Below are 115,343 nucleotides of genomic sequence, written 5' to 3'. Positions count from 1 at the left end.
TTTTTTATACGCATAATAGGTAAGGCTATAAGTAACAATATTCCGGCATTCTTCCACGCTTAGCTGGCTAACGCTACTCACACCTTTTTCAGCGAGATAGGCTTTAAAAGCATCATCGTCCGGTGCAAAAAAAGTCCAGTATCCCGCCGCATCCAATGTACGGGTATAATCGGCTTTATCAATTGCAGCAAGTATATTGGTAAAATTACCCCGCTCCTTTAAAACGGTATAAATGGGTTTCGCCAGGTTATCCGGCTTTGCATAAAACTCATCCCAGGTCGACTTGCGGCAACCTATAACAAAGATGGCCAACAGGCAAACAGCAGCGCTTTTAAAAATCCAGTTTTTCATTTTTGTACTTTTTCGGCACGGGCAATAACTCAGGCATGGCCTCCGGCCCTGCCTGGTGCTGTTACCACCTGCAATCTTTAAAATCTCAGGAACTTAATTCCAGTTGTTTTGTTTTAATTTTCTTTTATTCAAGTATTTCTATGCAACCGTTCTTCCTTTTTAATCGTCGTATTACGAAAATAAATCAGCCTCGATTGTATACTATCCTGTTGCATCCTGTCTTTCGGCAAATCTGATTAAAACCTGCAAAAAAAATCTTATCTCAATCGTAAACACCGAAAGTAAGCGTTGTAAAAAAAGCAACCATCCTGTTGTATCTTGTTTGTTTGGTATAGCCAATAATGAATCAACAACAACAGCCGGCTCGTTTCTGGTACTATAAAAAAAGAAAAAGTGTAGGATAAGCATAGCCTGTTAGCCCGATACATCACTATTCCCTATAAATATCACACTCAGGCAACTCAATAAACGAACGCCCCAGAAATAAGGCGTTCTTTTTAAAAAGGCAGTTACATTTTTGATAAAATAGTAGCGCCGTTCTATAACTAATCAAACAATACCTGCCAGTCCGGATCCAGGTAAGCCCTAAAGCACATGGCTAGCTGCGCCTGGTTATTTTTTTCTGTAGCCAGGGGTGGCAATTCGTCTAAATCAAAATAACTGCTTTCGAGGGTTTCTATATTGGGAACAAACGCTCCTCCCCTCAATTCGCAAAGCACAAATACTTTGCATACATTATAGGCATAAGGCGGATCATTATGGTGATTCCGATCCTGCACCGCGATAAGGCGCACAGCTTCTACATCCAGGCCTGCTTCCTCTTTTACTTCTTTTTCAGTGTTGGTTTTAACAGTTTCCAGTACATCTACCCACCCGCCAGGCAAAGACCATTTACCATTCCGCTCTTTTACCAATAATATCTTTCCCTGCTGAAAGATAGCCGCCCTGGTGTCTAATTTGGGTGTCTGAAAACCATCTTCATTACAAAACAGATTTTTTACTTTTTCAAAAGGCAGGTCTGTAGCTGCACTCATCATTTCAGCTGCTATATCCCGTATCCGCTCAAACCGTTCCTTATCAAAATCGTCACGGGTATAGGTAAGTCCTGCCTGGGCGATAAACTGTAGCTCTTTTACCCAGTTCAGCCAATTGGGTTGAGAAACTTTTTCCATGCTATGAAAATAGGACGAATCATCCGGGAGATCAAATGTTTTGAAACAGGGATGCAATATATTTTTTTGCATCTATACCCGATGTCAATACCTTTGCCCCAATGAAATTTTTTACACTTGTATTCAGCTTTTACCTCTTGGTAGTTTCTTTACTGCCCTGTAGTGATGCGCGTAACGAGTGTACTGATGCGTCTCAGCAATCCCAGGTAGAACAGGCATCTGCGCATAGCCATCAAAGTGACCACAATGATGTTTGCAGTCCGTTTTGTACCTGCACCTGTTGTAATGTTATTGCTGGTTTTGCTTTACAACCGCTGAAGGCAATAGACCTGAAGCCTGTTGTAAAAGGAACACCGCAATATCCCGTCCACCATACCTTCTTCATTTCCGCTTACTTTGGAAATATCTGGCAGCCGCCCAAGATCAATGCTTAACATGTAGTTTCTTTCAGTGTGCCCGATACACGCCTATGCTCTTTATCTGAGCGGGGATCCTGTATCTATTCATTGCACACACCGGTCATTTCATTGCTTCGCCATGGAATGACCCATCTACCCCTATTAAGTATTAATTGATTTCAAAATGCTAGATAAAATTATCAGGTTCAGTATAAAGAACAAACTTGCCATAGGCATTATGACCCTGCTGTTAGTCATCTGGGGCATATGGAGCGCCTCTAAACTACCTATTGATGCAGTGCCAGATATTACCAATAACCAGGTACAGATCATTACCGTATGCCCTACCCTGGCCGGCCAGGAAGTAGAGCAACTGGTCACCTTCCCGATCGAACGAAGCATCGCCAATATTCCCGGCCTTGAAGAAACCAGGAGTATTTCCCGCTTTGGCCTCTCGGTAATTACGGTAGTTTTTAAAGACAATATTGATGTTTATTTTGCCCGGCAACTGGTCAACGAAAAATTAAGACAGGCTGAAGCAAGCATTCCCAAAGGTATTGGCACCCCTGAGCTGGGACCCCTAAGTACAGGGTTGGGAGAAGTGTACCAGTACATTATTCATCCTAAAAAAGGAAGTGAAAACAAGTACAATGCCAAAGACCTGCGCGCTATGCAGGACTGGATCGTAGCCCGGCAGCTATATGGCACACCTGGAATTGCTGACGTCAATAGTTTTGGCGGACAGTTGAAGCAATACGAAGTAGCAGTGAACCCCGATCGTTTAAAAGCTATGGGCGTTAGCATACCCGAGATCTTCACCGCCCTTGAGCAGAATAACCAGAATACAGGGGGCGCGTATATCGATAAAAAACCCAATGCCTATTTTATACGGGGTATTGGTTTGGCCACCAGCCTGGAAGACATCAAAAATATAGCAGTAAAAACGGTGGGCAATATTCCCATTTTTGTGAAAGATGTTGCTGATGTTCGTTATGGCAGTGCCGTACGTTATGGCGCATTAACCTTTAACGGAGAAGTTGATGCGGTAGGTGGTGTAGTGATGATGCTGAAGGGAGAGAATAGCAACGAAGTGGTTAAACGTATAAAAGAAAAGCTGCCCACTATCCAGCAATCGCTTCCGGCCGATGTAATCATAGAACCTTATCTTGACCGGACCGACCTGGTGGGCCGGGCCATTAAAACAGTGGAGAAAAACCTGGTAGAAGGAGCACTCATCGTGATCTTTGTGCTGGTCATCTTCCTGGGTAATCTTCGCGCCGGGCTGATCGTGGCTTCGGCCATTCCTTTATCCATGCTGTTTGCACTGGCCATGATGAACATCTTTGGCGTAAGCGCCAACCTTATGAGTTTGGGCGCTATTGATTTTGGACTGATCGTTGACGGCGCTGTCATTATAGTGGAGGCAACTTTACATCACCTTGGCCTCAGAAAATCTACCCAAAAACTCACGCAATCAGAAATGGATGATGAAGTATTGGTGTCTGCCTCCAAGATCAGGAACAGCGCTGCTTTTGGCGAGATCATCATCCTGATCGTCTACATACCCATACTCACACTGGTAGGTATTGAAGGAAAAATGTTTCGCCCTATGGCTCAAACCGTAGGCTTTGCCATCCTGGGAGCCCTTATCCTCTCGCTTACTTATATACCTATGATGTGCGCGCTTTTCTTACCTAAAAAGCCCAATCTTAAAAAAACTTTCAGCGACAAAATGATGGATCAGCTGCAGCGCTGGTATCAACCATTGCTGCAGAAAGCAATACAGGTCAAGTACTGGCTGGTAGCTGCGACTATTGCGGTCTTCGCGGTTTGCATTTTTATCTTCAGCAGGATGGGTGGAGAATTCATTCCTCAGCTCCAGGAGGGAGACTTTGCCTTTCACTGTATTTTACCCCAGGGAAGTTCGCTCAATCAAAGTATAGAAACATCTATGCAGGCATCCCGCATCATCAGGCAATTTGAAGAAGTAAAAATGGTGGTGGGTAAAACCGGAGCGGCAGAAGTACCAACCGACCCTATGCCACCGGAGGCATCTGACCTGGTGATCATTTTAAAACCGGTAAAAGATTGGAAGTCCGGCAGAACATATAACCAGTTAGCCGATGCGATCATGGAAAAGCTGGAAGTGATCCCCGGTATCTTTTTTGAAAAAAACCAACCCATACAAATGCGTTTTAACGAACTGATGACCGGCATCAGGCAGGACGTGGCTGTAAAGATTTTCGGAGAAAATATGGACACGCTTGCACTCCTGGCTAAAGAAGCTGCTGAAGTGATCCAGACGGTAAAAGGCGCTACCAGCCCGCAGGTAGAAAAGGTTGGTGGTTTGCCTCAGATCAACATCGAGTATGATCGCACCCGCATAGCCAACTACGGGTTAACGGTACAAGGCGTTAATGATATAGTAAGCACCGCTTTTGCCGGAAAAAGTGCGGGAGAAATTTATGAGAATGAGCGCCGGTTTGACCTGGTGGTTCGACTCGACAGCGCCTACCGCAGCAATATTGACGATGTAAGTAATTTGATGGTCCCTACCAATACAGGCATACAGGTACCACTGTCACAGGTAGCTACTATTAATTATAAACTTGGAGCTGCACAAATCAGCCGGGAAGAAAGCAGACGTCGTATTGTAATTGGCTTCAACGTATCGGGCAGGGATGTGGAAAGTGTAGTAACAGATATACAAAAACAATTAACAGCAAAAGTTCAGCTGCCTGCGGGGTATTATTTCACTTATGGCGGCCAGTTTCAAAACCTGAAAGAAGCCAGTAACCGGCTAAGTATTGCGGTACCGGTATCCCTGTTGTTAATATTCGTGCTGCTCTACTTTACCTTTCATTCATTTAAACAGGCCGGACTCATATTTACAGCGATCCCTATGAGCGCTATCGGGGGAATCTTCGCCCTGTTGCTTCGCGGTATGCCTTTCAGCATCAGCGCCGGTATCGGCTTTATTGCGCTTTTTGGTGTGGCTGTATTAAACGGCATCGTACTGATCGGCACTTTCAACCAGCTGGAAAAAGAAGGCTGGACCGATGTATTGAAGCGGGTGATCGAAGGCACCAAAATTCGCCTGCGCCCCGTATTAATGACCGCAACCGTTGCTTCGCTGGGCTTCCTGCCCATGGCCATCAGTGCCGGAGCGGGAGCCGAAGTGCAGAAACCATTGGCCACTGTTGTAATTGGCGGATTGGTTACAGCAACCTTCCTGACCTTATTCGTTCTTCCGCTCCTGTATATCATTTTTAACACAAAGCTCAACTTTAAAAAGAATACAAATATGAAAGCTCCTGTTGCTATATTATTGCTATGTCTTACCGGATTTACATCTGCACATGCACAGCAGCGTGTCTCTATTGAGGATGCAGTAGAGACGGCTGTAAAAAACAATCAGCAGATAGGCATTAACCAGGCTGAAATACGCAGTGCCGCACTCAATGTGCGTACAGCTAACGATATTCCTAAGACGGGCTTATTTGCAGAAAATGAAGATCTACGCCCTTCAGATAGTAAAGGCATCTTAAAGATTGGCATTTCTCAAAGTATTGCCTGGCCCGGTCTGTATGCAGCACGTAAACAATACCTCACCTCTCAGTTGAAGTATGCCGAACTTAATACGGATGCACTCAATGCTGTGATCAGAAGAGATGTAAGAACGGCTTATTATACCCTTTGGTACCTGCAGGACAAGCAGGTATTGTATGGACGCCTGGACAGCATTTATTCCGATTTATTAAAGGCTACGGATCTGAGATTGCGGACGGGCGATGTAGCCAAACTGGATAAGATTGCTGCCGAAGCCAGGCTGCGGGAAATACAGGCTTTTGTTGAGCAAAATAAAAAAGATATGGTTGCACAACAGCAACAGTTGATGGTATTACTAAATCAAAATGATTGGCTGTTGCCTGTTACCCGTTCGCTTGAAAAACTTTTCATCAATGTATCGGAGAACGGCAGTTTGCACCCTTTATTAAAATTACAACAGCAAAATATAGACATTGCTTCTTCGAATATTACAGTTCAAAAGAATACCAATAAACCCGATTTCTCCGGCAGGTTTTTCAGCCAGCGGGTATGGGGTGCCAAAGATCCTTTTACCGGCTTTTCAGTAAGTGCCGCTATCCCGCTATTTGGAACAGGCGCTAATCGCAGTAAAGTAAAAGTAGCTGAGGCAGAAAGAGAAATCGCTGAAAAATCATTAGCCTATCAAACACAGCAACTGCAAACACAAAAAGCATCGGCATTAACAACTATAGAAAAGAACCAGGCATTGATTAGTTTTTATGAAAGTACAGGTTTACGACAGGCAGAAGAGATCATTAAAGCAGCCGGCTTAAGCTACAGGGCCGGAGAGATCAGCTTTGCAGAGTTGAGCCAGTTCATGAGCCAGGCCACTGGTATCAGACAAAGCTACCTGGATGTATTGAACGAATACAACCAATCCGTTATCCAATTCAATTACTACAATAATCAATAATAACAATGAAGATCATCTATATATTAACAACCTGCATCATAGCCACTTCGACTTTTACAAGCTGCAACAACAACGGGCAAAGCGATCAGGCAACAACAGCAACTGAAACCCAGCAAGAGCATGCAGCCGGCGAAGCAGACCATGAGAATGAGGGTGCATCAAGCATTGCCACTATTACCACAGAACAGATGAAAACTGCAGGCATTACCCTGGGTAGTTTTGAGAATAAAAATCTAACCGCAACTATTAAGGCCAACGGCGCCCTGCGTGTACCCAATAACAACAAGGCCAATGCCACATCGCTGTATGGAGGTGTAATTAAAACGCTGCGTGTACAAATGGGCGACCATGTAAGCAAAGGCCAGGTGATTGCTACCATAGAAAATCCACAGTTTATACAATTACAGGAGGAGTACCTGACCATTGGCAGCAGGATCATGCTGGCCGAACAGGAACTGCAACGCCAAAGGGAATTAAATGAAGGAAATGCCGGAGCGTTGAAAAACCTGCAAAATGCCACTGCCGAACTCAACACCCTACGTACCCGCAAAGCTTCCCTTCACCGGCAGATACAACTGATGGGCATTAATCCCTCGGGAGTAAGTGCATCTAACCTGAGATCTGCATTAGTAGTAACCAGCCCGGTAAGTGGCACTGTAAGTGCCGAATTTGCCAAAATCGGCAGTTATGTAGATGTATCGTCCCCTGTTGTGGAGATTATTAACAACAGCCTGCTTCACCTCGATTTGCAGGTTTTCGAAAAAGACCTTCCCCATATTAAAATAGGCCAGGCAGTCAACTTTACATTAACGAATAACCCTACCAATACCTATACGGCAAAAGTGTTTAATATTGGTTCTTCGTTCGAAAATGAAAGTAAGACCGTAGCGGTTCACTGCACTGTAACAGGTAATAAAACCGGGCTGATAGATGGCATGAATATTACCGGTATGATAAGCATTGACAATGTAACTGCTACTACGGTACCCAATGAGGCTATTGTAGAGGCTGATGGCAAAAATTACATTTTCATACAAACCGAAAAAGAAGCTGAAAAGCCAGATGAACATGAGCATAAATCCGGCGAGAGCCATCCACCGAAAGAAGAAGAAAAAGCCACCATAAACTTTGAAAAAATAGAGATCGCTAAAGGAGTATCCGATTTGGGTTATACAGCTATTACTCCCGTAAAAGACATACCCGCCGGCGCAAAGCTGGTTACCAGGGGAGCCTTCTTTATTAATGCTAAACTATCCAACGCAGGAGGCCACGAACATTAAAACAACGACAATGAACTGGTTAAAAATTTATCTACCTACCTATCTACTGTGCTATTTTGCCATAGCCTTTATCTTACCCACCTGGCGCGCTTACCGGCAAACAGGTATATGGCCGGTAACTTTTGGCCGGTCGGCCAGCGCACACGACTATTTGAGCCGGTTGATGAAATGGCTGGTATCGGGTTTATTCCTGAGCACAACGTTTTATGCCCTGGGAGATCCGGTCTATCGATGGCTGGTACCGGTTACTTATTTACAAATAAAAGCCTTGCATATTACCGGCCTGGTGCTTATCCATCTTTCATTGGCATGGATCTTTATAGCGCAGCTCCAAATGGGTAATAGCTGGCGGATCGGCATCGATGCCGACCATCCGACAACATTGGTAACGCTTGGACTTTTTTCAATCAGCCGAAACCCTGTTTTCCTGGGTATGATTGTAACTGCGTGGGGCTTGTTCGCGATACTACCCAACGCATTAAGCTTTTTTACTGCACTGGGCAGCTATTGGATCATTCAGGTACAAATAAGACTGGAGGAAGCTTTTTTACAACAGCAGCTTGGAGCAATATACCGTCAATATCAAAAAAAAACCAAAAGGTTATTATTATGAAACATCAGCATCAATATAATTCGAAAGGCCAGCAAATTTGCTGTACACAGGAACAAAAAGTATATGCACAGGCTGGCGCTCAAAACCTTGTCAACGGTTTGCCTCCTAAAAAAGAGCACGATCACGACCATGAACATAGTGATGACGACGGACATGATCATAGCAACGCAGACCCAACAACCCTCCGGATGTTTCTGCCGGCATTGATCTCTTTCGTTCTTTTATTAACAGGCATTACCCTGGACAACTGGATCCAACAATCCTGGTTTACAGGCTGGATAAGAATTGGGATATATATAGCGGCCTATTTACCGGTAGGACTACCCGTTGTTAAAGATGCCGCTATAAGCATCGGCAAAGGAGAGGTATTTTCCGAATTTCTACTGATGAGTATTGCCACTATTGGCGCCTTCATCATACAGGAATACCCCGAGGGTGTAGCTGTTATGCTCTTCTATGCTGTGGGTGAGGTTTTCCAAACCCTGGCTGTATCCAGGGCTAAACGTAATATCAAAGCCTTGCTCGATCAACGCCCGGATGAAGTAACTATTATCAAAGACAATCAGCCTGTTACCGTAAAAGCAGAGCAGGCGGCTATCGGAGATATCATTCAGTTAAAGCCCGGCGAAAAGCTGGGACTGGATGGAGAACTACTTTCCGAAACGGCTTCATTTAATACTGCAGCCTTAACAGGCGAAAGTAAACCCGATACCAAAACCAAAGGATCACCTGTTCTGGCCGGCATGATCAACCTGAACACTGTAAGCCAGGTAAAGGTAACTACGGCTTACACCGATAGTAAACTTAGTAAGATACTGGAACTGGTACAGAGTGCAACTGCTCAAAAGGCACCGACAGAACTCTTCATCCGCAAGTTTGCAAAAGTATACACGCCAATTGTTGTATTCCTTGCTATCGGTATATGTATTGTTCCTTATTTCTTTGTTGATGATTATGTATTCAGGGACTGGCTATACCGCGCCCTTATATTCCTGGTTATTTCCTGCCCCTGTGCGTTGGTCATTTCCATTCCGCTGGGTTATTTCGGGGGTATCGGCGCCGCCAGCCGCAATGGCATCCTGTTTAAGGGGAGTAATTATCTTGACATTATAGCCAGCATTCAACATGTAGTAATGGATAAAACAGGCACCCTTACTGAAGGAGTGTTTAGGGTTCAGGAAGTAGTTATACAACCTGAATTTAACAAAGACGAGATACTAAAATGGGTGAATGCTCTTGAAAGCATCAGCTCTCATCCTGTTGCTACGGCTATCCGTGAGTACGCCGGAGAAGTTGACCATTCTATTCACCCGCAAAACGCAGAGGAAATACCGGGACATGGTCTTAAAGCGTCCATCAATGGTAGAGAATTGCTGGCCGGAAATTTTAAGCTGATGGACAAGTTCAAAATTGCTTATGATATAAATCCTACCGACATTGTATATACAATTATTGCTATTGCTTACGACGGAAAGTTTGCCGGGTACATTACTATTGCAGACAACATTAAAGAAGACGCGAAACTTGCGGTTGAACAATTACATCAGCTAAATATAAAAGCCACTATGTTAAGTGGCGATAAAACATCTGTGGTTAAAGACGTAGCTGGCAAAGTCGGCATCGACAATGCTTTTGGAGACCTGTTACCTGAAGACAAGGTAAATAAAGTAAAAGAGATCAAAGCTCAAAAACAATCAGTGGCTTTTGTGGGAGATGGGGTAAATGACGCACCGGTAGTAGCCCTGAGTGATGCAGGTATTGCTATGGGAGGATTGGGTAGCGACGCTACCATTGAAACAGCCGATATCGTAATACAGGATGACAAACCTGGTAAAATTCCGGTCGCCATTAATATTGGCAGGCAGACCAAAAAGATTGTTTGGCAAAATATAACGCTGGCCTTCGTGGTTAAAGGCATAGTGCTTATTCTTGGGGCAGGCGGGCTGGCTACTATGTGGGAAGCAGTTTTTGCCGATGTAGGGGTTGCGTTGCTGGCCATTCTCAACGCAGTAAGAATACAACGGATGCAGTTTGCTTTGTAAACCATGAAGTGATCAGGTAAGACATCAGAGTTACAAATCATATTTTCGTTGCCTGTAGTTGAGAGCTACTTGTCTTATGAAATTAATCACACGTATAGATCAAAATCTGTCTCAACTCAAAAGCAAGGATAAAAAATAGCATATATGAAAACAAGCGCCGGTATACTACTATATAAAAAGCTGCAAGGCAATACTTATTTCTTCCTCGTACATCCTGGAGGTCCATTTTGGAAACATAAAGATGCAGGTGCCTGGTCAATACCTAAAGGAGAAACAGAAAAAGATGAAGATCCCTTAGAACGCGCCCGCATAGAATTTAAAGAGGAAACCGGTAAAGAGATTGATGGAAATTTTATGCCACTTACCCCAATCCGTCAGAAAAGCGGCAAATGGGTGAAAGCCTGGGCAATGGAGGGAGATATAGCAACAGACAACTGCAACAGTAATTTAATTCAACTGGAATGGCCGCCACGTTCGGGCAAACAGATACAAATTCCCGAGGTAGACCGATGGGAATGGTTTACCGCAACAGAAGCCATGCAAAAGATCAATCCGGCGCAAGTGGCTTTCATAAAAGAAGTATTAGCATTGTAACAAACTGTACTCCCATGTTATCCCGGCACTATTTAAAACCTTACGTCTTCCCTTCCTGGTTCGTTCAATTGTTTCATGCATAATTATAGAACGAACCGATATAGGGAGAAGTAGTATTACCTCTTCTCCCTTTTATCAGTTCGCATGTTCCAATATGTACTTAAACTAAAAAACCTCTACATTAGAAATAAGGGGGCAGGCTTTGGACGCTGTAATAGTAACCCTTATTTTTTGAGTAGTAACCGGCGTTACATTTACTATTCGCTTATACCCGATGGTTGTTTCTTCAGCTAACAACTTCCAATCGCTCCCTTGTAATGCCTCAATTGTAAAGCTCTTTACACGCTGCCCAAGGCGTATATATTCCTGTAATAATATATATTGAACGGTTTTTTGATTATCTAATTCTATTTCAAAGCTGGCACTGGTAACCCCGTCATCAGTAGCCCAATAGGTTTCTTTATTCCCGTCAGTCATTGCGGACCCGGCAAAGCGAGGATTTTTACCACGTGTATTGCTGGCAGTTACTTTACTTTTCTTTGCCAGGTTAGTTCCTAACCGGCGATTCAACAGTTCTTTAAATCCTCTTAATGAAGCCACATCGTTTTCATGAAACCTGCCAGTCCTGTCCGGAGGTATATTCAGTAACAGAGTGGAGCCTCTGCCAACAGATGAAAGATAGATATCGAATAGCTTCTCCGGCGTTTTCACTTTTGCATCTTCCCGGGTGTGATAAAACCATCCTGATCTTATAGAAACATCTGTTTCCGCGGGTATCCATTGGGTGCCATTTTCGGACCCCGTATTCAGCAAACTATTGATTCCACTTTTGCCCGCATACAGGGTGTCGGGTGTAATATTATTCCAATTGGTTTTACCTACATGGCCTTCTTCATTGCCTACCCACCTGATATCGGGGCCCGCATCGCTAAAAAACAGGATCTGTGGTTTGGGCTGAATACTATCTACCATTCTTATTGTTGCGGGCCAATTATAATAAGTAGCCCCGTTTATCTTTCGTGCTTCTCTCCTGCCGCCATAAAACCCATCTCCCCCGTTGGCCCCGTCAAACCATATTTCGAAAAGAGGTCCGTAATTTTTAACCAGCTCGCTGAGCTGTTTGCGGTAATAGGTGATATAAGACCCGGTTCCGTAATCAGCATGATTTCTATCCCAGGGGGACAAGTATAACCCCAATTTCAATCCGCCCTTTTTTACAGCGTCGCTCAACTCTTTTACGATATCCCCTTTTCCATTTTTGTAAGGACTGTTTTTTATAGAGTGACTGGTGTATTTTGAAGGCCACAATGCAAACCCATCATGATGTTTGGCCGTAAGGATTAATCCTTTGAATCCGGCGTTTTTTAATTCAGCTACCCATTGTGGCGCGTCTACACCCGATGGATTGAACAAAGCCGGGTTTTCATCGCCATAACCCCATTCCTTGTCAGTAAAAGTATTGATGGTAAAATGAATAAACGCATTCATTTCCATTTCATGCCATTTCAATTGAGCCTCTGTTGGTACAGGATATACCGGTGCAGGCTCTTTTACGTTTTGCGCCTGTAGTTGAAAAAACAGCACATTACAAAAAACTGTTGCTGCATAGTTCAGCCAGATAATCCTCCATTTTTTCATACATAAAAATCTGATGTTGTGCATTTGTTTTTTCCGTCATGAATACTCCCTAAAAGTATCCTTATTTTGTATTTAATTCGATAACCGGAACTTCGTAGGGCGGCTTTTCCCGGGGCAGTTTAAGTTCCATGTCAAATCCTGTAGTGGTAAACTGTACTTCAGACGCATCATTGAGTAGTTGCGCATACTTTACTTTTCCTTTGTAGCCCGGCAGCACCAATTTACCATCTGAGGGGTAATTAAATAAATGTATATAAAGCTTGCCGGTAACAGGATTATAAGTAAGGCGTGTATTCATTTCAGTGGGAAGCTTTAATTCATCAGGCGGGTAAGTGCAATGGTAAACAGAACGGCTATTCGCATGCATCCAATACGACAGGCTATCTAATGCCTTGTTAGCGCGATAGTCGAATTCGCCGCGGGCGGTAGGTCCTACATTCAATATAAGGTTACCACCATTGGCAACAGAAGTGATCAGCAGATCCAGCAACTGGCGTTGGGTTTTCCAGCTGTGCTCATCCCGGTAATAGCCCCATGAACCAGAAAATGTCTGGCATGTTTCCCAGTACTTACCTTTATACTTCAACAGCTCATTGGGCTTCACCTGTTCAGGCGTTTCAAAATCAAAGCCATCGGTATACTCATTTAAATCCAACCGGTTGTTGATGATAATATGGGGTTGTAATTTTTTTACAGTTTTGAGAAGATCTATGGAACCCCAATCATTCCTGCCTTTACCCTGAGCTCCGGGGTAAGAGAAATCCATCCACAAAATATCTATTTTACCGTATTTGGTTAATAACTCGGTAAGCTGGTCTTTCAAATACTTGCGGTACCGGCTCATATCTTTTCCTTTGTTCAGGTTTTGGTAGTAGGCCGTGTCGCGTTTTTCATTTTCCGACCATTCATTTTTATTCCGCTCTCTTTGCGGATGTATACGATCAACAGTAAAATCGGGATGATGCCAGTCTATCAATGAATAATAAAATCCAACTTTAAGTCCTTCGGCACGAAACGCATCTACGAATTCTTTTACAAGGTCTCTTTTAGCCGCTGTATTGGTAGACTTATAATCGGTATACTTTGAATCGAATAAGCAAAAGCCCTCATGATGTTTGGTTGTTAACACTGCATACTTCATCCCAGCTGCCTTCGCCTCGCTCGCCCATTTTTTCGGATCGAACTGATCGGGATTAAAATTATCGAAGTATTGCTCATACTGTTCTGTTGTCAGTCGCTCGCGCTGCTTTACCCACTCGTGCCGGCCAGGTAAAGCGTATAACCCCCAGTGAATAAACATTCCAAACCGCGCGTCGGTAAACCATTTCATTCGTGCTGTTTTTTGCCCGGCGGTTTCGTTGGTAATACTTTTAGTTTGGGCATAGGCAGCCATATTACTAATAAGTAAAAATGAAACAATAATTTTTTTTAGTATCATCTTATAGTAGTTTAAAGAATAATGAGGATATAAGGTTAATGATTGTTGATAGAAATGTAAAGTATTTAAAATGCCAGCAAGCTATCGGCCTGTAATGTTTTGAATGTATCGATAGCTGTTGCAGCAGGTTTGAAGTAGGATTGAATTGCAGGTTTGGTTCCCGGCTTAAATGACTTTATAGTTACAGAGTCACTCAAAAAAGTGACACTATCCAGGGAATTGTCATTTTTATAATAGCGGATCCTGGAAAATACTTTAGTGCTATCCATTTTTAAGAAAAACATTCTCACCGAATCGGTTCCAAAAAATCTCCGTGTATTCAATCGTTGATTGGTTAAAGAAGCAGTATAAAAGGGACCAAAAACCCTGACAGCATTTAAGGACTGGCCAATAGACCGGTTTCCCCTATCATCGACTGTTACGATATTAAAGCTTTGTACATATTCAGGAAGCCCTGTAATCATATACTTATAGAGTCCGTCTGTATTGATTGCCGTAGCGGGTACCCGTGACGAATCTCCATTATTGTTCCAGTAAATCATATAAGAAACAACCGAAGGGTCAATACTTTTTTGCCACTCAAGCTGTACGCGCAGGTTGCCGCTCCTGGCAATGGGCTTTTCTGCAAGCCCGGCATATACCACTTCTTTATTGTCCAGAAATTTTTTGTATTTATACTGATCTTTTTCGCAGCCCACAAAAAAGAAGAGACCAAGAATGAGATATCCGAATCTGATTTTCATTTTATATTATTTATATCATCATACAATTTATGTAGAACCCGGAAGCGGCTTCCGTTATCTTTCATCGCCCCAGAATGTAAGATCGGCGGCATTGCCCTGAATGGTCCTGGCCATGGTTTCTGATACTACCATACGAATAATCCTTACTTTAGGAGCATTGAAGCGTACCGTAAACTCCTGCCCTTTCAGGGCTTCATCCTTGTCAGCCTGTGTAGCTGCATTTCGGGCAGCGCCGGATAATGGGTCATTAAACGAAAAATTGCCCAGGTTTTCCCACTCTCCGATCTTTGTACCTTCCTCTGCAAACAGGGGCGGCGTGAAGGGTCCCGGCCTTTCCGAATCGGTACCCCATAAAGAAAACAGCTTGGGATTGTTATGAGTGAATACGTCAAAATTCCTCGGCATCAATCTAAAGCGACTTAGTTTTGCATAAGTACCTGTTGTAAAAGTGCACCATACCGGCATTTCACCCACTTTGTTATCCGTATGCCAGAACGAACCCGTATTAGGGCCACCGTTGGATAATGTATCAAATAAGTTAGATATGGGATATGTAGCGTGAAGCATTATATCATCACCCGGTTGATACGCTTTAAAACCTCCTTTGTTCAGTTGTTTTTCAAATAATGGTTTAACGGTAGAACGTATCGTGTCTGATTTGTTGCCCCATTTATCTGTAATATAAGCAGCATACACTTTAGGGATAGTATCATAGCCTCTGACCGCAAAAGAAATAAGCGGGAAATCGGTAACCGTCTGCTGCCGGATACTATACCCCCCTCCTAATGCATCATCAAGGAATACAACACCCACGTTTTTTTTGTACTCATTATTCGCCTCTATCCTTACTCCTGCAAAATCAGGCACCATGGTCAGATTTGCAGCTATTAAGCGATAAACAGGCGTCAGCGGTTTTACTTTTACCGTAATAGGCTCCGACTCTACATTGGCCCTGCTAACCACTGTTAATTTCACTTCATATTCTTTTGCATCTGCAAATCCTTCAACCATTGTCGTGTCAGAAAAATAACTGGAACGGGTTTCTGCAGGCCTGTCCGTACCATCGCCTAAATAATACTTTGCTTTTACATAGAGTATATTATTTGATTTAGGCAGATCGTAAATGATGTACGCTCCACCGTTAAAATTAGATACCCTGTAGTTGGTGATGGGATCCGGCTTTGTCATGTCCGTAGAAACCGGTTCTATAAACCCGTTTTTATTACTACAGGAAATAAGCATCATCAATACACTGACGGTCAAAATAAGAGAGCAGGTATGAATATTTTTTATGTGTATCATTGTTATTTTGTATTGAATAGTTTGTTCAAAAAAAGCATCTGTTGTTCATCGATAGTGCGGTAGCTTAATGCCTACCGCTACCAATAAGGGGTTTGAACAAGGTTTTGATTGACCAGCATCTCCTGCATTGAAACAGGCCACAGGTAATCTTTTATTGAAATAGATGGCACATAGAAAGTGATTAACTGGTAGTAACGGTTGGACTCCGACTGATCTACACTCCAGCCCTGTATGGGTGTAGCCGCAGCTTCAATATATTCTTTCCATCTTCTTAAATCCCAGCCAGCCTGGCCTTCCATACAAAGCTCGATACGGCGTTCGCGGTGTATGATCTGCCTCAGTCCATTTTTATTTAAAGGCTTACCCGGGTTATTAGAGTAATTAGCCCAGGATTCTACTACTCCCTTTAAGCCCGTACGGGCTCTTATCCTGTCAAGGTATGCATACACTTCCTGCGAAGGCCCGTTGGCTTCATTTAAACACTCGGCATATAATAGGTAAAGATCAGCCATACGTATAAGCGGCAGGTGATAATTGAAGATGGTAATACCTGTACCTACAGCAGGAAAAATGGTACGCCAATGACATAATTTTTTAGGCCAAATGCCAAAGACATTTCCAGCCTCCTTACTCCCGGCGCCCGATCTGCTACCCACTCCTTTTCCCTGCACACTCAGGATAGAGCTGCTGGTGTTGCTCAAAATGGCATTGCCCGCCCATTTACCTCCATCAAATCCAAAACTGGCGTAATACCTCACTTCCCGGTTAAAATTATTTTTAATTGTTTGATAGTTTTGTTGCAAATAGTATTGATGGGCTGCATCGCCGCTTTGCAGATCAAACCGGTTGGCATAATCCCAGGTACGATCTTCCGTAATAGGTACGCCATTATTGGTATAGAAAAGATCTGTAACACCGAAAGGACTCACGATGGTATTCATACCCCTGTTATTAACCGAATTGGCTACTAACTTGGCATGCATTCTTTCCTGATGAGGGAAAATGCCGTTGAGAGCCCATATCAGTTCTTTGTTTTTGTCCCACTCTTCGGTAACAGCACCTCTGAAGCTCATTTCCTTTTTCAAAGAATCGGTAAGTGATAGCGTTACATTACTCGGAATAATGAAAGTATACAAGCCAAGTCCTATAGATTCTGCCAGATCAATGGCTTCCTTACAGGCTTGTGCAGCCTCGGCCCATAAGCTATTATTTACAGCTGCGGAAAAGAGTGGAGATCCGTCTTTATTTTTAAAGTTGGCATAATCCGGGTTGCCGTTAAACAGCGGGCTCGCCCTTGCTACCAACACCTGTGCCTTTACAGATTTGGCTATTACCTGGGTGATGCGCCCCAGCTCCTGATCCAGGTTGCTGATCTGTACCGGCAGGTTGGGAGTTGCCTCATCCAGCAATTGCACTGCATAGGCGAGCACCGAATCAACCGGTTCCCTTTTTGAACGGGTAGCCTCTGTTGGCGCCGTTACCGGCAGGTTATTACGAACGATAGGAATGGGACCATATAATTTTGCCAGGAAGAAATGATAATAGGCTTTCAAAAATTTAACCTCGGCTACCCAACGCTCTTTTTCAGAAACTGTAAGATCGAACGGCTTGTCTACATTTTCCAGGAAAGTGTTACAACGACGAATAGCGTCAAAGTAACTCGCCGTTGCGCTGTTGCCACCATCCCAGTAATTGAGCACCGGGTTGTCTTTATTTTGTACATTTCCTTTTACCAATTGAAGACCAGGAGCCGAGTAGCCGATAGACCCGAGGTATTCCTGTGGCAATACCAGATCTCCACCCGATGCAAACCATGGATCACTGAGCATTCCGGATCCCTGCTGCAGGGTACTATAGCAGGTAAAAAGGTATTTTTCAGCCTCATCCCGGTTGCGGAACGCATATTCCAATGTGCCGATGTTGGGAGGTACTACATCTAAGAATTTTTTGCATCCTGCTATCGTAAAAGTAAATAGCGCAATAGCTAAAGTAAAGAGTAAATGATTCTTTTTCATATATGCTGCTCTCCAGGGTTTTATAGTTGGATATTGATACCTAAATTGTATGCTCTTAAGAGCGGATAGTTAAAGGCGCTGTAAGGCCTGTTGCCGCTGGTGTTGATGGATAGCTCCGGCTCCCATAGTTTAAAACTGCTGAACCGTACCAGGTTGGTGCCGCTGAAGTAAATACGGGCTCCTCTAAAGTTCCCCTTCCTTAACCACCTTTGCGGAAGACTATATCCGAGTTCAGCGAACTTTAACCGCAACAAACTACCACTCCGCAACCACCAGGTGCTGCTCTGCGTATTATTGGCGATTTCAGAAGGAAGCGTGCCCAACCTGGGATATAGCGCATACATATTCTGATTATCTTCTGACCAATGATCGTCAGCAAATGCTTTTAAGATCTGAGCGGGCGCACCCACAATGTTGCTTCCACCCTGTACAGTAAAATCCCTGATAAAAGGGCTGATCTGGTCAGGGTACATATAAAGAGAGGCCCGTGCCTGTCCTGTAAACCTAAGACCCAGATCAAAATTTTTATAATTAACGGTAAGGCCGAAACCATAGTTAATCTGAGGACTGTTGGGCAAACCAATCGGTACCATATCGGCGCTATTGATGATTCCGTCCTGGTTTATATCCCTGTATTTGATATCCCCACCCCGGGCACCTAACCCAGAAGATCCAAATAATTGTTTAGGAGAGGCTGCAGCTTCTTTATCATCCACAAACAAACGCTCGGCAATATAACCCCAACGCTGACCAAGGTTCTGGCCGGTTCGTTTTCTCCAGTATTCGGCTCCATAGTCTGCCTCTTCAAAATAATCATATCTGCCTGCGGCATAAGTACCATTGGTCATAATCACGATATTCAAATCCTTCGAAAATGACTTTTTATAATTTAGTGTAAGATCTACCCCCTTCGAAGTTGCCTTGCCCAGGTTACCGCTAAGATTTGTTTCCAATCCAAAACTGTTGGGTATTTGCCGGGTCTGCAGGATATCTGTCGTTTTCCTGGTCCAGTACTCACCTATAAAATCAAGGGACTTGAACAAAGTAAATTCAATGGCATAGTTTTGAATTTTACTGATCTCCCATGATATTTCCGGGTTGGGATAACCATTAATCGTAACGCCGGGTCTGCTGTACCCGTTATTAGTACCAAAGGAAGCGCCTGCAGCAGAGTTTTCCAGGTTTACGTTAGAAATATAAAAAAACCTTTGAGAGCTGATATCATCATTACCAGACATCCCGTAACTGCCTCGTAATTTCAGCATAGTGATCACAGAACTGATAGAACTTTGCTCCCAAAATTGTTCCTTGCTGATCACCCATCCCGCCGAAACACTCGGAAAGAAACCAAACCGGTGTGAAGGATCAAATCTTTCTGAACCGTTATAACCGAAATCGAACTGCAGGTTATATTTATTCCGGTACCCGTAACGGGCGCTGCCGGCATAAGTCAGGTTTCTGCTGGGTAACACTCTCGAAAAATCAGTGACGTTTGCAGGGTTTAAATTTTGTTGCCGGTTTACCACTAAAGATCCATTTACATTATGATCACCAAAACTCCGGTCGTAGTTCAATATTCCCTGCATTTGTATAAAGGAACTGGATGCCCGGTCGCCCGCTGATATAGCCAGGTATTCGGTAGGCACACCATTGGAGCCGGAAGCCCGCCCGCCGGAAAAAGGCAATCCCGATACCTTATTCAGCTGAAAAAGCGTATATTCATTGGTAGCCCGGTCGTAAGAACCTACTGTATAGTAAAAAGGATTATAGGTCATACTATAAGATACCTGCGCAAAACGGTTGGTGGAGAAAAAACCGCTGAAGCTCAGGCCTTTGATAATCATATCCAGGTTCTGATTCAGCCGCAGCGTAGCACTGAGGCGGGAGCTATTCATAGTGCGGTAACCACGCATCATCTGGGCATAGGGATTGGGGTATCCTACTCCCTGTGTAGGCAAAAATATAGTGCCCTCTCTGTTAGGAGATGCCCCGTTAAAATTACCAAACAAAATATGCTTTGTCTGTTCATTGACCTTATCGGGCGCATAGTAGGCCGGGAAAAGCACAGGGCTGCTGTGTGTAGCCATAAAGTATAAATCGGTAGCAAAACCATTGGCATCATCAGTAATGGGTCCCTGGTAATCATTAAACGTTCCCCAGAGATCAACACTCAATTTGGTGATCTTGGTAAGGTTAATATCTACGTTCGACCGTAACTGATAGTTTTTGAATTTGATCCCTCCCTTAAAAATATTCTGATCACTCTCGCGCAAAAGGCCATTGTCCTGGCTATAAGAACCGGATACGGTATACTGTGTGGCCTCACTTCCACCGGCCACACTGGCGTTTACCTTTTGGGTTCGGGAAAACTTCTGGAACATCAGATCTACCCAATCTACCGCGGGGTAAACATAAGGATTACCGTCGGGTGCCCCCTCCAGCGTACGTTGTGTAAAATAGATCTTGTCTGCGCTGAACTGGGGCACCTGGTTAGGATTTCTTGTAAGCTGGGCTTCATTATGCAGCTTCATGTAAGTAATCGGGTCTGCTAATTCAAGGTTCTGGGTTGGTGTGGACAGAGAGTTATCATAACGTACGCTGTAACTGGGCTTACCTACTTTCCCCCGTTTAGTAGTAACCAGTATTACTCCATTGGCGCCGCGTGAGCCGTAAAGTGCAGTAGCACTGGCGTCTTTTAATATGGAAAATTCGGCGATGTCATCTACCTGTAAACGTGCAAGATCATCTGTAGTCAGTTCAATATTATCTATCAAAATAAGAGGGTTTTGTCTAAACCCAAAAGAGGTAACCCCTCGCACAAAAAAGTCTGCATTATCAAAACCCGGCTGCCCGCTGCTTTGAAACCCAATTACACCGGCCACCTGACCGGCCAGCGCTGCAGTAAGGTTGGATGCAGGTGTTCGCAACTGATCTGGTTTAATAGTAGATACAGATCCGGTGACCGACTCCCGCCTTACCTTTTTTCCATAGGCCGTTACAATGACCTCGTCATCTGCAGATATCACTTTGGGAAGCAGGGTAATATTAACGTTGGCAGCCACCTCTGTACCTATCTTATACCGATAGTCATTATATGATACCGCGGAAAAAATAAGCGTGCTGCCAGCCTGCGCATCTATAACAAACCGGCCGTTATTGTCGGTTTGAGTGCCTGCACTGCTTCCCTGAACAGTTATGCTCACATTTGCCAGCGGTGCAAGGGATGAGTCTGTTACAGTACCAACAACCGTGATCTTTTTCTGGCAGAGTGCGGGCAGCACACCGATAGAAAAAACCAATACCATAGCCATCTTCAACACGCTGAAGACATTGTTTAAAGCAATCATGTAAATAATCGTTAGAAGTTAGTATTAAGTTTAAGCAGTTACAAAGTAATTCGATCAACCCTGGAAAGGAAATAGTACAACCGTCATTTTAGATGGATAATCCCATAATTGATAACCCGACCAGGTTATACATCAAAGCAAAGCCCCGGGGAACGAAAAAGCCCTGTTTCTGTTATAAAAACCGCTATTTAAATGGATTTTATTACTATTTACCTATATTATTCTACTTTTTTTGACAAAATGACAATTAAAAATTGTTATAAATACGGGATTGAAAACAATCATTGTACTTCCATCTCTATGGCAGTAAAGCCATTTAATGGACAATACAAGTGCGGAGCTTCCACTTCCCTGTTTATAAAAACAAAAAACTTTCCGGGGGAAATTCCGGAATTAAAATAAGACCGGCGGATTTAGAGCCTGCTTAAAAATGTTTTATTAAGATACTTACAACAGATAATTTGACCATTTCTTCAGAAGATTCCATTAGTATTTTGAAGGGATAAAATCATCTCAGCATACGGGCTCCGTTATTTTGTAGCATTTCCTTTTGTAGCAGGTTAAAAATGCTCCCAGGAAGTTTGCTACAATGTTGTAGCATTCATTCGGAAAAATAAAAAAATGCTACAACGCACACCCGGTATGCTTTTCAGTAGCGCGCGTCAACACCTGGCTGATAAGATATTTTGCTGTCCGGAATCGGCCAATGCAGGCAAGAAAGTCTTTATAAACCCGAATGGTCTCTCAGTTTCCGAACGTTGTTTATATCTTTAACATTAAGTAACTCAAAGAAATATGTTACCACCGTTTAACAATGCCCATATTCTTTTTTACATTTTATTTTTAAACAGGCTCTTAGTACAGCATAAATGCTGTAAGCGCTGTCCTTACTATACACTCAAAAAAAAAGCTTAAGATTACAACGCAACCGGGCGAGCTATTCTTTGAGTCCCATTTCTTTCCAGCCAGCTTCCCGGTACAGTTCGGGCGACATGGTCATATACTTTTTAAAAATCCTGGAAAAATAATATGGGTCCTGGTAGCCGACCTCCAGGGCCACATTTTTGATCTTCATATTACTGTTATGAAGCAGCTTGCAGGCCACCTGCATTTTCAATTGTATAAAATAATCCATGGGAGATCTGCCTGTAGCTGACTTAAACATTTGCGTAAGATAGGAGGCTGATATAGATTGCCTGGCGGCCATTTCAGAAACAGTGAGTGCCCTGTTGAGGTTTAATTTCATATCCCTGATTGTTTCGGCAATTAATACATCTTTGGCCGACAATGTATCGGGAGTACCCGAAAAATTAAGTCCCGAAAAAACAAAACTCGCGACGAATGGGTATAGCAAGAAGTTAGCATTACATATATTAGGAATGGTGTATCCCATTTCCAGGCTCCGGTACATGGTTTCCCATGTTTCAATTATCTTTTCATTAAAAGGTATTGGCTTTGCACCGCTTGAACTGGTAATAGCAAAAAGCTGGTTTAATTCTTTTAGCAGAGACCCACTAAAATGCACCCATAGTATCGTCCAGGGATCCTGCTCATCTGCACCATACCTCATATAACGGGAACCCGCCGGTAAAATCACGTATTCATTAGCTTTGACTTCATAATAATCTTTTCCTAACACATACCATCCTTTGCCTTGCTGACAATAAATTAGAATATTATCAGAACACCCGTTGCGTCTTTCTCTGTAATGAAAAGAAGCCTTAGGAAAATACCCTATCTGGCTGATATAAAGCTGGGATAAAAGTGGATTTTGTTTGATGGCACTTTTTAGTAAATGCGGCGGCAACATAATCATCCGTTGCCCCAAAAAACCATCTCTTCTTTTATGAGCAATCATTTATTTCTGTTTAGCTGGTGCTATTTTTATCATCAAAAGGAATTGCATCCCCGTAAACAAACAATATTACAGGGCTCCCGCTTCATGGTAACAGTCCCGATATATTCAGCCAGCTAACTTAAATGACTTACATGTGGCATTATCTATTTTAGTTAACCAATCAGAGGATCGTGCCAAGCGTACACAAGTATAATAATTTTTCTATACTTTGGGCTCAGTAAAAATAAAAACCAAAAAAATGCCCCTCAGCAGAGGAGCATTAAAATAACTGGCGAAATAATATTAATCAAACTTCAGATCATCAATAAACCTGTTGATATCTTCCTTTGTTTCGCCTGTACGTTTTTGAATACGACCGATCACCTCGTCTTCTTGCCCTTCTTCATATAACAGGTCATCATCCGTAAGATCGGCCCATTTCTGTTTTAAATTTCCTTTTACCACGTTCCAGTTCCCTTTTACCTGGTCTGTAAACTTACTCATAGTTATAAAATTTATAGGTTAATAAAATCCGTTTTTATGTCACGGTTACTTATCTTATTATGCCAAGTACTGTACCATAAAAGCTATAGTGATGGCTTTTAACATTTTTTTCAGGGACTTCTTTCAACACTTCCTACGTAATTGTTTCCTTATTAAGCGGAAGTGTAAACGAAAAAGCAGCGCCGTGCCCATCGTCGCTTTGCACACCCAGCTCACCTCCATGCTTTTGTATGATCTGAGCTGTAATATATAGTCCCAATCCCATTCCCTGGTAAGTGCTCATGGCTTTAGTTCTGCTGCGAAAGAATTTTTCGAAAATCTTTTCCTGGTCTGCTACCGTTATGCCGGGACCTTCATCCTGTACTGTAATTCTCACCGCATGCTCCTCCAGTTCAGAAGAAACGGTGATTGTGGTTTGAACCGGTGCATACTTTACCGAGTTCGACAACAGGTTGGTCATTACCTGGGCCAGACGCTCCCTGTCGCCCAACACCAGTGGGAGTTTTCCCAGGTGACAGACAAACTGGTGTCCGGTAGTTCGTTTGATCTCATCCACCCGCTCCAGTAATAAACTATTAAGATCTACATCTTCCATAACCAATTGTAATTGACCTTCAGAGATGCGGCTGGTATCCAGTAAATGCCTGATCAATGTCATAAGCCGGTCTATCTGCTGATTCAAACGCGAAAGCAGGTAGCTGTTTTGCTTATCGCCCAGTTGCTCCATACTTTCTTTAACGATCTCAGCATAGGCTTTCATACTGGTAACCGGTGTTTTCAGTTCATGACTGGCGATACCAATAAAATCATCTTTTAGCCGAAGCAACTCTTTTAACTGCTGTTCACTTTCGCGTAAAGCCGTTTCAGCAGCTTTACGTTGCGTAATATCAATAACAACTGCCACTACAGACTTTATATCCCCCTGTTGATCTGAAATGCCGGATACACTCACGTTCGCCCAAAATTCGGAACCACCTTTACGAAACATGAGCTTTTCAGACTCAAAGGATATGCCCTCAGCTACCAGTTTACCGAATTTATGTATCGTAGCTTCTCTGAATTCGGGAACCGTTATATCCAGTATATTGATGCCAACCCCTTCATTCTTCTTTAGCCCGAAAAGCCGGGAAGCTTTTTCATTTAAGAAAGTAATATACCCATCAAGGTCGGCGCCAAAAATGCCAACGCTTGTCTGGTTTACAATAGCCCTGTTATGCTCCTCGCTCTTCCGTAATGCCTCCTCCGACGTTTTCTGCGCAGTGATATCGGTAAACAAAACCGCCACCTTGCGCTCCTCCGGTACCCCTACGCGGAAAGCATATAAATTAAAAGTTCGCTGAAAAGCATCCGACCGTTGTTCAAAACGAATGCTTTCACCAGTGTCTGCTACTTTACCATAGATATTAAACCAAACCGGTTCAATACCGGGTGTTACTTCGAGGATTGTTTTCCCGGTTGCATTAACCAAACCATTATGTCGTTCAAATGCAGGATTTACTTCTATAAACCGCCAGTTATCCGGGAGCCCTTCCTCATTATACAGCATTTGAATAATACAATACCCTTCATCCATATTACGAAATAAGGTCCGGTATTTATCAACTGTTTGCTGCACATTTTCCCGGACATCGCCCCATTCAGTACCCGGTTGTTGTTGGTTTATTTTTTCAACGGTGACCAGTAACTGGCACACCTTACCACGATCGTCTCTCTTCAAAACCCTGCCTTTTGCATAAAGGGATACCCATCTACCCCAACGGTCCTGGTGTCTGTACAGAACAGATTGCTGTTGCTGATCATTAACATGCTGCCAATTCGTATAAAAGCTCCGGATCTTTGAATAATCTTCAGGATGATAAAGTGAAAAGCTATATGCATTGGACATAGATGTCAGCTCCTGCTCACTAAATCCAAGTGAGATACGTACATCAACATTATTATAAATTACCTCCCTGGAGGGGATACTAATAACATAAGTAGCAGGAGGCAATACTCCATTATTTGATTCGACAGAAGACAAACAGGATCCGGCTTCTGTAAGGGTTTCGGGCATAGTAAAAGCGGTTTAGGGCACTCGCCTGGTGACGACTTTTGTTTTTACTGGTACAAGGGCAAATGTCATGCCTCAATGAGATAAGCGAAATAAAACCGATATACCGGCTGCTGGCAGTAGCATTAACAACTCTAAAAAACGGGAAAAATCCCGTTTTTTTCACTGCACGATTACCAGTTCTTTGTGCAGCCCTCATAGCCCTTGCCTGGTTTGAACGGATTTACCTGTTCTTACCGGGCATTTTTGTTTGAACCAGCAACCCTGAAACACACCCGGGAGTTGCTTTCTATGATTTCTACAAACCATTTGGCTGTTGCCAGCGGATACAGGTGATTTTATAAAACCTGAATCGTGAAGCGAAGTTGTTGCTTAAATTTTTCGTTATCCATTCCCAGCGGTTCACGGCTTATAGATGACAACCTTAGCTTTAGTTCTCAGTCCCAGCTATTCCGACTCATTGGTAGTTTTGAGCCCATTGTCTCGATGTTTGCGGCCACAAAAGTTGTATACTTGCGCCAACAACTACGCTGCCGCTATTATGAGTTATTTCCATTTAAGACGGTTTCTTTTCAGATCTCAATTTATTTTCTTCCTTATTACGAAAATAAACGCCGGCCTGCCTTAGTTGTCCTGTTCCTCCCAGCCTCAAAACAGCCTCATCACCGCGATGCTGCTTACAACCCTTTTACTACCATTCCAGTTTTATAAAAGACACACCCTGCCTTGGCAATATAATGCGGGTGTCGATTTTTCCATTTGCGGGAACATTGATATTTTTAGATTCGATGGATTGCAATTGTCCAAACTGCTCGAGGGCCTTTACCTGTGCTGCACCAGGTTGCCGGGGTGATCCCATTTTCTTCCAATGCTCATAAGCGTTACTAAAAGCATCATCTATACGATAATGGGTCAGCTTTATTTTTTTGACAGGCAGTTTGCTTATTGAAAGATATACAGGCGCCGTGCTGCCTTTTTCATCAGCATCATGATAGTTCCAGATCATTACTGCCGCTGAATGCGGGTCTTTAGATGCGAGCGCTCCGATATCGGTAGCTGCACGACGAATACTGGAATCGAGTACCTCCTGCAAAGCATAACGCCGGTTACTTTCTGCAGCTACCTGTTTCCCTTGCATCATACCAAACATTCTGAAAACATTGAGCACCGGCTTATCAACGCCGTTGGTAGCCAGGTCACGAAAACCATAAAACCACGGCTGATCCTCGAATTCAAAGGCCCAGGTTACTGCTCCGATCAGGTTTATGTTGTATCGCTGCGCCAGTTCATATTTCCGGGCAAATGATGCAGCTGTGTAGCTGGAATACATGGTACCGTTACGATAAGCATTTTGCGGATCGGTAGCCATACCACAGGCTGCACAACCTTCGGGATCGCTTTCGCCCAGGATCACCGGTAGATTTTTTAATTCGGGATACCGGGCAATCACCCGGAAGTTATCTTCTATATTGCGTAACTGGTTACGGATACTCATTACAACCACTCCATTAACGAGCTTTGGCGATCCTTTGGCATGAAAAAGAAGCACATCCAATGGAGCTCCTGTTTTGCCAGTGGCATAATTTTTTTCATAAAGACAATGCTTTATAAAAGCATCCAGCCATTTCATGGCGCCGCCCGTAGTGTTAGGGCCGCCTATACGAGCTGTTGGCAATGCCCTTTTCACCGCATCTGCAGCATAGTCATACAATTTAAAAAACTCATCCCTCGTTCCTTTCCAGTAATACCCGTCTGCCTCGTTCCATACCTCCCAATACCAGCTTTCCACTTCTGTTTTACCATACCGGTCCACACAGTGCTTTACCCACTGAAATACCAGCTCTGCCCACTTGTTGTAATCTTTAGGGGGATAAGCCCAACCTGTAACGATATCACTGTATTGATCTCCCGGCTTCCAGTAATGCCGGTAAGGTTGGGGATGGGTTGACAACGCTTCGGGCATAAAACCAATCTGGGCCAGCGGCTTCATACCTCTCCTGATATAAGTGTCGAATATGCTATCTACAATAGTCCAGCTATATACCGGATTACCTGCCGCATCTTCTGTATACATATTGGTACTACCCCATTTGAGCGCAGCTTTGCCATCTCCGGTCACCATTAATGAATGGGTACGCACATACACCGGAACGGAGCTGAGAGCGGCAATTTCGCTCAACAGTTTTTTGCCATCTTCCATATAAGTGTAATTGGGCTCATCATAACCAAACCAGGCCCAAAGGGGCTGCATATTGCCAACCTCCTTCTGAAGATCAACCTGTATTAATGCGGTATCGCTTTGCGCAAGGACTGTACTTGAAAAAAACAGGCAGCAGGCTATCGTTAAAAATCTGATCATGATACAAATAGGTTTATGAATCACTCAAAGTTAAAGGGGATGCCAGTTCACCCCCACTGATTATTTAACTTAGAGTGACCGTATATTAACTGTAGCTGGTAGCGATCTTAGTGCGCTGGCTCAACGAGGCTATAGTATGTTGTGTTGGAGCATCCTGTATATTTGTAATTGAAATAATCAGGAATGGGGGATCGTTTTCGTTTGCAACAGTTATTTTTGATCGTTTGTATTTTCTTTAGCCAGCTGGCAGCAGCACAAAGAGACAGTAGCGCCGCCAATATTACATCAGGCGACAGCCTAAGCTACCCTGCTAGTACCGATAGCATCAGTACCGCTTATTATAAACTCAATAAAGACTATTTTAAAAGTTTTATACCGGCTTTAACCTATACACTTTCCAGGCCTGCACATTGGGACAAAAAAGACTGGACGCGTTTTTCATTATTAGCTGCGGGCACGGGTGCCATGCTACTTGCCGACTGGGAAATACGCAATGTAGTACAACGCAACCGGTCTGCCGGCATAGAAAGTGTTGCGAAAGTAGTAGAACCTTTCGGCAATACTTACGGGCTCTATTTATTCCCGGCCATGTATGCAGTAGGAGCGATTACCCGACAACCCAAAATAGCATCTGCGGGTCTTACAGGCGCCAAGGCCCTAGTTATTTCAACCGTAATATATACTGCTTCTAAGAAGCTGATCCGGCGTAACCGTCCCGATGCCGCCCATTCTTCCTGGGATTATGCAGCGCCTTTTGCCAAGCAGCGTTACACATCTTCCCCGAGTGGGCATAGTAATACCATCTTCACCGCTGCTACCGCTTTGGCTTTAGAGTTTAAAGATGAGAAATGGGTAGGTCCGCTGGCTTATACCATTGCTACAGCTACCGCAGTTTCCCGTATCTACCACAACCGGCACTGGGCCAGCGACGTGGTACTTGGCTCACTGATGGGGCATTTTGTAACCAAGGCCGTTTGGAAGGCCAGCCAGAAAAAACCTAAAAGAATACCCAAATATTAATTTTCATTAACCGTTACGCGCAGTGCTTTTAAGCCGCTAATACCCTGCAGATCTTCCAGCTGAAGATGCTCCAAATTAACAAATAGTCCTTTCTTCACCTGTTCCTCCAGTAAGGTCTTGTAGTCTTCCACATCGGCTTCGTTAATGTAAACGACAGCAATTTTACCAGGTTGGGTAAGCCGTTCCTCCGAATCGCGCAGATGTACTTTATCTATCCGTTTTTTGATCATCTGGTAGCGAATATTATAAGCGCCCTCCACATCAAAACGCTTTTCATCTTCCCTGAAAGTAATATCGATCACATCACTGTTTACGAAGATGAGCTGGGTTGATTGCAGGGGCACTAAAAGTGCATGCTGCTGGGCTGCATTGGCAAGGGCCACTTTGCGCATGTATTCCAGCTGAATAATATGCAGCTCATGTAACTGGGCACTACTAAAGGGTTTCTGCGGATTAATGGCAGAACCTACGTACAGGTCATACTCAATACCGTCTGTACGAAATTTATTGTAATAAGCGGGGGAAACCTCCTGCATCCGGCTGTTCATTTCATCGAGCAAAGTGTCTATGCCGGCAATCGCTTGCTGCATCGACATATCCAGGTTACGACGATTGATGCTGCAGGACCCGTTTGCCAGGTCAATTGCATCAAGGTAAGCATTACAGATAGCTGCTGTTTCGGGTTGTTCGGTACTTAAGGCGCCCAACAGCTTTCGCAATACCTTGTCCAGTGCATTGGAAGTTGAAATAGTTTCACTGCTGATGGGCTGATCAACATTATTATCTTTTAAGAATTCGATTTGTTGCTGCATCAACTGCTGTATATACGGCAGGTTAAACTGCGCCAGTTCATTAGCCGTTTTACGCAACCATTGTAACTGTAACTGCCAATCGGCCCTGATGGCATTATTCCTGATCAACGAAGAGTTACGGATATCTACTGCACCATAAAATGGATATACCGATTCAAAAACAATCGGCACTTTCTGAATGACTTTACCATGTACCTTTTGTTGCTGCAGGTAAGCCAGGGCTACATCATCAAACTTCCAGGCAACAGAAGGCTGTATTACTGTAAACCGGTCTGATATCACCGACCTGATATCGTTTTCAAACATTTCATGTCCCACCTTCATTAACTGAGCCAACTCAATATACAGGCGTTCCAATAGTTTGATTCGTTCTGCCGTAATCAAGCCCGGTTCGATAGCAAATAGCTCTACCACGCCATATACTTTTTGCTGGTAAAAGATGGGCATGGCCGCATACGTGCGATAAGGCGTTCCCTTCAGAATTTTTTCAACCAGCGGATGTCTTGTCCCTCCCGTTGCAATATCATCTACTACTACCGGTTTTGCACCAGCTTCAAATGTCTTGAAAAAGGTCTGCACTTCCTGTTCAGTCAATGCTGAAGCTCCAACCAAACCTTCTCCCGCCTTCCGCACCATACGTCCGTTCATCATGATGAACGGCATGGCGCCAATCTCAATTTTATTAGATCCCAGTAATGATTTTACTGCCAGGCGTAAATCTTCGAACCCCGTCTCTATACAGGAAACATCGTCTTTTAGTTTCCATAACCGTTCCTTGATATACACCATGATTTGTTGCTGTGTGACATCCGCAATGGTTACCACACCAAAGCCACGAAATTCAAATCCTGTGAGCGGCAACTTCCTCAGCATATACCGCACGAAAACATCATCATCAGTGATACCGGCGATCATGCGTTCGCTTAATTCAGGCAATTCGTTATTATATCGCATATCTATAAAATCATGACCAAAGTTGATCTTAAAAAAGCGATACAGGCCCGTTACATTGTCGATGTACCGGTAAATAAACTCATCTTTTGAAGGATTGGCAATACCATAAAGCTGATCTAATATAGTATGGTAAATATTTTTAAGCGCTGCCAGGCCAATTTCTTTAAAGTTAGACTCGAATTCGGGTTTTAACCAGCCGGTATCTTTTTCAACAAACGACCGGTACAAAGAGGGTGTGCCATAGGCAAATGTAGATGTAAACGGTGCTGTAATGCCCCAGAGATCCCTATCACCATCAATAGTGATATTAGTAAGGCTTACATACAAAATATCCAGCAATTCTTTGTAGCCCGAGATTTCATCCGCAGACAAGTCCCGTTCCTGCACTCCCGCCTCTTCTATCCGCGAAGCGAAATATTGAAACATGCGTCTTTTTACATCATCCGTTCCGTCAATCCTTTTCTTTAAAAACCTGTAATACGGGGCAAAGGAAAAGCTCGCATTAATTTGAGTAATATCTAAATATTTTTGTAAAAACGTATCCATGAGTTGTTTTAGTTAAAATCTGAACCCCATTGTAAAATGAGGGTTCCACCCTTCCTTAGAATATCCTGCCAATAATTGAAATACTGCAATATTTGCAGGTGCAAAATAAATTCCGCCACCAACGCCCTGGTGTATTTCACCGCTATCAGCGCCCTTTGCCCAAACTTTACCGGCATCATAGAATAAAGTAGCGCCTAACTGCCCTGGCAGAATATAACTGCCAATTTGCGCCAAACGCATTCTTAACTCCAGGTTGTTATACAACATTTGTTCACCTGCAAAACGATAATTACGAAAACCCCGCAAATTATCATGTCCACCCAGGAACAGCGACTGATAGAAGGTTGCATGACCTAACGTAACCCCGCCTCCGGTGCGATTGGCAAGGATGATGGATGACTGATTATTCAAGGGCATATAAACAGCTATAACCGGCAGGGCTTGTACCAGCGAGCGGCTATAACGATTCAATCCGGTATATCCTTTAACATGTAACGAAAAATATCCTCCTTTTGTTGGGAACATCGTGTTATTACGGCTATCTTTTTCAAATGAAAAAAGCGCACCGGCAAACGATTTGGTACGGGTACTGGTAGAACTATCATAACTAAGAAGCGGCTGCGTTACAATAAACCGTCCTTCATTATCATCAGCTTCCATACTAAAATACTGGAAGGAAGGTCCCAGGCGCAGTGTTACATTTTTATCCAGCCGCCAGCGCAACAAAGGATCTACCTGCGTAAGTGTATACCGGCTACGGTAGTAACTGATAGAATGACTCTTATCGTATACTGTATTATTGCCTAATCCAAAAAAGTTGTGGGTATTATGCGGTGCGTAGGAAGAAGCATTCAGTTCAATATCAGCCTTACCTAGTACATCAATCCAGTCTGCCTTAAGCCTGACCTGATAAGCCCCGGTAGCGAAAGCCCCTGAAATCAACAGTTGTTGTGAACTGCTATAAGGTAGTTTCCTAAATCCCTTTTGTTGTATATGCCTGAACCCGCCACCCAATATAAACCCGTCATCCCTATTGAAGCCACCTGTAATTAGGGGCATGGTTTTAGAGTACAGGTTTACCGGAACAAAAGCTGTCTGTAATGAATCGTCGCTGATCTTTTTACGTATGCGGCTTTCATTACCAGAATAGGTAACCCCGCCTGATTGATTGTAAAAACGTACAGCTGGCCCGGGTTGCATTACAGCTATATGCTTATCGCCCTTTCCGCCGATCATACGTAATTTAATACGGGAATTAGTGTAATCCACCTGTATCGTATCATTGCCGGCACCGGTGTACAGCCTTATTTCACTGGTAATATGCGGATCATATACCCGGTCCACCAGCTTGCCCTTTACCTCACCATCCTTATTAATTTTCCTGACGGTAAGGTGCAAGCCTCCGCCAGGCGCATCTTTCAACAGTACCTGCTCATTTTTATCGCTAAGACGCAGGTCAACTACCTGGTTATAAAAGTTATAGTACCTGCCCATCGCAACAGGCAATTGCTCACGCCTTTTTTTCATAGTTGCGGCCAACGCAGCACCACGGATAGCCCTTGACGAGGCCGGCAGCTGTGCTATGGCCGCGTCGATTACCGAATCCGTCATCTTGTTTACAAAATCGGCAGTCATTTCTTTCCACTCGTCTTTGGTGAATTGGAAAGCAGGGAATGCATGTACAAAACGATGCTTATATAAGGAATATTTTACCGAAGGTATAATGCTGTCAAATCCCTGGAAAGTAGGCATCAGCCAGCTCCGGGTGATCATTTTAGGCACGATACCGGTGTTGATCTTTAATACCTGGTCGCGATCGCGCGGCACGGGTGCATAATCCTTGTCCTTATTTCCGCTGGTATTCAGCCAACGCCATTGATCTTCATGCCGGTCCCAATCTGATACCAGCAGATCGAGCAACATCGCCCTGAAAAAGGTTTTTGCTTTAAAGGTATTGTCATTATCCTTCAACAATGCTTTTACAAACTTTTCTGAATTATCCGAATTCCCGCCAGGTTCCCTTTCTTCCAGTAAGGCCACACTGCCTGCCATTAACTGATTATACATACCCAGGTTGGGATCGGGAGCCACTACTCCGATCACCGGCGAAGCATGGGGAACTTTGATGGCATTGGCCAGCGGGGGAATGATCAGTGCTGAATAAGGATGCTGGCCACTCACATAGTCATCTACCAGGTCAGTGGCAAAAGTGCTGCGCAAGCCTTCGGGTAATACCGCATCAGGTACTTTGTTTACGCTTCGCAATACCCACTCTTTGCCACTGCTATCTGCCAGCCTAAGTGAAACAGTTTGCATACCACCACCTCTTTGCAGGGGTTTTAATCCGCCCTGTAACCGGCTCAGGTGTAATACGGGCAACCGGGTTGGCGCAGCCCATTCCTTACGATAATTTTCACCGAATATCTTGCGATGTAAACGGCCTACTTCATCATATTTGGCTTTTGCTGCAACCGTAACACTGTCCCCCTGCAGTTCGCTGCTTTCAGAAGGCAGGTTATTATCCCATGCGGTGTAACCGGCTGTGTGCTTATAGGCTTCGCGCACAGCTCCATCTTTGCTGTATACATTGAACTGTATGCTGGCCGCCTTATCAGCGAAAATATCCACCACTACAAATCCCTGCCTTTCGTCGGCAAACAGCGCGTGCCTTCCTTTTTTTGCATAAGTGCTTTTAGCGCCTGCACCACTTACCACCTGCAAGCCCCTATCGTCAATCAGTTGTAAACCATGCTCATGCCCCGCTACCTTGATAATATTCGGAAAACCCTCTGCAATAGCTTCAACTCTTTGTACCAGGTGCTGATATTGAGGATGCCCCAGGTCCTCTACATTTAGGAAAACACTTTTGCGCAACAGCGGGTATAAAGAACCCAGCCCCGGCAACGGTATCCACATATTTTTATTGACCGCTGTTAGCGGGAACAAATGATCTTTCCAATTATACTTTCCTCCGTGTACCCCATAAGAACGGAAAGGATGGTGACTGGCTAACAGGATCAATTTATTTCTATTTTTCCAGAACAGGCCTGCCAGCTTTTCCAGCACTTCTGTTTCTGTATCGCAGTCACATGCTGCGTCCGCGTTGTCTTTATTATAGGGGAACAGCCACCACTCCGAATCGTAGGCAATCACCACAGCCTGATCGCCCAAAGAAATTTCAACCGGGTCGGGGCAGCCATTGGCTGGAATCATTTTTAATTGAGGATCGTTTTGGGCAGTGATAAAATCACCCTGTGCCTTAATTTTTGCCAGTCCCTGCTTTCCCATGCGATCCCAATCGTGGTTGCCCGGTAGAAAATATACCGGAGCGCCCTTAGCCCGTAAAGGCCCGAACTGTGAACGCAGGATGGCTTGTCCGCCGGCTTCGGTTTTAGTACCCGGCAATCCCATGCCCCGGGGATAAACGTTATCGCCTAAATAAAAAACGGAAGTGATGCCCGGCAATATTTTAGCCGCTGCATCGGGAATCACAGTTGTTTGCTCATAGTTGATCTCACCGGCATCACCTATCAATATGACACGCTGCACGGGTTGAGGCTGTGCAGCGGCAACAACTGAAGTGATCATTCCGGCGAGTGTAATGAGTATTCTTATTTTCATTATCAGGGCTTCTTATAACCAAATTTCAATATTCTTCCGGCCTGCAATTCATCACCTTCGCTACTGATAAACATGTTACCCGAGTTATCAAACGCTATCCCTTCCGGCTGTCCCAGTAGCTTCCTGCTTAAGGGGTAGGTAGCTTTTACCTGCCACTGTTGATTGACTACAGCCAGCATTTTGTTAACCGATGAGACAATATACCAATCCCCCGTTACCGGGTGTTTTGCCAGCGCCGAGGGCTCAAAAGCCGCTTTCTTTTTCCCGCCGGCAGCAGTCAGTTCAGCAGTAGGAATAACGTGGTTTCCGGTAACCAACAAAGAATCATTATGCCACTGCAATTCATAAATAGTGATCTGTTTATTTTTCTTATCGCTTTTACAGGATTTGCAAAGCGCATAATAGCTACCCGTCACAATATCTGCAAACAGTCCTTCATACTCTCCCCCGGGCAATACTTTTTCGTAATATCCAAAAGGCTTTGTCTTTTTTTCGTTCAGGCTATCGAGTTTAAATCCATAAAAAGATCCGTCAGACTCCAGCAATAACAATGTATCTGCCCGGATAGCAATATCTTCATAGTCTCCCCCATCTCCGAAATTCACTCTTTTGTATTTCCCGGAAGGAATCCCCACTTTGAAGATCGCGCCTTCTTCGTCCTGCTGTGCATATAATGTGTCATATCGGCCGGGGGCAAACGCAATTCCTGAAATCTCCAATAAGTCGTCCGACAATATTATTTTTTTATACACAGACCAATCATAACCCGGTGGTGCAGCCGGCAACTCTTCTGCCTGTTGCCCGCAGGCCAGTAATGCAAAGCATCCCAGCAATAAAACAACCATTAACTCTTTCAGCTTCATTTTCTTCAATTTTATTGATGCTGCTCCTTTACCCACTGGTACATGACAGCCTGTGCCTGCAGCTTTTTGCCTTTGCCAACAACGGAGCTATGAGCTCCATCTTCCGTAATCCACGTTGCTTTACGGGTATCTTGTAAATAAATATCCAGCACCTTGCGCAAAGAAGCTTTTAAACGATCATCCAAAACAGGGAAGCACACTTCTATACGCCGGTACAAATTACGGGTCATCCAGTCGGCCGATCCCATGTAGATCTCGTCTTCTCCATTATTATAGAACCAGAAAATACGGCCATGCTCCAGGTAACGGTCTACAATTCGCCTTACCGTAATATGCTCACTTTGCCCTGCTATGCCCGGTACCAGCCTGCAGATACCTCTTACGATCAATTGTATTATTACGCCTGCATTGGATGCCTCGTACAATTTCCTGATCATCTTCTCGTCCTCCAGGTTATTGATCTTAATGATCATTTCCGCCCTGTGTCCTGCTCTGGCATTAGCAATCTCCCTGTCGATCAATGCCGCGAAACGCGTTTGCAGGTTAAAGGGTGCGATAAGCAATTGCTGGGGCGCCAATGCATCCGTTGTAAAAGATTTTTTATTTTTCTTCAACAGTCTGAAAAGCTGGTCGAGGTCCTTCAACAAACCCGTGTTGCTCGTCATTAATACCTGATCGGTATAAAAGCGGGCAGTTACTTCATTGAAATTACCGCTACCCAGCAGCCCCAGATACTGCCAGTGACCTTCACATTTTCTTTTCACCAAAACAACTTTGGCATGCACTTTCATTTGCGGAATACTATAAATAATGCGGATACCAGCCGCTTTCATTTTCCTGGCCCAGGTGATATTGTTGGCTTCATCAAAGCGGGCTTTCAGCTCTACAAAAACCGTCACTTTTTTACCACTCAGCGCTGCCGTGATCAGGGCCTCCGCAATTTTTGAAGTACCCGATATCCGATACATAGTCATGCTGATTTCGGTAACGGTTCGGTCAAGAGCCGCTTCGTTGAAGAAGCGCAGTACCATGTCATAGTTATGAAAAGGCAGGTGTAACAGGATATCCTGTTTACTAATACTTTCCAGTAAGGTGGATGCAGGCAAAGCATACAGCACGGCTGGCCAGGGTTCGTCCTTTAAAGCGGCATCCTTAACAGGAATAGCCGACAGGTCTTTGAGGTTGTGATAAGCGCCGCCCGGCATGATCATCGCATTTTGCAGGCCGAGGCTGCGTACCAATTGCTGTAAAAGCGCCTGGGGCATTGCTGCATTATACAGCAGCCGGGTAACTAACCCAAAGTCACGTTTGGCGATCTGCGCTGCAATTTTCTGAGCCAGGTTACCTTTATATTCATCATCCAGGTCAATTTCTGCATCCCGGGTTACTTTAAAACTGTAAGCCGCATCCACTGCGATACCCGGCCACAAAGTGGGTAACTGGGCTCTGATGATGTCATCGATAAAGATCACATATTGAATACCCGCTTTTTTCAAAGAGAAGAACCTTGGCAAATGATCGGAAGGAATGGCGATAACCGCCAGTTGACTGCTATCTTCCTTTTTAAGCTCTGCTGCCAGATAAATATGGTTGTTCTCCGGGAAAAAATCACCTGCCGCCCGGGGGTAAGCAATCCGGAGGAAGGCTGCGATCTGCGAAAAAAAATAATCCGTTACTTCTTTTAAAACAATAACCGGTATAGGCTCATTGTATACAATATATACCCCTTTCTTTTTTAGCTCGTCTTTTACTGTCCTTACAATTTGTCCAAACCGCTCTTGCTGCCGGTTGATGATACCGGCAATAGCGGCTGCATTATCTGCTTTACTCTGCTTCTGCACTTTTCCCAGGGCAGTAATCGTAGGAATACGCACCCTCGAAAACTCATCCAGGTTAGAAGAGTATATAGACAGGAACTTTAAGCGTTCCGCCAGGGGCACGGTACTATCCGCAGCCTCATACAATAAGCGCTCATTAAATTCCAGCCAGCTAAAATCCCGTCCTTTTAATTCCATTACTATCTTTTATACAATAGAAAAAATAGCGATTACAAATGCTATGATAGCTGTCATTAGTCCAAACATGAACACATTATAGGCAATACGCAGCAGCTTATACTTTCGCCCCAGAACAATGCCCTGTGAGTACACATCTTTTACCAGCGATCCATATAAAAAATCCCGGTCTTCCATCACTTTCCACATTCCTTTTTTATACTCTTCGAAATCCATCCGGTAGAAATTACCAAAGAACAGCAGGTTTACGTTTTTACTGTCTACATCCTGTTGATTGAAAACCCCGCTGGGAATTTTTGGCCGTGTTGCCAGTATGGCGTAGATAAGGGTAACGGCCGACACTATCAATATGATAATGGTGGGTATGACCAAATGCGTATTACTTTCCAATTTGCGGATCAGCAAACTCAATATGGCCGACAATAAAATGGAGTTGACGGTAATGAGGATATCAGCTTTTTTATCTGCCATGTCACTTAAGCGCTGATTGTTGGTGGAGGTAATGCGAAACATGGTTTCAATGCCTTTTTCAGGGCGATCGCCATTATTTTTTTTATTCTTTTTTCCACCACTTTCTTCCGGCAGTTCCGTTTCGCCTTCTTTCGACTTCTTATCTTTTTTTAGTTGGTCTTCGAGATTTTCCATTTTCTTGATATTCCAGTGCGTTCTTGCATAGTCTGTATGATACTGATGCACTTCTAACAGACAAATGGTTTGATGGCGCCAGGCATTTTTGCTGATGGCCAGGCCACAACGTGTTTGTAGCTCTTTGCGCAGCTGTTTGCTTTTTTCGGCAAACGAATCAGTTGAAAAATGCGACATATCTGCATCACAAACAATTTGCTGCAACAGATTTTTGGGCTTCTGGGGCATCCGCGTAGCCAATATACAACCCTTCACATCCTCTATAATAACGGATGGCACCTGCTTTTCCTTTAAAAAATTTTCTGCCAACACAACGCTGGCAGCCTCATGATTATCCGGATCTACCAGGTAACCCAGGTCGTGGAACCATGCAGCAGCCCGAACCACGAAGTCATCCTGCTGCGATAACCCGTAATGCTCATTTAATTCGGCAGCTGCCGTGGCAACTGAAGCGGTATGCTCGTAATTATGATACAGTAGCTCTTCGGAGCCATGATCCTTAAAATAATCAGCTACATAGCTACTGATCGCCTGCAGAATAAGCTTAAAATCCATAAATAGCGTTGTTGAACTATTAACAATTCAGGAAATACATTGTTTGACCGGGCATTGCCCCGCAATTTTTCAATAAATGTATTGATAAAAATGACGGTGGCAAAGAAGCCACTGGATTTTTAAGTCCAAAACATGCAGTCTTTTTTATATGCGGCTCAAAATTGATTTCTTGCCTCATGATAAGGCCCGCAAATCGAAGTTTTTTAATTTTAATCCGCTTAAATAAATCTATGCAAAAGAAATAGTCTAGAAATCACATTAAAAAATAAAATAATGAATATAAATTTTGAAGCGGGCATTAATATAGCGGTTAAAATACCGAAACACCAGTATGAGCCAACCGTATCGTTTTACCGGGACATTCTGAAGCTGCAGGTGGAAGAGCAGCCTATTCAAAACCCCACCGTTTCAAGAACGCATAAGGTTGTTTTCGGGCATAATGTATTATGGCTGGATTGCGTGGATAATTACACTCATTCCGAAACCTGGCTGCAATTAACGGTACCGGATATTGACGCGGCTACCGAATATTTAAAAATAAACAACGTAAGTACCTGTGACGATATTGAGGAATTACCTTCCAATATGCATTGGATCATGGACCCGGCGGGAACGGTTTTTAATGTGCAGGAAAGGCGCTAAAAACTATAAGTACAATATTGGGTTGTACGTCAATTATGTATTCCCCGCTTATTTTAAGTCAGGTATCTTATATATTTGTTTTAATGGAGCCTGAAAATCCAATCATGGTTTCGTGATTACTGCAAATATTATGCTATCATCGTCAAATCCTGGTTTTGAAAAAATTTGAAATACTCGCAATTATTGGCAGCGCAAGCACATCCTCTTCGAACCAAAGACTGGTAGAAAATTTTGCAGCACAAGTGGAGGAGGATTTTAATATTTCCATTTTTAATGAGCTGAAAGAACTTCCTCATTTTGATCCTGTATTGTCTGTTGGCCAGGTGCCCGAAGCAGTTGTTCATTTCAGGCGAAAGATAGAACTGGCTGACGGAGTTATTATCTGTACACCCGAATATATCTTCAGTATCCCCAGCGGACTCAAAAACGCCTTGGAATGGTGTGTTGCAACTACTGTTTTTTCAGGTAAACCGTTGGGGATTATTACAGCTTCTGCCAATGGAGAAAAAGGACATGAAGAGCTTCAGTTGATCATGAAAACACTAATGGCTGCATTTAATGAAGACAGCACATTACTTATACAGGGAGTAAAAGGAAAAATTAACTCACAGGGAATACTAACGGATCCAACAACTGCTAATGAGTTTTCGGCATTTATACATGCTTACCGGCATCTAATCCGAAATTCCCACAACAAATACTAGTTAATCAATAGTTGCTTTTACCGTCTTACTGTATTTGAATTCCCCATTCTTATCCACTTGTTTAATACGTATAAAAACATCAGGGCTTCCGGAACCCGCCATATTTTCACTCTTACTACAGGCCCATAATCCTCCAATAAATATCAGTGCTATCAACATCCATTTCCTGTTTCTAAATCCGGCCATTGATATGAACGAAAATATTGCAAAGGTCATCCCTAATACAGCGGTAAGTTTTTCTGCAGCTATCTCGAGAAAATAATATAAACCGGTATCAGAATTACCATCAACAGACCGGGAAGTCACCATTCCCACAGCATGAAAGGTAACACCATTAGCAGACGCTTCCACTTCAAAACGGTCGTTATTTACTTCATGCAGGGTACTCCAGTTAATCAACAAGCGGCCCTGTGTCATTTTTGCGGTGATGGTTCCAAAATCCACTGGCAACGGCTGATTCAAAGAAAACCAGGTATTGGTTACCGGCTCATCGGCCACAGTCACTGCAATATTTTCATCAGTTTGGCTGTCGGATGCTGCTATAATAGAACTTCCATTAGGCACCGTCAGCCGAATAGTATAGTTACCCGGAGCCAGGTCTCCAAACAAATAATAGCCTGCGGGGTTCGTAGTGGTGGAACCGACTGCAGTACCGGCCGCATTGTAAATGGTTACGGTTGCCCCGGCATAACCTGGAGTCCCGGGCGTTGAGCCGCCAACATAAACAAAACCGCTGACAGACTGAAATACCCTGATCGTTTCGTCATTATAAGCACCTATAAAAGCCTGATCACTGTTTCCTGAAAGCTTATGCCAGAATTGGTGCACCTGGCTCATATTAGCACCGGATATACCAAAGTCAGCGAGGGAAAATGCCACCAGCCTCATATCCCTTGTTGCACTGCTGCTGACACTTGAGTTATACACCAATCCGGATGATTGTATATTGTAAAATTTATAGCGACCCACTCCCACTGACGCTACTGTATCAAAGTCCACAATGCGTTTTTGACCCAGCACATTCCCCGCAGCATCTACAAAATAAAATTCATCATTGATATCAGTAGCATAACTACCCATTTGCGTAATCAGGATTGCAGGCGCCGAAAAAGCGGAGGTATTCACCTGTACCGTGTATTTGCTTATTTTTCCGCTGGGGAGGTTATAAATTCCGGTGCCCAGGTTAAGTCCACGTACACCATCGGTAAGATAATATTCCATACTGGTATTAGCCGTGTTAATAGGATAATTAACCCCCACGCCTACAAAAGTACCGGAGACGGGTGCAGGCAGAGAGCTTACCGGCAACGACCTGAAGGTATTTTTAATTAATGAAGGCACCGCAGGTACAATAGCCTCTATACGGGCATCATCTACACCTGTTGTATAGGTGGCACCTTTCCAGGTAAATGCCAGCAGATCATGGCTATTGCCCGGCTGGTTGGCTGCCCCGGCAGAAGGGCCGCTACTATGCCAGTACCCGCTACCGTTATAATCAAAATTGGTGTATATACCCGATACCCGCTGTGCCCGAACACCCATCAGCGACAGGCAGGCTATTAATGCCAACAATAGTCTCTTGTTCATGAAGCCTTCTTAAAGTTGATAACGAATGAGAGCCACCATCTAAGCCGGTACCGGCTATTTTCTTGTTTAGATTAAGCTCTTTGATATGGATTTAGTACTCAACAAAGCCCCGAAAGAAATTATAGGTTGTTACCGGTAAACCGGTTCTCCCAGAATGCAAAACGAATTGTAAGCAGGAAAACCCGATATGCTCCTCGCACCAACCAGCCGCTAAAAATTCTGAGGTAGTTGAAAGAGGGTACCTTATCCATTATCAACCTGCAAGCTAAGAAGCAATAGTTTCCAGCCGGAGCGTTTTTCGATTAGCAGCTGAATATCTTCGATGAAAGCAACTATATAAAGGTTGAGCATTAACACAGGCCACACAACTGAAGGCTACTTTCAAGTGTAACGGCTGTCACCGTTCAGCCGCTTTTACATTTCCACTTTGCGTTATAGTAGCGATAGCATATCCACACTATATAATCGATCAACAGGAAACAATTTCAAATACAATTTGATTACAGACCTTTTTTAAAAGCTTTGCCAACATCCGGGCAAGGGCTTTGGGGGTCATAGCCATCATCGGTCAGCGTTATAGTTTTGGGTAATACGGTTTTACTATTTTTTAAATATATTCTAATCAAACCGCTATACTCTTTTTTTATTATTGGACAGATAGTAATGCCAGAGCATCATACTGGCTATTGTTCGAAACGGCTTCCAGGTTTCGCTGATTGCCAGTATAGCTTCCCTGATTGTTGAAAGATCCAGCTGCTTTAGTCGTTTTAATGCATTTACAGCGGCAAGATCGCCAACCGGGAAAACATCTGCCCGTTGAAGAGAAAACATCAGGTAAACATCAACAGTCCAGTTACCAATGCCTTTTAAAGAAACCAAGCTGTTGCGCACTTCTTCATCGGGCATGGCAGTGAAGGCGTTCAGATCGATCTCCTTATTTTTTATAGATAATGCCAATCCTCTTATATAGCCCATTTTCTGCCGACTGACAAAACAGGCTCTCATTTCTTCATCAGTAAGACCCAGTATAGATTCGGGGACTATGTTCCCTAACTTTTCTTTTAATTTATTTAATGCTGCGAGGGCGGAAGCCAGCGAAACCTGCTGCTCCAGGATAATATGCACCAACGACTCAAAACTATTTTCTCTTGTCCACATAGGAGGATAACCATGGGTATCCAATATGTGTTTCAAATCGGGGTCCATACCTGCCAACTGATCACATAGGTACTTATAATTCTTTTTATTAAAACCAGTTGTAACTGAAGTATTCCCTGCTTTCCTTTTCATGCGTGATATTCTAAAAAAGCGTTGGCATTTTATGGCCGTTTTCGATATCCAGTAAGATCGATTTATTTTCAAGGCCACCGGCAAAGCCAACCAGCTTGCCGGATGCGCCCACCACTCTATGACAGGGGACAATAATTGCAACCGGGTTTTTATTTAATGCACCACCTACTGCCCTCACCGCTTTAATGTCGCCCAATTGACGCGCAAGCGCTCCGTAAGTTTTTGTTGTTCCGTATGGAATATCCGATAACGCATTCCAAACGCGTAACTGGAACTCAGTTCCTTTCAGATCCAAAGGAATATTGAAAGCCTTTCTTTCTTTTGCAAAATATTCTTTGAGCTGTTGCCCGGCCTGCACCAATACCCGATCCTCATGATCCGGCACAGCTTCCGGCAACTTTGTTCCCGTATAATTTTCACCATCCCATAAAACGGCCATTAAACCCTTACCGGAAGCGATCAACCTGATCAAACCTACCGGAGACATAACATCTTTATATACGATGCGTTGGTTCGTTTCCATTTTTTATTTTTGTTATTTCGGTCAGGCGGGGTTACCCATAGCCGGGTCTGTAATACTTTCTTCACCGGTTTCCACATGTCCCGCAAACCGGTAAGCGATCGTATTATTATTTTTTAGCCTGACCGTAAAATCATACCAATTAGCAGATTTTTTAAGATTCAACAGGACCGTTTTGTTCTTTTGATTTGCCGCTACAAGCGGATAGATGGTGGGGTTACCATAAGCATTATCAATAATTTCCAGCTCCACATCCTGTTGCTCCTTATTAGAAAAATGCAGTTCTACATTACCGGTTATTTTCCTGGTCTTTTCGTATCGGCAAAGTACTTCCACACCCGGTGTATTATGATCACCTATAAATTCACGATAAAATCCATTAGGCCCGTAAACGCGTAAGTGATATCCCTTGTTCTCAAAACCATCCAGAGGCCATTGTTCGGTAGTTTGAAACCCGGCCGCAAGCGTATAATTCCAGGACCGGTTGAGCTCGAAGACATCTTTATTCTTTAAAGCTTTATGGCTGCCTATGGCATACACCTTAAATGGCGCACCTGAGGCCTGCACGCCAAACTGATCTTTAGATGCCTCCAAATGCAGCTCAAAACTTCCTTTATTTTTATTATATGCACCATTTACATAAAGCTCGTAAGGTACCGCACAGGCCTTACGGGTGCCCCGCTCCTGCTGAGGCAACAATTGCTTCAACTGGCCTCCCTGCAAAGCTTCTACTGTTATCTTTTGATACCCTGTTGGCTCTGGTGTAAACTTTGCATTGTAAATTTTTTCAATCTGCGCATTGCGGCCTACCAGGTCTTTTTTTATATCGGGGTTGGGTGAAAACCGGTCGAAGGCGGCTGTTAAATTACCACTAATGGCGCGTCGCCAGGGATTGATATTATTAAAACGTATATTCTTCTTGAATTTCCGATTGCAAAAGGTTTCCAGGAACTGTAAGGTTGAAGTATGCTCAAAAAGCTGGGAACAAACTTTACCGCCCCGGGTCCAGGGCGAAGCAATGATCATAGGCACCCTGAAACCCAGTCCTACAGCGCCTTCCCGCGCCTGGCTCGCCGGGATGCCCTGCTTTACTTCATTATCAAAACGCACATGCTCTATTTCCGTATCCATCTCCGGTACACATTTACCGGTACCGGGCAATTTATTATCAGAGATAGAAAAAGGCGGCACATGATCGAAATACCCGTCGTTTTCATCATAGGTGATAATGAAGATGGTCTTCTGCCAAACCTCGGGATTCTTGGTTAAAATATCCATAATCTCCGAAAGATACCAGGCTCCATACCAGGGCGCACTGGGATGATCGGAGAACTTCTGCGGTCCGGCCAGCCATGATACAGTGGGCAACTTACCTTCATTAACATCCTTCCTGAACTGGTAAAATATATCGCCGGCAGGCACTTCTACTTTTCGCTGCTGCCCTTGTTCTTCAAAAGACAATTCGTCCAGCTTACGATAGCCCGGATCACCGGAGTTGGTTACAAATGCATTTTGAAAAAGTTCCTTTTCTTTAGCGGATAATTTTTCATACTGGGCCTGGTTCCATTTAGCCAGCTCAGCGCGTGCATTATCCAATGCCTTTTGTTTATTCCTGATCGCCGCAAGGTTCTTCTCTTCATCCATTTCACCAGGACTAGCCTGTTGCAACTTGTCTATTTCGCCAGGCAAAGTGTCTACCTGGTTTTGAAGACTCTGAATATATTTTGGCGCGAACTTCACATTATAAGCTGCAAAGAATTCTAACAGGTTACAACCGAAATTAGCCAGCCAGGACCGTTCTTCTCCCTTAAAGCCGCCACCGGTTGATATTTCATTCTGGTAAAATTTCCAGCTAACATCATTTTTTGAAAGTAATTCGGGAAAGCTATCCCAACGCATTTTAGCCGCTCCGTAATCGGTATTCCGGATATTAGCTTTTACAAGTCCCTCTTCCTCACTCATGATATTGGCCGTCCAGAAAAAAGACCGGTTAGGCGTGGTGCTGGTCATTACCGAACAGAAATTCTGATCACAAATTGTAAAAGCATCTGCCAGCGCATAATAAAACGGAAGATCCTCGCGCGTGTAATGCCCGAGGGTTAAAGGCATAGAAGCATACTTCTTATTACCCGATTTTTTGGCAAGCAGCCACTGATCATATTTTCCTGAATTGTAAGCATCTACCTGGCTTGCACGCGAATGTGGGAGATCTCCCATCCAGGTGATTTTAGATTTTTTTATATCCAGGCGAAAGGGTGCATAAGTATCGCCTTTCTCATCAGTTTGCAGCCATACCGGGTTTTTATTGGGAAGCGTAATAGCCCTGGGATCGTTAAAACCCCGTACCCCCTGCAGCGTTCCATAACTATGATCAAAAGAGCGGTTCTCCTGCATTAGGATAACTATATGTTCTGCATCCAGGAAAGTGCTGCCTTCTTTAGGATCGATTCCCATAGCAGCTTTAATCGAATCGGGCATAAAGCCAGACACACCCGCAGCCCCGGAAAGCAGCATTGCTTTTTTGAGAAAATCTCTTCTGTTGTTCATTGTTTGGATTTTAGAGACGCTTACAGTAGTTAAATGTATGACTTTTTAGAGACCAATAAAACAGCTATAGGTTTAAAGCGGGCAACTATTATCTATATTAAATTTTTGAAAACAGAGTACAAAAGCTATCTCATGAAAATCAAATCGTTTCAAAGTTCATACTTTGTTAATATTGTAGCTCAGGGCTATCGTTCTAGATTTTTAACACTGATGATATGGCGACCCGAGCCGGCATGAACAATAGCAAACCCCTCCTGCCTTGTAAATTTTTGCTCTTTCCCATCCAGCAATAAGCGGGCTTTTTTAAATGTGCAGGGCAACCATACTTCGGCTGTTGTATTAACAGGAATGACCACTTCTAGGGAAAAACCTTCACCAGGCTGATTAACAAACGATGCATTAATATCTCCGCGTATGGTAGGCACTTTAATGCCTGCTTCCCTGACACTGGCGGGTTGCGGTCTGATCCGTATTTTAGAAAAGCCTGGTTCCAAAGGTTCTATCCCGAAAAATTTCCGTGGTATCAGATGTGCGGGCACAGCGCCCCAGGCATGATTCCAATCCTGGTTGGGTTTGTATTTATTATCCCATGCTTCCAGCGCAACAGTTGATCCTACCCTCAACATATTATACCAGCTTCTCTCTTTGGTGGAAGCCAATAGCTCCAATCCATAAGCGGCATCATTAGCATTATATATAGCCTCCAGCAGAAAATGAGAGCCATAGACACTGCAGGCCATTTTCCTGGATTTTATAAAACCGGAAACCGCCTGCCTGTTCTTCTCAGGTACCATACCAAATGCCATTGGGAACATATTCGCGTGCAATGAACTATGATCCGTGTTAATACCATCTTTATAGATGCCTGTTTTGGTATTTAGCAAAAGCGCATTAAATTGTTTCTTTACTTTTTCTGCCTCGGCTCCGTAAAACTGCTGATCGGTGGTATTTCCTAATACCCCCGCTATCCGGCTCATCAATTGTAAAGCTTCATAATGATAGGCATTCACCACTGTATTATAAGTAGTCATCACATATCCATCAGACTCGCCGGCTTCCTGTTTTTCGGCTCCCACTACACCTGTTTGCGGCCAGTCAACAATATCCCTGAAATTCTTTCCCCTGAAATGAATGCTTTTATAAAAATCCGCACTCAACTTCCCGGTTCTTGATGATATCAATCCATTGGTCTCTTTCAGCGCCATTAGTGTTTTAGCCTTCAGATCATCGTAATATTGAGCAATAGATTGCCGGTTGCCGGTATGCATATAATCTGCCCAGGCCATCATCAAGGTTTGCAGATTCCACTCTGTTGGCCAGGTGGCATTGTAAATCAGGTACTCATTAGAATGGCGAGCCATCGAAAACTCGCGGTCTGAGTAATAGTGTCCTAGTTGATTGATCAATGCATCTGCTTCATAAGGAATGCGCTCCCGGTCGCCGTCTATATAGGTTCCTAAAAATGAAGTTGCTTTCATAGAATATTTACAAAGCTCCCATACCTTGTTTAAAACCGAGTCGGAAGAGTGAAATGCAGCAGCGTTATCGTTAAAGGGATAATGAACGCTTTGTCTCACTATATCCCTGTCATTGATTGGACCGGGATAGTTCTCCAGTTCGCAGTAACGGAAAGGATATACTTCCCCGATATAACCCGGCATCAACACCGGGTCCACACCGCTTTCATTACCCTTAGGCTTGGTATTTCTTTCGTCTGGCCTGAACTTGATGGTGTAGGTATGCCTACCCGCCATCAACGGCAATTGGTATACGGCATAACGGATAGTACCTCCTGGTTTACGATCAACTTTTGAGCCATTGCTGCGCTCACCCAAATGAACCATTACCGTATCCGTTCCGGTTAAGGAATTGAGCGTTAGCTTTAGCTTACCAAATGCCGCTTTACCAAAATCTACAAAAGCAGCTGTCTGTACATCCTGTAACAATTTTACCGGGTATTCATCCGTTATCTGCAGTGGATAAGTGGCTGTTTTGCCATCCAGCACTGGCGCTGTCATAAAGCTTTTTATGGGAGAAAAGGCACTCTCCTTTCCGTGGTTGTCCCATACCTGCACTTTCCAGTAGTATACTTTCGAAGGTTGTAATGCTGTACCTGTATAAGGCACTGCAACGGAATTATTACTTTCCGTTTTCCGGCTGTCCCATACGTCAGCTTCATTCTTCGTCAATTGCTCGATGCCAGACGCCATTAATATGCGATAAGCTGTTTGTACCGTATTAGGCACTTCGCTGTTCATTACCCAACCCAGGTAAGGTTGCGCATTCCTTATAACCGGAACCTGGTAGCGCTCAATAGCCGTTCGCGTTTCAGGCAATGAGAGCGTGGTAAGATAGCCGTCTAAAAAAACTCTGTCTGTATGTTCCAGCAGATCGGTGGTCAGGTGCGAAGGAGGCTGGGCATTGCCCGAATGGGTTATTACTAAAGCGATCAACAAAAAGAACCTGTACATATATGACAATGGTATAATAGTGAGCAATCAAACCGGGTAGCGATATTGAAGCATTCAACCATATCACCCCTGCTAACAAAAATATCCATTAATTATATACAACTGTCCTGCAGTGTCGGTTGGCAATAACAATGCCTGCCTGTTCGGTCTACCAGGTAATGATCACGTCTGCCAATACCGGCAGTTGGTCATGGTCGTTTAAGGTGGTGTGAGGCGCCGAAACATTCATGATCTTAATGATCGAATGCTGCTACATAAAATGTTTGCTTTGCCATGATCATTGAAATCGTACTATTATTGAAGTATTTTAGCCATTTCCGGTTTGATCACCTGCAGCATGCGGTCAAATCCCAGGTCATTAGGATGAACGCCATCCGTTGTACCTTCATGATCCCGGCCTAAGAGCTCATCACCCTTGATGAGGTATAGATTTTTAACACCTTCTTTTTTGAGCTTTTCGAATTCAACCCTTATGTTTTCATTTTTTAACCGAACTACCCGGTTGATCACCGAGTCAAAATTACCGCTTTCACGCGGACCTGTTTGTACCAGTATAATCGGTGCCACAGGATGCGCTGCCCTGATAGCCTTTACCATATATGCCGTTCGTTGTGTTATCTCCTCCGGGCTGGGATTAGCGAAACAATCCATTACAAAAGCATCAGCCTGGATGGTAGCCACCATATCAGCCACTAGCTTTTCCATTTTACCGTTTCCGCTTAAACCCAGGTTGATAAAGTTAATACCCATATCTCTTGAAAGCCTTGCCGGATAAGCCATTCCGGGCCTGCTGGCAGATGCACCCTGTGTAATACTGGAGCCATACAAAGCCACCGTTTTCTTAGCAAATGGATTTTCGCCGGCGGTGATGTGGTAACCGCTATCAATACCTATCGACAAATTTGCTACCTTATCGTATAAGGGCAGATAGAGTAAACATTCTTTTTCTCCCTCATTCATATGCTGTACCATTACATATTCATTGCAGGTTCCCTCGGGGCGCGCCACTCCCGCAAATTCCCAAACACCATTACGCTTAATATACAGGTCAAGACCTTTATTCATGATCAGTGTCATATTATTCCCGGGTTTGGAATCCGTTACACACCATTTGGCTGCAATACGCGGACTGTTGGTTTTAAAGCTGATCACCAGTCCGGCTGAATGGGTCAGCAATCTTTTAATTACTGAGGGAAAGGCGCGATAGCGTGCCGTATCAATACGATGATAACTTTTGGACAAAGGAAAAGCCTGCCCGATCAGGTTCAGATCGAAACCATCCGTATACACTAAAGAAGGTTGAGCCGGTTGCTGCGCCTGCAACCCATTAAAAACACCAATAAATGCCAATATGGTCCATATTTTTTTCATACCTAAAAATATTAAATCGATTTATATATTCCCATCTTTAATTACTCATTAGTCTTATAGACGGACCTGGTTTACGGACAGGGAATCCCTGGCCACAGTTCCCAGCAGATCAACATAATCCAGGTAAATCTTAGCCGAACAAAGCGGTCGCCATTCTTTATTGCAGTGATACTGTTCAAACCGGCGCAAAAATAGAAAATCAGGTCGCCTTGCTTTGCCGGACTTCATGGATAATAATTTTTAATATGGCGTGTATATCGTTATTAAACCGGGGTACGATACAAATTTCACCGCTCACTCTTTTACATTTATAAAACATCCAGCAACTCCTTTTTGGACAAGCTGTTGAAAAAGGAGGCATCCGCTCTTACCAGGTCCCGGGTAAGTTTATTTTTTTTCTTTTGCAGGTTAACGATCTTTTCTTCAATGGTATTTAAGCAAATCAACCTCACTGCTACCACATTTTTGCTTTGCCCAATGCGATGCGATCTGTCAATAGCCTGGTTCTCTGCAGCAGGATTCCACCAGGGATCAACCAGGTATACGTAATCGGCAGCAGTAAGGTTTAAACCTACCCCACCCGCTTTCAGGCTTACCAGGAACACCCTCACTGCTTCATTGGTTTGAAAATGATGAACCCTGGTACCCCTGTCCTTTGTTTGCCCTGTGAGGTACTCAAAAGGGATATTTTTCTCTTCCAGTTTCGCCTTTACCAGGTCGAGCATGCCCACAAACTGTGAAAAAACCAGAATTTTATGTGCGCCGGATTTATTCTCGAGCTGCTCCATCAATAGTTCGAGCTTAACGGCGTTATCGCCTGAATATCCTTCTTTAATAAGTACCGGTGAATTACAGATCTGCCTTAGCCTTGTTAAGCCTTTCAACACATGCATGCTGCTTTTATGTAGTTCATCCTCATCAACAGCGGCAATAAATTCCCGAAGCTCGCGCTCGTAGCTATCATACACTTTACGCTGTTCGGCGTTCATCTCACAATAGATCACCATTTCCGTTTTCTCCGGTAATTCCCTGGCCACCTGCTGCTTGGTTCGGCGCAATATGAAGGGCTTCACCTTTTGCTGAAGCTCGCCGGCACGCCTGATAGATTCATACCGGTCAATAGGTATGGAATAGATATCCCTGAAGTATTGCTTGCTCCCCAGCAATCCAGGGCAGGCAAAAGAAAGCTGGCCGTACAAGTCGAAGGTATTATTTTCAACAAGTGTACCCGTTAATACTATCCTGTTTTGGGATTGCAGTTGTACAGCCGCTTTATGGCGTTCGGAGTCGGGGTTTTTAATGGCCTGCGACTCATCGAGGAAAACATAATTGAACCGGAATGTCTTTAGAAAACGGATATCAGATACTACCATTCCATAGCTGGTCAGCACTACGTCGTATTGCGAAAAAGATTCGACTTGCTTCTGCCTGCCGGCGCCATGATGCACCATTACTTTTAAAGAAGGTGCAAATCTTTCCAACTCATCCTGCCAGTTAAACAACAATGAAGTAGGCGCTACTACCAGGTTGGTAACCTGCCCGCGTTTCTGCTGCTGCAATAATATGAATGCGATAACCTGCAAGGTCTTACCCAGTCCCATATCATCGGCCAGGCAACCGCCAAAGTTCAGCTCATCGAGCCAACTCAACCAATTTAAGCCCTGGTGCTGATAGTCTCTCAACACTGCCTCCAAACCTTCGGGGACGGCCACTTCAGGAATATAATGATTCTCTACAAACCGTTTCTCATAATCAGCGATCTCCCGCTGCACTTCTTCACTCAATGCCTCGTTTTCAAACAAATTCTTTACTGTTTCAAAATTAGCTTTGGCAATTTTTAACAGCTCACCTTCCATATCGCCGGCCTGGAAATAACGGGTAAATTTCTCTACCCATTCAGTGGGCAGAATACCCCTGGTCCCATCATCCAGTTGTACGAATTTGCTTTTGTTGCGGATAGCCCTGTGTACCTGTTTTAGTGTGGCCTGGCTTTTTCCAAAATTCAGTTTTATCCGTGCGTTAAACCAATCGGTGCCACTGACGACCCTGATGGTTATCCGTGCTTTGTTGGGATTTAGCTTATTATTTTTGATACCATTAAAGCCCAATATCGTAATGCCTTCATTCCTCCAGGCCTCAAAGGCATTCAGAAACCAGTTATCGTCTAAAAGCTGGTTCTTATGTAAATAAAAATATTCATGCTCATTTACCTGTTCTTCAAAATCAGGATGCTGTTGCATAATCAGCGAAGTGAACTGCAGCTCTGCAGAAAGGTCTCTTTCTATCCTGAAAGCATTTCCATTCTGATCCGTCCCCAATACCTGCCTGCGGGAATATACCGGTACTTCTGCCGATCCGTATTTTAGTACCGGGCTAATGGCAATAAAGTTGCCTTCCTGGCGCAGGTAAATGATCCTTTCGATTTTAAAATCCTGTTCGGCTAATTGCGCCGGTGTTGCGGTATGAATATAACTGTAGTTGATCTGCACCAGCGATTCTAACGGAGACAAAACCGACTGCAGAAATGATTCATATTGTGACGCATGGATCAGTAAAACCTCATTATTGGACTTGAAAAATTTTATCACCCGATGCATATCAGGGTTGTTGATCAAATAAAAAACCTGCCGGTGATCGATGAAATAGTCATTCCTGATCACCAGGTCTTTAAAAGGCAAAGCAATATGTTCAAATAACAGCTCCCCTGCTATTTCATAGAAGGGTTCTTTTTGAAAGACCGTGAGTTTTATTTCCGGCTTTAAGATATTCAGCGCAACCCGGCGCAGGGACCTGGCCGAAATATTTTCAGCAATATCCCTGTCGTGGTAATAGGTCTCCAGTTTTAAAGGATTGCTGACTACCTGTCTCAATGCTTCCAGCTCCTTATCGATCTGATCTGCCTCATATTTATTTTGAAAAGCTGCAATAGCCGTATAAAATTTAATAACAGCCGCATCGTCCGATTTCCAGGCCAGTTGCATGGGGTCGATGGCAGTCAGCGGATTTTTGATGGTTCCTGCCCTGGTGCGATCTGCGTCCATCAGTATAAAGTTCAGCTGGTTGTAATAGCGATGCCTGCCAATCACCAGCAATGGCTCCGGCCTTATCTCCCTTGCAGCCAGTTCATTTAAAACGGATCGGGCTTCCGGGACCAACTCTTTTTGAAAGACCTGGTTGTCGATTTTCAGAAGGCCGGTCATTTTCGGTTTGATATCGATCTGGCTTCCGTTGTAATGTAAATGGAAATAGATATCCAGGTTGGGCTCTTTATCAAGACCATATTCTTTAGCGGTTGCCGCTAAAACCGAATACCGTAAAGGGCTGTCAAAAAAAATACGAAAAGTCCTTTGCTCCAGTACACAATGGATCACTTCAGCCTGGTGCCCGCACATCTTGCCTGATTGATTATTGCAGGAACAGGACGTATGAATAGAGTCATTTAACTGGCTTAAGGTAACCTCAGGAAACCCGGCAGTCAGCGCCCGTTTGGTAAAGATGCCCGTATTTACCTCAATCGCTATCGGATAGATATCTTTAAAATCCTGTTGTTCTATAAAACCCGCACCGCTGGTATGCTTTAGGAGGTCATATACAGACAGTGTACTAATAGTTGTACCGGATAAGATATATTCGTTCACCAAACTCATGATCAATTGCCCGTTATGCAAATTATACTGTGGCACAAATGTCTGCAAAACATGCAAAAAAACTTCAGAAAATCAAATGAAGAAAAACAGCGATTAATGACCTCCACTTGAAACGGGCCCTGGTACAGCATTTGCGCGCACCCTTGTTGCCAGCCAGCAAAGAACGGAGCCTCCGCAAACCATTAGGGCGCCCTGCCAGAAAGAAAAGCCCAGTGGCGCTGCCAAAAGTAACGAGGATAGTGCAGCAGATAAAACAGGAATAAAATAAGATGCCCCGGTTAACATGGTTACATTACCGCCCAGTATACCCACATTCCAGGCGGCATAGCCAAATCCCATAGCACAGGCGGCTAACACCAGGTAAACAACAGATGACACTGAAAAATGCATACCGGCAGGGTCTCCGGTAATGAAATACTTAATCCATAATGCAACAGCCACCAATATAAAGAACAAGGTAATACCGTTTACACCTTTAGCCATACGCACCGTAATCACACAATAAGCAGCCCATAGTATAGCGCCCACGAAAGCCAGGCCATAACTCAATGGGTTAGTCCGAACGTTACCAAGCATTTCCCGTACATTCAACCCTTCATCACCACCCAGCACCACAACAACGCCCAACATAGAAACAATGATGCCCGGAACAATCAGCCAGCTAGCCTTTTTCTTCGTAAAAAGAATAGTGGCCACCATGGTAAAGCTGGGCCAGAGATAATTAACCATGCCTACTTCGATGGCCTGTTTACTACTTTGAGAATAGCCAATGGACAAGGCTAAACATAGTTCGTATGACACCATGAGCAAGCCTCCATATATCAAGTATTTTTTAGGAAATTTCTTAAGCGGTATCCTTTTTACCGTAAACAACAAAAACAGGGACGCTACAGTATAAATAAGGGCAGCGCCTCCGGTTGCGCCGAAAGAATGGCTTACTTCTTTAATAAGCCCGACAATAGAACTCCACAATAAAATAGCACAAAACCCGATAGCCGTTGCCTTTGTGTACTGATTCATTCCCAAAAACTCTTATAATTATTCAGCGAAAGTAATAAAAGCCAATAGGTAATGGTCAACAACACATTAATTTCACAGGCTAATGCTATTTAATACATTCGCTTTTGCGTAAAAGAGATCTCAAGCTACTTCTTTCACCGTTAAAAGATCACAACTGGCAGGGCATTTAGTGCCTTTCACCTTTTTAGTTTAGGAACACGGGCTTATTTAGTCTAACTTTTTAGGGTTTAAACCAATCGTTCCTGTTGTATGAAACAATATATCTTCCTTACCCTGTTATTAGCTGGCTTCATACCTGTATTTGGCCAATTACCTGGCAGTCAGATCTCACAAATTCTTAAGGAAGCTGTTAACAGTAAAAGAAGTAAAAGTATAATCGTAGGCATTATTGATTCAGCCGGCAGGCGCGTCTATAGCGAAGGGGTGCTTAGTGATCAAAACCCGGCAAAGCCCAACGCCAACACCATTTACGAAATCGGCTCCATCACTAAGGTTTTTACATCACTTGTATTAGCTGATATGAGCCTGAAAGGAAAGCTCAGCCTAGAAGATCCCCTTTCTAAGTTCTTACCTGCTTCCATTAAAGTTCCTGTTCGAAACGGGAAAGAAATAACCCTTCTTAATTTATCCACCCACACTTCCACTTTCCCAAGATTCCCGTTTAATACAGATCCAAAAAACATTGACGATCGCTATGGCGATTATAGCAACAACAAATTGTATGAATACCTGGCAGCTTACCAGCCGGATATGGATTTCGGAGCCAGGTGGAGATACTCCAATACTGCCTATGGATTATTAGGAAATATATTGACCAGGGTTGCAGGAGTAAAAAATTACGAACAACTGGTTATTGATAGCATTTGCAATCCTTTAAAAATGAGCAGCACCGTTATTTCGCTGACGCCGGCCCTATTGAAAAACACGGCTATTGGTCATTCTGAATGGGGTGAACCAGTGGGGTTTCTAAATCTTTCGGCATTAGATGGCGCGGGCGCGTTCCGTTCGAATGTAAATGACCTGCTCACTTTTGCTGCAGCCAACCTGGGCTGGGTAGCATCTGACTTATATCCTGCAATGGAACTAACCCATGAAAGCCGGATACAAAAAGAAGCCGGAGGTATCGATTATGCTACTATGGGATGGACACTACGGCAGAATGGCGGAAGAAATATTGTTTTTAAAGACGGAGGAACGCCAGGTTACCAGACCTTCATTGGTATAGACAAAGTAAAAAAATTTGCGGTAGTAGTGCTCTCCAATTCTAATAATGGGGTAACCGATATCGGCACGCATATTATCGATCCTGATTCTAAAATCAATACTTATCAATATCCCTGGAATTTATTAGACACCATCAAACAAACGTTAAAAAACTATGGGATAGATGAAGCCATCCGTTTGTACCAGCAATTAAAATTGAATAAAAGCAGCAATCTGTTGTTTGACGAAAACCAGCTAAACAATTTGGGTATTGAATTAAGAAGAAATAAAAAGATAGCAGCCGCCCTGAAAATATTTGAGCTAAACGCAACCGAGTATCCTAATTCAGTAGTAGCATACGAAAGTCTTGGAGAAACCTATAAAAGAAACGGCAATCGGCAAAAAGCTATCACCAATTTTGAAAAAGCCAGGCAATTGGATCCTAAAAATCTGCACTGGGATTATGTTTTGAACAGCTTGCTCGCTAATAAGCTGCAGTAAGGATAAAGTAATAATAAACAGGTATCAAAATTATTATTACATATAGTTTACCCTCCCCTCCAGCCATTGGGGACACTGGCCAGAGCTATGCTGAGGTTTTTGTCTCACAAACCAGTCGGATGCATTCAATAAAATTGATGCCGGTTTGTTATAACGGCCACTTCAATGTTGTGTTTAAACTTTACTGCCACCACTTTGTTATTTTATAACTTTGGAATTGATCTGCGAACTTTATAAAAGGCGATGCATGCATATCGGCATGGCATCCCGGAAGGAATAATAAATGAAAAAAATAGGCTTTTTATCTTTTGGGCACTGGGCCAATCACCCGGCCTATAGCACTAAAACAGCGAGCGACACTTTGTTGCAGTCTATCGATTTAGCTGTAGCAGCTGAAGAACTGGGTATGGATGGCGCTTATTTCAGGGTGCACCATTTTGCTAAACAGCTGGCATCTCCTTTTCCTTTACTGGCAGCTATTGGCGCAAAGACCAGTAAAATAGAAATAGGTACCGGTGTTATCGACATGCGCTATGAGAATCCGCTGTATATGGTTGAAGATGCCGGTGCCGCCGATTTAATATCCGGAGGCCGACTGCAACTGGGCATCAGCAGAGGCTCGCCCGAGCAGGTCATTGACGGATGGCGTTACTTTGGTTACGAACCAGCCGAAGGAGAAACCGATGCAGATATGGGGCGGCGCAAAGGTTTGGAGTTTTTTAAGAAATTGAAAGGTGAAGGATTTGCGGAACCCAATCCCAACCCAATGTTTCCTAATCCTCCGGGACTACTACCGCTGGAGCCTTTTTCTTTGGGCCTCCAGGATCGTATCTGGTGGGGCTCCGGCTCTGATTCGACGGCTATCTGGGCAGGTAAAGTAGGCATGAACCTGCAGAGCTCCACCCTTAAATTTGACGAAAGCGGTAAACCTTTTCATATACAACAGGCAGAACAGATCAGGTTATTCAGACAGGCGTGGAAAGAAGCGGGACATGAGCGGGAGCCCAGGGTATCGGTAAGCCGGTCTGTTTTCGCTATCGTTAATGACCTGGACCGCCGCTATTTTGGTCATGAAGCGGAGAGAACTGACAAGATCGGTTTTATAGAAGCAGACAAGCGTGCGATTTTCGGGAGAAGCTATGCAGCCGAGCCTGATCAGCTCATCAAGGAATTAGCCAAAGATGAAGCGATACAGGAAGCAGATACGGTTTTATTAACCATCCCCAATACCTTAGGCGTAGACTATAATGTGCATGTGCTTTCTTCGATATTGGAGCATGTAGCCCCTGGCCTGGGATGGCGTTAAACAGAGCGTTACGATGGTTCATACAATCCGCTACAAAACAAAAATAGTGATTATAGGCGCCGGGCAGGCAGGGCTGTCCGCGGCCTATCATCTTAAAAAACTTGGGCTGGAAATAGGTCCTGACTTTATCATTCTTGATGAAGCGCCACAAGCTGGTGGAGCCTGGCAATACCGCTGGCCTTCACTGACATTAAGTACAGTAAACAGAATTCATGATTTGCCCGGTATGTCTTTTGAAAAAACAATCGACACCCATGAAAAAGAAGTACAGGCCAGTATAGCCGTACCGCGTTATTATGACCTGTATGAAAAGCAAATGGGCATCAATGTTTACCGGCCTGTAAAGGTGAACCATGTTTACCTGCATAAAGAAAGATTTTATATCGATTCTGCCCGCACGTTATTTTCTGCATCAGGTATTATTAATGCCACCGGTACCTGGGAAAATCCTTACATACCCGAATACCCGGGAGCCGCAGATTTTAAAGGCGAACAACTACACACCAAAGACTTTAAAACAGCAGATGACTTTAAAGGCAAACATGTAATTGTAGTAGGTGCCGGTATTTCTGCGATTCAATTGCTCGACCAGATCTCTAAAGTAACTACCACCACTTGGGTTACCCGCCGGCCACCCACATTCAGGGAAGGACCTTTCGACGATATGGCAGGTCATAATGCGGTAGCAATGGTCGAAGAGAGGGTTAGAAAAGGTTTACTACCCTTATCCGTTGTTTCCGTAACGGGTCTGCCTGTTTCAGCTGAAGTCGTTAACATGAGGGAAAGAGGCGTTTTACAACGTTTTCCTATGTTTAGTGAAATAACCGGCAACGGTGTAAAATGGGCAGATGGAACAGAACAAAAGGCAGATGTTATTTTATGGAACACCGGTTTTAAAAGTGCCCTGGACCATTTAAAACCCATCTTACCAAGAGAAGAAGCTGGGGGCATCCTCATGGGAGGCAGACTGGCTACCATGGTTGTTAAAGATCCCCGTATTCACCTGGTGGGCTACGGGCCTTCGGCATCCACCATTGGCGCCAACCGGGCCGGTGCAGCAGCTGCCAGGGAACTAATGAACACGTTAGGAATCAGTCCCCGAGAAGAGCGTGGTATTTCAGCCAAATCGTAAATGCCCTTTTCAAAAATAAAACTACGGTATTATTGGAGAGATGCTAATGCTTGTTTCAATTCAACTTCAGATTTCGCATAGAAGGACTTCACGCTACTTATTAATTCAGGAATACCGGTAAGATTATTTTCTTTATTATATTGCTCTATCCACTCTACCAGTTTAGCGGGCTCTTCAGAACCTATATACCTAAATGTACCTTTTAACTTATGAGACAAAAACGCTATCGCATTTTTATCGCCGGCCAGGGACGCCTTATTTAATGCCTCAATATTCGGGCCCACTGTTTCCAGATAACTTTCTATTATCTCAATAATAAATTCATTTTCTCCACAGGCCAGTTCTGTTATATATTGCAGGTTGATCGAATTATGTGTATCATAACTCTCTTTAAGTTCAGCCGCCCATTTCTCAAGTGCTTCTTTAATATCCTGAATTTTATAGGGCTTGCTTAAATAATCGTCCATGCCTGCCGCAATTATTTTCTCCCTGTCGCCGGCAAGGGCATTGGCAGTAAGGCCGATAATGACAGGCCGTTTCCCGCTTTTATAGTCTTCAGTTATCACTCTGGTCGCTTCAAAACCATCCATTTCGGGCATCATGATATCCATAAAAACAATATCATATTTTTTTTCTCTTGTTTTTTGAACAGCTTCCTTTCCGTTCCCTGCGAGGTCAATAACATAGCCCAACTTCGACATGGCCCGCACTATAAACTTCTGGTTAATTTCATCGTCTTCAGCAACAAGAATACTAACAGGAAGTAAATCTGCCATCGGAGTATATTTGTTTTCCTTAAGAGGCGCTATATCTATGCCGCCAAGTATATTTAGTAATACATTTTTTATCTGATCATGCTTAGCCGGTTTGTTAATAACAGCACTAAATAGCGACTTTACGTCTGTTTCTTCGGGCAGGTACCCTGCTGAACTAAAAAGAATGAGCGGCAGGAAAGTATCTTGTTGCCTGAATAACCGGCCCACCTGTATACCATCTGTATCGGGCATCAGTAAATCTATAATGGCCACATCAAAGCCTCCGCCGGAAACAAGTTTAAGGGCTTCCTGATAATTATCTACAGCCATCGGGTACATCCCCCATAAGCTGCACTGCTTGCTTAAAATCTTAAGATTAGTATCGTTATCATCAAGTATTAGAACCTTTTTACCATTCAAAAGATGACTGGAGGGCTTCTCCTCCGTTTTAAAATGTGTACATTCGGTATTCGCCATTACCTTGATAGAAAATATAAAGGAAGTTCCTCTACCTTCTTCACTTTCCACATGTATATCACCCCCCATTAACTTCACCAATCGCTGGCAAATGGCCAAACCCAGGCCAGTACCTCCATATTTTCTTGTAGTAGAGGAATCGACCTGCGAAAAGCTATCGAAGAGTTTATAAAACTTATTGGAGGGTATGCCTATTCCCGTGTCCTTCACTGTAAATTGTAATGTATATATACCATCTTGAAGCCCGGCATTTTCAACGGTTATTTCAATTTCTCCACGGTTGGTGAATTTAATTCCGTTAGAAATAAGATTCAACAATACCTGCCTGAACCTTGCGGAATCACCAATGATATCAGCCGGTACATCGGGCTCTATATAATATAACAGATCGAGCCTTTTTTCATTTGCCTTTACACTCATCAGGTCATACGCTTCCTCGATAGCTTTGCTCAGCCGGAAAGGTGCTGTTTCCAGCTCCATCTTACCTGACTCAATTTTAGAGAAATCGAGAATATCATTGATAATAGAAAGCAAGGACTCCCCGCTTACCCGTATCGTATCAACATAGTCCTGCTGTTCCGCATCCAGTTGGGTAAGAGCCAGCATACTGGTCATACCGATCACTCCGTTCATTGGTGTGCGTATTTCGTGGCTCATGTTGGCAAGAAAGTCAGACTTGGCCTTGTTCTGGTCGTCTGCTATCTGCCGTTTCACTTCCAGCTCGGCATTCAGCTTTTTAAGTTCTTCGGAGGCTAAATAAATAGGAGTAATATCTGCAAAAACCCATAACCGGCCTTTAATATTCTCTGAGATTACCGGTTCGCAGGAAACATCCAGCACTTTTAAGTCAGGCTCGGTAAAGAGCCAGTGCCAGCCTTTAATCATCCCATCAGGTTTCTGGAACAGTTTCGCAGCTTCCCGGGCTATCTCGTTTGCATTGGCTGCGGTAAGTCTCCATTTATGCATTGCCTGCGATACCACCAGAGCAGGATTCCGACCTTCTTTAATATTCAATAACAAAGAAGCCGCTTTATTTACCCAACCATCCCTGCCACTATCATCCAAAAAAAGTATGGCCTCATCTACTGCGCTCATAATGGCATTATAACGTGTAGAGAGATGTTCGAAGGAATAATAAGTTTGGGCGAGCAGGGTCATGCCTTTTAACCCTTCCCATACCTGGTACAGGAAGGTATTAAATGCATCATCTACAGTTATATGAGTAGCAATGATAAATATTCCTGAGAAGTTACCCTGGATAATCGGGAACAATATATTTTTTCCGGGGAACAGGTTTTGCGGCGCATCATCTATGCATTTTATATCGCCTGCATTTATGGCAAGGCTGGCATAGTCTGCATCTATAAAGCCGGAGGATGTTTGGCTGGTTGAATATAGTATCCTCGCCGTAACAACATCCTCCAACCTTATAAAAGCGGCGGCAGTTGCCCCGGCATATTTCTGCAGGTTGCAGGTGGTACGACTTCTGATTATAGCGATATCTTTTTCATTCTTTAACTCGTACAAACTCAGTAAAAAATGAAGCGATCTTTTTTGCCAATCCACTGTTGTAGTATTGTCCAAAATATTACCCGATAAAGTTTTTAATTTCCCTGATTATTTCATCAGGGGCGCTGATATGTGGAAAATGCCCTTCGGCCGCAACGGTTTTAAGCTGGCTATTGGTAATTTGCTTATTTAAATACAACGCCACTTCTGCCGGAACCGCGCTATCGTGCTGAGTTTGCAACAACAATGTATCAATAGTAACGTTAGGCAGCTCTGCTCTATGATCAGACTGAAAGATAACACGGACTACAGACTGTGCAATATCCGGCCTGATTGCTACCAGGGACTGTGCAAAACTTTCAGCGAGTTCGGGCCTATCCACATTTTCCATAACCATTGGTGCAAAACCGCTCACCCAGGCGTAATAATTATTTGCCATTGCCGAATAAAGCCCGTTGAGCATTTCCTGCGTAAAACCGCCTTTATAACCATCGCTATCCAGGTAGCGTGGTGAAGCACCTACCAGTATCAGTTTTTTAAAACGCTCTGGCTCTTTAACAGACGCCAGCAGACTGATCATACCACTCACCGAATGGCCTACCATTATAACATCTGTCAGATTTAGTGACCGTAAAATAGCTAATAAATCTTCCGCATAAGAGTGAAGCGTGTCGTACCTGTTCGGGCTGAATGAGCCGGGATCCGATTGTCCCGCCCCCACGTTATCATATAATACAATTTTAAAGTCATTTGAAAATGCAGCGGCAACCTTTTCCCAGGCAGTTTGATCGGTGCCAAATCCGTGCGCAAATACAATCGTTTGCGCCGCACTTTCATTTCTTACAGTAACATTATTTTTCTTAACTATATCTACCGGCATGTAATGGTTTTACGATTCAAAATCGTGAAGGGTATAAACAAATGAGCATAGTATTATTGATGACACATCACATTTACAGCAGATGGATCAATTATTCATTTTCGCATTACAAATGTATAGAAGAAAGTGAGATCATTCCCGTTAAAAAAAAAGTTTATATAAAAAAATTACGGTCTAAAACAATACCGTACAATTCCAGCAATAAGTTTCATTTCTACAATTATTTCATTACCCTTATTTTCTAATATCCCAATTCATAACATAAAAAAAAGTAATCCTTCACCACTATATCAACCATTGCCTCAACCTGTGTCTCGCCAGAAATGCCACCAACTGCAGCAATGGTTTTATGGCGCCCTGACTAAGTTCCTTCTCTATCTTTTTCACTAAAATTCAACCTGGTTAGCTAATGCCACCATCACTCAAAAAAGATATCCGGAAAGCTGAATCAGGAAAGAAAAGCAATTCAGGTTTACAAAGCAGTATTATCAGCGGGATGAATGGAGGTTACCATTTTTTAACAGAAATATTCAGTGAAAACATATTGCCTGCTTCCACCGGTATAGGAATTGTTTACTACTACAGTGCTTTGAATCACTTAAGTAACTGGAAATAAAATCCATTAAAATAAGCGATCTTAACCTGGGTTAAGATCAATTGAATTTAACTGTGTTACATTCGCTAAGGATTACGACAGACAATACTTTATATACCCATCATAACATTAAAACTTTAAACAAAATGAGCACACTAAAATTAAAAGACGGAACCGAAATTTTCTATAAAGATCAAGGTGAAGGACCTGTGCTAATGTTTCACCATGGATGGCCTTTATCATCAGACGATTGGGATGCGCAGGTAATTTTCTTCCTGCAAAAAGGCTATCGCGTAATAGCACACGACAGAAGAGGGCACGGTCGCTCCAGCCAGAACATATACAATCATACCATTGAGCAATACGCTTCCGATGTGGCTGAACTGGTTGAGTTTTTAGATTTAAAAGACGTAGTACACATTGGTCATTCTACTGGTGGCGGTGAAGTAATTCGTTATGTGAATAAATATGCTAAGGGAAGAGCGAAGAAGGCGGTTTTAATCAGCGCTGTTCCTCCTGTTATGGTAAAAAGTGACACTAATCCTGACGGTGTTCCTATGGAGGTTTTCGACAACATCAGGGAGCAGACGCTGAACAACAGAAATCAATTTTATATCGACATAACCTTCCCTTTTTATGGTTATAACAGAGCAGGTGCCGATATAAAAGAAGGTATACAGCGAAACTGGTGGAGACAGGGAATGATGGGTGGTATCGTTGCTCATTATGACGGCATCAAAGCTTTTTCTGAAACCGATTTTGCAGAAGATTTAAAAGCAGTTGATTTACCGGTCTTAGTGCTGCATGGTGAAGATGACCAGATTGTACCCATAGAAAATTCGGCTATAAAATCTGCAAAATTACTTAAAAACGGAAAACTGATCACATACCCTGGTTTCCCGCACGGGATGCCAACCACAGAACACGAAACGATCAATAAAGATCTTTTAGCGTTCATTCAGTCATAGTCGTAACAGCCACAACCCAGCCAGGCAACCAGGCAAACAATTCCTGGTTATATAATATTATCCTTACTATCATAAGTAAGGATTTTTTATTTAATTATAATACTTACTCTTTTGCAGTACCCATTTGAGCCGTATCTATATATAAGAGTATTCGCTAAAACATCATACAACAACTCTTTACCCAGTTTGCTCCGGAGCATCAACAAAATAGTGATCCACTGCATAAAGCGGATATCGGAGCCCGACACGTATTTCGAGGTTGTTCCTGACAGCCAATGATGATGGTAATCGCGGAGTGGTTGCAGACTAATAAATTGCTCGTATGGTTGTGGTGACTCAGGGTATAAGAGTTCGTGGATCGTGGTTTGACTACCTTTAAAGCGGTGATGAAATCCCGGGCTATAGGGCTGTTTATCATTTCGATCAAGAATCAGATCCGGAACTATTCCCCGCATAGCTTTCCGTATCATCCCGCGTCGCCTGCCATCTATAACAAATAATTCCGGCGGCATCGCTGCCAGGAAAGAAAGCAGGTTGAGATCTAAAGCAGGAAATGTGAATTGAATGCCATACCTTGCTGCCGTTGCATTGATACCTGAAACGATTCGTCCCATGCTGCCATCACGAATGATTGAAGCTACATGCGCTTTGTGGTCCAGAAGCTCTCTTTCGCGTTCCGGCAAGTCATTCAACTTACAATTCAGCACATTGGAGGGTTCGAGAGAACAGGCGTTGCTTCTTTTCAATATACTCCGTAACCATTTAAAGGCATTGCTACGACGAATAATGTTACTATAAAAGGAACGTTGCAACGAGATGCCTTCAGCCTGTGCGCGCTGCTTCAACAAACGGAACGCGCTCCTGTAATGTTGCTTTTTCCAGTAAGCAAAAGCAATGCTATCACCCTGCCAGGAGGCGAAGTAATCGCCCCCATACCCCGTGTATAGCTGCTGCACTCCACAGGCTTTGGCAGCTTCCAGGATTGCACGATCATGATAGTGAAAGATATTCGGGAAAGTAGGCTCTGTCTTTATTGCTTCATCCAGTCCGTCGAAGATACCTGCTTCGGGTATATCAATAAAGTGCAACTTTATATTCGGATATTTCTCAGCAACCGCCTGCATATATATTCGCTCATCTGTAATAGAATCGGGAAAACCTTCCGGCACCGTTGCACAAAAACAATGTAAGGTTTGTCCTACCCCGGCCAATGTCTCAGCGAGTATGCAGGCTATCGCAGAAGAATCCAGTCCGCCGCTTAAGGTTACACCTACTGTAACATCAGTCAACAAGGCATCAGTTATCGCCTGCCTTAAAGTTTCCCGGTAAGCAGTAACCCAACCTGTATTAGTCTCCGGAGCATCAATCTTACGATAGGCAAATCCCGATGCTTTCCTCACCCTTATTTCTTCACTGATACCAAAGTAGAAATAACCGGCAGCTGCCAGTCGATGTATCCCATTTACATAAGTCAAAGTGGCATCAACGTTCCTACTGACATATTCCGATATACAATCAGGATTGAAATCGGGATGTACATCCAATGTGGCCAGTACTCCATCGAATTGGGAACAAAACAAAAAACATTCACCATGATCCCTATAGTACATAGGTCTTGACGCAATCTGATCAACAGCCAGCAATAGTTTCTTTAGAGAACGATTCCAAATCACAAAGGAGTAGCTTCCTTCCAGCTGATCCACACAGGCTTCACCATATCTGAGGAAAAGATCTATCACGTGTTCCGGGCTGAAACGGGCGTCCACTACTGCGACATAATCACCGGTGCAGGCAATAGCAGCTCCCCCTACTCCAATGAAAGTATGATCATCCTGGTAGTAAGAAAACACTTCACATGGGAAAGCAGAAGCAATCCATTTCTGCGCCTGCTTCAGGGATGTAGCTATCAATTCATTTCTGCCTACACACCCAATAATAATAGCCATATCAGGAGGTTGGATCAAACTCGCTGGCAAAGTCGGAGCCGGCGCCACCACTACCGTTAATACAACTTTCTATGGTTTCAGGAGTAATCCAGTCCTTTTTAGAACTGATAGGGCTTACATTCATTTTCATTTTAGAAGGCTTTAAAGTGAACTACAAATTTAATAAGTTAGTTCAAAAATTGTGCAAAGTCAGGATCTTATAAAGATATCTGGGACGGGCAGGCATTTTTTAATAAGTCCGGAACTGATATCCAAGCGTTGGCAGATGTGGTGAGAGTTGTGGACAGATATAAACATTTATACTTGTCCGTAACTCCTTTAGAATTCTCCACTCCAAAAGGATACTGGTGGAAATAGGTCATCTATTTTATTCAAGTCTTTTCAACACCAGGGTGCGAGTTTTTTTATTCCTCAACCTACAGAGAAAAACTCTTGACGTTTCTTAACTGGTATGAGACGGGATAATTTCATGATCCAGGACACTCTCACAGGGAGTTTACTCAAACCTTCTCCACACTCTCGTGCGGGGCCTTTTTCCAGGTCAACTCAACTTATCAGCAATTACTATGGATAGAATCTGGTAATACCGGTTCAAATAATATCATAATTCCTGCGCCCTTAATTGCTCCCAGGGTTGGGCCACTCCATCTGCAACAGTTCCATTTAGCATATATCAGCTTATTGGTTAGCCAGGATATATTTAGAAAAGGAGCGGGTAACCCTGGTTTGGATAATTTTATATGGCACGAAGGATTGTACTTGATCAAAAAAGGCAAATAAGAATCGTGGCAACAACAGAAGAAAACCGAAACCATGATTTGGAAAAATCAGGAGACGGCTTTCTACCTTCTAAACAAAATACATGATTAGTTATTTTAATATATTTCGTGTTTTGAACACTTCAACATCTAATACTTCCAATGGCCCTGCCGCCTATAGAAACAATGAGATTAAAGCTATATAGGTCAAAACCATTCATAGTTTTTTATCTCCGTATTATCTGCACTACTTTCGAATAGGATACAGTGCCGTCCTTATCGGACTGCGCAATGCGAACAAATAATTTTTCACCTGCATTTAAACTTGTTGTAGCGTCTTTCTTACAAGCAACAATTCCAATACCAGTTAGCATTATAATAGCTGCAGTTGTGGTCCATCTTTTTCTTTTTCCGGCAGATCCTAATAGTGCTATACTTAGAAAGACCGTTCCAATTACTATACCACCAGTCAAATCCTTCGTAAAGCTATAACTAACCGCGATCGAGCTATCGCCACCAGTTTTTGAAACAACTGTCCCTATCGATTGAAAATGCTCACCGTCAGTTGATACTTCAACTGTGTAATGATCATTATTCACTTCCTGCAAGCTCTGCCAGTTTACAAAAAGCCGGTTGTTTTGAATATACGCCTCAATATTTCCGAAGGTAACAGGTAATACAGATACGACGTTTATCCTAAGGTCTTCAACCTCCCCATTAGTGGCGGTTCCTGTAGCGCTATTAATCTCGGCACTTGAGCTGCCAATACGCAATCTTGTTATTTTATAACCGGTAGTAACGCCCGACGGAATTGTACCTTCGCCGGTCGCGGCTCCGGAGCTTCTCCAGGTTAGGTTGATGGAAGTGCCCCCCGCAGGTATTGTTGCCGTGGCATGCTCTGATGCTTCAAAAATGCCGTTATTGTTCCAATCAATCCACCCGCTTATATAAGCTGGGCTGCCGGTGCTGTTTGTGTAAGGTACTGTAAACGTATAAACATTGGTTCCAGTATAATCTACAGCAGTAACATCTTCATCATTATAGCCGGAAGTATTAGTATTATCAGCATTAACAAGTGCAGAACCGCCGGTTGATATCTCGTAATCAGGCCGTGCGCTTCCCAGGTATAGCGGGTTTGCACACATTGCATAAGCGTGTTTGGCTATTCCATAAGAAGCCGGAGCATCACCATAGTCGTACGGAATACCCATAAACGTAGCATCCAGGTAAAAGTAATAGTCATAGTCTCCCGGACCAGAATCTGCAGCATAATTTACCCAAGCATCTCCTCCACCTACAATCTGAAGTCCCAGCTTTACACTTACATCGCTTATTGTTGCACCATTGGCAACCGGTCCGGATTTTAATGAAAGCAGCGAGGTTGGCATCGATTGGGTAGCCGGTGAGGTGCTATAGACGGTTCCACTTCCCCCATCTGTAAAGGATGCAGTAGGATGCACCGCAGCCGTTGTGGCAAAAGTGTAGCCGGAGGCCGCACTATTATAGGGCATTAACTGAATTTGACTGGCAGGTAAATCAGTACCATTTACTTTCCCGCCCAATACAGTAACATACACACTCCTGCCATCACCTAATATTCCTTCAAATCTTTGCTGGCCCACGTTCCATGTAAGATAGCGAAACTGAGTTCCGGCGACATTTTGGGTCCAAAAAGCGATTCCTTTTATAGGAATAACTATCTCTGAAAGATCGCCCCCGGTACTATTAGTAATATCTCCCGCAATTACCTCTACCTCGTTAAGGCCTGAAACGGAGGTACTGGCATTATTGCCAAATACAACTGTCGCCGGTAAATTTTGGGGTACAATGGGAAAAGAACTACTCACTTCTCTCGCAACAACTACATTGCCGGAGGTGCTATTAGTCCCATTAAAATTACATGTACCGTAAGTTTGTGCTCTTACGGTTACAAAGCTAATTAGTAAAGCTGTTAGAGGGAGGATAAGAAATTTCATACATTTATATTTTAGCTTATACAGCAGATAAAATTTGCCAACGATTCTTATACAGCTAACGGTCCGCTCTAAAGACTTAAGCCTGGTAAGAATGATCAAAACTTTCTTGATATAAGGAGGCACAAAGAAAAGCAACTATCTAATTCAGGAAATGAACCTATGTTAAAAAATGGCCCTTCGTATACGGCTGAGCGCCTGTGGTGTAATCCCTATATAAGAGGCTATATACTTGAGAGGAATATTTTGGATAAGGATTGGATTTCCATTTAAAAGCTCCGCATACCGTTTTTCTGCAGAATCAGCCATAAATGAAATAAGGCGCTCAGTTGACCGAATATAAAGCCCCTCTGCAATATTCCGACCGATATAGTTACCAACGCCAGACTCCTGATATACACAAGCCATATCTTCATAACTGATACTCCAAACTATTGTAGGCGTTAATGCCTGTATGCTTAGAAAAGAGGGAGAACGCTTCAAAAAAGACAGGTAGCCACAGGCAAAGTCCCCCGGAAAAGAAAAGCTCAATGTGTGCTCTTCGCTGTCTTTTTTACAAAAAGTCCGGCATACTCCCTCCTGCACAAAAGATATATAATTTTCTGTTTTCCCTATTTCCAGAATCTTTTCGTTTCTGGAAAATTCTCTTACTATTAAATGACTGGAAAGAACGTCCCAATCTCTATCTGATATCTTCGCGATCTTCTGGTAGTAGTTTTTCAAAAACTCTGCCGCCATAGCTTTGGTTTATTGGGCTGGTTAAGGTGATAGTATGAAAGAATTAAATTGACAGAATGGTTCCAATCCCCCTCGTCCTGCTTTAGAATTAACACGTTTGGAAAGTTGAAAGTTGCCCGACTTGGTATCTGTTCCAATCAGTTAATGTTTTATGTATATCAATCTAGCCCTCTACATGCTTACGAATAGCTTCGCTACCCGCGAACAGACTTTCGTCGCATCCCTGGCTACAGCAGGAAGTGCCTGCTTAGTTATAAATCCCTGGCTCTAATTATGTGAGAAAGCATTAGAAAAAACGAGTGATGAAAATCGTGTTAATTTCATTTTATTTTGTTTTGTTTAGATGATAGACATTGCTAACTGCATTTAACCTATCACAAGAAAGTATTGAAAGACGAAGGTAAAAGTCAGACAAGGCTATCTGTAGAAAATTCGACCAATGCTGTTATTCGATAGGTGGATTACTAAAAAAAACGGATCAGTAATCAATTAAATAAATGGATGCCGCGAAATTAGCTTATCGATTTTTTTATATCTGGATTGAATTCTATCTATTGTTTTGAAAATCTTAGAAAAGCTGGTACGACCACATAGCCAGGTGATATGCTTATAAATTTCCGCAATCGTCATCCGGATTGCTATAATTTTATTCAAGGTATTTTTGTAGAGCAACTTCAACTTCTTTTCATCATCAGGCCGACGGTAGCTATCCTATCATTGCCGGAGCAGAAAAAAGAATACCCATCAATTTCGACGACCCTAAAGTTTCAGATGGCACGCCGGAACAAGCTAAAATCTATGCTGAAAGAAGTTTGCAGATGGCTTCAGAAATGTTTTATGTTTTTTCAAAACTCAAAAAGTGATCCATGCATCCTAAACTAAAGTTTCTGGACGGCTATCTTCTTTGAATCAGTGAACCGGGTTACAAACCAATGTTCACGTAATCGTATTAGATAATTTTCGAAGATACTACCGGTAAAAAAGCTTAAATTTATAGAATTATCAATTACTTCGCTGATTGTACTGCTGTAATTAGTAAGGCAACCATCTGGTAAGCTAGACCAACAATTGCCTAACTAAAGTTATAAACAATGCAGTTTAATTCATTAATCACAGGTACCGGCGCGTATATACCTACCCATATTCAAACCAACGATGCTTTTCTTGATAACCAGTTTTTTGAATTATCAGGTCATCCGATCCAGGTATCTACAGAAATAACAATCCAGAAATTCAGGGATATAACGGGCATTACCGAACGTCGTTATGCCGCAGCACATATTAACACTTCAGACATGGCGGCCTCCGCTGGCTGGCAGGCATTAATCAGTAGTAAAATTGATCCGGAGACTTTGGATCAGATAGTAGTTGCCCATAATTTCGGAGATGTTTCCTACGATACTTACCAGACTCAGAATGTACCGTCGCTGGCCAGTAAAGTAAAACATATCTTAGGCATCAAACAACCCAATTGTATCGCTTACGATGTACTTGCAGGTTGTCCCGGTTGGCTACATACCGTCATTCAATCTCATGCCTGGTTTAGGGCAGGAATGGCCCGTAAAGTATTGTTGATTGGAGCTGAAACTCTTTCCCGTGTAGTTGACTCAAGCGATCGGGATAGTATGATATTTGGCGATGGGGCTGGCGCGGTTGTAATGGAATATAATGCAACTAAAGATATAGCGTCCGGAATTTTAAGTTGTTGTGCACAAACCCATAGCATGGAGGAAGTTAGTTATATCAATATGTCGGGCTGCTTTAAACCTGGTGATACGGATACCCTATTTATGAAAATGAAAGGAAGAAAAGTATACGAATATGCATTGAAGCACGTTCCCCTTGCTATGAAAGCATGTCTTGATCAGGGCAATGTTTCTGTCAATGATTTGAAAAAGATCATCATTCACCAGGCCAATGAAAAAATGGATGAGGAGATCGTACAAAGGTTTTACAAACTCTATGAAGCTGTTGCACCGGAAAATGTAATGCCTATGTGTATACAATGGCTGGGCAATAGTTCAGTAGCTACGATACCTACCCTATTCCATTTAATAAGAACGAATCAGATATCCGGCCACGAAATAAACCGGGGAGACATTATTCTTTTCGCTTCTGTTGGAGCGGGGATGAACATAAATGCTGTTTGTTACAGGGCCTAAAAATGCTGGTAATAAACAGCACTAAACAAAACATTAATACCTTTAAGAAGGGCTTGATCACTCAGGCTATATAAATCTCAAACTATTACACAAAATGACCGATGATAAACTTGCTGTATTGATCGATGCAGACAACGTGCCCTACGCAAACGTAAAAGCCATGATGGAAGAAATTTCCAGGATGGGAACACCTACCATAAAGCGCATCTATGCAGATTGGACCAAACCAACAGTAGCAGGGTGGAAAAGCGTACTATTAGAAAACGCCATAACACCTATTCAACAATACAGTTATACCAAAGGAAAGAATTCCAGTGATAGTGCGCTGATCATAGATGCAATGGATATTCTATATTCAGATAAGGTTACAGGATTTTGTATCGTTTCAAGTGATAGTGACTTCACGCGCCTGGCTACAAGACTACGGGAAGCTGGTATGCGGGTTATTGGTTTCGGTGAGAAAAAAACACCTCAGCCTTTTATTTCAGCGTGCGACCAATTCATCTACCTGGAAATTCTCAATAATAACCCTCCGGCAAGAAAAGGATTGCCATCCGGCAGAAAACAAAACCATCAACCAAAATTGAATAGTAATATTAACGCCGACACTGTAAAATTAATTTCAGATAGTATAGCAGATCTCGCAGATGAATCAGGATGGGCTTTTTTAGGAAACCTTGGTAATTTTATCATCAAGAAAAAACCCGACTTCGATCCGAGAATTTTTGGATTTTCAAAGTTGCTTCCTTTGATCAAAGACATTGACCAGTTTGAAATTGATGAACGCGAGTCCGGCATTCCTAATGTCAGGCATATTTTCGTCAGGAAACGATAAAAGGTATATGCTGATTATAAAAAAAACCATAGCGAATAAAATGCCGTACATGGGCATATTTGGTTGTTTTAAAAGAAATACTTAACTGTATTTTAAAAATAGTATTGGTTCAACATTCAAATACAATGATCTCTGTTAAATAACGCATGCAATGGGAAAAGCCATAAAAAAAATGTATCTTCACGTTATGCCCAGTTTTAATATCGGCGATTCAGTAACGCTTTTACCTCCATTTTCCACGACCAATACTTATATCATTCTTGCAATAAACGGCGCATACTTTACGCTGTTTCGCAAGGGTGAGCATAAAAATCTCATTATATATTTCAAGTGTATAAGCCAGGCAGGTCAATTCTTCTCTCAGCAGTCTTCATAACTCTCAAGCCCTCCGCCTGGGTTATCATTCTGAATTCCATACCTGGTAAGACTGATGGTAGGAATATTACCCCTATGGATATCAATCAATCTTCTGTTCTCTAACTCCACCAGCAGAACAAGTACCTTTTCTGCCGAGATGGGAAACTCAGATAATAAATCGGATAAACGAATACGTATTTGCGGATTAAGTGTTTTAGCACTTAATAACTTAACATAGTCAAATACTTCTTTACTAGTGGTCATAGAACAAATTTAATTTAACCAAGTATCTTTCTTTCCGTTACTATGTAAAGGGGCTCTTTACTCTCCAGGTCCTTATACCAGTACCAGGAAGCCAGATCTATTACTGTTTGTTTTTCAGCCTGCCAAAAAGCTATGGCATCACCCGTTACAAATACGTTGCTCAGTGTTAGCTCTTCACCATTCAACGTTACCTTTAACAAAGACAAAGCCTTTGAACCATCTTTATTCATTCGATATAATTTATTGTCTTTTTTACCAAAAGACAAGTTGAAAAAAAATTACACAGTGGCAGTAATAATAAAACACAAGTGAGTGCAGCTTATAATAGAGTGGTGTAGATGTGTATTTCGTCTTTCTGTTGACTGTTAGATTTAAAGGTAGACATAATATACCGTTTGTACTGATAAATTTTACAAACCTTGCATAATTGCCTTTGCTGTGCTTTTTAAACGTTACTTTTGGAAAGCCTTTATATAGTGCCTAAAGGCATTCTTACCAGTAATGGAGTTGATACAATTGAGCTAAGAACTTTAACAACATTCATGTGCGTATTTTTCTTTTCTATAAAAATAGTTTCAGGCGATTTGAACAAATGCAGCGAATAGCTCTGTTCTAGAAATGATCGTACTACAGTCAAGAGTTTACCGGCAAGAACTCAGCAAGCAAATTCCCGACCTGATAATATTAGACGTAAGGCTACCAGACGGCAACGGCATTGACATATGTACCGAAATTAAGAGTCATAAGACTTTAAAAGAGCTGCCGGTCATTCTTATGCCAGCACATCCAGACGCAAAAAAGTCAGCTGAATGCTGTGTAGACACTTTCGTTGAAAAGCCTTTTTCCATTGACGTTTTTCGACAACAAGTCAGACAGTTGCTGAACAAGTTCAGCCCAACGCATGCAGAGGTGATGTGAAACAAATTGAAGATTGTAGCCGCTAACCAAATAATAATTAGAATTAAATGAACCACAATAAAGACTACTACGTACCATCTTCGCTAATCGAAACCATTAACGAACCTTGTATCATTGCAGACCTAGATCACATCATCATTACATGGAACCATGGTGCTGAGAAGCTTTTTGAATACAATACTTCAGAAATAACCGGAAAGCATTTGTCTGCACTGCTATCACCGGACAGTTTCAACTCTCTTGTAGATAAGGCTAATCAGGTTGCCCGAATGATGACCGAGCGATTCGACTGCATAATCGTTACAAAAAGCGGAAGACACCTTACGATTAATATTTTACTATCGAATGTTATAGATCACCGGGGAGCTTTAGCTGGCAATTCGCTTATGTTCCCTGAGGTTAAGGAGAGATATAAAATTGGTGCTATGCCTGCCGAATCAAACGAGCTGATGCGACTAACGTTCGACCCGGCTACAGACTTTGCAATAATTACTTTCGACGCTTCCGCTAAAATCATGACATGGAGCAAAGGTGCTGAATTAATATTCGGATATTCGGAAACAGAAGCGATAGAGCATCACACTTCCCTGATATTCACCTCAGAAGATGTGGCCAACGGAATAGATGAACTTGAATTACAAACCGCCGGGGTTAAAGGGCGCGCGGAGGATGAAAGATGGCATGTTGGAAAATATGGCACCCGCTTTTTCATGAGCGGGGTTATGGTGTCCATTGTTGACAATGGTGGGGCAATCATAGGATACGCTAAAGTTACCCGTGACATAACCAAACGAAAGGTTCTGGAGGAGCAAAAAGATGAGTTTATAAAAATCGCAAGTCATGAATTAAAAACTCCTGTTACAACTGTAAAAGCTTTCATTGAAATTTTGCTGGAAAGGTTCGAAAAAAGCGAAGACCAACTCACTGCCGGTATGCTACAAACGATTGACACCCAGGTCAGTCGTTTGGTAGAATTAATCCGTACTTTACTGGACACCACAACCTTTACATCAGGCGATATGCCCATGCGGATGGAATCCACTGATATCAGCACTATCATAAGAGAACAAATCGCCGCGTTTGAAAAGATATCCCCAAATCATCGCCTCGTCTATAATCCTCAAAAACTAAGACCGGTTATACTTGATAAAAGACTCATTGAACAAGTTTTTGTAAACCTGATCTCTAATGCATCAAATATTCTCCTGCCGGCAGTGATGTTTTCATAACTGCTGCTGAAAACGAGAACGAAATAGTGGTAACCGTTAAAGACTCGGGAATTGGTATACCGCCGGTTGAGATCAATAAAATCTTTGACCGCTATTTTCGTGTTCCAAACACCTACACCAAGTCCATTTCTGGAATTGGCCTTGGTTTGTATATTACAAAAAGTATCATCAAACGCCACGAGGGCACTATTTTCGTAGAAAGCAAAGAAGGTGAAGGCTCAACATTCAAGTTCACACTTCCCTTCTATCAGGCAACTAACCTGCCGTAACCCGCCTGTCTTATTTCTTGCCCGATTGGAAAATTAACCCCAAAACGAATAACAATTGCCTCAGGATTTTTGGGGTAACATTGCGAACTACTAAATCTTTCTTCCAGATGTGCCTGACCTGTCTAAACATAGAGTCCCAATTGCTGTTTCACTGTTATTTGGCATGAAAGTTTCGGCTAATGATAACAAAGTCGCATGTAATTTAAAGATCGTAAAAATGGATCACAAAAGAATCATGGTAGTTGAGGACGATCCCGGCATACGGGATGTTTTGGAGATTCTGTTAACAAATATTTCAGACCATCTTTACATAGCTCCTACAGCAACCGCATTTTATTCAGAGTTGGGAAAATACATTCCCGATCTGTTCATCATCGATATTATGCTGCCAGATGGCAACGGGGTTGACATTTGTGAAGACCTGAAAAAAAGAAAAAGCACCTCAGAGGTACCGATAATCCTGATGTCTGCCAATTTAACGTTTGCCAATGTACTGCACTGCAAAGCTGACCTTTTTGTACATAAACCTTTTGACATCAAAACTTTTGTTGGAGGAGTAAAAAGCCTGCTTAACTAAAAAGGTGAAACAGCTCACAGAGCTGTCCGGGATCTTTCATCTTAGCTACTATCCTATTAAGCTCCGGCATATGTTCATTGCCTGTGGGAACTTACCCTGTAGATGGAATACACTATCTGCCATAAAGCTCTTTGCTTTCGCCCCTTAATGTCGCCAGCCTCGCTTACTCAGCGGGCTCTCTTCGACTTGGTATACCGTTCGCTACTATTGAATCCTGACAGAATTCCACAATGGACGTTAACAAATACCTGGCCTGCCATTCGTGAAACAGGAATTCTGATCTAAAAGATGCTTACCTGGTTGAAAAGAGTTTGAAACTTTGTACTACTGTGCTCATCTCTTAAATCGACTATCTGTACAACATCGAGATTTAGTACCATATATTATCAATACCTTTCAATATATGGCAGCACATAAATATGGTTGTTATGTTAAGATATTGGTATAGTTAAAATCATGCAATCGGGCTGAATTTAATAGTGTATCTTTGCCATCACACAGACTTCGTTAACACATTACAATTTGTAACGGTTATCCGAACGGATACCACACGATTCTACTTTATTACCGACTGCTGCGGCTTCTTTATTCACTCTTCAAATCATCATTTATCAAAAAGCTATCATTTAATAAATCAGCACATGCTGACTTCTCAACGACACTAAAAGACCGTGTTGCCTCCTATCTTAGCTCCAAAGGTAAAAGCAGGTATGGGAATCAATCGCTGCTTTTCAAAAGTATCTTTATGCTATCGCTTTATCTTGTACCCTTAGGCTTTATTTATTTCGGAAGTATTGTACAGGTATGGCAGTTATTCGCATTATTTGTTGTTAGTGGCTTTGGAATGGCGGGTATAGGCATGGGCATTATGCATGACGCCTTACATGGTTCCTTCTCCAAAAACAAGGGTATTAATAAATGGATGGGGTACACCATGAACCTGATAGGCGCAAGCGATGAGGTTTGGAAACTACAACACAATGTATTACACCACAGCTTTACTAATATTGAAGAACATGATGACGACATTAATGCCCCCTTTTTCCTCCGGTTTTCACCACATGCAAAGAGAAATCGCTTACACGCTTTTCAACACTTGTATGTATGGCTTTTTTACGGTCTTTCCACTGTATCGTGGATCACCTCTAAGGATTTTATCCGGTTGTACCGTTACAAAAAACTGGGATTGATTAAAGACAGCGGAGAGTTTAAAAAAATACTTTCAAAGATCATTTTGTGGAAGCTGATTTATTTTTCTTATGTGCTGGTATTGCCCTTGATACTTACACCATTTGCCGCATGGATAGTTGTGTTGGCTTTTTTGGCAATGCATTTTGTAACCGGACTTTGTATATCCTCCGTTTTCCAAACTGCCCATGTAATGCCAGACACTTCCTATCCATTGCCAGACAGCATGGGTAAACTGGAACATCAAAGACTGGTACACCAGTTGGCAACCACCTGTAATTTTTCTCCGGGAAGCAAATTATTCTCATGGTTAATTGGCGGCCTTAATTACCAGGTAGAGCATCACTTATTCCCGCATATTTCTCATGTACACTACCGAAGTTTGGCGCCGATTGTAAAAAGAACCACTGCTGAATTTGGAATACCGTACTATAGTTATCCTAATTTTTTTGCTGCTTTAAAAAGCCATTATCAGATGCTTCGTAAACTGGGTAATACTTCGCCGGTATAGGTGGTTTCATTAAACAGTACCAGGGATGCGAAACGCAGGCCAAATGGATTTAATTATATTACTATGGATAGCGAATTGCCAATTATTTTATCGATCAGCTGGCGAATTAATCGCTATCTTTCCTGAAATAGATAACGATGCGCCAGGTTAATATAATCAGCTTCAGAGAGCATAAAGAAAGAGAAAATGATAAGTGGATGGAATTATCCAACGGCGAACAAGTAGCCTTGTCCGAATTTCAATTAGAAATACTGTGGAAGCGGTGGGTTAATATCAGGGGCAAGAAAAGACAGGATAACCGCAAATACAATATTTTTTCCTTTCCAAGGCCAGAAGTGTTCGACATTTAGAATACCCTTATATCAGATTTTACATCTTCAGTCGCGGATTTGCAATTATACCTGTTACCCATGCAAGCCTTTTCGATCTCATTAGTGCACTCAGCGTAAGTATCTACATAAATTGATGGATTTACAAGTACTTACCCAATCGCAGGTGAACATTTATAATAAACTTGCAGCCTCAAACCTGACCTACAAAATTTGCTGCCACCAAACGGTTAAAAAGATAGTACCTTTAGACTAAGTCGCCTGGATCACAAATTGATTTTTACATTCACTTCCCTTTATCCAAAAACCCAGTTTATGTCAACGCAAAAAATAACACCAGCACAATTATTGTTATTGAAGGAAGGAAACACAATTATCAGGTATCCCTGTGAGGGAAAGCCGGTAGACCAATTTGACGAAGACAATATCAGTCAAATTCACGCCTTCAAAATAGAATCTATCAATTCTTCCACTGATATGATGGAGCTGATAATTAAACACGCTCCCTTCATGTACGCGTCACCAGGAGATATCAACCATTTATTCATAAAGTCTCAAGATATCGTATTGCAAAAGATTTGGTGGGTAGAATTATGATAAGAACAGGATTTGATAAGGCATGCTAACAACAATTGAATTGAATAAGTACTTCGAACATACACTTTCCGTTAAGTAGCCTCAATAAAATTTACACCACCATTAATAACCTATTTTATTGCGCCTGAAAACAACAGAACGAAAAGCCCAATAATGGTTCTTCTAAAGCTGCGAAAAGTGCCGGCAACACAATAAAGCATCCCTACTACCGGGGGCTGTCGTTCACTATAGATACACCAATCATGCATGAAAGAAAATGAGACAACAGGAGCCAAAAACCGTATCTTTACATGGGTAGCAGTAACTTGGCAATCCAAAGCAGTATCACCTAGCGCTCATGGTGTTTTACTTATAATAGCTCAACTCTTTTCTTCTTCCGGTTAGTAATTACATCCTGTATAAATTATTAAACCATTGGCTTTCGCAACTAAGCATTTGAACCGGGAAGTCCGTAAACTTCAAACTTAATTTTTTATCCTTTGCGAAGGTGGGGTGGGTTAAAGAGTTGCCGGCAGGAATGTTTGCATACCTGGTCTTGTGATCTTTATTTGTTCCAGATAGACCCTTGCAATAACAAATGAGCCAAAATATAAAAATTGCTCTTTAACAAGCGCTCAGTTATGAAAACGATAAACGAAATAAAACAGGATATTGTAAACAAAACCATAGAGATCACCAATGAGTTCCCAGACTTGTCCGCCAAAATTAAAGAAATGTCTTTAAAGGTTTCAGGAATGAGCATTGAAGGGATAAGCCATCAGGACCTGGTTGAATACTATGAATCATTAGAAAATCTGTTGAAAACTCGTTCCAAAATTTGACGCTTTAATAACACTCAAAAAACATATTAACTATGCTTTCTATCAGTATCTCCGGCCCTGCCAGGCATATCCCCAAATTTTAAAAACTCAAATGAAACAACGCATCTATCTGACATTGTGGACAATTGTAATTCCGCTTTTAGCATGGCTTGCCTATGGGGGAAGTCTCTTGACCGGTTTTGAAAATCCGTTCTTCCATCCGGTAATTGCTTTCTTGTTAATAGGCAGCGTACTTGCTGCTGTACATCATGCAGAAGTAGTAGCGTATCGTATGGGAGAGCCATTTGGCACACTAATCCTTGCAGTAGCTATTACCATAATCGAAGTATCCCTGATCGTTTCATTGATGCTTACAGATAGTGGTCAGAGCACAGCAACACTTGCGCGGGACACTGTACTGGCTGCAGTTATGATTATTCTAACAGGAATAGTGGGAATTTGTCTTTTAGTTGGGGGCGTTCGCTACAGAGAACAGGTTTTCAGCCTGCAAGGCGTAAGTGCAGCCTTGGTAACGTTAACTGCAATATTGGTTTTCACCCTTATTCTCCCCAACTTTACTACCAGTACATCTGGCTCCGAATACACTTCTCTACAACTAGGTTTCGTTGCGTCGGGATGCCTCATACTCTACATCGCTTTTACCTTAGTGCAAGCTATCAGACATCGAGCATACTTCTTACCTCCCCATGCAGAAGGCGATGAGGATGCCTACCCTGAACCGCCGACCAAAAAAGAAACATACGTTAGCGCACTGCTTCTGATTCTTTGTCTTGGAATAGTAGTATTATTAGCTGAAGTTTTAGCTCCCGATATAGAAAGCATAGTAGAGCAAGCAGGGGCTCCTAAATCACTGGTAGGTATTATCATAGCCGCAATAGTGCTACTTCCTGAAGGTCTTGCAGCATTTCGTGCCGCTCGAAAAAACCGTCTGCAAACTAGTCTGAATTTGGCTTTTGGATCTGCTCTTGCCAGTATAGGGCTTACTATTCCTGCTGTAGCTATAGTATCTATCACAACCGGGATGAAAATCATACTAGGCATTGATATGAAGGCAATGGTGTTATTGGTGCTGGCACAATTTACAATTATGCTTTCACTTGCAACGGGGCGAACTAATATATTACAGGGCATTGTCCTGCTAATGATATTTCTAGTTTACATCTTTCTCACGATTGCTCCCTGATGAAATTACGTATTGAGTGAAACCTACAAATACTCTTTGTTTTTTCGATAGCCGCATGCGGATGGTACAATCCAAAGAATGCTTAAAATTAACTTTTAATGTTTTTCTACTTCAAGCATTTCAGATCTTGAGGTTCTAAAATTTCCACACAGGTCTTATCAATAATCCTGTATGTAAATCCTTTGGCTCCTTTAAGATTCACATAAAATGGACCGATTTCTAAAACTGTGTAGATGCAGGGTGACGTTAAAGGTTTTATGAGTTTCACATAATCTCCAACTTTCAATTGAGTCATGTTATAAAGGTAACCCTTAAATTCGACAAGTGCTTAAGTTGAATGAACTATAAAACCATCAGATAGGGTAACTTTTGCTTATATTGCATAATTACCTGCGTTTGACTATATGGATAATATTGCTGCAGATACGATTGCCGGAACCAGTATTTTTCTCTTTTTTTAACGAAGCAAGGGGAAATTATTTGAAGATCATGTTATTAATGGATTCCAGGGAACAAAGCCAGTTTCTAATTCTTCCCAAAGCGCAAGAGTGGCTTGCTCCGGGCTACGCCGCAACAATGAATATTCGTTCTGAATTGGCAAACGAAACGTGCTCTCGTGACAGTTAATTTGTAGCAATCAAATCAAAATTAAGAAAATTTAGCACGCCCCTTGGCAGATACTTTGCACAGTCAAACCAGATCAATACACCTACGCACACAAAACAAAAAAGGATGCAAATCAATTATTTAAAGCCTAAAAAATGTGCCCGAGACGGGATTATTTCATGATCCCGATACGTTCACGAGGGGCTTACTCTAGCCTTTTCCACACTGGCGTGTGGAGCTTTTTATTTTTCCGCTTACAAAAGCGAGCTTTTGACGCTCTAAAATAAAAAAGCCTCTCCAACTTTGTTGGAAAGGCTTGTGCCCGAGACGGGATTGGTCACTTTTTGGGTATAAATCCTTTGCAAATAAATCGTGTCAAATGCGCGTCAAGACTGAATTACAGCCGATTTTCAACGCTTTCTACCTGTCTATTCGAAGATAAGAACTTATTTCAAAATTGTAAGATTTCATGTTTAAAAAAAACACCCCATTTTTGACAAACTTAACAGATTCTGATTTCTAAAATCATAGATACTCAACTCTATCTATATTGACAAGGACCAGATTTTCGGCGCGTGCGATTTATAATCCTTGGGTCATTTATTTTTTCAAGCAGGTAGCAATATCAAACGAGCAACTACCAACCCAAAAGAGTTAAAAAAAGAATTGGAGCTCTATTTATCCTTTCTTTTAATTGAGTCTTTTTGAGCGGCATGAACTCTTTTAAAGAGAGTATCGTACTCAAGTTTAACCGGCTTCATAATTTCAGCTTCAATTGGATGCATTAACTGCACTTTATAATAATCTTCTCCTTTAAAAATAGTCGAAACACAAACAATTATTACTAATACACTTAGAAATATGTTTGCCAATCTGAAGCAACTATATGACTTTATTACGTTTGTCGCCTTTGTATTGTTGATTTCTTGATTTCTTCCTATTGAATAAGAATAATCCTTTATAAGTTCTCGATTAAAATCGTCAACTGATTTATTTCTAAAGTTTGTTACATTAATTGGATCCGGTGAGGAATACTTAAATTTCTTCAGATTGTAGTTTTTGAGAGCATATACAATAGTAAGAGTATAACATAGGTATGTCGAAATAAGTAGGCTTAATAAAAATATTTTTAAATAAATCACTAACTCACTAGACTTATCAATTAATAGAGGTATGAAAATACTAGCTAATGATATAATTATACTGGTCTGAGAAATCAACTGGCTTGTTTTGCTTTCAAGATTTTCCAAACGAGAACGCTCTTCCTCAAATATTGATTTCAAAAACTCCTTGTGCTGAAGCAGTTTTTCACTTTCAATTGTTGATTCCCTATTATTTTGTTCCGTTATCCCTAGTAAAACGTTATTGAATATAGCAACAATAGTCTTAGTAAATTTCATGATGAGAAGTTAAATACTTTACAATGCTATTTGATATTTTCAACCCTGTGTCCATCTCAATCCATACCCATTGACCATTAGGATTAATCTCGACAAAAAAACAATTATCCTCATTATCTCTAATTAAATCAATTGCTCCAAACTTTAAACCGAATCTTTTTACTAGGTCGAAACACATTTCTTTAATTCGATAAGGAATGTTCGCCCTTTCAAATTTCAAATCTCCCCTTCGCCAATCAACGACAGTTTTCTGGTGAATTTGAGAATTTACAGAGGCTACGAATATATCATCCTCGACTACTGTAACTCGGTATTCTAGCTTTTTTTCAATAAATTTTTGATATATGACTGGAGTTAACTCATATTGCTCCAAACTGTTTATATCATCCTCCTTAATCAAATTTGTAAATAGTAATTTAACAACACCATTTTCCTCAATCTTCGAATTAAAAAAAGGCTTAAAGACAACTTGTTTCCCATTCGAATAATAAAAGTCTCTTATTTCATCTGGCTGTGTTGAAATTAGTGTATGCGGTACATTAAAACCTATCTCTTTTGCATATTTAAGTTGCAGAAGTTTGTTTTCAGCTTTGTATATTTTATCTGGATGGCTCAACCATTTTTCTGAGTGTAAAATCGAAAAAATATTGCTCAAAAAACTATCATACTCTTTAAGTAAAAAAGATTCTTTTGAATATTCAAAACTTGAAAAGTCCGGAAGTTTTGTTCTTCTAACATCCACCCTTTTTGAAACCGGATGGATATAAAATCTTAGTTTGAAAGCGACCGATACTAAATTGCAGCTCGCATTTTGAACCAAGTTATACAGTATAGCAGACGAGAACAAGCCGCACTTTGAACAAAACCGAACTAAAGTTTCCCGGCACCCACCTTTCTCAGCATCTACTTCGTAAAAGTATTTAAACATTCTATGAAACGAAAATCCCAATGATTAAAATTAAAGCACATTTCTATCCAAGTAACATTTGGAAGTAGATTTGCCAGATAAATTGTACAAAAAGTTACTTACTGAGCGATCACTACCGGCGCTTTGGTGTAAGTCTTCATCTGATCCGGCGTAGCTATAATTTTCGTCGCTTCATCTTTGTAAAGGATATTCATCTTCAGCTTAAGGTTATTTCGAACGTCTACTTCCGGGATATTATTCCCATTAATAACAATTTGAACTAACTCAGGGTTGGATGCGATGTCGACTGCCGTCAACCTGTTGTTATCCACTGTCAATTTTATTAAACCATTAAAAATGAGCTGCAAGAATATTTAGCGAACTAGCAATGCAGATGATACTGCTTCTTTAATAAAAGTAGCTAGTTCAAAGGGTGTTGCAGCTACACTACTAGTTCGGCTATAACGTGCCATATTGATACCCATAAAATTACCATCCAAATCAAATATCGGACCGCCACACTCACTAGGTTTCAATTTGCTGTCATGTATAAAAGCATTATTAAATCCATCAAATCTTTTGCTCTTACCATCTTCAAAGCGTTCTGCTATATGAGCGGAAGTGTACGTTGGACGAAGACCAAGCTTGGCTGTTAGCTTCATGAATGCCTCCTTTCTTTTTATAGATAAAAGAACCGCATCGCCCGGTTGATAAGCAGCAATAAGTTTGGGCCACATTGATGGATGCGCTACCGTATCTACGCCGACTTTTAGCACTTCATCTCCAATAATTAAACCAGCCATAGTTGCAGGAGAATTTTGCTGTACATCGGCAACTACATTGTGTCCATCCTTTACCTCTAACACCGTACCAAGATAACCCAATACCGAGGTTCTAGTTAAGTTAAAAATAGTTGAACCCAACACACTTATTTCTCCTTCATTTTCAGGATTTGGGGAAATCAAAATTTTACCTAACGATGATTTATCAAAGCTTTCTTTATTATCTTCTGCAATTACAAGTTTGTCTTTACTTTTAATACTAACTTTTAATAGCGCCAAATCTTTTTTATCATCACGATAAATTTCTACAAACGGCTTCACCTCCTTACCCAACATTGCTCTCATTGTTGGTTCCAACAATGATGCTTTAGTGATAATATAAGATGTGTTTTTTTCTTCCTTAATGCCAAACTTGTTGAGCGCCACCAACGTACCGATAGCTTTTTTTGTACTATCAGCAGGATCCCACAATCGAATGGTAAATTTATCAAATGCAGCTTCGTACTTTACCAAATATTGCTGCACTTGTTCATATTTTTTCTCATCCCATTTTTTTTTTATAATCGGATCGGCGGCTACTTGTTTTTCAGCAATTGGCAAATTGGTGTAAGTAACCGGCTGCTGTAGTGCAGACCAATATTTTTTAAATACATCAATTGGCACTTCAAAATTTCGATCCAATGCTAGGTCAATTCTACTATGAATGCCAACAACACGTCCATAGATATCGAACACTGGCCCGCCAGAATCCCCAGGCTCCATCAGGCAAGATGTCTGCAACATACCTTTTGTTGTATTGAATACATCCTTTACATACCCAAATCTAATTACAGACCTCATGGGAATAAAACTTGCAGGATAAGCTATACTTATACAAGGATCGTTTATTTTGAGTGATGAAGACCAGCCCATTTCAGCAAATGCCCATTTGCCAGGGTCTTTCATTTTCAACACTGCTGCATCATGTTTAGGTATAGCCCCCAACCCCATTGCCACATGTGTACTTCCATCATTAAGCATTACTAAATAGCTTTGATTGGGTATGCCTACATGTGCGGCAGTAAGAATTGTACCATCTTCGCTAACCAAAACACCACTAAACCGTGATCCTGTTGATTGTTTTGACAGGGTGTCGTAAGACTCAATGAATACTGAGGCAGCCTGTACATTTCTTATCGTGTTCAGCATCCTTTCCTGTAGCTCTTTTGCCGATTCCGACTGAGCCTGAGCTGCAATAGCCAATGAAAAAAATATGCTGAAAGCAAGTATCATTTTGTTGAATTGTAATAAGTATACTTCTTTATTCATTTTCATTGATGTGATATTTAACTTACTCTGCAACAACAGTATACTTATTTTGTTTTTTAGTTTTCTTTATCAATATTTGGGCTGAAAAATATTTTTTTGCATCCAAACTTTTCTCGATTGATTCATTTATTAACATAGCCGATCTTTTTAATTTTTTATGAAAGATTCTTTTGCCGTCATAAACAATACTAACTTTTTCATCGAGGTTCAATAACCGATCGTTCAAATTAATGTATAAGTTTTTTGCATCGTTATGCAATACTTCAATTGTATTATTTTTAATCTGCGCTATAACAGTATCCTCTTTCAATGGCTTGGTGGATGTGAGCCAATAAAAATCATTGTGCGTGCGGTCGTCCTGCACCCAAGTGATTCTTGACGGCAATGGATTTCGTTTAAATTGAGCCAACCAAGTAATAGCAACAGTGTCTTTACGGTTCATCCAATGTGGCATATCAGGATAAATATGTACTTCATGTTTATATCCATCAGGATATACCCGTTCAAGACTGTCCAGTTGTTTTCCCCAATTTGCAGCCAGTTTATTACGATCATATGCTGCATCCATACCTCCAACATATATGCTAAAAGGCAGATTGTATAAATTAAGTATAGCGGCATCACCAGGGTGACCCGCCATCATAGCAGCAGCAGCCCACCGATCTGCCATCCTTGAAGCTAGTTGATATACGCCATCGCCACCTGCAGAATAGCCCATCAGGTATACTTTGTCGGGGTTTACGCCCTCCATAACAATGGCATTGCGAACTATTCTTTCAAGCATGGTATCAATATGATCTTCGTGCCAAAGATTCCAGGTATCGGTGGGCGCTCTTGGCACCAAGTACACCCCTTCTCTTGGGCTATATAATTGATGCTGATTCATCCACTGCTGATCGTTTACCTCCTTTGGGCCCTGCCCTCCTCCATGTAATGAAATAAACAGACATCTACCATCTGCCGGCATTTTACCTGTTACTTTAAAATCAAATATCATTGTATACCCATTGTATTCGATTTTATTGTTTTGCGGCCCCCACTCTCTTTCGGCAATTGATTGTTGTTTTTTAAAAGCATTTACGAGTGCTTTATTGGCAATAGCCTCAGCTGCACTCTCTGAAAGTCCTTGTTGGGCATTTATGTACCCACCAATAGTTATCAACAATATGACGCTCGCAAAAAGATGTTTGATATAATTAGAAACCAATTGATACATATTACAAAATCATTTCTTCTTTTTTCATTTTGTCCAAAATAGCGGCGTGCTTTTGCTCATCTTCAGAAGGTGCTAATTTCAATGCTTTTTGCTGATAGATAATCGCCTCTTTGTTTTGTTTAGTTTTATACAACAACTTTGCATAGGTAGAAACATATTCAGCATTTTTGCTATCCTCTAGCATCGACCTTTTACTCCAATTAATTGCTTTATCGAGATATGATTGGTCGTTACTATTAGTAAGTACATTTATGGCCATATTGTTTAAGCGAGGCGCAGCAGCATATTCCCCGTACTTTGTTATGTATTCATCTGCTGATAATGCATATTTATTCCATTCCTGGCTGGTTTTATAAAAATTCACTTTTGCCCAGGCAATCATCCGCTCAATCTGTTGTTTTTTTACCGGATATTTTTTTATAATCTCTCCTTGCAGTATTTCCCAATCTGGAGCAGATTCGCTTGGTTTTATCTTTGCATACACTTCTTCTTTTGCAATAATGGGCATTACTAAACTATCTGAAAAGCCTTTACCAACAATAGCATCAATTTTGTCTGTATTATTCAAAAACAATTCGAAACCTTTACCTGTTTTTACAAACCACGAAGCGTACTCAAGATTCTCTTTGGTGAAGATATTCTTCTCGGCAAGCAGGTATTGGTTAAAAAGTATGGCTGTATTTTCAAAATCATTATTGACCAGAGCTATTTTGGCACCCTCCTTCAATTGTTGGGTTGAAGCACCTCCTTTGGCTATTTTTTCTACTACTACATAATACTGCTTATTGCTATCCAGTGCATCAGCAGACAGTGTTACAAATTCTTCGGTACTTTGTGTAGCTCCCACAATGCGGTGCATTGCTTTCCCTTCAGGATTAAAAAAGAGAAAAGTAGGAAAACTGGTCACCTCATATTTTTCCCTGATATACTGTGCATCTGCATACGAAGCTTTTACAGCTTCACTATCATTTTCGGTTGAATCCATCTGTAATTTGAGGCTGATAAAGTTTTTGTTAAAAAAATCTCCCGCAGCCTTTTGGTTAAACACATTTTTACTCATATAACTGCAATAGCCACACCAGGTAGTATAAGAATCAATAAAAATATACTTATTTTCTGCCCTGGCTTTACTTTTTACCTGCTCCCAACTCAAACCATTTTCAAATCGGATACCCTCACCCTCTTGCGCTTTGGCTGTTACTAATGTGATAACGCCAACCAATATCCCTAAAACTTTCTTTTTCATTTAGTAGAATTTTAATTTTTATAATTAACCTGCTCTTCTTCAAATATTTTTCAAACGTGAAACTGTGTACATAAACTCTAATCTGTTATTGCCTTCAACACCTGACTCATACCCTCCTTCATTGTTTTTAAGTGCGTTGTTGCAGCAGTATTTTTACTATGTTCAATAGCTCTGGCAATACTAATATTCAACATGGCAACATGGTTTTTCAATGGCTTAGGTGTAAACCTCTTTCCATAAGAAGTAGCCATTGTACTTAGTATGCTTAGGTAAGCGCTTTGAAGCTGCTGGCGTTGCTTATCTATCACAGCGCCGCTTTCTAACTCTGCCCAAATTCCAAACTGTAAACTCTTCAACAGATCTTCGGCATAAAACTGGTTTTTATGTCTCTTATGTTGAGATGATAAAGGCAACTTAAACAGCACCATTGTTAATAGTCTTTCTAAAACCGCTCGTTGAACCTGAAAAATATCCGTTTGCTTATACTCTTTTTCTACACTGTTATTGAAGTGCGTATTTGTAAGCCAATGGGGTATCTTAAACAGGTAGTCATTTAAAAAAGCGATAGCCCTTTTTTGTACTGCGGCCGGAACAGCTTTCTCTTTATTCTTTTCTCCATTTTGGGAGTGGTACTGCCCACCTATATTCACCACTACATTAAAAATCAATGTAGTGTACTGACCCAATTGAAATGCTTTGGGATTGTAGCCTCCAATACCCTGGCGGATCTCTTTAAATGCCGCTTCATTACCATCGAGCCACATGCCCATGTGTTGCGTAACATACTCAAGGTTCTTCATACCATATACAGAAGCAGATACATCATCATCCCCAACATCTTCGGTTTTACTTCGCGGGTCTGAGGGCATTAATTCTCCCGGATCTGCACCATTCCATAATCTTTTATTTTTTATCTTTTTCGAAAGCCAACTATCCCTCTTTTTCTCATCTTCAACCTCATCATCGAAAGAAAAAATACGGTATGCCCACTCTATAGCAAATTTGTCGTAAATGCCAATTTGCGGCATCAATTCATTTGCTGTCAAACCATCTTTTACCTGCGCTACATAATTGTACCTCACATAATCCATAACTGATGATGTAATACCGTTTGCTGCTATCCATTTTTTATTGCGCAATTTTTCTACCGGCACAGTGTAGCTGGCTCCCATGTTATGAGTTAACCCCAGCGCATGTCCAACCTCATGTGTAACCAACCCTTCGAGAAGACGCCCCCTGAGCGAATCATCAAAAGGGATCTTACGAGCATTCACATCATTTGCAGCAGCCTGTATAAAGTACAGGCGTTGATACCAGTCTAAAATATGATCATCAATATTGATACGACTCTGCAATATTTCACCGCTTCGCGGATCACGGATATGGGGCGACAGTGCCACGTCATTGCCAGCACGCCGTAATACAATTGCAGCAGTGCAGGTATGTATGCTCCAGCTACTATCTTGTTGGGCTGTTGGAGCCACCTGCGCAACAACGGCGTTTTCAAATCCTGCCTGTTCAAAAGCTACATTCCAGTTTTCTACCCCTCGTTTGATATAAGGTATCCAGTTATCCGGAAAAGAAGAATCTATATAAAAAACTATAGGTTGTGAAGGTTGAACCAGCTGTCCGTGCCTGTAATGTTCAATATCCTCCTGCCGGGGCTCTAATCGCCAACGGTTAGCATAGCTTTTACCACTATTGCTTTGCGTTTTAAAAAATCCAACACGGGGGCTTACCTGACGAGGCTTCATAGAATGCGCCGGCAACAGTATAAACAATGTAGTTACGTTCAATAAAACAGTACTGTCATAAAAATGTTGCCTGTTTGAAAGCAGCCTAAGATGTCCGTTAATACTACCAATCTCATTTATACTTTTTGCAGCACCATGAATCCATTTGCCATTTCCTTTAAGTAAATCTGTTACATCTACACAGCTACTTTGCCTTTTAGAAAATGACGATGCGTTCAGTACTGTATCGGGCTTTTTTACATGAGTGTCGAAGCCATTATAGTCTGCCTGGTACAGCCCCACCTGGCCGTTTTGCATTTTTTCAAATCTGATGAACCGGGATCGTCCGTCAATATCTGTTACCTGATCGCCCGGTCTCAAATTTGTTTTACCATTACCCAAGGTACTATTTACGCGGCTTACAATCATTATCATACGCCCCATTACCGTATCTGGAATATGGAAATAATATTTATTATCAATAACCTGCACTTCCAAAAAACCGTCATCCATATCCTTTTTTGCCTGTGCTTTCTTATACTCCGATAATGCCATTATTTGAGTTGTAATAAAAAAGCAGCAAACAATCATTACTATTCTCATCATTTTTGATTCTTGATTTTTAACACTAAAACCGGGGGAACAGAAGCTTTACCAAACAAACACTATTTATTCATCTTATTTAGACTCTGTATGAACCATGCTTACGATACGTCCAAATCCATCATATTTTTTAGTGTACGCTCCTCCAGAAACATTGCCAGTGCCTTCTAACGATAAAAAATAAACCGAACCACTGTTGTTATACGTGGCGGCAAGAAGTGTATAATCATCCTGTAACTTAAGCGCTGTTACGTTTTCGTTTGGAGGAAAACTGTAAACAACCCGATGTGTTTGGGCCTGTATGTCATACACATAAATCTGGTTGTTTACCGCATAATACATAAGTGGTACTATTTGCACAAACTGAAAGCCAGGACTATTTTCGATGCCTGCCGGGCCTGCAATTTTTGTTAACTTCTTTGGAGAAGATGTAATAGTATACATATAAAGCCCTTCTGCATCTTTGAGAATGGCAACCGTATTATTACTGCTTTGTCCCATGGTAACAAAACGCTTATCTACATTCCCTGCGTCAAATCCATCTCCGCTGAAGCTATTATAAGTTAGTGGCGTTAAAACACCGCCATACCCGTTTAAAAAACGATTATTCAATGTATCATAAAAATACCCAGTGGGCTCTCCTCCCGGAGCAAGGTAATAAGGTTTTAAATCACTGGTTGTATGGGCAGGTACCGAAAAAGATAACATGCCTTTGGAATAATACCTACGGTACAACAATCCATTATTGATGGTAATAAGATCGTTGCTGGACGACCATGCATCCAGCTTTTGAATATACTCTGGTTTTATAATAGATAATGGCGCTGTAAAAAAGGAGCTATAGTTTGCCAATACCCCTAAAGTCTGATAATTGAGCAAGTACCCATCATTATCAAATAAAACAGCAGTTACCGTTTGCGCCTGGTAACTTACATTCCCGCTTGAACCCTTAGGTATGTTGTATAAAAACAATGAGTGCGCTGTATTAGGCAACACTTTACCGGGATTAATAGCACTAAAAGCGTTATGATACACTTTATTACCCGGAATGCTGATGAAACTAATGTCGGCATTAGCGGCTCCACGCTCCAATAATGCCCATCCTACCTGATAGTCTGTAGCTATTAATACCGAAATACGTTTTCGATAAGTAACGCCTGTGACGGTATCCATTACTTTATAATCTAGTTGATAATAGTCCTTTTGCGCTGTTAAAGGCATTGGGATATTAATATCCCTTGTGGTAGCTAATACCCGTGTGGCATTAGCGCTGTTAGAAGCCATTGCATTAAGTACCCATTCGTACTTCAGCCGGTCTTCATTGTTAGCCAGCTCCTGAACCAATACCGGCCGGATGAAAAGATTTTCCTTTGCATTAAATACCATCGTATCAGCATTCACAATGGCAATATCATTGATGGCATTGTAATCATAATTACCTTTATCTTTAAAGCAGGAAATAAGCGCTATGCATATAAGCAACAATATTGAACCGCTATATTTTACATTAATAACACTATTTTTCATTCGTTTACTTTTGAGCATTTTTATTTAAATGGAACAAAACCGGTTTGCGGGCATTAGTTGACTACCATATATATATTTGCATTCCGCTCTCGTCTGTTAAAGGCGTACTATGTGTAGCATTATATTCGTTCAGTGCTGCTTTTACCTGCAGGTAGTAGGAAAACAGATTTGCCTGCTCTTCTACGTTATTGGCCTTAAGCCCCAGCTTTTTGCCCGTTACCTGATATATAAATTCATATTTCACCTTACTCCAACTGCCAAAACTAATCATCACATCATTCCAATATGGAGGAGCGCTTGCTTTGTTGGTAAATACAATTGTATAGTGCGTTCCTTCAAAATAAGCAATGGGAGGAATGCCTACAATGGTGTCTCTTTTCATAACAGCCGGAAAATCTTCTGAAGGTTGTAATTCCAGGGAAAGTGTTGTAGATGCATTGTTCAAATCGAGTGACTTTAACAGCACTACTCCCAGTTTTGTTGAGAATTGGCCGGCCGGCATTATGTATTTATTCAATAGCCTGTAATGTGTTCCGGCAATTGCTGTACTCAGGCTATCTACTGCTGATAGCCTGATATTTCTATCTCTGTTTGCCACATTACCCAAAACACGCACATCGGGCAGCCAAAAAGTATCCTCAGACGCCAAAGGATCATTAGCATAATAGAAAGTATAGTTCGTTTTAAAATTTATCGGGATATCGACCACATTTCCACGATCTGCAGGAAGATAGAAATAAACCCCGTTTTGGTAAGAAGCAGGCGGAACACTTTCTTTGGTACATGAGAGCAATAGGTATGTAGCCCACAAAACGGTACATACATTATTCTTATTAATTTTTTTATTTGTAAACATGGTCGTAAACTTTTTTCATTTTCAGATAAGAAGTATAAGGTTGCGCTATCTATCACCAATAATCATTTCGTCGACGGGGACCGGGAAAACGTATTGCGCTACATTAGGTATTGCTAAAAAGGTACCATCATGTTCCATAACAGACTGTTTATCCAACCGCTTGTAGTAGTAAAACAAAACGCCTTCTGCATAAAACTCTTTTATGTACTCTTTCATTATTTCGTTACTAAACGATTCTTCACTCATCGGCAAAAGATCTGGTATACCGCGATTGTAACGTACTGCGTTAAGATATTTCAGCCCCTCGGTAACTGTTCCGGCACACTCGGCGGCTATATAATACATTTCCGCCAACCGTATAAGAGGAACCACTTTGGGTTCCACCGCAGGATTTTGCTGATACTTGACCGGATAACTTCCGGAGCTTGCTGTCCATCCGTAAAGCAACCGGTAATCTGTACTTCCGCCGGCAGCTGACTCATACACAACCAATAGATTACTTCTGTTATTTCCCAATGAAGTGCTCTTATACTGACCATCAAAGTATTCTATCCGTTTTGCATCAACTTTTGGATGGCTCAATGAAAAAATATGCTCGACTGACAGGGAATAGTCTATTTTGGCGGCAGTAGCTATAAAATCGCTCCGGGTTGCCAACCTCAATTTTTGTGAGTTGATTACTTTTTCAGCATACAACATTGCATTCGCCTTATCGCCCTTGAAAAGGTATACACGCGCCAAAGTACCCCATACTGCAAGGTTATTAAAGTGCGATTGTCGTTTATACTTCCAACTGTTGATAGCTGATGATGCTTTAATATCATCGTCTTTTAAAAGCTCGGCGGCTGTATTCAGATCTGCAATAATGCTATCCACAATGGATCTTGTTTTATAAAAAGGTGTTATTTCTTTTGCGCTAAACTGTGTTACATAAGGCATTCGTGTACTATCGGCACCAGATTTATAAGAATATCCATACATACGAAGCAGGTCGAAATGTAAAAATGCCCGTAACCCTAATGCTTCGCCTTTTATAAGGTTGTAATTATTTTCGGTAAACAATTGTTGCCTGCCATCAATATTTTTGAGCACATTATTAATACCGGCCACTACAAAGAATGATTGTTTCCAAATATTTTTGATCATTGCAGCTATCTTTGGATCATTGTAAAATGCCGGATAATTGATAGGATCCCATGATTTTCCATATCCGGGAACTACATTATATACCGAATTAGCAATGCCATCTGCCCAATCGTTAATATTATATCGGTGTGCCAATACGTCGAGCAGGCTCATTGTAAGTTTATCGCCATATAAATCATCGTTGGTAAGAGAAAAGTAAACGCCGCCCATTGCATCAAAAAAACCTTGTTCGTCTGAGAACATTTCATTTTCTACAATCTCAGATTTGGAGGTCACATCCAACCATTTTTTGCAGGCAGCTAACTGGGCTACCGCAACAATTATTGTTATATATATAAGTATTTTTTTCATTTACATTAGTTTTTTACTCAAAAATTGATGCTTATGTTTAATGAATAACTGCGATTGAAGGGATATGCAGTACCTCTTGATTTTTTTATAGAAGAGAGATTAAAAAGATTGTTCATGTAAAACCTTACATCTATCATATCTGACTTTAGATAGTCTTTTGTTTTATCATTTATCTTACTAATAAAGAGATTGGTGTATTTTGTAATATACTGCTCCAATAACTGACCAGGATCTAAAGAAATACCGGTAATTTCAATAGCATTATTCTTTTTTACGAAGCGGGATGTGGCATTGGTATTCAACCCTGTTTTAGGAAATCCATCAATATCTACCAACCCTTTATAATCTGATACATCGCCCGGTTTCAGCCAACGACCATCAGCCGCTCTACGATCTACATTGAGCTCCGGGTTTAGATTCTCCACCTGCGATGCCAATGTATTATTGTACTGCACTCCTCCCAAACGTATTACCGTACCAAAGTTGAGCCTAAGCCATTTATAGGAAAAACTATTGTTTAAGGTAATATTAAACTTAGGTTGCAGATCTCCCATGGGCACCATATCATCCTGACTCCAAACAAAAGTTTGTTTTCCGTCTTTTGTAAGAAATATTTCATTGCCGGTACTGGGGTCTATCCCTAATGAGCGCACAGCGTATAATAAACTTACGCTACGCCCTTCTTTAAACTGCTGTACCGGCTGCCCATAAGCCGGGCTTGAAGGATCCAGCTGGGCGGCAAGGGCCTGCTTGTTTTGACTTTCCAACACCTCACTTACATTAATAAGTTTATTTTTGTTTGCGAACCATGATGTACTGATACTCCAAAATAATTTCCGTTCTGGCTTTCTCAGTATAAATGCTGTAAGGCTGGCATCCAAACCAGTATTCTCACTACTGCCCAGGTTATTAGAATAGTCACTAAAACCTGTGGAGGGCACTGTGGGATTTGACATTATCAGGCCAGATGTTGTTTCTTTATAAATGTTTACATTCAGCAATATCCTGTTATCGAAAAAACCCATATCTGCACCGATATTGAATTTCCTGGTTTGCTGCCATTTCAAATCGGGATTCCCGTAAGCAATAATGGTTGCCGGTATCAGGTTAATATAGCTGTCTCCTGTATGATATTTATACGTAGTAGTAGCCGCGTAACTGGGAAAACTTACTGAACCGGTATACCCATAAGAAGCCCTTAGTTTTAGCTGATTTATAGCTTTTATGTGAAAGAAATGTTCTTTATGAAGGTTCCAGCCCGCTCCCATCGACCATAGGTTTCCAAAGCGCCTGTTGGTACCAAATACAGATGACCCGTCACTACGACCGCTAAAATCCAGCAAGTAACGACTGTCATAGGCATAGCTGGCATTACCATAAAATCCGGCAGTGCGAACCATGCTATAAGTACCTCCGGGCTTATCCTTCACTTTTAAACCATATAATAAATCATCCATTTTTTCGCTGGCAAACCCGTACACGGTAAGGTTTTGACCCCGGTCTGTATTGCTTTGTATATTGCTACCCAGTGTGGTAAATATTGTATGCCGGCCAAATGACCGGCCATAGTTTAAATTTAAGCTCCCCTGTAAAAAAAGGCTTTTTCCTAACCCCTGGTCATAGGATCCTTTTTCCGTAAGATCCGTTATTTTAAAAAAGTCAGAATGCCGGGCTGGTTTAAAAATATCGGTTTCCCTGTTTTCTGTTTGAACGGAAAATGTTCCATTTAATTTAAGCCCGCTTGCAATAGTCCATTCAGTCCTGAAATTTTGTTGAATGTTGTTAGTAACAGATTTATTCAATGTATTTAATGTGGCATTATACAGGGGATTTAGCACCGTAGACGTTTTCGAAGGAGGCAGGCTAACGAGGGAGCCATCTATCGAACTTACAGGAAATATGTCGATGTACTGAGATACTCTGCCATATTCATCAACAGGTAGCCAGTAAGGATTTAACCTTGCATAATTATCAAAACTACCGTAAGGAGATTCAAATGCCTTAGTATTGCCTATTATAAATTCATAATCGGCCTTAAGTTTTCTTCCATTATACCTCATGGTGAAGCGCCCGTTTATATTCTCTCTGTCAGACCCCTTCATAACACCTTGGTTCTTTGCATAAAGTAGTTGAACGGAATAGGTCATCTTCTCAGCACCAGCGTCAAAACCAAGACTATGAGTATTGCTGAAAGTATTTCTTAAAGGTTGAGACAACCAATAAGTATTTACACCTTTTTCTACATTTCGTTTTACCAGATTATACAAATCGGTAAGTTGTTGCTGTTCGTTAGGGTCTTTGCTTTTATATACACCGGCATATTCTTCAAACGCTAACTTCTCCCGGGCATTCATTAGGTTAAAACTGCTTAGATCAGGCGTTTCCAAAGCCAATGTTGCTGTGTACCTTACATTTACTTCGCCAGCCTTTGGCTTTTTGGTTTCTACTACTATAACACCATTAGCAGATTTTGCTCCATATATAGCAGTAGCTACCGCATCTTTTAACAGGGTTACGTTTGAAATAAGATTTATGTCCATATCCATAAGCCTTCTGATGGCAGAGTTATTGGCATCATTAGGTACTTCAAACCCATCAATAATTACTAAAGGGGGATTAGTTAAATACCCTGCTTCATCCGTAAGTGTGGTTTTATTAATACTGTTAGTGCCCCGCATCTGAACGGTTGGTACTTTATTTGGGTCAGAACCAAATATATCACTTGTTGGCATCTGAAATGATGCATCAAATGTTTTCAAACCCTCAAGCATATTAGTAGCATTTATAGTGCGTAATTGCTCACCGGTAACAACAGTGGCGGCTCCTGTAAAGTTTTCTTTAGGCCTGCTAAAAATACCATTCACAATTACGTTTTGTTCTGTAGTGGTATGCGTTTGCAACATAGTTTTTACCATAAGCTGCTGCTGTTTCAATTGAATTGTCGTATCTATTTGTTCATACCCAATCCGGCTAATGATAAGCGAATATTTGCCAAATGATACATTAGGTATAAAGAACCGGCCTGTAGCATCTGCCAGCGTAGAATAGGATTCCTGCCCTTTTAACAATACGCTTGTGCCACCCATAGGTTCTCCCGTACGGTTACCTATTACGCCTGCTACAGCCCCCGTTCCTTTGGTATTAGCATTATACTGAGGAAGAATGGTAATAATGCCGTTATCCATTTCATAAATCAGGGATTGGTTTTCTAAACACCTGCGCAACGCATCTCCAACAGGGGTGTTGCGCAAAACGATGGTGATAGGCTCAGTATTTTTTAACACCGACTCCTTGTAAATGAAAGACAGATTTGTTTGCCTGGCAATTTCTTTAAACACTTTTTTTAAAGGGGCTTTCTCCATGTTCAAAGTAACGGTTTGCGCATTAACTGCTATTCCCGACAATAGAATTATCAGCACAGATAGAAGTTTCAATCTCATAAGCTGTTATTTAGAATCTTTAGTTTACACCATTGGTTGCGATATACGGATGTAACATCCTTTATTTAATTAGCAGACGCCGGCCATTCATTTGAAAATCGATACCGTTTAATTTAAGTAAGTGTAGAATTTTGGATAGGGGAAGATTGCGGCTTATTCTGCCTCCAAATTTTTCCCGTGTTATTGCACCTTCAAAAATCACTTCAATATCGTACCATTGCTCTATTTGCCGCATCACAGAAGGTAGATCGCTGTCTTCAAAATCAAAAAAGCCATCCTTCCATGCCACTACAGATGTCAGATCTGCACTGTCCTGAACAACAATATTTCCGTTCTGTGCCAGGTCTGCCTGCTGCCCGGGGTGAAGTGTCTTCAAGATATTAGAACTCAAATTATAGACTTCCACTTTTCCTTCTATTAAGCTAACTTTTCCAACCTGGTCTTTATCATAGGTATTTATACAAAAATGTGTTCCCAGTACCTTAACCTCCATCCCTCTTGACTTTGCAATAAATGGCTGGCTCGCTCTCTTTGCTACTTCAAAGTATACCATGCCGGTTACCTCTACCTCTCGCCTGTTTTTATTAAATGCCGTTGGGAATTTGATGGAAGAAGCAGAATTTAGCCACACCCTGGTACCATCAGGCAACCTTAGCCTGTACTGTCCACCTTTCGGCGTTGTTAGCGTATTATACCCATTGCTATTGCTACTTTCTGTTTCAGAACAGGCTATTTCACCATCATCCAGCTGAGTAAATTGGCCTTTCCCTTTTACCGCAACAACATCCTGTTGCTCTTTTCCAAGCGCTATATACGATCCATCAGCCAATAAAAGCCCACCTTTATTCCCTCCAGGAAGAATATCATTGAACACAGTAATTTCACCAGGCGTGTCGGAGGGCTGATCTTTTCCTATGATGAGCTTATACACAGCCCATCCAATTAAAAAAAATACAGTTACCGCAGCCACAGCTACCAGTTTTCGCTTTAAAGGGAATTTATGAACCGTAGTGGCTTTAAGCATCAGACGTTTGTTCACAGTATCAAAAATGCGCTGTTGTAATTCTTCTTCGTCATTTGCAAATTCGCGACTCAACACTAACTCCGCCTCATCATCAAATAAATTATACCATGTAGCAAACTCGACTTCTTCTTCAGGAGTAATAGTACCCTGCATCCATTTTTTTGCCAGTAATTTTATATGATCATCATACGGTTTCTGAGCCATAAAGTATCACTATTATTTCTTTAAACAAATGTACAACACCCTCTTGTTCGAAGGGAATACCTTGAGGATCTGCCTCGGGGCGGCTTAATGTTAAGTTTTGTTTACTCACCCATTATATAGCCAATTGAGAAGAAGGTTTCCGTGAGTTCGTTATGCTTTTTTTATATTTTTGTTATTTGTTTATAAACAACAACAAAAAGCCAATAGCAACAATTGAACTGCTGCTACAAAACGGATAAGAAGATAGATTGGAACAACTGTTAGACAAACTTTCGTTATAGCATACTTTGATACTGGTTAAACTACCAGAAAAGAGTGAATATGAATCGGTTCAATCCGATGCGCAAGGTTTTAAGAGCCTTTTTCATATGAGATTCGACGGTGTTTTCTGATACATTCATATAACCAGCAATCTCTTTTTGAGAAAATCCATATTCCCTGCTAAGGATAAATGTCATCCTACATTTTTCAGGAAGATCCTTAACAAGCCGGCTTAACCTATTTTCTAATACCGAAAAATCAACCTGCCTCTCGGTTATATTGGACACAGCACTTTCATCAAAAGAATCTATATATTTTTTTTGATGCTTCAAAGAACAAATTTTATTAATTACTTCATATTTAATGGCTGCTGATAAGTAAGTGCGGAGCGTATTTTTTATTTGTAGTGAAAAGCGGCTAACCCATAATTTCACCAACACATCTTGAACAATATCTTCGGCGTATAAAGAATTACCTAAACGATTCGTTGCCGTTACAAAAAGTTTATCCCAATAACGTTTATATATTTCGTCAAAAGCAGCTTTATTATCTTGCTTTATGAGTATTATCAACTCTTCGTCTGTATATGTTGCATATGCACTCATGTATGTTTATTAAGAAGGATATACTGCAAAGAAAAAAGTCTCGTGATACCGATTATAAATACATAACAATACGACCTAATAGAAGAAGCTCATTTCTGATTTGAACAAACTAATTTATTACCAACCCAAGCCACAGCAACTACCCCTCCTTTACAATTCTTTGTTAATGCGTATAAACACCACAAAGTATGGCGTGGAATTCTTGCAGCAAGAACCCCTTCCCTGCTTTTACTACACGACTTTAAAGCAAAAACCTCCACTAATATCTGATAAAATATTATATTATCAAAATAATTATATCAATATAAGATCCCAACTTTCGTTTAAAAGGATATTCCGCAGAATATTTCCCACGAATTACAATTTCAATAGGGGCAACTTATTTTGATTTAAACAGAGGCATTTCCAGCATTTAACTCTTTGATCAACCCAACACCTTTCAACTACAAATTAACCGGACAGATGAACAAAAAACAGTATTACCAGAGAGAACCTGTCATCTAAACTTTAGAACAGTATCATGGGGTTACGATGCGGGACAACTAAAAGGTCGCGAGAGGCCTATTTTAATCAAATTCTATATTGACATTTCCGACTAACAATATTTACATCAAAATCATATATATAAAATAACACCACATTAAATATTATATTCATGCCTTAAATAATATTATAGCATGAATAAATTTCTTACGGCTGCATTATTAATAAGTAACATTTCAGTTTTTGCACAGTCCAAGTATAGCGCCAAGGAGGCTTTCAATCCTCATTTTTATCCCTTTCAGGGAAATGAATATCGCAGCGCCAGTGGCGAACCTGGTCCTAAATACTGGCAAAACCGCGCCGATTGCAGCATACAATGTTCCCTAGATGATAATAATCATACTATAACGGGTAAGACTACATTAACTTATACCAATAACAGCCCCGATAACTTGAAGTTTTTATGGCTGCAAATGGATCAGAATATCTATAAAAAAGACTCCAGAGGTTCTGCTACAAGTATCGAAGCAAGTGGTAGACGCACTAATGCTGCATTTACAAATGGTTATGAAATCGGTAATTTAACTATTGAGCACAATGGCAAAAAATACCAACCCCAATATATGGTAACCGATACTAGGATGCAGGTTTGGTTGAATGATGTATTGAAAAATGCCGGCGGTGTAGTAAAAGTATCTATCGACTTTAAATTTGCCGTACCCGAATATGGATCAGACAGAATGGGAAGGGTAAATACTAAAAACGGATGGGTGTATGAAATAGCACAGTGGTTTCCGCGCATATGTGTATATGACGATGTACAAGGCTGGAATGTATTGCCTTATTTAGGCCAGGGAGAGTTCTATTTAGAGTATGGCAATATCGACTTTACAGTAACAGCGCCGGCAGGTTTTGTAGTAGTAGGTTCAGGAGAACTATTAAACCCCGTAGAATGTTTTACCCCTGCACAAGCCGCAAAATACACTGCAGCAAAAAACAGTGATAGAACAGTTGTAGTAAGAAGCGCGGAAGATGCCAATGCCGGCACTGGCTTAGGTAAAAATACCGCTACTATCTGGAAATTTAAAATACAAAATACGCGTGACGTAGCATGGGCTGCGTCCAAAGCATTTGTATTGGATGCCGCTAAAATCAATTTACCAAGCGGTAAAAAAAGCTTAGCCGTAAGTGCCTATCCTGTAGAAAGTATTAAGGAAAACGGATGGCAGCGTAGTACTGAATTTGTAAAAGCTTCTATTGAACATTATTCAAAAAAATGGTTTGAATACACCTACCCTGTAGCTACCAATGTGGCAGGCATCGTAGGTGGGATGGAATATCCGAGCATTGTATTTTGCAGCTACAGATCAAGCGGTAAGGGACTTTGGGACGTTACAGACCATGAATTTGGACATCATTGGTTCCCAATGGTAGTAGGCAGCAATGAAAGAAAACATGCATGGATGGACGAAGGCTTTAATACCTTTATCAATAGTCTATCGACCAAAGCATTTAACAATGGCGAATTTAACAGCAGCAGCGAACGCCTGACCGGCGATGAAGGAAGTAATACTTTATTTGGCAATGCCACTGATGGCATTTTCACAGCCCCAGATGTGATGTCACGAAGAAGTCATGATGTAACGGCTTATTACAAACCTGCTGTGATGTTGAACAATCTGCGTGACAATGTACTGGGCGAAGAGCGCTTTGATGCTGCACTTAGAGAATATGTAAAGAGTTGGGCATACAAGCATCCTACACCTTGGGATTTCTTTCATACGATGGAAAATGTAGGTGGCGAAGATCTTTCCTGGTTTTGGAGAGGCTGGGTATTTAACAACTGGAAAATAGATCAGGCGGTAACCGCCGTAAACTATGTAGCCAGCATACCCGCAGAAGGAGGCCGCATAACCATCAGCAACCTGGAACAAATGCCTATGCCAGTAGTGGTTTATTTGAAAGAAGCCAATGGCAAAGAATATACTCTTAAATTACCTGTAGAGATATGGCAGCGCGGGGCTGATTATACTTTTAGCGTACCCACCACAACAGAAATAATAACGGTAGTACTGGACCCCAATAAAACACTGGCCGACTTTAACAGAGCTAACAATAACTGGCTCGCTAAATAATAATACTGGCTTTGCATGGGTTTGTTTAATGCTATTGCCAGCAGTGGGGGTAATAAGGTCGATCATCATATCAAAAATGATCGCCTTGCTATCAGATACATGCGCTTGTTGTTCCAGCAAAGCTCTCTGCTTCTCCAGTAACTTAACCCTGGCTTCCAGCTCCATGATTTTTAGTTCCGGACTTTTAGACATATGAGTTGGCGTTTGATTTTCCCAGTCAAAGTCTCCAAGCTTACTCAACCAATTAAATACGGTAGCATGACTTTGGATCCCATGCAGCTTTCTTGCCGCACTAATTGATAACTCACCCGCTCAATTTGGCCAACCAATCCCCACCCTTAAATGAAAGACTGTTTTCCTTCCAAGTACGCTTTACATACTGACTTGATTCAATTTGATCCATATGATACTTTTTTTGTGTATCGATATTTCAGCACTAGACATATAGATGTTTATTCGAACGACAATACATAATTATTTATTGCCAATAATTATTCATACATAGATAAAAGTCACCAAAGACAAAGAGGCTATTATTTTACAAAGAAACATAATCAAACATTTACATTCAATTATCTCAACTAAATGAATTCATTTAAGTAAGTTAATATATAGATCTAAACTTTGGCGTAGCATATTACATTCATTTTAATATTTGAGTTTAGTAAATTATGTCATTACGCCGGACAAACAAACTATTTCAAAGGATCAAAATTAAAAATCCCAACATGTTGCTTCCAAAAACAAACAAGTCAACGTTCATCTTGCTTCTTCTTTTTTGTTAGCACTTCACTAAACTATCAAAATATTATTATCAGCTTAAGTTTCTTAACAAAAACGCAGAAGGCTACATCATGATTAAATTTTCCATGCGTGGCGCCCCTATGTCACCGTTAAAATTTTCAGGTATTGTCCGTATTCAAGGAAATCAATTAAACAAAACTCATTTATGAAAAACAAGTACAGCTGTTTTCGATCAATGGCTTATTAACCTGTTGGTTCACCACTTTCAGCACAACTTCTTGTACAATATTGTGGTTAAAACCAATACACATGAAAAGGCTCCTAATTCTACTATTACTCATATTTATCACTTCCGTAATGTGGGCGCAACAGCGGGTTGCAATAAAAGGTATTGTTAAATCATCTGTTGATAGCTCTTCATTGGTGGGCATTTCCATATTAGAAAAAAAGACTTCTAACGGAACGGTCTCTGGCACTAATGGAGAGTTTAAGATTATGGCATCCGTTGGTTCTACGTTCGTTTTTCGGGGATAAATATAGAGAGCAAGGAGTTCCCTGTTACTGCTGATCTGATACAAGAAGAATCAATTCATCTACCTAAACGAAAATGCTGAAACAAAGCTGAGTGAAGTTGTCATAACAACCGCCCTTGGAATTAGGAAACAAAAGCAGGAACTGGAGTATGCTGTACAGGAAGTAAACGGTGTTGTCCTTCAAAAAAAGCACCCGAATCAAATATAGCCAGTAACCCGGTTGGCAAGGTCGCCGGACTAAGCGTAGCTACCGAAACCACTATGTTTGAAAGCCCGGATGTAAACTTAAGAGACGCCGCCACGTTGGTGGTATTGGATGGTGTGCCTACAGACAAAAATAGTTTTACTTTTACTACAGGTACCGAAGGAATTGCCAGCCATTTCCAGTCAAAAAATAGAACAACAATGTTGGAATAATGCTCAAAGCAAGCATTGGGCATACCACTGTCCTCGTCCCTGGAATAAAATGTTGTAACCGATAATGAGTTGAAGTGTTCATATTATTTACAGAGGATTTTAAAATTTACAGCTGCGTTTAACAATATGGAATTTGAACCGAAGCATTCAATCGCCGTCAATTAATGCTCGCCGCTGGCTATTTTTAACTCGTTCAGATCCAGTTGCAGTTCTGCTTTCCTGATTTCCTCATCGCTGAAAAACTTTTCTTTACGCAACTGAAACAACTCCTTTCGCTGAATTGCATATACCTGCAACAGCATACTCCAATACTGATCAGTTTCAGCATGTTCCTTTTCATCACGCTCAAGGGAGCGGAGGTGCTCGCCGGTGCTGATGATCTCGTTTTCCAGGTCAGACTTATAAAGGTCTATCAATTTATTTTTTTCTATTTCACCGGAATACCTTTCATTAATGAGTTTTAATGCAGCATGATCAAGCCTTAACCGGATACCGGCCTGTTGTTCTTGTTCGGGAAGAATGCTGTCTATTTCTTTTAAGCGGATTAACCTGATAATAAACGGTAGTGTTAAACCTTGCACAACCAGGGTTATAAAAATGACTACAAAAGTGATAAATATAATAAGGTTTCTCTGGGGGAAAGTGCTGCCGTCATCCATAAGCATAGGTATAGATAAAGCGGTGGCCAATGATACTACACCTCTCATTCCAGCCCAGCTAATGATCAAAGGTCCTTTCCAACCGGGAGACGGATCTTGCCGGGCTTTGGCACTTAACCATCGGGGTACATGAGCCGCCGGATACACCCACAGGAATCTCAAAGCGATAGTAATAGCGCTTACAATGACACCATATTTAATACCATCGGCAACAGAATAAGTTCCTAAACCTGCAACAATTTCGGGTAGTTCCAGGCCTATCAATACAAATACCAATGCATTCATTACAAAAATAAGTGTAGTCCAGACGCCCAGCATATTCATACGGGTACTGCCTGTTTGGAATATCTCATGCGAACGATACGACATAAACAGTCCCCCACTTACCACAGCCATCACGCCTGAAAAGTGAAATTGTTCGGCAGCCAGAAATAATAAATAAGGGGTCATTACCGTTAATGCAGCGTCAATAGCAGGTGTCGTAGGCAGGAAGCGGTGAACCACATACATAACATGAGCACCTGCCAGTCCGATAACAATCCCCATTCCTGCAACCAAGAAAAATTGGCCGGTAGCTTCCTGTATAGAGAAGGTACTTGTAAGTACGGCTGCCAATGCAAATTTAAAAACAATCAAAGATGAAGCATCATTAACCAGGCTCTCTCCCTCCAATATAGTCATTAAACGTTTAGGTACGCCCATGCCTTTAAGCACTGTGGCCGCTGCTACCGCGTCGGGGGGTGAAATAATACCTCCCAGTAAAAAGCCCAAGGCGAGGCTGAACCCTGGAATAAAAGCAGAGGTAGCATAAGCTACAATGGTAGAAGTAAAAAACACCAATCCAAATGCCAGTAAAGCTATGGGACGCTTCCATTTCCAGAAGTCGTTCCAGGAAGTGTACCAGGCCGCCTCGTAAAGCAAGGGAGGTAGGAAGACCAGGAAAATCAGGTCCGGGTTGAGGTGCAATTCGGGTGCTCCGGGAATAAAGCTGATGCCCAACCCCGCTATTACCAAAAAAATAGGATAAGCTATTTTCAATCTTCTGGCCAGCAATACCAACAGCATTACCACAAGTAATAATCCAAGTATAAGTAGTAAATTATGGTGCATCTATTTTAGTAATTTTAGTTTTACAGTTTAATATCGATAATTGAATCAATACTCATTCGTCGTTTGCTATCCAGGAGGAATACATCTGGCCGGCATATTGTTCCGATTGTTCAATTTTGGACTATCCCTTTTGTATAAACCAGCGCTTTAATGGATGTATAGTTGATTGAATACGGCTCCCATTGATTGGGAGTACTACGATCATATTCAACGATAACAAATCTCTTTTTACTCACAAAGTGCTTTCCCAGCTTTTTGATCAACCTATGTTAATGCAGTGCATTCACCATAAGTATACCGCCCAATGGCGATATCTGCGGTTGATCTTTTAAAAAATCGGCCTGTTGAAAGGATATCGATACACGGTTGCCCATTGCTGATCATTGCTGTAATGCTGCTGCGACCAGTAAATATCTGGCGAGTACCTCCGTAAAAACACCATTTCCACAACCTAATTCAGTCCAGCGTAAAGGTGCTATTGGTGTTAAATAATGGGAAATCTGTTGTAGCAGGTTACTGTATTTATCGGTCATTTTTAAACAGTCCAAAATTCTCCAACGGTATCGTTAATATCAACCAGCCCAGGTTCCGGTTGCCTGATGTTCTATCGCTTTGGCACATATACATCAGCTGTGTTGTCAGCCAGGGCAACAGTTTTATATCTCCCCCTAAAATAGCCCTGTTACGAGTAAACTGAACATTATCAAGACTCAAAAAAACTTCGTCATACAAAAAAACACTCACCGCTTTTTTGAAAAGCTGTGCTTTGCGGATGATTCCTAAGCGGTTCCTGTAAAAGGATAGGTCGTCAAGATCCTTTCTAAATCTATGAAAATACATGTTACGATCTGCAATAGTCCAGTTTTCGGCTACTGGAATAGAGACGGTAGCCATTGCTAGTATTTGGTTTTCAACAACTGACGGACCGTTCTCTGGCTGGATATTTACATAGGTATAACCAGGCGTAAGCGTAATGTATTTATGCACCTTGAAATTAGGTAAGGCTACAAAAGCTTTGATATTATCTGTAGGACTATATCCTCCATAAAGCGATAATTTATTGTTCTTTGGAATGTCCATACTAACGCCGGCTACCATAAAAGAATGAACACCATCTATGTCCTGCGCTTTTAGCTGATGGGTTAACATAAAAAGAGCAAAACAGATAATTAGTTTTTGCAGGTTGGAGTAAATGGGATTTAATTTCATTAATCGCATCTGAAGATTTAAAATAAATAAATGGTAATTACAGATACTGTTTCAACAATTTTTAATTGATTATAATGAGCTGTAACATCCAACTTAAAATTTATTACTTCGTCTGTCCTATATCGAGGCGTTCAAACTTACCCTCCGTATTTTGATGAAACTTAAAAAATACGGGAAAAGTACCCCATTGGTCGGCTTTAAAATTGCCATAAATATCTTTGCCCTCGTTTTCTACTTTATCGATAGTTAAATATTTTTCGTGCCCGCAGGCAGTTTTTACAAACCCTTTGAAATCTCTTGGATTGCCGTCATCCGTCATTTTAGGGTTTGGCGTAAAATAAGAAAAGAAAGTACTGCTATCGCCATTTTGCCAGGCTTCCAAAGCAGCTTTTACTGTAGGGTTAGTGATTTTCGAATAATCCATTTTCTGTTGTTTTTTTGATGATTGTTCTGTTATTTTTTGCTCCTTCTTTTTAGAAGTGCCGTTTTGTCCGCAGGCAGTAAGAGAAACACTTAGTGCCAGAACTGCAATGAGTGAGACGGATTTCATATGGTTGATATTTTTTAACATAAAAAATATTTTAGATCCTAATAACCATTTATTATCCGAATACACTGAGGTTCTTTGCAATATCTTTACCTGCATAAGGAGGAAACACATCTAACTCCAGGTCGGGATTACCAATAAGCATCGCTTTTATATTGCTTAAGGCGTCAAAGCCAGCTTTGCCATAATACTTGCCCATACCTGCATATCCCACACCGCCAAATGGCAAACTATCGATCCAGCAATGCAGGTTGGTTTGGTTTACACACCCTCCACCAAACGAAACAGCATTCAAAAAATAGTCGATATTTTCCTGGTTCTTACTAAATATATAAGCGGCAAGTGATTTGGGTTTTCGTTTAATAATATTTAAAACCGCCTTAAGGTCGGAGTATACCATTACCGGCAATACCGGTCCAAAAACTTCCTGCTGCAATGCAGGATCACCCCAGGTGCTGGGGTACAATACGGTAGGTTCAACATACCGGGCTTCAATATCGTAACGACCACCGACAACTACTTTTTCAGGAATAATGTAAGATGCTACGCGTGCTGTATCATGTTTACTGATCATCCGTGCCAGGTCAGGGCTCTGTTGTGGATCTTCGCCATACATCTTACGAATGGATACTTTGAGCTTTTCGACAAAGTCATCCGCAATACTTTCATGTACATATACATATCCGGGTGCAATGCACCATTGACCCGATATAGCATTATGTCCCCAGGCAATCCTGTCTACGGCTATGTCCAAGTTGGCAGTTTCATCAACTACCGTAGGATTCTGCCCGCCCAGTTCAAGAATTACCGGTGTAAGGTTTTCTGCAGCAGCCCTCATCACCACCTTTCCCACAGCAGAACTTCCGGTAAAGAATATAAAATCAAATGGAAGTTTTAGTAAATCACCGATTTCATCCTTTCCGCCGGTTACTACGGTTACTGCCTCCGGACTAAAATATTTTGGAATTAGTTCTTCAAATAAAGCAGCTACAGTCGGGGTAGTATTGGCTGGTTTGAGAATGACTGTATTGCCAGCAGCCAACGCAGCAATAGCCGGATCGAGCAATAACAATACAGGAGCATTAAAAGGACCTATAACAAGTGCTACCCCGTATGGTTCTTTATAAATAACGCCCTTATTTCCCATCTCTTCCAACCCTTTGGGTATTTCCACCTGCTCAGGAACCATTAATTTTCCCAGGTTCTCCTTATAATATTTTGCCACGCCTAGTGGCACTGTTATTTCAAATAGCTGCTCAAAAGGTGGTTTTCCAAAGTCTTTGTTCAGTGCCGTACAAAATGCTTCCTGGTTCTCTGCAAGGAAATGTGCCATACGGTTCAACTGATCTATGCGCCACTCGTAAGTTTTAGTAACGTCAGTAAAGAAAAATTCTTTCTGCGTGTCAAAAATATTTTGATAAGGATTCATTATATTTTATTTAATGACTACTATTCCGGGGTTTCATTACTTAGGTAAGGTTTCTGTAGCAGAAGGCGATAACTGATTCCTCCTGCGAGCCCTCCAAAAACAGGTGCTACCCAAAAAAGCCATAGTTGCGTAATAGATGTACCTCCAACAAATATTGCCTGCGAAAGAGACCTTGCAGGATTAACGGAAGTATTGGTAACAGGGATAGAAATGAGGTGGATCAAAGTTAAGGCCAGGCCTATAGCAACACCTGCAAATCGGGTGTTTGCCTGTCGGTCAGTTGCTCCCATAATTACTATAATGAAAAAAGCTGTCAATAAAAACTCTGTAATAAATGCAGCGGCTAAAGAGTAGCTTCTTCCAAAATATCCGGGTGCCTCGTAAAAATTGGTCGCAAAAGCACCTACTCCTTCTGTAGAAAATGCGCCGGCTCCTTTTAAGATCATATATAAACATCCTGCACCAGCAATAGCACCAGCACACTGCACTAATATATAAGGCACTATTTCCTTGGCAGGAAAACGTCCTCCAGCAAAAAGGCCCATCGTTACCGCTGGATTAAAATGTCCTCCTGAAATATGTCCAACAGCGTAAGCCATTGTTAATACTGTAAGACCAAAGGCAAGCGAAACGCCTAGCAGACCAATGCCAATATCCGGTATGGCCGCTGCAAATACCGCGCTGCCACATCCTCCGAATACCAACCAAAAAGTCCCAAAAAACTCGGCAAACATTTTTTTAGTCATTTAAATTGATTTTTAGTTTAAAATAATCAGGTGCTATTCTATTTTCTGCAGGGTCTATTTCTTATTTGAAAAGGCTGATTTGAATTTGAGCTTCCTGAACAATATAAAATCCTTAAAAGGGCTTATCTCCTCCAGATATATGTCCGGAACTAGGCAGCCCTATATAGCTGACGTGCCAATCAAAGGTTAAATTCGCTGCTCAAAGTTGAAGGTGAGATATTAATAGCGAGTCCTGGTTCTCAGAATGAGCATGTTTCATCTCTGGTATCAATCATTATTTTTAAAAGGATGCTGTAAGTAGATAATCACGAGATTTAACAGCAAAAAGGGCAACTCAACCAGCACTCCTTTAAAGTCCTTATCCAGTAAATGAAAACAAATAATAAGCAGGATACCTGCGGCCATCAAAAAGTTACCCCATACAAAGGTTTTAGGAAGTAAGATCAATATTGCCGCGATCATCGTAACTGCCCCGTTAATCATCAACCCGGTTTTATTAAAACCCCACTTGGAAAACATTTCCATCATCTCCGGCTTACCCGAAAACATAGCATAGCCTTGCTTGAAGCCCATAAAAACAGCTATTAAAATGAAGGCGGTATTGACGATTTTCAAGATCATAATTATATGATTTAATAAGTTAAAAAAGGGAAATGAAAGACATCTTTTATATGCCGCTATCATTTCCCTTAACCAATCGGCATCAAATCTCCCAAAAATCTATTCGGATAAGGCTTCAATAACCAGCTTCGAAGCCAGGTAACTGCTATGCTGCTGTTGTGCAGTAATGAGTTTACCATCTCTTATCGCATATGGCTCCAATGGCCCCGCTACTTCAAAATTAGTATTCTGATTTTTTCGCGCTTCCGTTTCAATGGTATAATCATTCACGGTCATGCCAAACATTTTATTAATAATATCTTCTTCGCTATCTGCAAATCCTGTCCACGTTTTACCGTCAGCCAAAAGCGTTCCGTCGCTCAATCTTGCCCATAAAAGCAAAGAAGTTCCATGGCAAATCAGGCAGGTAATCTTGCCGGCTTCGTAAAAATCGGCGACCAGCTTATGCAGCTTTTCATTATCCTTGAAAGTCAGTAACGGAGCACCTCCACCGGCTACACAAATCGCATCGTAATCGTTTATGTTGATCTCTTCTATCGGCTTGGTATTCTGCATCCATTTTCCAAATTCTTTATGATGTACAAAGCCAATGCTTATAAGATCATTAGGATAAGCTCCTTCAGGATTCTCCGGATTGCTGTGTGCATCAAACTTCACTTCGCCGCCGTCGGGTGAACATACATCTACATCATGTCCGGCCTGTACAAAATCAAAAAAAGGCCTGGTCATTTCTTCGGCGAAAAACCCAACCTGTATGCCATGCAATAATGTAGCGTTAGACACTAAACATAAAATCCTTTTTTTTGGATAGGCATGTTGACCATATTCCCGGATTACGTTGTTACTCATATTTGTAGTATATTTTTGAATTAAAAAACACTTGACAAGTCAAGACCGGTAAATTTCAACTCCCCAATCAAATTATCTGGTAGTATATCCACCGTTCGCAAAAATGGTTTGTCCTGTAATCCACCAACCATCAGTCACCAGAAATTCTACCAACGGGGCAATATCTTTAATATCAGTCAGTCCTCCAAGTGCGGATGCTGATTTGTGGTAGGCTACAGCGTCATCACTTTCTGCCGGATAAAAGAAGGGTGTGTCCATAGGGCCGGGTGCAACGGCCGTAACAGATATTCCCCGGGCACCATACTCTTTGGAAGCTGCCCGGGTATAGTGTTCAACAGGTGCCTTCTGCCCCGCGTAAGTAGAATACAAGCCAGTATAAGCCGCAAGCAAAGAGGTGACAATGGTACATATCTTTCCGTGGTCGCTCAGCTTTTTCCCAGCTTCTTGTATAAAGAAGTAAGCTACTTTTGAATTGATATCGGCCATACTATCATACTCCGCTTCGGTAGTATCCGTAAATGGTTTTTTCAATACTTTACCAACCGTATTTATTGCAATATCAATTCTTCCAAATTTAGATTTCGTCTCATCGAAAAGCCTCGTGATATTGGCCACCTGTGTTAGATCTCCCTGAAAGAGGAAGCCATCAGCTCCCGTGGCTTGTACATCAGCCAAGGTTGCCTCAGCATCTGTACGAGAACTATCGCTATTATAATGGATAGCTATTTGGGATGCTCCATCTTTTGCCAGGTTACGCGCCAGCAAACCTCCCAGATTTTTGCCCCCACCGGCAATCAGTATTACTTTGTCTTTTAAATCATTTAAAGCCATGTTTTTTAGTTTTTAATATTAAAATAGGCATGTCTATCTGAAGATAAGTTATAGACGGAATATTCCGTCCGAATTGAAGTTAAATTTTTTTTATTTTTTTATACTATCCCAAGCCATGCTTAGAAAAAGCTCAACCGTTTTGTCGGTAAATTTTATTTTTTCATCAATCGCCCATAAAATCCATCCATTAATAGTACTGAATGTAAATAACCGCAAATGTCTTGCTTTGAGGGGTTTGAAAAGATTTTGCTTCAGGCCAGTTTCATAAAGTCGGTCAAAAACAAGGAATTTCTCCATGGCAACCTCATGAATTTCCTTTGTTAGGATGGGAGAAGCTGCAAACTGATAAGAAAACTGAAACTCTAAGGGATGGGTGATAAAATACCTTATAACCTTTCCCCAAAGAAAGTTAAACTGACGGTAAATCGCTCCAGTAGCTTCGAAATCCTTGAATACGAATATAGCTTCCTGCTCCTTTTGCCATATCCAGATTTGCTGAATGATCTCTTCCTTACTCGAGAAATTCCGGTACACGGTGCCTACACCAACATGTGCGGCTTCTGCGATCTGAGCCATTGTTACTGCATGCGCTCCGTGCTCTACGAACAGCTGCATGGCTGCCAGGATAATTTTATTCTTTTTGTCCAAAAAAAGGCGAATTTGAAACCATGAAAATACGCAATTTAGAGCGTTCTTTCACAATACAGATTTACCTCTACCCTAATAACATAACCAAGTACCGCGATCGGTGATATCTCTCCTACCTTTAAAATCATCTCTTCACTAATCCAGGCTCATCAATATTACCGATTTCAGTATCAACATTTTCGCGTCTGTGTTTCACTAGCGGGGATTTTAGCGACATGTCATATATAAACCAAGAGCCCGTTTAAGAATAAACCTAAAAAGATACAAGAGCGTTGTTAAAACATGAATTACGCATTTCCCTTAAGTTTCCAGCCTAAAGATGATATGCATTCAACAGATTTAACCGATGCCCTATAGAACAATATTAAAGGACTATTTAATTATCAAAGTAGGAAGAAACCAAGCTCATTGAATCAAAGCCTCAAAAAAACTGTCTCAATGGTTTTGAGGCGGCCTATCTGTAATCAATGCCCCAAAAACAATCTATCAGATGAATTGATGATAATTAAAAATAGATAGACGAATCTATCCTTAATTGTTACAAGTTCTAAAAGTCGCCAAGAAACAGAAAGTGCGCTACTGATTTACCGCATTTATTTTATTAAACGACGTACTATGAAAACCCCCAAATAAAGATAGAAGATGATAAAGCAGCTTAAAATTATTTTAAAAAGCATAAACGATAACATTAGTGCTAATTAATTTGAAAGTCATTTAAATATCTTTTTTCATTTATATAAGTTGTGTATTGCGGTTTCGCAATACACAACTTTAAGCTATTTCAATCCTAGTCAGTATATGTCATGGCGTCTTTAATCCGCGATTATCTTCACCACTTTAGAATGTGCTGTGGCTCCATCTTTATCTACCTGCGCGATTCTTACGTAAACATCGGGGCGATCTCCATAGCTAACAGAATCTCTATCCTTTTTGCAGGAAAAGATCGCAGTCGTTATGATAAGCAAGAATATTGGCAAAAGAATAACTTTCTTCTTTTTAACAAGGAACACAGCCATTATAGAAATTGTCAAGACAATCAATGCTACGGGAAAGCCCAACAAAGAAGAAGCTTCTTCCCAGGCTTTAGAAAAAGAATACTTCAACGTAACATCGGAATTGCCTTCTGTCGCAGCAGAAGTAACCGTACCAATTGAATGAAACACTTTCCCATCTATTGAGGCCTCCACAAGAAACTCTTTGTTGTTTTTTTCGCTCAAGGTTTCCCAACCAACAATTATTTGCTGACCTCTAAAAGAGGCATTAATAGATCCAAATGCTACCGGTAAAACACCATTGGTATATCCAAAGGCCTGGACGTCATCGTTAGATGATAGATTTCCAGACACTGTAGAACCAGGAACTATATTTACGTTTATCCCATGTCCTTGTGTCAATGCATCAGCAGGGGCTGTTTCTTCGGTGACTACTGCATCAAAAGAAATAGAGAAAGAAACATCTTCCGGTATAGTTGCATTCTGTGTCAAAACTATCTCACTTTTAGAAGCATCATATGTCAGAGTAAAGCCTGACAATCCCGTTACCACCGGCAATCCATCGCCATCCAGCACAGGACTTAATTTCCTCATGCTAATAGTGATCTTAGTAGGATCAAACCCCAATGGAATAGCTTCGGCCAGATTTGTAAATTGAAAAGTATTGGTAATAGTCTGGTTCTTTTTTGCCGGTTGATTACCATTTATAGTTGCAGAATTGACCACAATATCCCCTGCAAAACTTGCCAACGTTAATAGGATAGAAATAAAGGTTAAAGAAACTCTTTTCATACTTTAATATTTTATGTTTAGAAAAATGTTGAATCTTTTAATTAGATGAAGGGGCAAAATTTACTGCATCACTGTCCGCGTTATTAGAAGTTTTAGAATCACCTCCTGAGCCCGATTTGATGGAAGTCGTAATATTCTCTTTACCGGATGCCTGTTGTCCGTTAAATTTAATTTTCACTCCAATAGCACTACCACCGAGCCCATTGATCACTTTATTAGTGCCATTTGATTTATATTCAAAAACATAATAGGCTCCCACTTCTCCAACGTACTGCCAGTCTACGTTGTACACTGTACTACCAAGCAGCGTTGCTAAATTTTGCTGGTAAGGTTCCAGCGTATAGTTGCTGGATTTTAATAATCGTGCGGTAATCAAACTTCCGTCCGT

85 protein-coding genes (2 of these 85 running past the window's edge) are annotated in these 115,343 nt (G+C 41.7%); 27 read left to right on the top strand and 58 right to left on the bottom strand.

From position 1 onward, the window contains the following. Both ACLOAU_RS19575 and ACLOAU_RS19570 read right to left on the bottom strand, forming a co-directional pair. On the bottom strand, positions 1-351 hold the 5' end (the start) of the coding sequence (locus ACLOAU_RS19575) for a fasciclin domain-containing protein (RefSeq protein ID WP_427863599.1). Its footprint begins 1,893 nt before the window's first position; 351 of the gene's 2,244 nt are visible here — the first part of the coding sequence; it begins with the start codon at positions 349-351; its stop codon lies off the left edge, out of view. 545 nt (positions 352-896) lie between these two features. Continuing rightward, positions 897-1,523, bottom strand: coding sequence for an NUDIX hydrolase N-terminal domain-containing protein (locus tag ACLOAU_RS19570; RefSeq protein ID WP_427863598.1), 627 nt, complete (start codon positions 1,521-1,523; stop codon positions 897-899). 101 nt (positions 1,524-1,624) lie between these two features. Here ACLOAU_RS19570 and ACLOAU_RS19565 point away from each other — a divergent pair, with 101 nt between their 5' ends. The 6 genes from ACLOAU_RS19565 (at position 1,625) to ACLOAU_RS19540 (ending at position 10,951) form a co-directional block, all read left to right on the top strand. Next, positions 1,625-1,957, top strand: a complete 333-nt coding sequence (locus tag ACLOAU_RS19565; protein WP_427863597.1) for a DUF6660 family protein — start codon at positions 1,625-1,627, stop codon at positions 1,955-1,957. Positions 1,958-2,105: 148 nt separating this feature from the next. Then, a complete protein-coding gene (locus tag ACLOAU_RS19560; RefSeq protein ID WP_427863596.1) occupies positions 2,106-6,422 on the top strand; it encodes a CusA/CzcA family heavy metal efflux RND transporter in 4,317 nt (1,438 codons plus the stop codon). Between the two features lie 5 nt (positions 6,423-6,427). Continuing rightward, positions 6,428-7,702 carry an efflux RND transporter periplasmic adaptor subunit gene (locus ACLOAU_RS19555; protein ID WP_427863595.1) on the top strand — a complete coding sequence of 425 codons (1,275 nt, stop codon included), beginning with the start codon at positions 6,428-6,430 and terminating at the stop codon, positions 7,700-7,702. A 10-nt stretch (positions 7,703-7,712) separates the two neighbouring features. Continuing rightward, the gene (locus tag ACLOAU_RS19550) at positions 7,713-8,315 is read left to right on the top strand and encodes a methyltransferase family protein (protein WP_427863594.1); all 603 of its coding nucleotides are present in this window, start codon (positions 7,713-7,715) and stop codon (positions 8,313-8,315) included. Then, the gene (locus tag ACLOAU_RS19545) at positions 8,312-10,357 is read left to right on the top strand and encodes a heavy metal translocating P-type ATPase (protein ID WP_427863593.1); all 2,046 of its coding nucleotides are present in this window, start codon (positions 8,312-8,314) and stop codon (positions 10,355-10,357) included. The genes ACLOAU_RS19550 and ACLOAU_RS19545 overlap by 4 nt, the downstream gene beginning before the upstream one ends. 144 nt (positions 10,358-10,501) lie before the next feature. Continuing rightward, entirely contained in the window at positions 10,502-10,951 is a 450-nt protein-coding gene (locus tag ACLOAU_RS19540) for an NUDIX hydrolase (protein WP_427863592.1), read from the top strand. A gap of 165 nt (positions 10,952-11,116) precedes the next feature. Here the strand turns inward: ACLOAU_RS19540 and ACLOAU_RS19535 are convergent, their stop codons facing one another. From ACLOAU_RS19535 to ACLOAU_RS19490, 10 genes are all read right to left on the bottom strand, one after another. Then, entirely contained in the window at positions 11,117-12,589 is a 1,473-nt protein-coding gene (locus tag ACLOAU_RS19535) for an alpha-L-fucosidase (RefSeq protein ID WP_427863591.1), read from the bottom strand. Positions 12,590-12,650: 61 nt separating this feature from the next. Then, positions 12,651-14,027 carry an alpha-L-fucosidase gene (locus ACLOAU_RS19530; RefSeq protein WP_427863590.1) on the bottom strand — a complete coding sequence of 459 codons (1,377 nt, stop codon included), beginning with the start codon at positions 14,025-14,027 and terminating at the stop codon, positions 12,651-12,653. A 65-nt stretch (positions 14,028-14,092) separates the two neighbouring features. Continuing rightward, positions 14,093-14,770: a DUF4998 domain-containing protein gene (locus ACLOAU_RS19525; RefSeq protein ID WP_427863589.1), complete on the bottom strand. Its 678-nt coding sequence runs from the start codon at positions 14,768-14,770 to the stop codon at positions 14,093-14,095. 54 nt (positions 14,771-14,824) lie between these two features. After that, positions 14,825-16,072 (bottom strand): DUF4959 domain-containing protein, encoded by a 1,248-nt coding sequence (locus ACLOAU_RS19520; protein WP_427863588.1) that lies wholly within the window; start codon positions 16,070-16,072, stop codon positions 14,825-14,827. A 77-nt stretch (positions 16,073-16,149) separates the two neighbouring features. Next, complete coding sequence (locus ACLOAU_RS19515; protein ID WP_427863587.1) at positions 16,150-18,087, bottom strand: RagB/SusD family nutrient uptake outer membrane protein; 1,938 nt, start codon at positions 18,085-18,087, stop codon at positions 16,150-16,152. Between the two features lie 20 nt (positions 18,088-18,107). Then, a complete protein-coding gene (locus tag ACLOAU_RS19510) occupies positions 18,108-21,434 on the bottom strand; it encodes a SusC/RagA family TonB-linked outer membrane protein (protein WP_427863586.1) in 3,327 nt (1,108 codons plus the stop codon). 937 nt (positions 21,435-22,371) lie between these two features. Beyond that, on the bottom strand, positions 22,372-23,292 hold the full coding sequence (locus ACLOAU_RS19505; RefSeq protein WP_427863585.1) for an AraC family transcriptional regulator: 921 nt from the start codon (positions 23,290-23,292) through the stop codon (positions 22,372-22,374). 282 nt (positions 23,293-23,574) lie between these two features. Next, a complete protein-coding gene (locus ACLOAU_RS19500; protein ID WP_427863584.1) occupies positions 23,575-23,775 on the bottom strand; it encodes a CsbD family protein in 201 nt (66 codons plus the stop codon). Between the two features lie 133 nt (positions 23,776-23,908). Continuing rightward, on the bottom strand, positions 23,909-25,828 hold the full coding sequence (locus tag ACLOAU_RS19495) for a sensor histidine kinase (RefSeq protein ID WP_427863583.1): 1,920 nt from the start codon (positions 25,826-25,828) through the stop codon (positions 23,909-23,911). Positions 25,829-26,516: 688 nt separating this feature from the next. Beyond that, the gene (locus ACLOAU_RS19490) at positions 26,517-28,184 is read right to left on the bottom strand and encodes a GH39 family glycosyl hydrolase (RefSeq protein ID WP_427863582.1); all 1,668 of its coding nucleotides are present in this window, start codon (positions 28,182-28,184) and stop codon (positions 26,517-26,519) included. 183 nt (positions 28,185-28,367) lie between these two features. On the opposite strand from ACLOAU_RS19490, the gene ACLOAU_RS19485 reads away from it, so the two are divergent. After that, positions 28,368-29,204, top strand: a complete 837-nt coding sequence (locus ACLOAU_RS19485; protein WP_427863581.1) for a phosphatase PAP2 family protein — start codon at positions 28,368-28,370, stop codon at positions 29,202-29,204. On the opposite strand, the gene ACLOAU_RS19480 is transcribed toward ACLOAU_RS19485, so the two are convergent. The 5 genes from ACLOAU_RS19480 to ACLOAU_RS19460 are packed head-to-tail and all read right to left on the bottom strand — an operon-like array spanning position 29,201 to position 39,215. Beyond that, positions 29,201-31,516 carry a GAF domain-containing protein gene (locus ACLOAU_RS19480; protein ID WP_427863580.1) on the bottom strand — a complete coding sequence of 772 codons (2,316 nt, stop codon included), beginning with the start codon at positions 31,514-31,516 and terminating at the stop codon, positions 29,201-29,203. The two genes, ACLOAU_RS19485 and ACLOAU_RS19480, sit on opposite strands and share 4 nt — an antisense overlap. Positions 31,517-31,528: 12 nt before the next feature. Further along, a complete protein-coding gene (locus tag ACLOAU_RS19475; RefSeq protein WP_427863579.1) occupies positions 31,529-35,137 on the bottom strand; it encodes a BamA/TamA family outer membrane protein in 3,609 nt (1,202 codons plus the stop codon). Positions 35,138-35,139: 2 nt separating this feature from the next. After that, positions 35,140-36,000 carry an SdiA-regulated domain-containing protein gene (locus ACLOAU_RS19470; RefSeq protein ID WP_427863578.1) on the bottom strand — a complete coding sequence of 287 codons (861 nt, stop codon included), beginning with the start codon at positions 35,998-36,000 and terminating at the stop codon, positions 35,140-35,142. A gap of 11 nt (positions 36,001-36,011) precedes the next feature. Continuing rightward, the gene (gene ppk1 / locus ACLOAU_RS19465; RefSeq protein WP_427863577.1) at positions 36,012-38,015 is read right to left on the bottom strand and encodes a polyphosphate kinase 1; all 2,004 of its coding nucleotides are present in this window, start codon (positions 38,013-38,015) and stop codon (positions 36,012-36,014) included. Positions 38,016-38,024: 9 nt separating this feature from the next. After that, positions 38,025-39,215, bottom strand: a complete 1,191-nt coding sequence (locus ACLOAU_RS19460) for a Pycsar system effector family protein (RefSeq protein WP_427863576.1) — start codon at positions 39,213-39,215, stop codon at positions 38,025-38,027. Positions 39,216-39,488: 273 nt separating this feature from the next. Here ACLOAU_RS19460 and ACLOAU_RS19455 point away from each other — a divergent pair, with 273 nt between their 5' ends. Together ACLOAU_RS19455 and ACLOAU_RS19450 are read left to right on the top strand one after the other, a co-directional pair. Beyond that, positions 39,489-39,857, top strand: a complete 369-nt coding sequence (locus ACLOAU_RS19455; RefSeq protein WP_427863575.1) for a VOC family protein — start codon at positions 39,489-39,491, stop codon at positions 39,855-39,857. Positions 39,858-40,012: 155 nt separating this feature from the next. Then, entirely contained in the window at positions 40,013-40,561 is a 549-nt protein-coding gene (locus tag ACLOAU_RS19450; RefSeq protein ID WP_427863574.1) for an NADPH-dependent FMN reductase, read from the top strand. Here ACLOAU_RS19450 and ACLOAU_RS19445 read toward each other — a convergent pair whose 3' ends face one another. From ACLOAU_RS19445 to yddG, 8 genes are all read right to left on the bottom strand, one after another. Next, positions 40,562-42,148 carry an SdrD B-like domain-containing protein gene (locus ACLOAU_RS19445; protein WP_427863573.1) on the bottom strand — a complete coding sequence of 529 codons (1,587 nt, stop codon included), beginning with the start codon at positions 42,146-42,148 and terminating at the stop codon, positions 40,562-40,564. Positions 42,149-42,778: 630 nt separating this feature from the next. After that, positions 42,779-43,438, bottom strand: a complete 660-nt coding sequence (locus ACLOAU_RS19440) for a DNA-3-methyladenine glycosylase family protein (protein WP_427863572.1) — start codon at positions 43,436-43,438, stop codon at positions 42,779-42,781. 10 nt (positions 43,439-43,448) lie between these two features. Continuing rightward, positions 43,449-43,961 carry a methylated-DNA--[protein]-cysteine S-methyltransferase gene (locus tag ACLOAU_RS19435; RefSeq protein WP_427863571.1) on the bottom strand — a complete coding sequence of 171 codons (513 nt, stop codon included), beginning with the start codon at positions 43,959-43,961 and terminating at the stop codon, positions 43,449-43,451. A gap of 21 nt (positions 43,962-43,982) precedes the next feature. Beyond that, positions 43,983-46,505 (bottom strand): phosphocholine-specific phospholipase C, encoded by a 2,523-nt coding sequence (locus tag ACLOAU_RS19430; RefSeq protein WP_427863570.1) that lies wholly within the window; start codon positions 46,503-46,505, stop codon positions 43,983-43,985. A gap of 185 nt (positions 46,506-46,690) precedes the next feature. Further along, the gene (locus ACLOAU_RS19425) at positions 46,691-48,976 is read right to left on the bottom strand and encodes an alpha-L-rhamnosidase-related protein (protein WP_427863569.1); all 2,286 of its coding nucleotides are present in this window, start codon (positions 48,974-48,976) and stop codon (positions 46,691-46,693) included. A 294-nt stretch (positions 48,977-49,270) separates the two neighbouring features. After that, the gene (locus tag ACLOAU_RS19420) at positions 49,271-50,347 is read right to left on the bottom strand and encodes an SGNH/GDSL hydrolase family protein (protein WP_427863568.1); all 1,077 of its coding nucleotides are present in this window, start codon (positions 50,345-50,347) and stop codon (positions 49,271-49,273) included. 308 nt (positions 50,348-50,655) lie between these two features. Beyond that, positions 50,656-54,030, bottom strand: a complete 3,375-nt coding sequence (locus ACLOAU_RS19415) for a DEAD/DEAH box helicase (protein ID WP_427863567.1) — start codon at positions 54,028-54,030, stop codon at positions 50,656-50,658. Between the two features lie 57 nt (positions 54,031-54,087). Further along, positions 54,088-55,014 carry an aromatic amino acid DMT transporter YddG gene (gene yddG, locus ACLOAU_RS19410; protein WP_427863566.1) on the bottom strand — a complete coding sequence of 309 codons (927 nt, stop codon included), beginning with the start codon at positions 55,012-55,014 and terminating at the stop codon, positions 54,088-54,090. A 249-nt stretch (positions 55,015-55,263) separates the two neighbouring features. On the opposite strand from yddG, the gene ACLOAU_RS19405 reads away from it, so the two are divergent. The 3 genes from ACLOAU_RS19405 (at position 55,264) to ACLOAU_RS19395 (ending at position 59,156) form a co-directional block, all read left to right on the top strand. Then, positions 55,264-56,718, top strand: a complete 1,455-nt coding sequence (locus ACLOAU_RS19405) for a serine hydrolase (protein ID WP_427863565.1) — start codon at positions 55,264-55,266, stop codon at positions 56,716-56,718. A gap of 283 nt (positions 56,719-57,001) precedes the next feature. Next, complete coding sequence (locus tag ACLOAU_RS19400; protein ID WP_427863564.1) at positions 57,002-58,024, top strand: LLM class flavin-dependent oxidoreductase; 1,023 nt, start codon at positions 57,002-57,004, stop codon at positions 58,022-58,024. Between the two features lie 13 nt (positions 58,025-58,037). Then, complete coding sequence (locus ACLOAU_RS19395) at positions 58,038-59,156, top strand: NAD(P)-binding domain-containing protein (RefSeq protein ID WP_427863563.1); 1,119 nt, start codon at positions 58,038-58,040, stop codon at positions 59,154-59,156. A 29-nt stretch (positions 59,157-59,185) separates the two neighbouring features. Here ACLOAU_RS19395 and ACLOAU_RS19390 read toward each other — a convergent pair whose 3' ends face one another. Next, positions 59,186-61,954, bottom strand: a complete 2,769-nt coding sequence (locus tag ACLOAU_RS19390; RefSeq protein ID WP_427863562.1) for a response regulator — start codon at positions 61,952-61,954, stop codon at positions 59,186-59,188. 22 nt (positions 61,955-61,976) lie between these two features. Further along, entirely contained in the window at positions 61,977-62,777 is an 801-nt protein-coding gene (locus ACLOAU_RS19385; RefSeq protein WP_427863561.1) for an alpha/beta fold hydrolase, read from the bottom strand. Positions 62,778-63,186: 409 nt separating this feature from the next. On the opposite strand from ACLOAU_RS19385, the gene ACLOAU_RS19380 reads away from it, so the two are divergent. Beyond that, entirely contained in the window at positions 63,187-63,393 is a 207-nt protein-coding gene (locus tag ACLOAU_RS19380; protein ID WP_427863560.1) for a hypothetical protein, read from the top strand. 125 nt (positions 63,394-63,518) lie between these two features. Beyond that, positions 63,519-64,340: an alpha/beta fold hydrolase gene (locus tag ACLOAU_RS19375; RefSeq protein WP_427863559.1), complete on the top strand. Its 822-nt coding sequence runs from the start codon at positions 63,519-63,521 to the stop codon at positions 64,338-64,340. Between the two features lie 86 nt (positions 64,341-64,426). On the opposite strand, the gene ACLOAU_RS19370 is transcribed toward ACLOAU_RS19375, so the two are convergent. The 4 genes from ACLOAU_RS19370 to ACLOAU_RS19355 form a co-directional block, all read right to left on the bottom strand. Then, positions 64,427-66,286, bottom strand: a complete 1,860-nt coding sequence (locus ACLOAU_RS19370; protein ID WP_427863558.1) for an asparagine synthase-related protein — start codon at positions 66,284-66,286, stop codon at positions 64,427-64,429. A gap of 1 nt (position 66,287) precedes the next feature. Next, a complete protein-coding gene (locus ACLOAU_RS19365; protein ID WP_427863557.1) occupies positions 66,288-66,416 on the bottom strand; it encodes a hypothetical protein in 129 nt (42 codons plus the stop codon). Positions 66,417-67,271: 855 nt separating this feature from the next. Next, complete coding sequence (locus tag ACLOAU_RS19360; protein ID WP_427863556.1) at positions 67,272-69,020, bottom strand: GEVED domain-containing protein; 1,749 nt, start codon at positions 69,018-69,020, stop codon at positions 67,272-67,274. Between the two features lie 162 nt (positions 69,021-69,182). Beyond that, a complete protein-coding gene (locus tag ACLOAU_RS19355) occupies positions 69,183-69,755 on the bottom strand; it encodes a Crp/Fnr family transcriptional regulator (protein WP_427863555.1) in 573 nt (190 codons plus the stop codon). A 1,091-nt stretch (positions 69,756-70,846) separates the two neighbouring features. Here ACLOAU_RS19355 and ACLOAU_RS19350 point away from each other — a divergent pair. Together ACLOAU_RS19350 and ACLOAU_RS19345 are read left to right on the top strand one after the other, a co-directional pair. Then, positions 70,847-71,917: a 3-oxoacyl-ACP synthase III family protein gene (locus ACLOAU_RS19350; protein WP_427863554.1), complete on the top strand. Its 1,071-nt coding sequence runs from the start codon at positions 70,847-70,849 to the stop codon at positions 71,915-71,917. A gap of 94 nt (positions 71,918-72,011) precedes the next feature. Continuing rightward, positions 72,012-72,752: an NYN domain-containing protein gene (locus ACLOAU_RS19345; protein WP_427863553.1), complete on the top strand. Its 741-nt coding sequence runs from the start codon at positions 72,012-72,014 to the stop codon at positions 72,750-72,752. A 360-nt stretch (positions 72,753-73,112) separates the two neighbouring features. Here ACLOAU_RS19345 and ACLOAU_RS19340 read toward each other — a convergent pair whose 3' ends face one another. Together ACLOAU_RS19340 and ACLOAU_RS19335 are read right to left on the bottom strand one after the other, a co-directional pair. Next, positions 73,113-73,373: a hypothetical protein gene (locus ACLOAU_RS19340; protein WP_427863552.1), complete on the bottom strand. Its 261-nt coding sequence runs from the start codon at positions 73,371-73,373 to the stop codon at positions 73,113-73,115. 14 nt (positions 73,374-73,387) lie between these two features. Continuing rightward, the gene (locus tag ACLOAU_RS19335) at positions 73,388-73,603 is read right to left on the bottom strand and encodes a hypothetical protein (protein ID WP_427863551.1); all 216 of its coding nucleotides are present in this window, start codon (positions 73,601-73,603) and stop codon (positions 73,388-73,390) included. A gap of 388 nt (positions 73,604-73,991) precedes the next feature. On the opposite strand from ACLOAU_RS19335, the gene ACLOAU_RS19330 reads away from it, so the two are divergent. The 9 genes from ACLOAU_RS19330 (at position 73,992) to ACLOAU_RS19290 (ending at position 80,995) form a co-directional block, all read left to right on the top strand. Further along, positions 73,992-74,291, top strand: a complete 300-nt coding sequence (locus tag ACLOAU_RS19330) for a response regulator (protein ID WP_427863550.1) — start codon at positions 73,992-73,994, stop codon at positions 74,289-74,291. 47 nt (positions 74,292-74,338) lie between these two features. Further along, a complete protein-coding gene (locus ACLOAU_RS19325) occupies positions 74,339-75,520 on the top strand; it encodes a PAS domain-containing sensor histidine kinase (RefSeq protein WP_427863549.1) in 1,182 nt (393 codons plus the stop codon). Next, positions 75,484-75,789, top strand: coding sequence for a sensor histidine kinase (locus ACLOAU_RS19320; RefSeq protein ID WP_427864305.1), 306 nt, complete (start codon positions 75,484-75,486; stop codon positions 75,787-75,789). The genes ACLOAU_RS19325 and ACLOAU_RS19320 overlap by 37 nt, the downstream gene beginning before the upstream one ends. A gap of 217 nt (positions 75,790-76,006) precedes the next feature. Further along, positions 76,007-76,366 (top strand): response regulator, encoded by a 360-nt coding sequence (locus ACLOAU_RS19315; RefSeq protein ID WP_427863548.1) that lies wholly within the window; start codon positions 76,007-76,009, stop codon positions 76,364-76,366. A 745-nt stretch (positions 76,367-77,111) separates the two neighbouring features. Then, the gene (locus ACLOAU_RS19310; RefSeq protein WP_427863547.1) at positions 77,112-78,065 is read left to right on the top strand and encodes a fatty acid desaturase family protein; all 954 of its coding nucleotides are present in this window, start codon (positions 77,112-77,114) and stop codon (positions 78,063-78,065) included. 137 nt (positions 78,066-78,202) lie between these two features. Beyond that, on the top strand, positions 78,203-78,415 hold the full coding sequence (locus ACLOAU_RS19305) for a hypothetical protein (protein ID WP_427863546.1): 213 nt from the start codon (positions 78,203-78,205) through the stop codon (positions 78,413-78,415). A 294-nt stretch (positions 78,416-78,709) separates the two neighbouring features. Next, entirely contained in the window at positions 78,710-78,991 is a 282-nt protein-coding gene (locus ACLOAU_RS19300; protein WP_427863545.1) for a hypothetical protein, read from the top strand. A gap of 620 nt (positions 78,992-79,611) precedes the next feature. Beyond that, a complete protein-coding gene (locus ACLOAU_RS19295; protein WP_427863544.1) occupies positions 79,612-79,812 on the top strand; it encodes a hypothetical protein in 201 nt (66 codons plus the stop codon). A gap of 91 nt (positions 79,813-79,903) precedes the next feature. Then, entirely contained in the window at positions 79,904-80,995 is a 1,092-nt protein-coding gene (locus ACLOAU_RS19290) for a calcium:cation antiporter (RefSeq protein WP_427863543.1), read from the top strand. Positions 80,996-82,275: 1,280 nt separating this feature from the next. Here ACLOAU_RS19290 and ACLOAU_RS19285 read toward each other — a convergent pair. The 13 genes from ACLOAU_RS19285 to ACLOAU_RS19225 all read right to left on the bottom strand — a co-directional run bounded on the left by ACLOAU_RS19285 (position 82,276) and on the right by ACLOAU_RS19225 (position 100,210). Further along, the gene (locus ACLOAU_RS19285; protein WP_427863542.1) at positions 82,276-83,001 is read right to left on the bottom strand and encodes a hypothetical protein; all 726 of its coding nucleotides are present in this window, start codon (positions 82,999-83,001) and stop codon (positions 82,276-82,278) included. Next, on the bottom strand, positions 82,988-83,743 hold the full coding sequence (locus ACLOAU_RS19280) for an ATP-grasp domain-containing protein (protein ID WP_427863541.1): 756 nt from the start codon (positions 83,741-83,743) through the stop codon (positions 82,988-82,990). Before ACLOAU_RS19280 ends, ACLOAU_RS19285 begins: the two co-directional genes overlap by 14 nt. Before the next feature lie 284 nt (positions 83,744-84,027). Continuing rightward, on the bottom strand, positions 84,028-84,240 hold the full coding sequence (locus ACLOAU_RS19275; RefSeq protein ID WP_427863540.1) for a hypothetical protein: 213 nt from the start codon (positions 84,238-84,240) through the stop codon (positions 84,028-84,030). A 42-nt stretch (positions 84,241-84,282) separates the two neighbouring features. Then, positions 84,283-86,004 (bottom strand): trypsin-like peptidase domain-containing protein, encoded by a 1,722-nt coding sequence (locus ACLOAU_RS19270; RefSeq protein ID WP_427863539.1) that lies wholly within the window; start codon positions 86,002-86,004, stop codon positions 84,283-84,285. Positions 86,005-86,020: 16 nt separating this feature from the next. Continuing rightward, complete coding sequence (locus ACLOAU_RS19265; RefSeq protein ID WP_427863538.1) at positions 86,021-87,214, bottom strand: dienelactone hydrolase family protein; 1,194 nt, start codon at positions 87,212-87,214, stop codon at positions 86,021-86,023. A 1-nt stretch (position 87,215) separates the two neighbouring features. Beyond that, the gene (locus ACLOAU_RS19260) at positions 87,216-88,460 is read right to left on the bottom strand and encodes a thioredoxin family protein (protein WP_427863537.1); all 1,245 of its coding nucleotides are present in this window, start codon (positions 88,458-88,460) and stop codon (positions 87,216-87,218) included. Between the two features lie 77 nt (positions 88,461-88,537). Continuing rightward, positions 88,538-90,799, bottom strand: coding sequence for a zinc-dependent metalloprotease (locus ACLOAU_RS19255; RefSeq protein ID WP_427863536.1), 2,262 nt, complete (start codon positions 90,797-90,799; stop codon positions 88,538-88,540). A 72-nt stretch (positions 90,800-90,871) separates the two neighbouring features. Continuing rightward, positions 90,872-92,323 carry a PKD-like family lipoprotein gene (locus ACLOAU_RS19250; RefSeq protein WP_427863535.1) on the bottom strand — a complete coding sequence of 484 codons (1,452 nt, stop codon included), beginning with the start codon at positions 92,321-92,323 and terminating at the stop codon, positions 90,872-90,874. Positions 92,324-92,384: 61 nt separating this feature from the next. Next, complete coding sequence (locus ACLOAU_RS19245; RefSeq protein WP_427863534.1) at positions 92,385-93,179, bottom strand: DUF4843 domain-containing protein; 795 nt, start codon at positions 93,177-93,179, stop codon at positions 92,385-92,387. Positions 93,180-93,224: 45 nt separating this feature from the next. Then, positions 93,225-94,676 (bottom strand): RagB/SusD family nutrient uptake outer membrane protein, encoded by a 1,452-nt coding sequence (locus tag ACLOAU_RS19240; RefSeq protein WP_427863533.1) that lies wholly within the window; start codon positions 94,674-94,676, stop codon positions 93,225-93,227. A gap of 17 nt (positions 94,677-94,693) precedes the next feature. Further along, positions 94,694-98,116, bottom strand: a complete 3,423-nt coding sequence (locus ACLOAU_RS19235; protein ID WP_427863532.1) for a SusC/RagA family TonB-linked outer membrane protein — start codon at positions 98,114-98,116, stop codon at positions 94,694-94,696. A 61-nt stretch (positions 98,117-98,177) separates the two neighbouring features. Then, positions 98,178-99,344, bottom strand: a complete 1,167-nt coding sequence (locus ACLOAU_RS19230; protein WP_427863531.1) for a FecR family protein — start codon at positions 99,342-99,344, stop codon at positions 98,178-98,180. Between the two features lie 302 nt (positions 99,345-99,646). Further along, the gene (locus ACLOAU_RS19225) at positions 99,647-100,210 is read right to left on the bottom strand and encodes an RNA polymerase sigma factor (protein WP_427863530.1); all 564 of its coding nucleotides are present in this window, start codon (positions 100,208-100,210) and stop codon (positions 99,647-99,649) included. 677 nt (positions 100,211-100,887) lie between these two features. Here ACLOAU_RS19225 and ACLOAU_RS19220 point away from each other — a divergent pair. Further along, the gene (locus tag ACLOAU_RS19220) at positions 100,888-102,828 is read left to right on the top strand and encodes a M1 family metallopeptidase (RefSeq protein ID WP_427863529.1); all 1,941 of its coding nucleotides are present in this window, start codon (positions 100,888-100,890) and stop codon (positions 102,826-102,828) included. Positions 102,829-103,881: 1,053 nt separating this feature from the next. Beyond that, a complete protein-coding gene (locus ACLOAU_RS19215; RefSeq protein ID WP_427863528.1) occupies positions 103,882-104,106 on the top strand; it encodes a peptidase associated/transthyretin-like domain-containing protein in 225 nt (74 codons plus the stop codon). 121 nt (positions 104,107-104,227) lie between these two features. Here ACLOAU_RS19215 and ACLOAU_RS19210 read toward each other — a convergent pair whose 3' ends face one another. The 12 genes from ACLOAU_RS19210 to ACLOAU_RS19155 form a co-directional block, all read right to left on the bottom strand. Next, positions 104,228-104,545 carry a hypothetical protein gene (locus tag ACLOAU_RS19210; protein ID WP_427863527.1) on the bottom strand — a complete coding sequence of 106 codons (318 nt, stop codon included), beginning with the start codon at positions 104,543-104,545 and terminating at the stop codon, positions 104,228-104,230. Positions 104,546-104,683: 138 nt separating this feature from the next. Beyond that, entirely contained in the window at positions 104,684-106,291 is a 1,608-nt protein-coding gene (locus ACLOAU_RS19205; RefSeq protein ID WP_427863526.1) for a Na+/H+ antiporter, read from the bottom strand. A gap of 522 nt (positions 106,292-106,813) precedes the next feature. Beyond that, entirely contained in the window at positions 106,814-107,500 is a 687-nt protein-coding gene (locus ACLOAU_RS19200; RefSeq protein WP_427863525.1) for a DUF2490 domain-containing protein, read from the bottom strand. A 103-nt stretch (positions 107,501-107,603) separates the two neighbouring features. Further along, positions 107,604-108,050 carry a hypothetical protein gene (locus ACLOAU_RS19195; RefSeq protein WP_427863524.1) on the bottom strand — a complete coding sequence of 149 codons (447 nt, stop codon included), beginning with the start codon at positions 108,048-108,050 and terminating at the stop codon, positions 107,604-107,606. Between the two features lie 52 nt (positions 108,051-108,102). Further along, a complete protein-coding gene (locus ACLOAU_RS19190; RefSeq protein ID WP_427863523.1) occupies positions 108,103-109,476 on the bottom strand; it encodes an aldehyde dehydrogenase family protein in 1,374 nt (457 codons plus the stop codon). A 20-nt stretch (positions 109,477-109,496) separates the two neighbouring features. After that, on the bottom strand, positions 109,497-110,222 hold the full coding sequence (gene aqpZ / locus ACLOAU_RS19185) for an aquaporin Z (protein WP_427863522.1): 726 nt from the start codon (positions 110,220-110,222) through the stop codon (positions 109,497-109,499). Positions 110,223-110,489: 267 nt separating this feature from the next. Beyond that, positions 110,490-110,843: a DoxX family protein gene (locus tag ACLOAU_RS19180; protein WP_427863521.1), complete on the bottom strand. Its 354-nt coding sequence runs from the start codon at positions 110,841-110,843 to the stop codon at positions 110,490-110,492. Between the two features lie 99 nt (positions 110,844-110,942). Beyond that, on the bottom strand, positions 110,943-111,692 hold the full coding sequence (locus ACLOAU_RS19175) for a type 1 glutamine amidotransferase domain-containing protein (RefSeq protein ID WP_427863520.1): 750 nt from the start codon (positions 111,690-111,692) through the stop codon (positions 110,943-110,945). Between the two features lie 72 nt (positions 111,693-111,764). Next, positions 111,765-112,523 (bottom strand): SDR family oxidoreductase, encoded by a 759-nt coding sequence (locus ACLOAU_RS19170; RefSeq protein ID WP_427863519.1) that lies wholly within the window; start codon positions 112,521-112,523, stop codon positions 111,765-111,767. 90 nt (positions 112,524-112,613) lie between these two features. Further along, positions 112,614-113,171, bottom strand: a complete 558-nt coding sequence (locus ACLOAU_RS19165; protein WP_427863518.1) for a TetR/AcrR family transcriptional regulator — start codon at positions 113,169-113,171, stop codon at positions 112,614-112,616. 812 nt (positions 113,172-113,983) lie between these two features. Further along, positions 113,984-114,955, bottom strand: coding sequence for a hypothetical protein (locus ACLOAU_RS19160; protein ID WP_427863517.1), 972 nt, complete (start codon positions 114,953-114,955; stop codon positions 113,984-113,986). A gap of 37 nt (positions 114,956-114,992) precedes the next feature. Next, positions 114,993-115,343 carry the final stretch of an Ig-like domain-containing protein gene (locus ACLOAU_RS19155; RefSeq protein WP_427863516.1) on the bottom strand. It continues 3,834 nt past the right edge of the window, so the window shows 351 of its 4,185 coding nt (coding positions 3,835-4,185); the start codon falls outside the window, past its right edge; the stop codon is at positions 114,993-114,995.

Origin of the sequence: Paraniabella aurantiaca, assembly GCF_050309965.1 — a bacterium.
Lineage (GTDB): Bacteria > Bacteroidota > Bacteroidia > Chitinophagales > Chitinophagaceae > Niabella.
The sequence above is the reverse complement of the archived record's forward strand: the minus strand, read 5'-3'. Positions and strand labels throughout refer to the sequence as shown.

Bases quoted from the DNA above. Each gene is read 5' to 3' on its own strand.
- ACLOAU_RS19520 (WP_427863588.1), bottom strand. From the start codon at position 16,072: ATGATACACATAAAAAATATTCATACCTGCTCTCTTATTTTGACCGTC.
- ACLOAU_RS19310 (WP_427863547.1), top strand. From the start codon at position 77,112: ATGCTATCGCTTTATCTTGTACCCTTAGGCTTTATTTATTTCGGAAGT.
- ACLOAU_RS19200 (WP_427863525.1), bottom strand. From the start codon at position 107,500: ATGAAATTAAATCCCATTTACTCCAACCTGCAAAAACTAATTATCTGT.
- ACLOAU_RS19570 (WP_427863598.1), bottom strand. From the start codon at position 1,523: ATGGAAAAAGTTTCTCAACCCAATTGGCTGAACTGGGTAAAAGAGCTA.
- ACLOAU_RS19440 (WP_427863572.1), bottom strand. From the start codon at position 43,438: ATGAAAAGGAAAGCAGGGAATACTTCAGTTACAACTGGTTTTAATAAA.
- ACLOAU_RS19300 (WP_427863545.1), top strand. From the start codon at position 78,710: ATGTCAACGCAAAAAATAACACCAGCACAATTATTGTTATTGAAGGAA.
- ACLOAU_RS19180 (WP_427863521.1), bottom strand. From the start codon at position 110,843: ATGATCTTGAAAATCGTCAATACCGCCTTCATTTTAATAGCTGTTTTT.
- ACLOAU_RS19195 (WP_427863524.1), bottom strand. From the start codon at position 108,050: ATGAAATCCGTCTCACTCATTGCAGTTCTGGCACTAAGTGTTTCTCTT.
- ACLOAU_RS19190 (WP_427863523.1), bottom strand. From the start codon at position 109,476: ATGAATCCTTATCAAAATATTTTTGACACGCAGAAAGAATTTTTCTTT.
- ACLOAU_RS19340 (WP_427863552.1), bottom strand. From the start codon at position 73,373: ATGACCACTAGTAAAGAAGTATTTGACTATGTTAAGTTATTAAGTGCT.
- ACLOAU_RS19485 (WP_427863581.1), top strand. From the start codon at position 28,368: ATGGGGGATCGTTTTCGTTTGCAACAGTTATTTTTGATCGTTTGTATT.
- ACLOAU_RS19255 (WP_427863536.1), bottom strand. From the start codon at position 90,799: ATGATGAGAATAGTAATGATTGTTTGCTGCTTTTTTATTACAACTCAA.
- ACLOAU_RS19365 (WP_427863557.1), bottom strand. From the start codon at position 66,416: ATGAAAATGAATGTAAGCCCTATCAGTTCTAAAAAGGACTGGATTACT.
- ACLOAU_RS19330 (WP_427863550.1), top strand. From the start codon at position 73,992: ATGATCGTACTACAGTCAAGAGTTTACCGGCAAGAACTCAGCAAGCAA.
- ACLOAU_RS19265 (WP_427863538.1), bottom strand. From the start codon at position 87,214: ATGTATCAATTGGTTTCTAATTATATCAAACATCTTTTTGCGAGCGTC.
- ACLOAU_RS19210 (WP_427863527.1), bottom strand. From the start codon at position 104,545: ATGCCCAATGCTTGCTTTGAGCATTATTCCAACATTGTTGTTCTATTT.
- ACLOAU_RS19285 (WP_427863542.1), bottom strand. From the start codon at position 83,001: ATGAAATTTACTAAGACTATTGTTGCTATATTCAATAACGTTTTACTA.
- ACLOAU_RS19355 (WP_427863555.1), bottom strand. From the start codon at position 69,755: ATGGCGGCAGAGTTTTTGAAAAACTACTACCAGAAGATCGCGAAGATA.
- ACLOAU_RS19215 (WP_427863528.1), top strand. From the start codon at position 103,882: ATGAAAAGGCTCCTAATTCTACTATTACTCATATTTATCACTTCCGTA.
- ACLOAU_RS19250 (WP_427863535.1), bottom strand. From the start codon at position 92,323: ATGAAAAATAGTGTTATTAATGTAAAATATAGCGGTTCAATATTGTTG.
- ACLOAU_RS19400 (WP_427863564.1), top strand. From the start codon at position 57,002: ATGAAAAAAATAGGCTTTTTATCTTTTGGGCACTGGGCCAATCACCCG.
- ACLOAU_RS19160 (WP_427863517.1), bottom strand. From the start codon at position 114,955: ATGAAAAGAGTTTCTTTAACCTTTATTTCTATCCTATTAACGTTGGCA.
- ACLOAU_RS19295 (WP_427863544.1), top strand. From the start codon at position 79,612: ATGAAAACGATAAACGAAATAAAACAGGATATTGTAAACAAAACCATA.
- ACLOAU_RS19510 (WP_427863586.1), bottom strand. From the start codon at position 21,434: ATGATTGCTTTAAACAATGTCTTCAGCGTGTTGAAGATGGCTATGGTA.
- ACLOAU_RS19375 (WP_427863559.1), top strand. From the start codon at position 63,519: ATGAGCACACTAAAATTAAAAGACGGAACCGAAATTTTCTATAAAGAT.
- ACLOAU_RS19405 (WP_427863565.1), top strand. From the start codon at position 55,264: ATGAAACAATATATCTTCCTTACCCTGTTATTAGCTGGCTTCATACCT.
- ACLOAU_RS19445 (WP_427863573.1), bottom strand. From the start codon at position 42,148: ATGAACAAGAGACTATTGTTGGCATTAATAGCCTGCCTGTCGCTGATG.
- ACLOAU_RS19470 (WP_427863578.1), bottom strand. From the start codon at position 36,000: ATGAAGCTGAAAGAGTTAATGGTTGTTTTATTGCTGGGATGCTTTGCA.
- ACLOAU_RS19535 (WP_427863591.1), bottom strand. From the start codon at position 12,589: ATGAAAAAATGGAGGATTATCTGGCTGAACTATGCAGCAACAGTTTTT.
- ACLOAU_RS19370 (WP_427863558.1), bottom strand. From the start codon at position 66,286: ATGGCTATTATTATTGGGTGTGTAGGCAGAAATGAATTGATAGCTACA.
- ACLOAU_RS19245 (WP_427863534.1), bottom strand. From the start codon at position 93,179: ATGTTTACAAATAAAAAAATTAATAAGAATAATGTATGTACCGTTTTG.
- ACLOAU_RS19420 (WP_427863568.1), bottom strand. From the start codon at position 50,347: ATGAAAAAAATATGGACCATATTGGCATTTATTGGTGTTTTTAATGGG.
- ACLOAU_RS19170 (WP_427863519.1), bottom strand. From the start codon at position 112,523: ATGGCTTTAAATGATTTAAAAGACAAAGTAATACTGATTGCCGGTGGG.
- ACLOAU_RS19540 (WP_427863592.1), top strand. From the start codon at position 10,502: ATGAAAACAAGCGCCGGTATACTACTATATAAAAAGCTGCAAGGCAAT.
- ACLOAU_RS19220 (WP_427863529.1), top strand. From the start codon at position 100,888: ATGAATAAATTTCTTACGGCTGCATTATTAATAAGTAACATTTCAGTT.
- ACLOAU_RS19430 (WP_427863570.1), bottom strand. From the start codon at position 46,505: ATGAACAACAGAAGAGATTTTCTCAAAAAAGCAATGCTGCTTTCCGGG.
- ACLOAU_RS19205 (WP_427863526.1), bottom strand. From the start codon at position 106,291: ATGCACCATAATTTACTACTTATACTTGGATTATTACTTGTGGTAATG.
- ACLOAU_RS19560 (WP_427863596.1), top strand. From the start codon at position 2,106: ATGCTAGATAAAATTATCAGGTTCAGTATAAAGAACAAACTTGCCATA.
- ACLOAU_RS19360 (WP_427863556.1), bottom strand. From the start codon at position 69,020: ATGAAATTTCTTATCCTCCCTCTAACAGCTTTACTAATTAGCTTTGTA.
- ppk1 (WP_427863577.1), bottom strand. From the start codon at position 38,015: ATGGAATTAAAAGGACGGGATTTTAGCTGGCTGGAATTTAATGAGCGC.
- ACLOAU_RS19565 (WP_427863597.1), top strand. From the start codon at position 1,625: ATGAAATTTTTTACACTTGTATTCAGCTTTTACCTCTTGGTAGTTTCT.
- ACLOAU_RS19455 (WP_427863575.1), top strand. From the start codon at position 39,489: ATGAATATAAATTTTGAAGCGGGCATTAATATAGCGGTTAAAATACCG.
- ACLOAU_RS19525 (WP_427863589.1), bottom strand. From the start codon at position 14,770: ATGAAAATCAGATTCGGATATCTCATTCTTGGTCTCTTCTTTTTTGTG.
- ACLOAU_RS19305 (WP_427863546.1), top strand. From the start codon at position 78,203: ATGCGCCAGGTTAATATAATCAGCTTCAGAGAGCATAAAGAAAGAGAA.
- ACLOAU_RS19530 (WP_427863590.1), bottom strand. From the start codon at position 14,027: ATGATACTAAAAAAAATTATTGTTTCATTTTTACTTATTAGTAATATG.
- ACLOAU_RS19515 (WP_427863587.1), bottom strand. From the start codon at position 18,087: ATGAAAAAGAATCATTTACTCTTTACTTTAGCTATTGCGCTATTTACT.
- ACLOAU_RS19315 (WP_427863548.1), top strand. From the start codon at position 76,007: ATGGATCACAAAAGAATCATGGTAGTTGAGGACGATCCCGGCATACGG.
- yddG (WP_427863566.1), bottom strand. From the start codon at position 55,014: ATGAATCAGTACACAAAGGCAACGGCTATCGGGTTTTGTGCTATTTTA.
- ACLOAU_RS19545 (WP_427863593.1), top strand. From the start codon at position 8,312: ATGAAACATCAGCATCAATATAATTCGAAAGGCCAGCAAATTTGCTGT.
- ACLOAU_RS19460 (WP_427863576.1), bottom strand. From the start codon at position 39,215: ATGGATTTTAAGCTTATTCTGCAGGCGATCAGTAGCTATGTAGCTGAT.
- ACLOAU_RS19435 (WP_427863571.1), bottom strand. From the start codon at position 43,961: ATGGAAACGAACCAACGCATCGTATATAAAGATGTTATGTCTCCGGTA.
- ACLOAU_RS19550 (WP_427863594.1), top strand. From the start codon at position 7,713: ATGAACTGGTTAAAAATTTATCTACCTACCTATCTACTGTGCTATTTT.
- aqpZ (WP_427863522.1), bottom strand. From the start codon at position 110,222: ATGACTAAAAAAATGTTTGCCGAGTTTTTTGGGACTTTTTGGTTGGTA.
- ACLOAU_RS19240 (WP_427863533.1), bottom strand. From the start codon at position 94,676: ATGAAAAAAATACTTATATATATAACAATAATTGTTGCGGTAGCCCAG.
- ACLOAU_RS19425 (WP_427863569.1), bottom strand. From the start codon at position 48,976: ATGTACAGGTTCTTTTTGTTGATCGCTTTAGTAATAACCCATTCGGGC.
- ACLOAU_RS19350 (WP_427863554.1), top strand. From the start codon at position 70,847: ATGCAGTTTAATTCATTAATCACAGGTACCGGCGCGTATATACCTACC.
- ACLOAU_RS19505 (WP_427863585.1), bottom strand. From the start codon at position 23,292: ATGATTGCTCATAAAAGAAGAGATGGTTTTTTGGGGCAACGGATGATT.
- ACLOAU_RS19500 (WP_427863584.1), bottom strand. From the start codon at position 23,775: ATGAGTAAGTTTACAGACCAGGTAAAAGGGAACTGGAACGTGGTAAAA.
- ACLOAU_RS19335 (WP_427863551.1), bottom strand. From the start codon at position 73,603: ATGAATAAAGATGGTTCAAAGGCTTTGTCTTTGTTAAAGGTAACGTTG.
- ACLOAU_RS19480 (WP_427863580.1), bottom strand. From the start codon at position 31,516: ATGGATACGTTTTTACAAAAATATTTAGATATTACTCAAATTAATGCG.
- ACLOAU_RS19175 (WP_427863520.1), bottom strand. From the start codon at position 111,692: ATGAGTAACAACGTAATCCGGGAATATGGTCAACATGCCTATCCAAAA.
- ACLOAU_RS19345 (WP_427863553.1), top strand. From the start codon at position 72,012: ATGACCGATGATAAACTTGCTGTATTGATCGATGCAGACAACGTGCCC.
- ACLOAU_RS19325 (WP_427863549.1), top strand. From the start codon at position 74,339: ATGAACCACAATAAAGACTACTACGTACCATCTTCGCTAATCGAAACC.
- ACLOAU_RS19290 (WP_427863543.1), top strand. From the start codon at position 79,904: ATGAAACAACGCATCTATCTGACATTGTGGACAATTGTAATTCCGCTT.
- ACLOAU_RS19490 (WP_427863582.1), bottom strand. From the start codon at position 28,184: ATGATCAGATTTTTAACGATAGCCTGCTGCCTGTTTTTTTCAAGTACA.
- ACLOAU_RS19495 (WP_427863583.1), bottom strand. From the start codon at position 25,828: ATGCCCGAAACCCTTACAGAAGCCGGATCCTGTTTGTCTTCTGTCGAA.
- ACLOAU_RS19235 (WP_427863532.1), bottom strand. From the start codon at position 98,116: ATGAGATTGAAACTTCTATCTGTGCTGATAATTCTATTGTCGGGAATA.
- ACLOAU_RS19270 (WP_427863539.1), bottom strand. From the start codon at position 86,004: ATGAAAATGAATAAAGAAGTATACTTATTACAATTCAACAAAATGATA.
- ACLOAU_RS19475 (WP_427863579.1), bottom strand. From the start codon at position 35,137: ATGAAAATAAGAATACTCATTACACTCGCCGGAATGATCACTTCAGTT.
- ACLOAU_RS19230 (WP_427863531.1), bottom strand. From the start codon at position 99,344: ATGGCTCAGAAACCGTATGATGATCATATAAAATTACTGGCAAAAAAA.
- ACLOAU_RS19260 (WP_427863537.1), bottom strand. From the start codon at position 88,460: ATGAAAAAGAAAGTTTTAGGGATATTGGTTGGCGTTATCACATTAGTA.
- ACLOAU_RS19555 (WP_427863595.1), top strand. From the start codon at position 6,428: ATGAAGATCATCTATATATTAACAACCTGCATCATAGCCACTTCGACT.
- ACLOAU_RS19395 (WP_427863563.1), top strand. From the start codon at position 58,038: ATGGTTCATACAATCCGCTACAAAACAAAAATAGTGATTATAGGCGCC.
- ACLOAU_RS19225 (WP_427863530.1), bottom strand. From the start codon at position 100,210: ATGAGTGCATATGCAACATATACAGACGAAGAGTTGATAATACTCATA.
- ACLOAU_RS19385 (WP_427863561.1), bottom strand. From the start codon at position 62,777: ATGCCGGTAGATATAGTTAAGAAAAATAATGTTACTGTAAGAAATGAA.
- ACLOAU_RS19380 (WP_427863560.1), top strand. From the start codon at position 63,187: ATGCCACCATCACTCAAAAAAGATATCCGGAAAGCTGAATCAGGAAAG.